The organism is Tistrella arctica (assembly GCF_039630945.1).
Taxonomy (GTDB): domain Bacteria; phylum Pseudomonadota; class Alphaproteobacteria; order Tistrellales; family Tistrellaceae; genus Tistrella; species Tistrella bauzanensis.
This window is the reverse complement of sequence record NZ_JBBKTV010000008.1, coordinates 1-115,343: the sequence shown is the minus strand read 5'-3', so window position 1 is coordinate 115,343 and position 115,343 is coordinate 1. Positions and strand designations below refer to the sequence as shown.

General features: G+C 66.0%; 101 protein-coding genes and 5 tRNA genes (1 of these 106 running past the window's edge). 72 read left to right on the top strand and 34 right to left on the bottom strand.

Features of this window, described 5'->3' with window-relative positions:
- Positions 1-861, bottom strand: partial view of a tRNA dihydrouridine(20/20a) synthase DusA gene (gene dusA / locus WG924_RS18870; RefSeq protein ID WP_345934648.1) — the 5' portion only. The gene continues 165 nt to the left of window position 1, outside the view; 861 of the gene's 1,026 nt are visible here — the first part of the coding sequence; its start codon is at positions 859-861; the stop codon falls past the left edge of the window.
- Between the two features lie 326 nt (positions 862-1,187).
- Here dusA and WG924_RS18865 point away from each other — a divergent pair, with 326 nt between their 5' ends.
- Positions 1,188-1,874: a helix-turn-helix domain-containing protein gene (locus tag WG924_RS18865; protein ID WP_345934647.1), complete on the top strand. Its 687-nt coding sequence runs from the start codon at positions 1,188-1,190 to the stop codon at positions 1,872-1,874.
- Between the two features lie 107 nt (positions 1,875-1,981).
- Here WG924_RS18865 and WG924_RS18860 read toward each other — a convergent pair whose 3' ends face one another.
- The 11 genes from WG924_RS18860 to WG924_RS18810 form a co-directional block, all read right to left on the bottom strand.
- On the bottom strand, positions 1,982-3,136 hold the full coding sequence (locus WG924_RS18860; RefSeq protein WP_345934646.1) for an ABC transporter permease: 1,155 nt from the start codon (positions 3,134-3,136) through the stop codon (positions 1,982-1,984).
- On the bottom strand, positions 3,133-4,131 hold the full coding sequence (locus WG924_RS18855) for an ABC transporter permease (RefSeq protein ID WP_345934645.1): 999 nt from the start codon (positions 4,129-4,131) through the stop codon (positions 3,133-3,135). The genes WG924_RS18860 and WG924_RS18855 overlap by 4 nt, the downstream gene beginning before the upstream one ends.
- A 155-nt stretch (positions 4,132-4,286) precedes the next feature.
- A complete protein-coding gene (locus WG924_RS18850) occupies positions 4,287-6,311 on the bottom strand; it encodes an ABC transporter substrate-binding protein (RefSeq protein WP_345934644.1) in 2,025 nt (674 codons plus the stop codon).
- On the bottom strand, positions 6,308-8,278 hold the full coding sequence (locus tag WG924_RS18845) for an ABC transporter ATP-binding protein (protein WP_372045141.1): 1,971 nt from the start codon (positions 8,276-8,278) through the stop codon (positions 6,308-6,310). The genes WG924_RS18850 and WG924_RS18845 overlap by 4 nt, the downstream gene beginning before the upstream one ends.
- 41 nt (positions 8,279-8,319) lie before the next feature.
- Positions 8,320-8,991, bottom strand: a complete 672-nt coding sequence (locus WG924_RS18840; protein ID WP_345934642.1) for a hypothetical protein — start codon at positions 8,989-8,991, stop codon at positions 8,320-8,322.
- A 128-nt stretch (positions 8,992-9,119) separates the two neighbouring features.
- On the bottom strand, positions 9,120-9,956 hold the full coding sequence (locus tag WG924_RS18835; RefSeq protein WP_345934641.1) for a polysaccharide deacetylase family protein: 837 nt from the start codon (positions 9,954-9,956) through the stop codon (positions 9,120-9,122).
- A complete protein-coding gene (locus tag WG924_RS18830) occupies positions 9,953-11,200 on the bottom strand; it encodes a glycosyltransferase family protein (RefSeq protein WP_345934640.1) in 1,248 nt (415 codons plus the stop codon). Before WG924_RS18830 ends, WG924_RS18835 begins: the two co-directional genes overlap by 4 nt.
- Positions 11,201-11,268: 68 nt before the next feature.
- On the bottom strand, positions 11,269-11,871 hold the full coding sequence (locus WG924_RS18825) for a histidine phosphatase family protein (RefSeq protein ID WP_345934639.1): 603 nt from the start codon (positions 11,869-11,871) through the stop codon (positions 11,269-11,271).
- Positions 11,868-13,058, bottom strand: coding sequence for a glycosyltransferase (locus WG924_RS18820; protein ID WP_345934638.1), 1,191 nt, complete (start codon positions 13,056-13,058; stop codon positions 11,868-11,870). The genes WG924_RS18825 and WG924_RS18820 overlap by 4 nt, the downstream gene beginning before the upstream one ends.
- Complete coding sequence (locus WG924_RS18815; RefSeq protein ID WP_345934637.1) at positions 13,058-14,383, bottom strand: glycosyltransferase family 4 protein; 1,326 nt, start codon at positions 14,381-14,383, stop codon at positions 13,058-13,060. The genes WG924_RS18820 and WG924_RS18815 overlap by 1 nt, the downstream gene beginning before the upstream one ends.
- Positions 14,370-15,662 (bottom strand): glycosyltransferase family protein, encoded by a 1,293-nt coding sequence (locus WG924_RS18810; protein WP_345934636.1) that lies wholly within the window; start codon positions 15,660-15,662, stop codon positions 14,370-14,372. Before WG924_RS18810 ends, WG924_RS18815 begins: the two co-directional genes overlap by 14 nt.
- A 259-nt stretch (positions 15,663-15,921) precedes the next feature.
- On the opposite strand from WG924_RS18810, the gene hmpA reads away from it, so the two are divergent.
- From hmpA to WG924_RS18765, 9 genes are all read left to right on the top strand, one after another.
- A complete protein-coding gene (gene hmpA, locus WG924_RS18805; RefSeq protein ID WP_345934635.1) occupies positions 15,922-17,121 on the top strand; it encodes an NO-inducible flavohemoprotein in 1,200 nt (399 codons plus the stop codon).
- Between the two features lie 67 nt (positions 17,122-17,188).
- A complete protein-coding gene (locus tag WG924_RS18800; RefSeq protein WP_345934633.1) occupies positions 17,189-18,193 on the top strand; it encodes an alpha/beta hydrolase in 1,005 nt (334 codons plus the stop codon).
- Positions 18,194-18,366: 173 nt separating this feature from the next.
- Positions 18,367-19,863, top strand: coding sequence for a sigma-54 interaction domain-containing protein (locus tag WG924_RS18795; protein WP_345934632.1), 1,497 nt, complete (start codon positions 18,367-18,369; stop codon positions 19,861-19,863).
- A 281-nt stretch (positions 19,864-20,144) separates the two neighbouring features.
- On the top strand, positions 20,145-21,302 hold the full coding sequence (locus tag WG924_RS18790) for a substrate-binding domain-containing protein (protein ID WP_345934876.1): 1,158 nt from the start codon (positions 20,145-20,147) through the stop codon (positions 21,300-21,302).
- Positions 21,303-21,455: 153 nt separating this feature from the next.
- On the top strand, positions 21,456-22,253 hold the full coding sequence (locus WG924_RS18785; RefSeq protein WP_345934630.1) for an ABC transporter ATP-binding protein: 798 nt from the start codon (positions 21,456-21,458) through the stop codon (positions 22,251-22,253).
- Between the two features lie 7 nt (positions 22,254-22,260).
- Positions 22,261-23,028, top strand: a complete 768-nt coding sequence (locus WG924_RS18780; RefSeq protein ID WP_345934629.1) for an ABC transporter ATP-binding protein — start codon at positions 22,261-22,263, stop codon at positions 23,026-23,028.
- A complete protein-coding gene (locus tag WG924_RS18775) occupies positions 23,025-24,032 on the top strand; it encodes a branched-chain amino acid ABC transporter permease (protein WP_345934628.1) in 1,008 nt (335 codons plus the stop codon). The genes WG924_RS18780 and WG924_RS18775 overlap by 4 nt, the downstream gene beginning before the upstream one ends.
- A gap of 16 nt (positions 24,033-24,048) precedes the next feature.
- A complete protein-coding gene (locus WG924_RS18770) occupies positions 24,049-25,104 on the top strand; it encodes a branched-chain amino acid ABC transporter permease (protein WP_345934627.1) in 1,056 nt (351 codons plus the stop codon).
- A gap of 3 nt (positions 25,105-25,107) precedes the next feature.
- On the top strand, positions 25,108-25,953 hold the full coding sequence (locus WG924_RS18765; RefSeq protein ID WP_345934626.1) for an alpha/beta fold hydrolase: 846 nt from the start codon (positions 25,108-25,110) through the stop codon (positions 25,951-25,953).
- Positions 25,954-26,231: 278 nt separating this feature from the next.
- Here the strand turns inward: WG924_RS18765 and WG924_RS18760 are convergent, their stop codons facing one another.
- Positions 26,232-28,076, bottom strand: coding sequence for a DEAD/DEAH box helicase (locus tag WG924_RS18760; protein ID WP_345934625.1), 1,845 nt, complete (start codon positions 28,074-28,076; stop codon positions 26,232-26,234).
- A 115-nt stretch (positions 28,077-28,191) separates the two neighbouring features.
- Here WG924_RS18760 and WG924_RS18755 point away from each other — a divergent pair, with 115 nt between their 5' ends.
- Positions 28,192-28,785, top strand: a complete 594-nt coding sequence (locus WG924_RS18755; protein WP_345934624.1) for an isochorismatase family protein — start codon at positions 28,192-28,194, stop codon at positions 28,783-28,785.
- 73 nt (positions 28,786-28,858) lie between these two features.
- The gene (locus tag WG924_RS18750) at positions 28,859-29,572 is read left to right on the top strand and encodes an alpha/beta fold hydrolase (protein ID WP_345934623.1); all 714 of its coding nucleotides are present in this window, start codon (positions 28,859-28,861) and stop codon (positions 29,570-29,572) included.
- 64 nt (positions 29,573-29,636) lie between these two features.
- Here WG924_RS18750 and WG924_RS18745 read toward each other — a convergent pair whose 3' ends face one another.
- The 6 genes from WG924_RS18745 to parE form a co-directional block, all read right to left on the bottom strand.
- A complete protein-coding gene (locus WG924_RS18745; protein WP_345934622.1) occupies positions 29,637-30,875 on the bottom strand; it encodes an alpha-D-ribose 1-methylphosphonate 5-triphosphate diphosphatase in 1,239 nt (412 codons plus the stop codon).
- A 124-nt stretch (positions 30,876-30,999) separates the two neighbouring features.
- Positions 31,000-32,361, bottom strand: coding sequence for a protoglobin domain-containing protein (locus WG924_RS18740; protein WP_345934621.1), 1,362 nt, complete (start codon positions 32,359-32,361; stop codon positions 31,000-31,002).
- Between the two features lie 424 nt (positions 32,362-32,785).
- Positions 32,786-33,439 carry a hypothetical protein gene (locus WG924_RS18735; protein WP_345934620.1) on the bottom strand — a complete coding sequence of 218 codons (654 nt, stop codon included), beginning with the start codon at positions 33,437-33,439 and terminating at the stop codon, positions 32,786-32,788.
- Positions 33,440-33,469: 30 nt separating this feature from the next.
- On the bottom strand, positions 33,470-34,093 hold the full coding sequence (locus WG924_RS18730) for a hypothetical protein (protein ID WP_345934619.1): 624 nt from the start codon (positions 34,091-34,093) through the stop codon (positions 33,470-33,472).
- Between the two features lie 65 nt (positions 34,094-34,158).
- Entirely contained in the window at positions 34,159-34,722 is a 564-nt protein-coding gene (locus WG924_RS18725; protein WP_345934618.1) for a hypothetical protein, read from the bottom strand.
- A 123-nt stretch (positions 34,723-34,845) separates the two neighbouring features.
- Entirely contained in the window at positions 34,846-36,825 is a 1,980-nt protein-coding gene (parE, locus tag WG924_RS18720; protein ID WP_345934617.1) for a DNA topoisomerase IV subunit B, read from the bottom strand.
- Positions 36,826-36,935: 110 nt separating this feature from the next.
- Here parE and WG924_RS18715 point away from each other — a divergent pair, with 110 nt between their 5' ends.
- Positions 36,936-37,376, top strand: a complete 441-nt coding sequence (locus tag WG924_RS18715) for an acyl-CoA thioesterase (RefSeq protein WP_372045109.1) — start codon at positions 36,936-36,938, stop codon at positions 37,374-37,376.
- Here WG924_RS18715 and WG924_RS18710 read toward each other — a convergent pair.
- Complete coding sequence (locus tag WG924_RS18710) at positions 37,324-38,286, bottom strand: LysR substrate-binding domain-containing protein (RefSeq protein WP_345934616.1); 963 nt, start codon at positions 38,284-38,286, stop codon at positions 37,324-37,326. The genes WG924_RS18715 and WG924_RS18710 overlap by 53 nt on opposite strands.
- A gap of 149 nt (positions 38,287-38,435) precedes the next feature.
- Between WG924_RS18710 and WG924_RS18705 the strand changes: the two genes are divergently transcribed.
- The gene (locus WG924_RS18705; protein WP_345934615.1) at positions 38,436-39,374 is read left to right on the top strand and encodes a DMT family transporter; all 939 of its coding nucleotides are present in this window, start codon (positions 38,436-38,438) and stop codon (positions 39,372-39,374) included.
- A 185-nt stretch (positions 39,375-39,559) separates the two neighbouring features.
- On the opposite strand, the gene glnA is transcribed toward WG924_RS18705, so the two are convergent.
- Together glnA and WG924_RS18695 are read right to left on the bottom strand one after the other, a co-directional pair.
- Complete coding sequence (gene glnA, locus WG924_RS18700) at positions 39,560-40,969, bottom strand: type I glutamate--ammonia ligase (RefSeq protein ID WP_188582517.1); 1,410 nt, start codon at positions 40,967-40,969, stop codon at positions 39,560-39,562.
- A gap of 239 nt (positions 40,970-41,208) precedes the next feature.
- Entirely contained in the window at positions 41,209-41,547 is a 339-nt protein-coding gene (locus tag WG924_RS18695; RefSeq protein WP_014745508.1) for a P-II family nitrogen regulator, read from the bottom strand.
- 432 nt (positions 41,548-41,979) lie between these two features.
- Between WG924_RS18695 and WG924_RS18690 the strand changes: the two genes are divergently transcribed.
- Both WG924_RS18690 and WG924_RS18685 read left to right on the top strand, forming a co-directional pair.
- Positions 41,980-43,185 carry an aminotransferase gene (locus tag WG924_RS18690; RefSeq protein ID WP_345934614.1) on the top strand — a complete coding sequence of 402 codons (1,206 nt, stop codon included), beginning with the start codon at positions 41,980-41,982 and terminating at the stop codon, positions 43,183-43,185.
- A 50-nt stretch (positions 43,186-43,235) separates the two neighbouring features.
- Positions 43,236-43,312, top strand: a tRNA-His gene (locus WG924_RS18685).
- A gap of 133 nt (positions 43,313-43,445) precedes the next feature.
- Here WG924_RS18685 and WG924_RS18680 read toward each other — a convergent pair.
- On the bottom strand, positions 43,446-44,099 hold the full coding sequence (locus WG924_RS18680; RefSeq protein WP_345934613.1) for an endonuclease/exonuclease/phosphatase family protein: 654 nt from the start codon (positions 44,097-44,099) through the stop codon (positions 43,446-43,448).
- 4 nt (positions 44,100-44,103) lie between these two features.
- On the bottom strand, positions 44,104-44,505 hold the full coding sequence (locus tag WG924_RS18675) for a hypothetical protein (RefSeq protein ID WP_345934612.1): 402 nt from the start codon (positions 44,503-44,505) through the stop codon (positions 44,104-44,106).
- Positions 44,506-44,706: 201 nt separating this feature from the next.
- Between WG924_RS18675 and WG924_RS18670 the strand changes: the two genes are divergently transcribed.
- From WG924_RS18670 to WG924_RS18505, 34 genes are all read left to right on the top strand, one after another.
- Positions 44,707-46,293: an NAD(P)H-hydrate dehydratase gene (locus WG924_RS18670; protein ID WP_345934611.1), complete on the top strand. Its 1,587-nt coding sequence runs from the start codon at positions 44,707-44,709 to the stop codon at positions 46,291-46,293.
- Between the two features lie 137 nt (positions 46,294-46,430).
- Entirely contained in the window at positions 46,431-48,095 is a 1,665-nt protein-coding gene (locus WG924_RS18665; RefSeq protein ID WP_345934610.1) for a malonyl-CoA decarboxylase domain-containing protein, read from the top strand.
- A gap of 57 nt (positions 48,096-48,152) precedes the next feature.
- Positions 48,153-48,237 (top strand) — tRNA-Leu (locus WG924_RS18660).
- Positions 48,238-48,434: 197 nt separating this feature from the next.
- Complete coding sequence (locus tag WG924_RS18655) at positions 48,435-48,605, top strand: hypothetical protein (protein ID WP_345934609.1); 171 nt, start codon at positions 48,435-48,437, stop codon at positions 48,603-48,605.
- Between the two features lie 99 nt (positions 48,606-48,704).
- Positions 48,705-49,175 carry a hypothetical protein gene (locus WG924_RS18650; protein WP_345934608.1) on the top strand — a complete coding sequence of 157 codons (471 nt, stop codon included), beginning with the start codon at positions 48,705-48,707 and terminating at the stop codon, positions 49,173-49,175.
- A 20-nt stretch (positions 49,176-49,195) separates the two neighbouring features.
- Positions 49,196-49,318, top strand: a complete 123-nt coding sequence (locus tag WG924_RS18645) for a hypothetical protein (protein ID WP_345934607.1) — start codon at positions 49,196-49,198, stop codon at positions 49,316-49,318.
- A gap of 366 nt (positions 49,319-49,684) precedes the next feature.
- Positions 49,685-51,277, top strand: a complete 1,593-nt coding sequence (locus WG924_RS18640; RefSeq protein ID WP_345934606.1) for a hypothetical protein — start codon at positions 49,685-49,687, stop codon at positions 51,275-51,277.
- A 269-nt stretch (positions 51,278-51,546) separates the two neighbouring features.
- On the top strand, positions 51,547-52,911 hold the full coding sequence (gene tig / locus WG924_RS18635) for a trigger factor (RefSeq protein WP_345934605.1): 1,365 nt from the start codon (positions 51,547-51,549) through the stop codon (positions 52,909-52,911).
- Positions 52,912-53,033: 122 nt separating this feature from the next.
- Entirely contained in the window at positions 53,034-53,666 is a 633-nt protein-coding gene (gene clpP, locus WG924_RS18630; protein ID WP_188574458.1) for an ATP-dependent Clp endopeptidase proteolytic subunit ClpP, read from the top strand.
- A 385-nt stretch (positions 53,667-54,051) separates the two neighbouring features.
- Entirely contained in the window at positions 54,052-55,320 is a 1,269-nt protein-coding gene (gene clpX, locus WG924_RS18625; protein ID WP_188574460.1) for an ATP-dependent Clp protease ATP-binding subunit ClpX, read from the top strand.
- Between the two features lie 219 nt (positions 55,321-55,539).
- Complete coding sequence (gene lon, locus WG924_RS18620; RefSeq protein WP_345934604.1) at positions 55,540-57,960, top strand: endopeptidase La; 2,421 nt, start codon at positions 55,540-55,542, stop codon at positions 57,958-57,960.
- A gap of 214 nt (positions 57,961-58,174) precedes the next feature.
- On the top strand, positions 58,175-58,450 hold the full coding sequence (locus WG924_RS18615; protein WP_188574464.1) for an HU family DNA-binding protein: 276 nt from the start codon (positions 58,175-58,177) through the stop codon (positions 58,448-58,450).
- A 407-nt stretch (positions 58,451-58,857) separates the two neighbouring features.
- Positions 58,858-58,934, top strand: a tRNA-Val gene (locus tag WG924_RS18610).
- 227 nt (positions 58,935-59,161) lie between these two features.
- Positions 59,162-60,715: a flavin-containing monooxygenase gene (locus WG924_RS18605; RefSeq protein ID WP_345934603.1), complete on the top strand. Its 1,554-nt coding sequence runs from the start codon at positions 59,162-59,164 to the stop codon at positions 60,713-60,715.
- Between the two features lie 101 nt (positions 60,716-60,816).
- Positions 60,817-60,893: transfer RNA gene (locus WG924_RS18600), tRNA-Asp, on the top strand.
- A 501-nt stretch (positions 60,894-61,394) separates the two neighbouring features.
- Entirely contained in the window at positions 61,395-61,760 is a 366-nt protein-coding gene (locus WG924_RS18595) for an NADH-quinone oxidoreductase subunit A (RefSeq protein WP_188574466.1), read from the top strand.
- A complete protein-coding gene (locus tag WG924_RS18590) occupies positions 61,751-62,359 on the top strand; it encodes a NuoB/complex I 20 kDa subunit family protein (protein ID WP_372045110.1) in 609 nt (202 codons plus the stop codon). The genes WG924_RS18595 and WG924_RS18590 overlap by 10 nt, the downstream gene beginning before the upstream one ends.
- Positions 62,360-62,455: 96 nt before the next feature.
- Positions 62,456-63,079, top strand: coding sequence for an NADH-quinone oxidoreductase subunit C (locus tag WG924_RS18585; RefSeq protein WP_188574468.1), 624 nt, complete (start codon positions 62,456-62,458; stop codon positions 63,077-63,079).
- The gene (locus WG924_RS18580; RefSeq protein ID WP_345934602.1) at positions 63,076-64,263 is read left to right on the top strand and encodes an NADH-quinone oxidoreductase subunit D; all 1,188 of its coding nucleotides are present in this window, start codon (positions 63,076-63,078) and stop codon (positions 64,261-64,263) included. The genes WG924_RS18585 and WG924_RS18580 overlap by 4 nt, the downstream gene beginning before the upstream one ends.
- Before the next feature lie 14 nt (positions 64,264-64,277).
- On the top strand, positions 64,278-64,910 hold the full coding sequence (gene nuoE, locus WG924_RS18575) for an NADH-quinone oxidoreductase subunit NuoE (RefSeq protein WP_345934601.1): 633 nt from the start codon (positions 64,278-64,280) through the stop codon (positions 64,908-64,910).
- Positions 64,900-66,180: an NADH-quinone oxidoreductase subunit NuoF gene (gene nuoF / locus WG924_RS18570; protein WP_345934600.1), complete on the top strand. Its 1,281-nt coding sequence runs from the start codon at positions 64,900-64,902 to the stop codon at positions 66,178-66,180. Before nuoE ends, nuoF begins: the two co-directional genes overlap by 11 nt.
- A gap of 11 nt (positions 66,181-66,191) precedes the next feature.
- A complete protein-coding gene (gene nuoG / locus WG924_RS18565) occupies positions 66,192-68,270 on the top strand; it encodes an NADH-quinone oxidoreductase subunit NuoG (protein ID WP_345934599.1) in 2,079 nt (692 codons plus the stop codon).
- Positions 68,263-69,279 (top strand): NADH-quinone oxidoreductase subunit NuoH, encoded by a 1,017-nt coding sequence (gene nuoH, locus WG924_RS18560; RefSeq protein WP_345934598.1) that lies wholly within the window; start codon positions 68,263-68,265, stop codon positions 69,277-69,279. Before nuoG ends, nuoH begins: the two co-directional genes overlap by 8 nt.
- Positions 69,280-69,460: 181 nt before the next feature.
- A complete protein-coding gene (nuoI, locus tag WG924_RS18555; RefSeq protein WP_188574481.1) occupies positions 69,461-69,949 on the top strand; it encodes an NADH-quinone oxidoreductase subunit NuoI in 489 nt (162 codons plus the stop codon).
- 110 nt (positions 69,950-70,059) lie between these two features.
- Positions 70,060-70,674 (top strand): NADH-quinone oxidoreductase subunit J, encoded by a 615-nt coding sequence (locus WG924_RS18550; protein ID WP_345934597.1) that lies wholly within the window; start codon positions 70,060-70,062, stop codon positions 70,672-70,674.
- Positions 70,674-70,982 carry an NADH-quinone oxidoreductase subunit NuoK gene (nuoK, locus tag WG924_RS18545; protein ID WP_188574485.1) on the top strand — a complete coding sequence of 103 codons (309 nt, stop codon included), beginning with the start codon at positions 70,674-70,676 and terminating at the stop codon, positions 70,980-70,982. The genes WG924_RS18550 and nuoK overlap by 1 nt, the downstream gene beginning before the upstream one ends.
- A 7-nt stretch (positions 70,983-70,989) precedes the next feature.
- Positions 70,990-72,921, top strand: a complete 1,932-nt coding sequence (gene nuoL, locus WG924_RS18540; protein ID WP_345934596.1) for an NADH-quinone oxidoreductase subunit L — start codon at positions 70,990-70,992, stop codon at positions 72,919-72,921.
- Positions 72,921-74,444, top strand: a complete 1,524-nt coding sequence (locus WG924_RS18535; RefSeq protein ID WP_345934595.1) for an NADH-quinone oxidoreductase subunit M — start codon at positions 72,921-72,923, stop codon at positions 74,442-74,444. The genes nuoL and WG924_RS18535 overlap by 1 nt, the downstream gene beginning before the upstream one ends.
- 26 nt (positions 74,445-74,470) lie before the next feature.
- The gene (gene nuoN / locus WG924_RS18530; RefSeq protein WP_345934594.1) at positions 74,471-75,919 is read left to right on the top strand and encodes an NADH-quinone oxidoreductase subunit NuoN; all 1,449 of its coding nucleotides are present in this window, start codon (positions 74,471-74,473) and stop codon (positions 75,917-75,919) included.
- Positions 75,916-76,728 (top strand): biotin--[acetyl-CoA-carboxylase] ligase, encoded by an 813-nt coding sequence (locus tag WG924_RS18525; protein WP_345934593.1) that lies wholly within the window; start codon positions 75,916-75,918, stop codon positions 76,726-76,728. The genes nuoN and WG924_RS18525 overlap by 4 nt, the downstream gene beginning before the upstream one ends.
- Positions 76,729-76,753: 25 nt before the next feature.
- Positions 76,754-77,533, top strand: coding sequence for a type III pantothenate kinase (locus WG924_RS18520; RefSeq protein ID WP_345934592.1), 780 nt, complete (start codon positions 76,754-76,756; stop codon positions 77,531-77,533).
- Positions 77,530-79,233: a ribonuclease J gene (locus tag WG924_RS18515; protein WP_345934591.1), complete on the top strand. Its 1,704-nt coding sequence runs from the start codon at positions 77,530-77,532 to the stop codon at positions 79,231-79,233. The genes WG924_RS18520 and WG924_RS18515 overlap by 4 nt, the downstream gene beginning before the upstream one ends.
- 137 nt (positions 79,234-79,370) lie before the next feature.
- Entirely contained in the window at positions 79,371-79,781 is a 411-nt protein-coding gene (gene mce, locus WG924_RS18510; protein WP_345934590.1) for a methylmalonyl-CoA epimerase, read from the top strand.
- 135 nt (positions 79,782-79,916) lie between these two features.
- Positions 79,917-80,156 (top strand): DUF1467 family protein, encoded by a 240-nt coding sequence (locus tag WG924_RS18505; RefSeq protein WP_345934589.1) that lies wholly within the window; start codon positions 79,917-79,919, stop codon positions 80,154-80,156.
- Here the strand turns inward: WG924_RS18505 and WG924_RS18500 are convergent, their stop codons facing one another.
- Positions 80,157-80,816, bottom strand: a complete 660-nt coding sequence (locus WG924_RS18500; protein ID WP_345934588.1) for a LysE family transporter — start codon at positions 80,814-80,816, stop codon at positions 80,157-80,159.
- 114 nt (positions 80,817-80,930) lie between these two features.
- The gene (locus tag WG924_RS18495; RefSeq protein ID WP_345934587.1) at positions 80,931-81,812 is read right to left on the bottom strand and encodes a LysR substrate-binding domain-containing protein; all 882 of its coding nucleotides are present in this window, start codon (positions 81,810-81,812) and stop codon (positions 80,931-80,933) included.
- A gap of 151 nt (positions 81,813-81,963) precedes the next feature.
- Here WG924_RS18495 and WG924_RS18490 point away from each other — a divergent pair, with 151 nt between their 5' ends.
- Positions 81,964-82,989 (top strand): zinc-dependent alcohol dehydrogenase family protein, encoded by a 1,026-nt coding sequence (locus WG924_RS18490; protein WP_345934586.1) that lies wholly within the window; start codon positions 81,964-81,966, stop codon positions 82,987-82,989.
- Positions 82,990-83,055: 66 nt separating this feature from the next.
- Positions 83,056-83,421 (top strand): cupin domain-containing protein, encoded by a 366-nt coding sequence (locus WG924_RS18485; RefSeq protein ID WP_345934585.1) that lies wholly within the window; start codon positions 83,056-83,058, stop codon positions 83,419-83,421.
- An 11-nt stretch (positions 83,422-83,432) separates the two neighbouring features.
- Here WG924_RS18485 and WG924_RS18480 read toward each other — a convergent pair whose 3' ends face one another.
- Positions 83,433-84,620 carry an MFS transporter gene (locus WG924_RS18480; protein WP_345934584.1) on the bottom strand — a complete coding sequence of 396 codons (1,188 nt, stop codon included), beginning with the start codon at positions 84,618-84,620 and terminating at the stop codon, positions 83,433-83,435.
- A 141-nt stretch (positions 84,621-84,761) separates the two neighbouring features.
- Between WG924_RS18480 and WG924_RS18475 the strand changes: the two genes are divergently transcribed.
- Together WG924_RS18475 and WG924_RS18470 are read left to right on the top strand one after the other, a co-directional pair.
- Positions 84,762-85,538, top strand: a complete 777-nt coding sequence (locus tag WG924_RS18475) for an AraC family transcriptional regulator (RefSeq protein WP_345934583.1) — start codon at positions 84,762-84,764, stop codon at positions 85,536-85,538.
- Positions 85,539-85,601: 63 nt separating this feature from the next.
- Entirely contained in the window at positions 85,602-85,787 is a 186-nt protein-coding gene (locus WG924_RS18470) for a hypothetical protein (RefSeq protein WP_345934582.1), read from the top strand.
- 303 nt (positions 85,788-86,090) lie between these two features.
- Here WG924_RS18470 and WG924_RS18465 read toward each other — a convergent pair whose 3' ends face one another.
- Entirely contained in the window at positions 86,091-87,383 is a 1,293-nt protein-coding gene (locus WG924_RS18465) for an NCS2 family permease (RefSeq protein ID WP_345934581.1), read from the bottom strand.
- A 40-nt stretch (positions 87,384-87,423) separates the two neighbouring features.
- Here WG924_RS18465 and WG924_RS18460 point away from each other — a divergent pair, with 40 nt between their 5' ends.
- Complete coding sequence (locus WG924_RS18460; RefSeq protein ID WP_345934580.1) at positions 87,424-88,047, top strand: hypothetical protein; 624 nt, start codon at positions 87,424-87,426, stop codon at positions 88,045-88,047.
- Positions 88,048-88,090: 43 nt separating this feature from the next.
- Here the strand turns inward: WG924_RS18460 and WG924_RS18455 are convergent, their stop codons facing one another.
- Positions 88,091-89,500 (bottom strand): protein-L-isoaspartate O-methyltransferase family protein, encoded by a 1,410-nt coding sequence (locus WG924_RS18455; protein WP_345934579.1) that lies wholly within the window; start codon positions 89,498-89,500, stop codon positions 88,091-88,093.
- Here WG924_RS18455 and WG924_RS18450 point away from each other — a divergent pair.
- The 5 genes from WG924_RS18450 (at position 89,499) to WG924_RS18430 (ending at position 94,231) form a co-directional block, all read left to right on the top strand.
- Positions 89,499-90,746 (top strand): lipoprotein-releasing ABC transporter permease subunit, encoded by a 1,248-nt coding sequence (locus WG924_RS18450; protein ID WP_345934578.1) that lies wholly within the window; start codon positions 89,499-89,501, stop codon positions 90,744-90,746. The two genes, WG924_RS18455 and WG924_RS18450, sit on opposite strands and share 2 nt — an antisense overlap.
- Positions 90,739-91,422, top strand: a complete 684-nt coding sequence (locus WG924_RS18445) for an ABC transporter ATP-binding protein (RefSeq protein ID WP_345934577.1) — start codon at positions 90,739-90,741, stop codon at positions 91,420-91,422. Before WG924_RS18450 ends, WG924_RS18445 begins: the two co-directional genes overlap by 8 nt.
- A 59-nt stretch (positions 91,423-91,481) precedes the next feature.
- Positions 91,482-92,108 (top strand): gamma carbonic anhydrase family protein, encoded by a 627-nt coding sequence (locus WG924_RS18440; protein WP_345934576.1) that lies wholly within the window; start codon positions 91,482-91,484, stop codon positions 92,106-92,108.
- A 119-nt stretch (positions 92,109-92,227) separates the two neighbouring features.
- Positions 92,228-93,271 (top strand): YeiH family protein, encoded by a 1,044-nt coding sequence (locus WG924_RS18435; RefSeq protein WP_345934575.1) that lies wholly within the window; start codon positions 92,228-92,230, stop codon positions 93,269-93,271.
- 57 nt (positions 93,272-93,328) lie between these two features.
- Complete coding sequence (locus WG924_RS18430) at positions 93,329-94,231, top strand: LysR family transcriptional regulator (RefSeq protein ID WP_345934574.1); 903 nt, start codon at positions 93,329-93,331, stop codon at positions 94,229-94,231.
- A 31-nt stretch (positions 94,232-94,262) separates the two neighbouring features.
- Here the strand turns inward: WG924_RS18430 and WG924_RS18425 are convergent, their stop codons facing one another.
- Positions 94,263-96,065 (bottom strand): PHA/PHB synthase family protein, encoded by a 1,803-nt coding sequence (locus WG924_RS18425; protein WP_345934573.1) that lies wholly within the window; start codon positions 96,063-96,065, stop codon positions 94,263-94,265.
- Positions 96,066-96,222: 157 nt separating this feature from the next.
- Between WG924_RS18425 and WG924_RS18420 the strand changes: the two genes are divergently transcribed.
- The 5 genes from WG924_RS18420 to recJ all read left to right on the top strand — a co-directional run bounded on the left by WG924_RS18420 (position 96,223) and on the right by recJ (position 102,637).
- Positions 96,223-96,795, top strand: a complete 573-nt coding sequence (locus tag WG924_RS18420; RefSeq protein ID WP_345934572.1) for a hypothetical protein — start codon at positions 96,223-96,225, stop codon at positions 96,793-96,795.
- A 195-nt stretch (positions 96,796-96,990) separates the two neighbouring features.
- Positions 96,991-98,241, top strand: a complete 1,251-nt coding sequence (locus WG924_RS18415; RefSeq protein WP_345934571.1) for an LL-diaminopimelate aminotransferase — start codon at positions 96,991-96,993, stop codon at positions 98,239-98,241.
- The gene (locus WG924_RS18410; RefSeq protein ID WP_345934570.1) at positions 98,238-99,572 is read left to right on the top strand and encodes a homoserine dehydrogenase; all 1,335 of its coding nucleotides are present in this window, start codon (positions 98,238-98,240) and stop codon (positions 99,570-99,572) included. The genes WG924_RS18415 and WG924_RS18410 overlap by 4 nt, the downstream gene beginning before the upstream one ends.
- A gap of 281 nt (positions 99,573-99,853) precedes the next feature.
- Positions 99,854-100,834, top strand: coding sequence for a class II fructose-bisphosphatase (gene glpX, locus WG924_RS18405; protein WP_345934569.1), 981 nt, complete (start codon positions 99,854-99,856; stop codon positions 100,832-100,834).
- Between the two features lie 18 nt (positions 100,835-100,852).
- Positions 100,853-102,637 (top strand): single-stranded-DNA-specific exonuclease RecJ, encoded by a 1,785-nt coding sequence (recJ, locus tag WG924_RS18400; protein ID WP_345934568.1) that lies wholly within the window; start codon positions 100,853-100,855, stop codon positions 102,635-102,637.
- A gap of 45 nt (positions 102,638-102,682) precedes the next feature.
- Here recJ and WG924_RS18395 read toward each other — a convergent pair whose 3' ends face one another.
- The 3 genes from WG924_RS18395 to WG924_RS18385 are packed head-to-tail and all read right to left on the bottom strand — an operon-like array spanning position 102,683 to position 105,398.
- Positions 102,683-103,483, bottom strand: coding sequence for an ABC transporter ATP-binding protein (locus WG924_RS18395; protein ID WP_345934567.1), 801 nt, complete (start codon positions 103,481-103,483; stop codon positions 102,683-102,685).
- Complete coding sequence (locus WG924_RS18390) at positions 103,477-104,496, bottom strand: FecCD family ABC transporter permease (RefSeq protein ID WP_345934566.1); 1,020 nt, start codon at positions 104,494-104,496, stop codon at positions 103,477-103,479. The genes WG924_RS18395 and WG924_RS18390 overlap by 7 nt, the downstream gene beginning before the upstream one ends.
- Positions 104,493-105,398: an ABC transporter substrate-binding protein gene (locus WG924_RS18385; RefSeq protein ID WP_345934564.1), complete on the bottom strand. Its 906-nt coding sequence runs from the start codon at positions 105,396-105,398 to the stop codon at positions 104,493-104,495. The genes WG924_RS18390 and WG924_RS18385 overlap by 4 nt, the downstream gene beginning before the upstream one ends.
- A 289-nt stretch (positions 105,399-105,687) precedes the next feature.
- Between WG924_RS18385 and WG924_RS18380 the strand changes: the two genes are divergently transcribed.
- Positions 105,688-105,762 (top strand) — tRNA-Glu (locus WG924_RS18380).
- A 127-nt stretch (positions 105,763-105,889) separates the two neighbouring features.
- Here the strand turns inward: WG924_RS18380 and WG924_RS18375 are convergent.
- Positions 105,890-107,797 carry a putative phage tail protein gene (locus tag WG924_RS18375; RefSeq protein ID WP_345934562.1) on the bottom strand — a complete coding sequence of 636 codons (1,908 nt, stop codon included), beginning with the start codon at positions 107,795-107,797 and terminating at the stop codon, positions 105,890-105,892.
- Between the two features lie 324 nt (positions 107,798-108,121).
- Here WG924_RS18375 and WG924_RS18370 point away from each other — a divergent pair, with 324 nt between their 5' ends.
- From WG924_RS18370 to WG924_RS18345, 6 genes are all read left to right on the top strand, one after another.
- Positions 108,122-108,850 (top strand): hypothetical protein, encoded by a 729-nt coding sequence (locus tag WG924_RS18370; protein ID WP_188574544.1) that lies wholly within the window; start codon positions 108,122-108,124, stop codon positions 108,848-108,850.
- A 301-nt stretch (positions 108,851-109,151) separates the two neighbouring features.
- Positions 109,152-109,721: a GNAT family N-acetyltransferase gene (locus tag WG924_RS18365; RefSeq protein ID WP_345934561.1), complete on the top strand. Its 570-nt coding sequence runs from the start codon at positions 109,152-109,154 to the stop codon at positions 109,719-109,721.
- Positions 109,714-109,935 (top strand): SlyX family protein, encoded by a 222-nt coding sequence (locus tag WG924_RS18360; RefSeq protein WP_345934560.1) that lies wholly within the window; start codon positions 109,714-109,716, stop codon positions 109,933-109,935. The genes WG924_RS18365 and WG924_RS18360 overlap by 8 nt, the downstream gene beginning before the upstream one ends.
- A gap of 402 nt (positions 109,936-110,337) precedes the next feature.
- The gene (locus tag WG924_RS18355; protein WP_345934559.1) at positions 110,338-112,269 is read left to right on the top strand and encodes a serine protein kinase; all 1,932 of its coding nucleotides are present in this window, start codon (positions 110,338-110,340) and stop codon (positions 112,267-112,269) included.
- Between the two features lie 150 nt (positions 112,270-112,419).
- A complete protein-coding gene (locus tag WG924_RS18350) occupies positions 112,420-113,712 on the top strand; it encodes a YeaH/YhbH family protein (RefSeq protein ID WP_345934558.1) in 1,293 nt (430 codons plus the stop codon).
- Positions 113,713-113,772: 60 nt separating this feature from the next.
- Positions 113,773-115,245 carry a SpoVR family protein gene (locus tag WG924_RS18345; RefSeq protein ID WP_345934557.1) on the top strand — a complete coding sequence of 491 codons (1,473 nt, stop codon included), beginning with the start codon at positions 113,773-113,775 and terminating at the stop codon, positions 115,243-115,245.
- The last annotated feature ends 98 nt before the right edge of the window (positions 115,246-115,343 follow it).

The window sequence follows — 115,343 nt, the reverse complement described above, 5'->3', positions numbered from 1 at the left end:
GGCCGTGCCACGGCTGACCTCGGCCTCGATATAGGGCAGCATGCGCCGGGCGATCTCGATCCGATCGGCAATGGGGGCCGTGGCATCGCCTTCGCCATAGATGCGGGCATCCACCTCGGCCAGGATATAGGGATCGTGATAGGCGGCGCGGCCCAGCATCACGCCGTCGAGGCCGGAAGCGATCTCGGCTTCAGCCTGATCCAGATCGACCAGCCCGCCATTCAGCAGAATCTCAAGATCAGGCCGGGCGCGTTTCAAAGCATGCACCAGGGGATAGTTCAGCGGCGGGATCTCGCGATTTTCCTTGGGGCTCAGACCCTTGAGCCATGCTTTTCGCGCGTGGACATAGAATGTGCCCGCACCGGCCGCGGCAACCGTCTCGACGAAGCGGAACAGGGTTTCCGCCTCGTCCTGATCATCGATCCCGATCCGGCATTTCACCGTCACCGGCACGTCGACCACCGCGGCCATTGCCGCCACACACTCAGCGACCAGGGCGGGTTCGGCCATCAGGCAGGCACCGAAGCGGCCCGACTGCACCCGATCGCTCGGGCAGCCGCAATTCAGGTTGATCTCGTCATATCCGGCATCGGCGGCGATCCGCGCCGCGATGGCGAGATCGCGCGGATCCGATCCGCCCAGTTGAACCGCAACCGGGTGCTCCGACGGATCATGGGCCAGATGACGCGCGGCATCGCCGAAGATCAGCGCGCCGGTGGTGATCATCTCGGTGAACAGCAGCGCCCGCCGGCTGATCTGCCGCAGAAAATAGCGATCATGCCGATCGGTCCAGTCCATCATCGGCGCAACGGAAAAGCGACGGTCGACGGCAGGGCGCGGCATTTCGGGACGGTCGGTCATCGATCCACAAGATCCAGAGAAAACAGGCCCATCCTCTACCATAGTCGGGGGGGCCGGATCATCGGCGAAGTTGTCATGCGACCCATGCACCCCGCATGATCTGTACGGCTCGCGCATACCCGGCACCATCAGCGTGACGAAACGTCACTCTATTCTGTTAACTGTTGCGTGCTACGATCGTCAGGCAAAAACAATGGCCGCGGGTCGCTTCGAACCTGACGGCAGATGCAACCCGAAGGTCCGTGTCCATGACAGATACATTGTCTGCCAAGATCGGGGGGCGCCCGGCTGGAAGCTGCGCCCGTGCTGAATGTGATGCCTGCGAGGTGCGATCGCTCACCTTCTGCGGCGATCTTGGTCATGACGCGATGTCGGCGGTTGCGGCCATCGTCTCCAAGGTTGATTTGCCCGCCCACGCCCTGCTGGCGGAAGAGGGTGAACGCTCTGCCTATGTCTATAATCTCACGGCGGGCAGTGCAAAATTGTACAAAAGCCTGCCTGACGGTCGTACGCAGGTTCTTGGATTTCTCTTACCGGGAGATTTCCTTGGTCTGGGTGATGACCGGCTGGGCGGGCTCGCCGCCGAAAGCCTGACCCGGGTCTCGGTGTGCCGGTTCCGCCGCCGCGACTTCGACGAGCTTCAGGACCGCAACCCGGTGCTCGGTCGTCGCCTTCTGAGCCTGGCACAGGACGAAATTGCCCGTTCCCGCGAACAGATGCTGCTGCTGGGCCGCAAGAGCGCGCGCGAGCGGCTGGCCTCGTTCCTGCTTGGTCTCTATGACCGTCTTGAGGCGCGGGGCGAAAAGACCGACCCGCTGCCGATCCCGATGACCCGCACCGATATCGGCGATTATCTGGGGCTGACGATCGAAACCGTCAGCCGGACACTGGCGGTGTTCAAGCGTGACGGGATCATCTCGCTGGATGGTGTGCATGCCGTGCGCCTGCTCGATCCTGAGCGGCTGCGGTTTCTGGCCACCGGTGACGAGGCCGATCGCGCCGCCGCCTGTTGATCTGCTGGGGCGACCCACGGGTCAATACGACACACAGAACCGCGCGGACCGGGGCAACATCCGGTTCGCGCGGTTCTTTTTTGTCGGGGGGCCTGTGCCAGGTCCGATCAGTTCTGATAGGGGTCGGCGGCGTCACGCAGGCCGTCGCCCAGAAAGTTGAAGGCCAGCACGGTCAGCACCACCGGTACCACCGGCAGCAGCAGCCACGGATACTGGGTGACGACGTTGATGTCCTGCGCGTCGTTCAGCAGCACGCCCCATGAAATCAGCGGCGCCCGCACGCCCAGACCCAGGAATGACAGTGCCGTCTCGCCCAGGATCATCGCCGGGATGGTCAGCGTCGCCGACACGATCAGGTGGCTCATGAAATTGGGCAGGAGATGGCGCAGGATCACCCGCTTGGGCCGGGCGCCCATCACCACCGCCGCGGTCGCATAATCTTCCTCGCGCAGCGCCAGCAGCTTCGATCGCACCGCCCGGGCAAGCCCGGTCCAGTCCAGCAGCCCCAGGATCACGGTGATGCCGATGAAGATCCATAACGGGTGCCAGGTGACCGGCATGGCCGCCGACAGGGCCATCCACAGCGGCAGTTCGGGAAAGGACCGGATCACCTCGATCAACCGCTGAATGGCGCTGTCGACCCAGCCGCCATAATAGCCCGACAGGCCGCCGAACAGAATGCCGAGCGAGAAGCTGATGGTGATGCCGATCAGGCCCACCGTCAGCGAGATCCGCGCGCCTTCGATCACCCGCGACAGCATGTCGCGGCCCAGCCGGTCGGTGCCGAGCAGGAACAGCGTGCCGCCCTTCGGCGGGCAGATCAGGCGGATGTCGAGCGGGATCAGCCCCCACAACCGGTAGGGCTCTCCCTGACACAGGAACCGGACCGGCAGCGGCCGCGCGCGGTCTTCGGAATAGGTGCGGGTCAGCGTGTCCATGTTCAGCGCATAGCGCGTGCCATAGATGAAGGGACCGACGAAGTCGCCGTCGTGGAACAGATGGATGCTCTGTGGCGGCGCGTGGATGTGGTTGGTGTGGCGGGTCGCCGGATCATAGGGGCTGAGCGGCTCGGCGAAGACCATCACCCCATAGATGGCGGCCAGGAACCACAGCGACACCATTGCCAGACGATGCCGGCGCAGGCGCCAGAACATCAGCCGCCATTGCGACGCCAGATAATAGCGTTCCTGCTTCGGTGTCAGAACCTCGTCATGGCGCGGGTCGAATGGCGCATCTGAGACATAGCGGTTGTCCCGGGTCATCGCGATCTCCCGCCATCGAGCCGGATGCGGGGGTCGAGCACCGCCAGCAGCAGGTCGGACACCAGCACGCCGATCACGGTCAGCAATGCCATGAACATCAGGAACGAACCGGCAAGATACATGTCCTGGGTCTGCAATGCCCTGAGCAGCATCGGCCCGGTGGTCGGCAGCGACAGCACCACCGAGACGATCGCGGCGCCGGACACCACCTGTGGCAGCACATTGCCCAGATCGGCAATGAACGGGTTCAGCGCCATGCGCAGCGGATACTTCACCAGCACCCGGGCCGGGTGCAGCCCCTTGGCCTTGGCGGTGGTGACATACTGCTTGCGCAGTTCATCCAGCAGATTGGCCCGCAACCGACGGATCATGCCGGCGGTGTTCGACGTGCCGATCACCACCACCGGCACCCACAGATGCTGCATCACCGAGACGAACTTGCCCCAGCTGAACGGCTGGTCGAGGTATTCCGGGTCCATCAGGCCGCCGATCGAGGTACCGAACCAGATGTTCGAGAAATACAGCAGCACCAGGGCGAGCAGGAAGTTCGGCGTCGCCAGCCCCAGAAAGCCGATGAAGGTCAGCCCGTGGTCGAGCGGGCTGTACTGGCGGATCGCCCCGTAAATGCCGATCGGGAAGGCCACGGCATACGAGAAGATGATGGTGGCGAAGGACACCAGCATGGTCAGCCACAGCCGGTCGCCCACCACTTCCGACACCGGCAGCTGATATTCGAACGAATAGCCGAGGTCGCCGACCAGCAGGCCGCCGGCCCAGCGCAGATACTGTTCATACAGCGGCTGGTCCAGGCCATATTCCGCCCGCAGGAATTCGATCTTCGCCTGGCTCGCCCCTTCGCCCTGGGCTGCCAGTTCGGCCAGTTGCGTGGTTAGATAGTCGCCGGGCGGCAGCTGAATGATGACGAAGACCAGAATGCTGATCATGATCAGCGTCGGTATCATCATCAGCAGCCGTCGCGCGATGTACACAAACATCGCGGGCCTTGCTCCCCTTGCCGGGGCCGGCGGGATCTCGCGTCCCGTAACCGGCCCGTTCCCTCGATCGATGCGCCGGCCGCGATTGCTGTGGCCGGCCCCCTGCCTGTCGATGTGGTTCTGTCGGTGTGGTCCGGTATCGTCCGTGCAGCCGGTCAGTTGTCGAGCCAGAACCGTTCCGGACGGTAGAGGCCGAAATGCGAGCCCGGATCCCAGTTGAACAGGCCACGCTCCGGCACGTTACGCAGCCGCGCATTCATCACCACCGGTTGCAGAACCCCGGCGACCAGCGAAATCGAGTAGACCTGATCGGCATTGATCGCCAGCATCTCGCGCCAGATCCGCGCGCGTGCCGCCGAAGACGATGCCACGGTCCAATCCTTGTACAATGACAGCAGCAGTTCCGCCGACGGTATGTCCGGCGCCTCGCCCGACTTGCCATTGGTTTCGTAATACTGCCCCCATTTCGGCCATTGCAGCGATTGCTGGCTGATCGGCGCCAGCTCCCACGGGTCGGTTTCCGCTGTGGCGAGCCCCGCCTCCAGGCCGAACCAGACGCTCATCAGGGTATCGCCCGCGAAGATCCGGTTGCGGAACAGATCGCGCTGCATCGGCCGGGCATAGATCTTGATGCCCAGCTCCAGCCACTGGTCGTGGACCAGTTCCAGAATGTCCATCTGTTCGGTGCTCTCACCCGCGGTTTCGACCACCATCTCAAGCGGCCGGCCATCGGGCATCAGCCGGATGCCGCGGTCATTGCGCCGGTCCAGGCCCATCTCGTCGAGCAGCTTGTTCGCCTGCGCGACGTCATGGGCGGCCCAGGCACGGCGATAGGCAGGGCGCGACAGCGGGCTTTCCTTCAGCACCGTATTGGCGCCACCAATGGTCAGGCCGTAATACAGCACCGCGTCGATTTCGTGGCGGTCGACCCCCAGCGACAGGGCGCGCCGGAAACGGGCGTCGCGGAACAGACTGCGCCAGCCGTCGTCCCTGGCATTCAGATTGGGATAGAGCGCCAGATGCGCGCCGCGGCCGGTGCGCCACAGACTGACTTTGTAATCCGACCGCGCCGCTCCGGCCTTCAGGAAGGTGTAGTCGGTGAAGTCGAGCCCGCGCGCCTGCAGCAGCGCATCGCCGGTGCCGGTCCGGGCCGAGATCAGCTTGCCGTCGACCACATCGATCGCCAGGTTGTCGAGATAGGGCAACTGGTGGCCATTGATGTCGATGCGATGAAAATAGGGGTTGCGTTCGGCGACGAAGCGGATCGACGGCGGCGCCGTCACCAGCCGCCAGGGCTGCAGGGTCGGATAGGCGGGGTTGCTGAAATCAGTCGCCGTATCCATGCGGTTGTGGAGTGCCGCCCAGCTCGACTGTTTGCGGTCGTTCACCATCCGCAGCAACGTTTCCGGATCGGCATAGCGTTCATGAAACTGGCGCAGGTAATGCGCCGGCCGGTACAGGGTCAGCGGCAACGGCCCGGCGATCGCCGGCAGCAGCCGGGGATTCGGTTTCGACCAGCTATAGCGGACCGTGGTGTCGTTGATGACGGTGAAGCGCGGCGGCTCGCCGTCGACCAGCAGCTCGCGCGGCGGCCCGGCGGGATAGAGCTTGGGGTTGTTGACGACGTCTTCCCAGAAATAGCGGAAGTCGTCGGCGGTGAACGGTTCGCCATCCGACCAGCGATGGCCGGGCCTGAGACGCATGGTGAAGATCCGGCCGTCCTGGATCTCCACCCGGTCCAGAATATCCGCCTCGAACGACAGATTCTGGGTATAGCGCACCAGCCGGGCATAGCCATAGACCAGCCCCATGCGCACATCCTTGGGCCTGCCGACCAGCATGGTCCAGGTGCCGCCCTGGCGGCCGGGCTGAAGATCGGGCCCGATGAAATCGTCGACCGCGGGCTTCGCCGGCAGCCGCTCGGCGATCGGCGGCAGGGTGCCGGCGGTGACGGACGCTTCCAGCACCGACGCTTCGACCAGATGGTCCGGCATGGGGGCGCTGGGCGAGACCAGGATCTCGATCTGCGATCCAAGACCGCTCTCGGCCGCGAAGCCGCCGATCGGCCGGGTATCGCCGCCATCCTGCGCCCGTGCAGCGCCGGTGCCTGCCAGCATCAGGGCGGCCAGGGCGGCGGCGGCCAGCGTTTTCTGCCACAGGCCATGCCACCGGCCGCTCATGCCGCCGCCCCCGCATCGGCCATATCCGCGCCGACCCGGACGAAATGGCCGGGCGCGATCTCGCTCATCCGCGAGGTGCCGCCCGGCAGCAGACGCCAGGGCTCCGGCCAGACCGCGGGGTCCGAGGCGCGGCCGTCCATCAGGGCGGCAAAATCGAGCCGCCGGTCGGGATCGGCTTCGGGCACGGCGGCGATCAGGGCGCGGGTATAGGGATGGGTCGGTGCCGAGAACAGCCGGTCGCGCGGCGCGCTTTCGACGATCCGGCCGGCGCACATCACCAGAATGCGGTCGCACATGTAATCGACCACCGCCAGATTGTGGGAGATGAACAGGTAACCCAGGCCCAGCACCGATTGCAGATCCTTCAGCAGGTTCAGCACCTGGGCCTGCACCGATACGTCCAGCGCCGAGACCGGTTCGTCCAGGATCAGCAGTTCGGGCCCCAGCGCCAGGGCGCGGGCGATACCGATGCGCTGACGCTGACCGCCCGAGAAGCTGTGCGGATAGCGCCTGAGATGGCGGATATCGAGACCCACCACCTTCATCAGCGCCTTCACCCGTTCGGCACGCTCCCTGGCCGTGCCGGCGCCGTGGATCTCCAGCGGTTCGGCGATGATGTCATAGACCGTCATCCGCGGATTCAGCGAATGGAACGGATCCTGAAACACATATTGCAGCCGTCGGCGGAACGGGATCCAGCCATGGTCAGATAAACCTGCCAGATCAGTGGCTTGTTCATCGTTGTCGCCACGGAACATGATCCGGCCTTCATCGGCGCGGATCGCGCCCAGCAGCATGCGTGAGGTGGTGGTCTTGCCGCAGCCGCTCTCGCCCACCAGGCCGACACTCTCGGCCCGGCCGACGGTGAACGAGACATCGTCGACCGCCAGCACGCCGGCGCCGCCGCCCCGGCTGAAGATGCCGGCGCCCCGGCTGACGAAACGCTTGGTCAGTCCTTCGACCGACAGCAGGGGCGTGCCGGCCGCCAGGGCGTCGCCCATGGTCGCCGAGGTCGCGGTCGATGCCGTTATGGCAGGGCCGTGCTTGCCCACCGCACTGACGGCGAGCTTGGGATCGAGCGCCACCGCGCGCAGCGGCACCAGCCGTTCATCCCGATCCATGCCGATCCGCGGCACGGCGCCCAACAGGGCTTTCAGATAGGCATGGCGGGGATCACGGATCAGGGTATCTGCCGGGCCCGCTTCCATCACCTTGCCGCGATACAACACCACCATGTCGTCGGCAAGGCTCGCCACCACGCCAAGGTCATGGGTGATCAACAGCACGCCCATGCCCATTTCGTCCTGAAGATCACGCAGCAGCTTCAGGATCTGGGCTTGCAGGGTGACGTCGAGAGCGGTGGTCGGCTCGTCGGCGATCAGCAGCGCCGGCTTTGCCGCCAGCGCCATGGCGATCACGCCGCGCTGGCGCAGGCCGCCGGACAATTCGAACGGATAGCGGTCGAGCGCCACCCGCGGATTGGGGAAGCCCACCCGGTGCAGCATGTCGGCCGCGACCTCGCGGGCATCGCTGCCGTCCAGTTGCAGATGCAGACGCACGGCCTCGGTGATCTGGTCGCCCAGCGTGTGCAGCGGCGACAAGGCGCTCATCGGCTCCTGAAAGATCATGCCGATCCGGCCGCCGCGAATCCGGCGCATGGCGCGGCTGTTGGCCGGCAGTTCAGCCAGATTTGTGGCCGTGTTGTCGAGCGGGTCGGTGAACACGGCACTGCCGCCATCGATACGGGCAAGCGACGGCAGCAGACCCATCACCGCCTGGGTCAGCACGCTTTTGCCTGAGCCGCTTTCCCCGACCAGTGCCGTGATCCGCCCGGGATTGATGGTGAACGACACGCCGTCGACGGCCGTGAGGGCCCCTTCCGGCAGCGCGAAGCGCACCACCAGATCACGCACGGCCAATAATGGCCGCGTGACGGCAGGCGTGCGGTTTCCGGTGAGCGGGTGCATCGCGGACCGGCCGGCCGGCCGCAGGACGTGCGGGGACTGGCTCATGACCCGCCCTCACCAGTGCAGGTCTGGGGCACGCGCAGGCCCAGCGCCGACAGATTGTGGCGGGTCACCCCGTCCAGCGTCAGGTGGCGAGCACCGGCGCCGGTCAGCGCCGTGGCGACCAGGTGGTTGAAATCACGAAGACTGTCTTCCACCGCCAGCACATGGCCAAGCTGGTCGGTCAGGATCAGGCGGAACCAGCCGCCGCCACGGCGCGGCGCGTAATGCAGCAGTTTCAGCCGGGCAAGCTGGTGGAGGGCGATCCGTCGCCGGCCGGTCAGGCTGTGCCGTTCGATGAAACCGTGAGGGCCGGGCACCGCGCGCCAGACCTCGGACAGCCGGATGGCGCGCTGGATGCCGAAGCCCGCGAACAGCGCCACCAGCAGCGACAGCACGCCGACCGCCACCATGCCCAGGCCCTGGACCACAAACACCGGCAGGGCGACGACGAGGCTGCCGAAGCCTGCGCGGAGCATATCGGCCAGAAGCGGCCCGCGATGGTGCCGCAATACCTGACCGGTCGCGGCTGGCAGACCGGTGGTCGCGGCCGGAACGGCCGCCGGGCGATCCTGTGTGAACATATCGGTCCTGTCGTGGCGCAGGGCCTCATCGCCGTTATGCCGGCGACCGGACATCAGGGCATCGGGGGCGGGTGTCATGCGGGCGGTCACGATCCTCGATCGTCCTGAGGCGCGGCCCCTCTGCCGCGCAAGCGATAGGATGCCCGTTCGTACCGGCGACTTGCAAGCCGTTACGCCAGCCGATGTGGCCGGCCGTCGACATATCGGCAGGGACGCGGTCACCGGGGCGCCGTTTCAATCGGCGGAAGACGGTTTGCCGATGGCGTGAACAGATGGGCCGGATCGTCCCACACCGCCGCCGGATGGCTGGCCAGCCGGGCCGAAAGCCGGTCCAGAAACGCGTCGAGCGCGGGGCTGTGCACAAGATGATGGGTCAGCAGGCCGGTCGGCTCATCCGGATCGGCAAGCCCCGCGCGCCGGGCCGCCAGATGGCGGGTGATCGCCGCCAGGGCGGCGTCCTCGCCCACGAAGCCGCCGCTGCCGCGCCAGTCGATCGGATCGACATGGGTGTTGACCTCCACGACATCTGGGGCCGGCATCGGGCGTTTGCGCGGCTTGAACCGGCTGAGGCCGTTGATGCCGATCTCGGGCAGGCGCTGGATCAACGGCACCGGCAGGCGGTTCCAGGGCGGTGTCAGCACGGCCAGGAAGCGGCTGGCGAACAACGTGGTCAGGCGGTCACGGCCCCGTGCCAGATCGGCCAGCATCTCGTCCAGTGGCCGCCCGCAGGCAAGCTCGGATTTCTTCTTGTCGGGCCGGGCGTGGTTCTGATGCGACCAGCCATGAAGCAGCACCCGCAATGCCGGGGGTTCCGTGTCGAGCCGCCGGGCCAGGGCCTCGGTCGCGGTGGCCGGGATCACCGCCAGCGCCAGCGGCAGCCGGTGATGCCGCGCCCGGTTCAGCAGCCGGTCGAGCGCCGGCCCGGGCGCCACGGCGTCGTCGTCGCGCCACCAGAACCGCGCCGGCCGGCCCGCCGCCCGCCAGGCATCCAACTCGCCATCCAGTGCCGCCCAACCGCCGGCTGCGGGGTTGTCCGTCGTGGTGGTATCGGTCACGGCGCCACGCGCATGGTCAGCATATCGGCCAGCAGATCGGCGCTGGCGGTGGCGCCATCCATGTCGATCGCCGGCCAGCGGCGGTCGCGCGGGGCGGCGGCCCGGGCGGCGGCATCGGCCAGCGCCGCAGCCGTCAGCCCCGCCTCGTCCACCACCTCGATCAGCCCCTGTTCGGCGACCAGCCCGGCGCGCAGCCCCTGTTCGGTTTCAAGCCCGCCGGCATAGGGCACCACCACCGCCGGCACCCGGTTTTCAACCACTTCCAGCAGCGTGTTATAGCCGGCCTGAGAGATCGACAGCGCCGCCCTGCCCAGCATCGCCACAAAGTCGGGCCGCGCCCGCTCGACTGTGAACCCGTGGATATCGGCGGCCTGTGCCGTGGCGCGCAGCTCGGTCAGGATCGCGTCATCCAGGTTCCAGCCGACCAGCAGCCGCCAATGCCGTGCCGACAGGTCGGGCCCGCTGCCGGCGCGGGCGGCGATGGCGGCCCGGAACAAGGCCTCGCTGACCGCGCCACCGCCGGCCGAGACCAGCACCTCGCCGGTGCCGTCGCGCGCATCGCGGCCCGGCGGCGGGGTGTGGTTGCGGTTCCGGTCAACCACATAGCCGGTGTAGCGCACCAGATCGGCCACCTCGGCCATCAGCGGAAAGGTCCGCTCGAACGGCACCAGGGCCGGGTCGCCATGCACCATGACCAGGTCGTAATAGCGCCGCGCACGGTCGAGCATCTCGTGCCGGCGCTCTTCCTTGGGCGGTTCCACCAGGATGTCGCGCACCGATGCCGCGATCAGCGCCGGCCGGGGCAGGGCCCGCGCCGCCTCGATCATCGGGACAATCTCGGACGCCAACTGCCTGCGGCCGAAGGGAAACAGCTCGGTGATCAGGATCGCCGGCTGCACGCGCCGAACGATCGCGATCAGCAGATCGCGGCGGCGCACGCGCCAGTCATCGTCGATCACCTGTCCGTCGGGACCGACCAGGACCTTGAAGAACTTGTCGACCGCGCGTGCCGGCGGTAACTGCACCAGATCGGCGGCGCCGGTGTCGAGCCCGCGCACCGGAAAGCCGCCGCTGACATAGGTGACGGCAAAGCCTTTGTCTTCGAGCGCGCGCGTCAGGGTCGCGGCCCGTTTCTGGTGGCCGATGCCGAGCAGATGCTGGACATAGAGCACGATCCGTGGCCGCAGAGACCGGCTGAGATCGGGCCGGGGCAGGGGTGCGGAACCGGTATCAGCTGTGGTCACGACGGCATCCTCGGTAACTGAAAGAATGGTGTGGCGCGGTGTGGCTGCGGCGCCCGTTGCCGCGCGGATCACGACAGCATCAGGTTCAGGTGGTGAACCGCCACCGCGCCATCGGGGGCCACTTTGAACAGATGGGCGGCGTTGCGGGCCAGACGGTGCGGCGGCTTGCCGATCATCGGCCAGCCGGTCGCCCGGGCCATCACCGCCCGGATCACGCCCTTGTGGCTGACCGCCGCGACATTGCGCCCGCGCGCGGCCATGGCGGCGAGCCAGGGCGCCACCCTCTGTTGAACCTCTCGCGGACTTTCACCCCCCGGCGGCCGGAAGTCCAGCCCCTGAGCCTCCAGCGCGGTCATCCGGTCGCCGAGCTGCAGCCGCAGATCGTCGAGCCTCCGCCCCTCCCACGCGCCCCATGACATCTCGATCAGCGCCGGCGCCGGCCGCGCGGCAGGGGCGCCCAGGCGGGCGGCGGTTTCGCGCGCCCGCAGCAGCGGCGAGGTGTACCAGTCATAGCCGGTGGCGATCGGTGCCGGTAGCTGCCAGCCGGTCACCTCGTCGCGTCCGGCATCGTTGAGCGGCTGGTCGCTCTGCCCCTGAAGCCGGCCCTGATCGTTCCAGTCGGTGCGGCCATGGCGGATCAGGGCCAGAATGATCGGCGGCGAGGTGCTCATGGCGTGTTCCCGAGCCGGTGGCGCGTCGCGCGCTGGCGATGATTGACGGTGGCCAGCCGCAGCGCTTCGTTCAGTGCCGCCGCGGCGGCGGTGATATCACGTCGTGCCGCCTGATCGGTGGCCGCGCGCGACATGGCCTCGCGGCCGTTCGGGTCGTCGAGCAGGGCGGCCACGGCGGCGGCCAGTGCCGGGGCGTCCTCGGGGGCTGCCAACCGGCCGGTGACCCCGTCGGTCACCAGATCGGGCACGCCGCCGCTTCGGCCCGCCACCACCGGCAGCCCGGCGGCCTGTGCCTCCAGCAACGCCATGCCATAGGCCTCGCGCACGGCGGGCCAGACCATGATATCGGCGGCCGCCAGCACATCTGCCAGAGCTGCGGGGTCCAGGGCACCCAGCAACCTGACCCGATGGTCGCCATCGGCGTCGAGTGCCGCAGAAACCGCCGCGCGGGCCGGGCCGTCGCCGGCCACCAGCAGGTGAAAACCCCGTCCGGCCAGTGCCGGATCGGCCAGCATGCGCCCGATCACCCGATAGCTGTCCAGCTTGTCACCGGTCCGCATCATGCCCACGGCCACCAGCCAGGGCAGGGTGATGTCGAGGCCCCACGCGGTGGCCAGATCGCGGCGGATGCCGCCCCGCCGTTGTGCCGCGGCGGCGAACCGGGCGCCATCGTCCAGAAACGGCATCAGCCCCTGGATATGACCGGCCGGCAGCAGCCGGCTCAGACAGACCGCGTCCAGGCGGGTCATCGGCATCACCAGATCGGCGGCGGCCAGAGCCGCGCGGGCCGCCTGAAATCCGATATCCCAGGCGCCGCCGGCGCGCTTGGGCGCATCCGAGGCTTCCACCACCAGATAGGGAATGTCGAGCGCCGCCGCCACCTGCGGCCCCAGATGATCGGGGGCCTTGTGATAGAGATGATAGGTGATCCAGGCATCGGGGCGGGTTGCGGCCGGACGCGCCGCCAGCCGTGCCGCCAGCCGCCGGGCCAGCCGGCGGCCGGCCGCCATGATCCGGGCCTGACGCTCAGGGTTGCCGCCGCCGTCGCGGCTGCTGAACCGGCAGACGAGGTCCGGCTGATGGCCGCCCGCCGCCAGGGCGGCGATGATCTGCCGGGCCATCCGCCGGTCGCCGCTGGGCACCGGGTGGTCGGGATGTTTCAGGGGGCAATAGACCGCGACCCGCATCAGCCGTGCCGTGCCTCGCGGCCATCTGCGACCGCCGCCGACAGCCGCGCGATCAGGGGGCCGACCGAGGCCTCCAGCGAGAAGGCGGCATCCAGCCGGGCACGGCCGGCAGCCCCCATCCTCTGCCGCAGCGCCGGTGCCGCGACCAGCGTGGCAATGGCATCGGCCAGCGCCCGCGGCTGATCGGGCGCGACCAGCAGCCCGGTTTCGCCGTCGCGAATAAATTCGGGGATCGCCGAGACCGTGGTGGCGACCACCGCCAGACGCTGCGATTGCGCCTCCATCAGCACATTCGGCAGGCCGTCGCGGTCGCCATCGCCGGCAATGCGGCTGGCCAGCACGAAGATGTCGGCCCGGCCATAGGCGGCCAGCACCTCGGCCTGTGCCATGGCGCCCTGCCAGCTGATCCGATCGGCAATGCCATCTGCGGTCGCCTGCGCCTGCAACCGGTCCTTCAGCGGGCCACCGCCGATATGGGTGAAGTGCCAGGCCATACCGTCCGGCAGCAGCGCCAGTGCCGCCAGCACCGTGTCCCAGCCCTTTTTCTCCACCAGCCGGCCGACACCCACCAGCCGCACCGGGCGGGCCGGATCGCTGCCATCGCGGTCATTGCCGGTATCGCGGCCATGACCCGTGGTGGATGCCGGATCTGCGGTCGGCAGGCCGGCCGGATCCGGAAACCGGCTGAGGTCCAGACCGTGATAGAGCAGGTCGACCCGGCCCGGCGGCGCAAGGGCTGCCAGATGATCGCGGTTCATGGCGGTGCAGGTGACGGCCCAGGCGCAATCGGCGAGCTTTTCGGCCTTTTCCCACTCGGGGCTGGTCCAGATATCCTTGGCATGCGCCGACACCGCCCAGGGCAGGCCGCGCATGATCGCCGCATATCGTGCCACCGATGCCGGGGTGTGCAGGAAATGCGCATAGATCATCGCCGTGTCGGGTTCCAGTTCCGCCGCCAGAACCGCGGCCTGACCGAAGCGGCGGATGCGGTTGCGGCTGCGATCGCGGGCAAGGTCGCGCAGCCAGACGGCACGGGCGCGGGCAAAGCCCGGCAGCCGTGCCGCCCGCCGCAGGGATTGCAGCACCCGCAGCGGCTCTTCATGCAGGTATTCGGGCAGATAGCGGACATCGGCGGTGATCTCGCGATGCACCGGATGCACCGCGCGATCGGTCGGCCGGCGCAGCGACACCAGCCGCAGGGCCAGGCCCGCGACCTCCAGCGCCCGGATCTCCTGGGCGATGAAGGTCTCGGACAGGCGCGGATAGCCTTTCAGCACCACGGCGATGGTGCCGGGGGGGGATGTGCCGGCGTCAGGGTGCGGCACGGCGCTTGATGTCCTGCGGCCCGGCCTCGTCGCCCCAGGCCTGGTCGGTTTCAGGGATGCGGCCGGTCGCCCCCGGCTCAACGCCGGCACGCCGGTCGCGCCGGTCAAGCTCGGCACCCACCAGCCGCGCAACCGCGTCGAGGCCGTCGAGCATGGAGGACGGCATGGCCGCCGATGGCGGTGCCTGTTCGGCCAGCGCCACCAGTGCGTCGGCCATGGCCGCGGCGGTGCGGCCGGGGCCGGGGTCGAGCAGCATGCGCACAAGGCCCAGCTTGTCCGCGCGGTCGGCGCGGATGAACTGTTCCAGCCTGGGTTCCGTGCGCGGCACGATGATCGCCCGCTTGTCCAGCGACAGGATCTCGCAGAACGTGTTGTAGCCGCCCATGGCCACCACGCCTTCGGCACCGGCCATCAGGGTTTCGATCCGGGCATCGAAGGTGATGGTGTCGACCCGGTCGAGCTTGTGGGCCCTTGCACCGAACCGTTCGCGGGCCTCGCGGCTCATGAACGGGCCCAGCACCAGCACGGCGCGATGGGGCAGCCGGTCGCCGTGCTGTTCATAGGCCTGTATCACCCAGTCGATCAGTTCCTCACCGTCGCCACCACCGCCGGTGGTGACGAGGATGTAGGGTTCACCCTCGACCAGTGTCTGGATACGCTCCGACACCGCGCCCTGCGGCGCCGCCCGGCGCAGATATCCGGTATAGGTCATCTTCGCGCGCACATCCGCCGGCAGATCGATGCCTTCCAGCGGATCGTGGATCTCCGGCAGCCCATAGACCCAGATATCGTCGTACAGGTCGCGTAACGCCGGCAACACCCGCTTGCGCTTCCATTCGGGCGCAAGCTGTGCCGGTTCATCCATCACATCGCGCAGGCCCAGCACCAGCCGGGTTCCGCGCCGCTTCAGCCGCTTGAGCGTGCGGGCAACCTCGCCCCGCAAGCCCAGTGGCTCCTTGTCCACGATGAAGACATCGGGTTCGAACACCTCGGCCGTGCGCTCGATGATCGCCCCCCTGAGTTTCAGGATGTGGTCGATGTCCATCTTGAGCTTCAGCGAGGTGTAGTCACCATTGCGCAGCTTGATCACCCCCGGCACCCGGACGAAGTCGGTGCGGGTGCGGAAGTCGAAGCTGCCGATGATCGGCGACCCCGAGAGGATCAGCACCGACATGTCGGGGAATGCCCCGACCAACCCGTGTGCGATCTCGCGGCATCTGCGCAGATGACCGAGCCCGAAGCTGTCGTGGCTGTAGATCAGCACACGCGAGCCATTCATGCCTCTCGGAACCTCCCGCTTGCGGCATAACGGCCGGACTATCGCACAGGCCGGGCGCGCTCGGAAAGTGGCGATGTCGCGGCGCGGAAACTCCGTCATCCGGGGCGGCGCCTGCGACATAATGTGCATTTCAAATACATATACGATGACGGGAATAAAATTCATCTGCTATATATCTATCGTGGTTCACGAGAGATGGCAGTCCGGGACGACCACAGGCCGCATCCGGGCAGGCCGCAGGAACGGAAATGGACGGGATATGCTGACGGAAACGACGATCACCCTGGTGAAAGCCACGGTACCTGTGCTGCGCGCCCATGGTGAAGCGATCACGAGCCGGTTCTATGAACGGCTTCTGACCCAGCCCGAGATCGCGGCGATGTTCGATCCAGCGCATCAGCGCGACGGATCGCAGCCCCGGGCGCTGGCGGCCGCGGTGCTGGCCTATGCCGAACACATCGACAACCTGTCGGCACTGGCGGGTGCGGTGGAACGCATCGCCCATAAGCATGTTGCGGTGCAGGTGCGCCCCGAACAATACGATGTCGTGGGCGCGGAACTGCTGGCCGCCATCTCGGACGTGCTGGGAGATGCGGCGACCCCGCCGATCCTGGCCGCCTGGGCCGAGGCCTATGGCGTGCTCGCCGGCGTGTTCATCGGGCGCGAAGCCGTGCTGGCCGATGAGGTTGCGGCGCGGCCTGGTGGGTGGCGCGGTTTCCGGCGGTTCATCGTTGATGCCGTCAATGACGAAAGTCGGGTGATCAAGAGCTTCCGGCTGACGCCTGAGGATGGCGGGCCGCTGCCGCCCTTCAGCCCCGGTCAGTATCTGACCCTGCGCCTGACCCGCGACGACGGCACCACCAGCCTGCTGCGTCATTACAGCCTGGCCGGCAAGCCCGATGCCCGGCACTGGCGGATCGCGGTCAAGCGCGAGCCTGAAGGTCGCGGCTCCGGCATGATGCACGACATGATCAAGCCCGGTGCGGTGATCGAGGTGGCACCGCCCGCGGGTGAATTCGTGCTGGATATCGACGGGTCACGCCCGATCCTGCTGCTTGGCGCCGGCGTGGGGCAGACCCCGCTGCTGGCGATGGTGGAGACGCTGGCCGAGATGCGGCCCGATCATCCGGTCGTCTGGGCGCATGCGGCGATCGATGGCCGGACCCATGCCTTCGGCCGTCATCTGCGCGATCTGGCCGCAGCGACCCCGGGCCTGTCGGTTCATGTCGCCTATGAGCGCCCGGATGCGGAAGACCGGCAGGGGCGGGATCATGACCGGATCGGTCGGATCGACGCCCAGGCGCTGCGCGATCTGCTGCCGGCTACGGATATCGACGTCTATATGTGCGGGCCGCGTGGCTTCCAGAAGGCGCAGGCCGCGCAGTTGATCGAGATCGGCGTGCCGCGCGACCGGATCCGATTCGAACTGTTCGGTGTGACCGACGAACAGATCCTCTGAAATGCGATTGCGTCGCAGTCAAAATTAAGGTCGGATGCCACCTCTGGAAAACGGACCGGAGGATGCGGTGACAACGCGGACCTTATCGCCCGGGCGATACCGGCGGCCACGTCATGCGGTCGCCATCGCCTGGGTGCTGGCGCTGGTGGCGGCGGTGACGATCGGCGCAGGCCTGGCGGCCGTCCAGGCGGCACATGCAGATGGCCTGCCGGGTGCCCGGCCCGCGGTCGTTCCGGACGACCGCGGGCCGGTGACTGTGCCGGGCAGCCACTGGTTCGACATCACGGCGCAGCGCAACGGGCTGGTCTATCGCATTCAGGTGGCGACACCTGATGGCATACCGCCCGAGGCCGGCTTCCCGGTTCTGTATCTGCTCGACGGCAACGCAATGTTCGGTCTGGCGGCGCAGACCGCGCGGCTGCTGGCTGCGCGTGAGGGCAGCCTCGCCGTTGTCGCCATCGGCTATCCCGGCGATGCCCCCTTCGACATGACCCGTCGCTATCTCGACCTGACATCGCCGGTGACGCCGGCGATGCTGGCCCTGATGGGGCCACGGGCACCGGTGGTGCCGACCGGCGGCCAGGATGCCTTCCTGGACGTGATCCTGAACGAGATCCGCCCGGCCATTGCCCGCCGTTTTCCGATCGATCCCGACCGCGCGACCCTGTTTGGTCATTCGCTGGGCGGGCGCTTCGTGCTGCATGCGGCGCTGACAAGGCCGCAGGCGTTCAAGGGCTATGTCGCCTCCAGCCCGTCGATCTGGTGGAATGACGGCGATGTGGCCGAGGATGCGGCGGCCTATGCCGCGCGCGATCGGCGCCCGCCGCTGAACCTGCTGCTGATGGTGGGCGGCGAGGAACAGGCAGTGTCGATCGGAGCGGAAAGCCCTGAGCGGGCGGCCTTCCGACGCATGGCGCGGATGCTGGACAATCTGACGGAGATGGCCGATCGCCTGCGCGCGCTGCAGGTGCCGGGTGCACGGATCGATCAGGTGGTGTTCGCCGGCGAGGGCCATATGACCACCGTGCCGGCGGCGATCAGCCGTGCCGTGGTCTTTGCATCCGAACCCTGATCCCGCCCGACCCGCCATCCGGCCCCGACCTGCGCCCGACCCGTCTTGCATCGGCATCGCCACCGTCCTAGGCTTGACGCCGCAGCCCCGTGCGAGAAGAGGTGCTTACCGGTGCCCCCCGCGGGGCCGGCCGTGACCTGCGGCCGACAGGGCAGAGGGAGACGCTGGAGAGCATGGAGCGGCTGGTCGACGGCGTGGCGGCGCGCAGGCGCCGGGCTGCGTCCGCGCGTGAGGCGGGCCTGCGGGACCGGATCGCGCGGGCGGCGGTGGAACTGTTCGATCAGCTGTATGAAGGCGCCGTCCTGATCGATTCCGGCGGGCAGGTTCTGTGGATGAACGACAAGTACCGCGCCATCCTGGGACTGAACGGCATGGACCCGGTCGAAGGCCGACCGGTGGAGGAGGTGATCCCCAACAGCCGGCTGCGCGAGGTGGTGGCCTGTGGCCGCGCCGATCTGATCGACATCTTCGAGGTCGAGGGCCGGCAGCTTGTGGTGAGCCGCATCCCGTTGAAGGACGAGGATGGCCGCGTCACCGGCGCCGTCGGCATGATCCTCTACGACCGGGTGCAGTCGCTGAAACCGCTGGTCGACAAGTTTCAAGGGTTGCAGCGCGACCTGGATGCCGCCCGCCGGCAACTGGCCGATGCGCGCCGGGCGAAATACGGCTTTTCCCAGTTCATCGGCAATTCCGAGGCGGTGCGCCTGCTGAAGCGTCAGGCGCGGCGGGCGGCTGAACGGGACATCACCGTACTGCTGCTGGGCGAGACCGGCACCGGCAAAGAGATGCTGGCCCATGCCCTGCACGCCGCCAGCGGCCGGCAATCGGGGCCGATGGTGCGGGTGAACACCGCGGCGATCCCTGAAAATCTGCTGGAAGCGGAACTGTTCGGCGTGGCCCCCGGCGCCTTCACCGGTGCCGGTGCCAAACCGCGTGACGGCAAGATTCGCCTGGCCCATCGCGGCACGCTGTTTCTGGATGAGATCGGCGACATGCCGGTCAGCCTGCAATCCAAGCTGCTGCGGGTGTTGCAGGAACGCGAGATCGAGCCTCTGGGGTCGAACCGGGTGATTCCGGTCGATGTGCGGGTGATCGCCGCCACCAGCCGCGATCTGGGCCGGATGGTCGAGGAAGGCCTGTTCCGGGCCGATCTGTATTACCGCCTGAATGTGCTGCCGCTGCGCCTGCCGCCGCTGAGGGAACGTCTGGATGACATCGAACCTCTGTGTGAGGCCCTGCTCGACCGGCTGGCCATCGATCAGGGCGGCCGGCCACGCACGCTGACCGACCATGCCCTGCTGCGGCTTCAGGCCCATGACTGGCCGGGCAATGTCCGCGAACTGGCCAATCTGCTGGAGCGTGCGGTTCTGCTGACCGATGATGCCGAGATCGATGCCGGCCATATCGACAGTCTGATGGCCACGCATATGCCCTCGGCGGCAGGTGTGGCACCGGTCACCATGACGGCATCGGTCGACCCTGGCGAGACGGTGGAGCCACTGCGCGAGGCCCTGGCCGCCGCCGAACGCGACGCCATCCGCCGGGCGCTTGCCGCGGCCGGCGGGGTCAAGACCCAGGCGGCGAAGCTGCTGGGTATTTCCCGCGCCCAGTTCTATGAAAAACTGGCGACACATGGCATCGAGACCGCGGCGGCCGCGCCGCGCCCCTGATCCCGTCACACCGTCCGGTTTACCGGACACGAAGCTGACTGTCCGGAAATCCTGACAGACAGACGTCCGGGTTGCCGGACAGGATGCGCTGCCGCAACTGATGGTGCAGCGCGGCAAGTTGTTGCTTTCCGTTGATGTCATGAAGATGGCACAGGCCTTGCTGATTATGTCTCAACGCGGTGCGCCGGACTGACCGGCGATCGCGATGGCACAAAGACCAGGGTAGGGAGGCACCACCCCCAATGTCGCTCAATTGGAAGCACCTCGCCGCGGCCGCGGTGATGGCGGCCATGGCCGGCACCGGACCGGCGCTCGCCGCAGATCCGATCAAGATCGCGCTGATCTCGGGCAAGACCGGGCCGCTCGAAGCCTATGCCAAACAGACCCATACCGGCCTGATGATGGGCCTGGAATATGCCACCAAGGGCACGATGGAGATCGATGGCCGCAAGATCGAGGTCATCGAGAAGGACACCCAGTTGAAGCCGGAAATCGCCCGCGCGGTGCTGGCCGAAGCCTATGGCGACGACGAGGTCGACCTCGCCATCGGCCCGACATCCTCGGGCGATGCGCTGGCCATGCTGCCGGTGGCGCAGGAATACGAGAAGATCCTGCTGGTGGAGCCGGCGGTTGCCGACTCGATCACCGGTGACAAGTGGAACCGCTATATCTTCCGCACCGGGCGCAATTCCTCGCAGGATGCGATTTCGAATGCGGTGGCGCTGGGCAAGCCCGGCGTGAAGATCGCCACGCTCGCGCAGGATTACGCCTTTGGCCGCGATGGCGTCGCCGCCTTCCGCGATGCCCTGGCCTCGACCGGTGCCGAGATCGCGCATGAGGAATATGTCCCCCGCGACACCACCGACTTCACCGCCCCCGCCCAGCGCATCTTCGATGCGATGGACAAGGTGGAGGGCGACAAGGTGCTGTTCGTGATCTGGGCCGGTGCCTCCACGCCCTTCGCCAAGCTGGCGGCGATGGAGCCCGAGCGTCGCGGCATCAAGATCGCCACCGGCGGCAACATCCTGCCGGCCATGGCCGCCTACAAGGCGCTGCCGGGCATGGAAGGCGCCACCTATTACTATTATGACATCCCCAAGAACCCGGTGAACGACTGGCTGGTGACCGAGCATCAGAAGCGCTTCAATTCGCCGCCGGACTTCTTCACCGCCGGTGGCATGAGCGCCGGTATCGCCGCGGTCGAGGCGATCCGCAAGGCCGGCTCCACCGATACCGAAGCCCTGATCACCGCCATGGAGGGCATGAGCTTCATGTCGCCGAAGGGCGAGATGCGGTTCCGCACGGAAGACCATCAGGCGCTGCAGGAAATGTATCACTTCCGCATCAAGGTCGACGAGAGCGTCGCCTGGGGCATTCCTGAACTGGTCCGCGTGATCGGCATCGACGACATGGACGTGCCGATCCGCAACCAGCGCTGAGCTGCGCGCGGGCCGTGCCGGACCGGCCGGCATACCTCCCCCGGGTGCCGGTCCCGGCCGGCGCGGCCCGCGTGCTGCCTTCTGCCTGCTATGGCTTCTTCCTTTCATGGCCTCCGCCCGACCGGCGGATGGCCAAGCGAAGACGGACCCCGGATGACCCTATCTTCCGCCGCGGAAGCCGCGGGCGCCGTTCCGGCGCTCGAAACCCGCGATCTGACCGTGCGCTTCGGCGGCCATGTCGCCGTCAATGGCGTCGGCTGCCGGTTCACACGCGGCACGCTGACCGCCATCGTCGGGCCGAACGGCGCTGGCAAGACCACCTATTTCAACCTGATATCAGGTCAGTTGCGGGCGACCGCCGGATCGGTTCTGCTCGACGGGCATGATCTGTCGTCACATGGCGCCGCCGGCCGCACCCGGCGCGGCATCGGCCGCGCCTTTCAGTTGACCAACCTGTTTCCGAACCTGACGGTGCGCGAGAACATCCGCCTGGCGGTCCAGGCGCGGCGGGGCCGGGGCTTCGACATCTTCTCGATGGCAGCCCATGGCCGACACCTGATCCAGCGCGCCGACGAGATCCTGGAACAGGTGCGGCTGGGCGTTCGCGCGGATGATGTCGTCGCCACCCTGCCGCATGGCGACCAGCGCAAGCTGGAGGTGGCGATCCTGATCGCGCTTGAACCCCGCATCTTCATGTTCGATGAACCCACCGCCGGCATGAGCGTCGACGAGGTGCCGGTGATCCTGGACCTGATCCACGGCATCAAATCCGATCCGGCGAACACGGTTCTGCTGGTCGAACACAAGATGGATGTCGTCCATTCGCTCGCCGATCGGATCATCGTGCTGCACAACGGCTATCTGGTCGCCGATGGCGACCCGAAAGAGGTCGTCGCCTCGCCGATCGTGCAGGAAGCCTATCTGGGAATGGGGGCCTCGACCCATGTCTGAGCGGCCGATGCCAGAACGGGCCGGGGTGGCCGGGGCCCGCGACGGCGCGCAGGCGGGGGCGCTGCTGACGCTTCAGGGCGTACACACCCATATCGCCCAGTATCATATCCTTCAGGGCGTCGACCTGGTGGTGCCGCGGGGCGGGCTCGCCATGCTGCTGGGCCGCAATGGTGCCGGTAAGACCACCACCCTGCGCACCATCATGGGGCTGTGGCATGCGTCCCAGGGCCGGATCACCTTTGATGGTCGCGACATCACCGCGGCCGAAACCCCTGATCTGGCCAAGGGCGGTATCGCCTATGTGCCGGAAGACATGGGGATCTTCTCAAGCCTGACCGTGCGCGAGAACATGCTGCTCGCCGCCCGCTCCGGCCCGATGGACGACAGGCGTCTGGCCTGGATCTTCGATCTGTTTCCGGCGCTGGAGAAGTTCTGGAACTGGCCTGCCGGCAATCTGTCGGGCGGCCAGAAGCAGATGCTGGCGATCGCGCGGGCGATCGTGGAGCCGCGCGCGCTGCTGATCGTCGACGAGCCGTCGAAGGGGCTGGCGCCGGCGATCATCGGCCATCTGATCGAGGCCTTCCGCGAGCTGAAGGCCACCGACACGACCATTCTGATGGTCGAACAGAATTTCAGCATGGCGACCGCCCTCGGCGACACCGTGGCGGTGATGGATGACGGCCGCGTCGTCCATGCGGGTTCGATGCATGAACTCGCCCATGACGGAGATCTTCAGCGCCGTCTGCTCGGCCTCAGCCTGGACAGTCACCAATGACCGCGCGCGCCCTCAAGACCGCCGGAATGGTGGAGCGGCATGCTCCGCTCGCCATGGCCGGCCTGATCCTGTTCCTGCCACTGATCCTGATCGACCCCGGCACCTGGCTGGTGCTGGCCATTGCCGGCCTTGCCATGGGCATGATGATCTTCCTGATGGCCTCGGGCCTGACGCTGGTCTTCGGCCTGATGGACGTGTTGAACTTCGCCCATGGCGCCTTCGTTGCCGTCGGCGCCTATCTGGCGACCGGGCTGCTCAGCCCCGGCGGGCCGTTCGCCGGCCTGATGGGGGTATCGCTTCTGGGCGATGTCGGCGCGATGCTGCTGGCGATCCTGGTCGCCTGTGCGGCTGCCGGCGTGCTGGGGCTGGTGTTCGAACGGGTCATCGTGCGCCGGGTCTATGGCGCGCATCTGCGCCAGATCCTGATCACCGTCGGCGGGCTGATCGTCGCCGAACAACTGATCACGGTGATCTGGGGTGCCGACCCGATCCCGCTGCCCAAGCCCGAAACCCTGCGTGGCTCGATATTCGTCGGCGATATCGCTGTCGAGCGTTATCGGCTGGTGGCCTGCGCACTGGGGTTGGTTGCCTATCTGGGCATGCATTTCGCCTTGAACCGCACCCGCATTGGCCTGCTGGTCCGCGCCGGCGTGGAAAACCGCGAGATGGTCGAGGCGCTGGGCTATCGCGTCCGCCGGCTGTTCGTCGGCGTGTTCGTGGCCGGTACCGCACTTGCCGCCGCCGGTGGCGTGATGTGGGCGCTCTATCAGGAAATCGTCACCGTCCATATCGGTGCCGATGTGATGATCCTGGTGTTCATCGTGGTGATCATCGGCGGCCTGGGCTCGGTGGGGGGCTGCTTTCTGGGCGCGCTGCTGGTGGGGCTGACCGCGAATTTCATGGGCTATCTGGCACCCACGCTGGCGCTTGGCTCGAACATCCTGCTGATGGTGGCGGTGCTGCTCTGGCGTCCCCGCGGGCTCTATCCCGCGACCAAGAATTAGGCCGGAGGCGGATCGGATGCTCAACTGGATCATTTCCGGCGACCGACCGCGCAGCCGCATTCTGGCGGCGGTGCTGATCGTCATCCTTCTGGGGCTGCTGCTGGCGCCCTTCGTCTTTCCGGGCACCCGCTCGCTGGCGGTCGCGGCGCGGATCTGCGTGCTGATCGTGCTGGTGGCCTCTTACGACATCCTGCTCGGCTATACCGGCATCGTGTCCTTCGCCCATACCATGTTCTTCGGCATCGGCGCCTATGGCGTCGCCATCGCCCTGAACGCGCTCGGCCCCAGTTGGGGCGCCGTTGGGCTGGGCACGGTTGCCGGTGTCGCGGTATCGATTGCCGCCGCCGCGGTCATCGGCCTGCTGTCGTTGAGGGTGCGGGCGATCTTCTTCAGCATGATCACGCTCGCGGTCGCCAGCTTCTTCCTGATCCTGGCCTCGCAACTGTCGTTCATCACCGGCGGCGAGGACGGCATGTCCTTCCGGGTGCCGCGCATGCTGACGCCTGCCTTCAAGCTGTTCGAGGACGAGATCTTCGGTCAGCGGATCAATGGCCGGCTGGTCGCCTATTACCTGGTGTTCATCTGCAGTCTGGTGCTGTTCCTGTTCATGCTGCGGGTGGTGAACTCGCCCTTCGGCCGGGTGCTGCAGGCCATCCGCGAGAATGATTTCCGCGCCGAGGCGCTGGGCAACCGGGTGGTGCTGTATCGCACGGCCGCGTCCTGTCTGGTGGCGGCGCTGGCGGCGCTGGCCGGGGTGTTGAACGCGCTCTGGCTGCGCTATACCGGGCCGGATGCCACGCTGTCCTTCGCCATCATGCTCGACATTCTGCTGATGGTGGTGATCGGTGGCATGGGCACGCTGTATGGTGCGGTCATCGGCGTCGTGATCCTCAGCCTGGCGCAGTTCTATCTGCAGGATCTGATGGGGGCCGCCTCGTCGGCGCTTGCCGGGATTCCGGTACTGCCGGAGTTGATCGCCGCCGACCGGTGGATGCTGTGGCTCGGCATCCTGTTCGTCCTGTCCGTCTATTTCTTTCCGACCGGCATTGTCGGCAAATTGAGGGAACGCTGAACCATGACCGCCATCCAGCCCGCATCGGAATACCTCACCGCCTGCGGCCACGAAATCCACTACATGCACTGGTCGCCGGACCGGTCGGACCCGATCGTCATGTGGCATGGTCTGGCCCGCACCGGCCGCGATTTCGACCCCTGCGCCCGCCGCTTCGCCGACCGGTTCCGGATCGTGGCACCCGACACCATCGGCCGCGGCCTGTCTGGCTGGTCGGCGGCACCGGAGGCCGAATACCGGCTGGAGCATTACGCCGATATCGCGGTCGAGATGCTCGATCGGCTGGGGATCGAGCGGATGCGCTGGGTGGGCACCTCGATGGGCGGCGCCATCGGGATGGTGCTGGCCGCCGGGCCGCTTAAGGGCCGGATCACCCATCTGGTGCTGAACGACATCGGCCCGGCGCTGGCGCCGGCGGCGATCAACCGGATCCGCTCCTATGTCACCCAGCCGCCGGTGTTTGACACGGTTCTGGAACTGGAGACCTATCTGCGCACCATCTATGCCCCCTATGGCGCCATCAGCGACGACCAGTGGCGGCAGATGGCCGAAACCTCGACGCGCCGGCGCGATGACGGCAAGGTGACCGTGCATTATGACCCTGCCGTGATGCGCGTTTTTGCAGAGACCACCGGTGATTTCGAGATGTGGGATGCCTGGGACGCCATTGAAGCCAAGACCCTGGTGCTTCGCGGCGAAACAAGTGACCTGCTGACCCAGGACACGGCGGAAGAGATGACGAGGCGCGGGCCGAAAGCATCCCTTGCAGTCATTCCCGGCTGCGGGCATGCTCCGGCCCTCAATGTTCCAGACCAGCTCGATCTGCTCGACCGGTTCCTCGCCAGTTGATCGCAGCACTTGATCCCGGGTGGGATGACCTGATTTGCCAGCTTCCCCCGATGGCCGCTTTTGCGAGTGGTCCCGGGGGCCTCGATCGGCGGGGCCGGGAGACAGCCCGCCGGTCGATACTGAACCGCCCCGGAGATGCTCTCCGGGGCGGTTTTTTCATAAATGGGCGCACGTATCCTGGCTCACCTGCCGGTCAGAACGACAAGCCCCCGGCATCGGAATGCCGGGGGCTTGTCGTTCTGTCCAGGCGCCGGACTGGTCTGTGCCGCCTGATGAGGTCAGGGGACGGTCCGGTCGGTCCGGGCGGATTTCAGCATGAAGGCCGGAATATCCTTGCCGAAGCCCAGCGGCGTATTGTCGTCGCGGGCGCTGCGCTCGCGCTCGGGACGCTCCCGTTCGGGCTGTTCCCGGTCATCACGGGCAGGCTTCTCGGCAGCACCATTGCGCGCGCTGGACGTGTCCGCAGGGGCAGGGGTAGTCCGGTTTCGGCGAGGCGGGCGGACAGGATGCGAGGGCCGTGCGGCTTCCGCGACGGGTTCCGCAACATCATCGGCAGCCGCCGGGGCCAAGTCCACAGCGGGCGCATCGTCCCCGGCCACAACCGTCGCTATGGATGTCTCCGCCACCTCGGTGGCGACCTCGGGCGCGCGGGCGCGACGGCGGCGTGGCGGGCGGGCGGGCTTTTCGGCTGCCACGAGGTCCGGTTCGGCAACCTGTGCAGGCATCGCCGGCATATCGGTGAGATCGGCAGCATTGGACCCGGCCGGGACAGCGTCGATCAGGCTGGTCGGGGCATCGGTCGCCGCCACCACAGCGGTCTCCTCGACCGCCGGTTCCCGGCGGCGGCGCTGACGGGTCCGTGCCGGACGAACCGGCGCGGTCGCACTTTCACCGGCGACGGGCGACGCCTCGGCCGGTGTGGCGGCGGTTTCAGCGTCGGTCTGATCGTCCGGCGCGAGGGCTGGGGCCGCCTGGGCACCGCCTGTCACCGCCAGAACACCCGACAGATCGGTCACCGTTTCGATCGCCTTGCCGCCCAGCAGGGCGACGACGCGGTCATACAGCTTCCGGTCTTCCGGGGTCACGAACATGATCGCGGTGCCTGTGCGGCCGGCGCGGCCCGTGCGGCCGATGCGGTGGATGTAGTCTTCCGCGGCCAGCGGCACGTCATAGTTGAAGACATGGCTGACATGCTCGATATCCAGGCCGCGACCGGCGACATCGGTCGCGATCAGGAACTTGATCTTGTTGTCACGGAAAGCCGCCAGCGTTTCGTTGCGCGCATCCTGGGTCATGTCGCCATGCAGGGCGCCGACATCGTGTCCGGCGCGCTTCAGGGATTCGTACAGGGTGGCGACAGTGCGCTTGCGGTTGCAGAAGATGATGCCGTTGCCGACCGGTTCCCGGACCATCAGGGTTTCCAACGGCCGGCGCTTGGCCCGCTCGTTCGCGACATGCACCACAAGCTGGCGCACGGTCGCGGCCGCGGTCGACTGCGGCGCCACCGACACTTCCTTGGGATTCATCAGGAACTTGCCGGCCAGACGGCGGATCTCGGGCGGCATGGTTGCCGAGAACAGCAGGGTCTGGCGGATCTGCGGCAGCAGGCTGGCGATGCGCTCAAGATCGGGGATGAAGCCCATGTCGAGCATCCGGTCGGCCTCGTCGACCACCAGAATGCGGACATCGGTCAGCAGCACGCGGCCCCGCTCGAAATGGTCCAGCAGGCGGCCGGGGGTCGCGATCAGCACGTCGACGCCCTTGTCGAGCGCCTTTTCCTGATCGTTGAACGACATGCCGCCGATCAGCAGCGCCATGGACAGCGGCGTGTGCTGACCATAGGTGTGGAAGCTTTCGGCGATCTGCTGGGCAAGCTCACGCGTCGGCGTCATGATCAGCGAGCGCGGCATGCGCGCACGCACCCGGCCTTGCGCCAGGATGTCGATCATGGGCAGGGTGAAGGATGCGGTCTTGCCGGTGCCGGTCTGTGCGCAGCCCAGCACGTCACGGCCCTGCAACACCCAGGGGATCGCCTTCTCCTGGATGGGGGTCGGCTGGGTATAGCCGGCGTCATTGACGGCCCGCAATACTTCGGCGCTCAGGCCCAGATCTTCGAATGTCATGCGAGACGGTACGCCCGATCTGCTTGTCGATGTTCACACGTGTGGGCCATATATAACCGCCATGGCGCCCAAGTCAATCACAGTCACCGGTCAGAATTTCCAAGGAGGCAAGCACTTGACCACCGTCAGTCCCCGCAGGCCATCCAGCCGCCCCCGCCCCGAAAGCCCGCTGATGTCCGCCACCGACAGCCTGCTGGTGGTGATCGACCTTCAGGCCCGGCTGATGCCGGCGATCAACGGCGGGCCCGAAGCGCTCGCCGCCGCCGGCCGGCTGATCGATGGCGCCCGTGCGCTGGGCGTGCCGGTGATTGCGACGGAACAGTATCCTCAAGGGCTTGGCGCCACCATCGATGTCATCGCCGGCCGTCTGCTGCCGGGCGAGACGCTGCCCAAGATCACCTTCTCGGCCTGGAATGAGACCGCGTTTCGCGACCGGGTGATCGCATCCGGTCGTCGCCGTCTGGTGGTCTGCGGCACGGAAGCTCATGTCTGCGTGTTGCAGACCGCGCTTGACGCCGCTCGCAGCGGCTTGCAGCTTGCGGTGGTGGCCGATGCCGTGGCCAGCCGCGCGCCGGCCAATCATGCGCTGGCACTCAGCCGGATGGCATCGCACGGCGTCGAGATCGTCTCGACCGAAATGGTGCTGTTCGAATGGCTGGAGCATGCGGGCGACGACCGCTTCAAAGCGGTGCTGCCGCTGATCCGCTGATCCACCGATCCACAGACGGGGCGGCCTCCGCCTCGTCGTCACTGCCAGTCCCGCCCGCGGAAAGATCGCTCCGATGTCTGATCGCCTGCCCCTGCTGCTGCTGCCCGGTCTGCTGTGCGACCATGATCTGTGGGCGTCGGTTCTGACCGGCCTGTCCGATCAGGCGCAGATGACCGTGGCCGATCTCACCCGCGATGACAGCGTGTCGGCGATGGCGGCACGGGTGCTGGACGAGGCGCCCGCCGGCCGCTTCGCCCTGGCCGGGCTGTCGATGGGCGGCTATGTGGCGCAGGAAATCATGCGCCAGGCGCCGGAGCGGGTGATCGGTCTGGCCTTGCTCGACACCTCGGCCCGCCCCGACAGCGACGACCAGAAGCTGCGCCGCCGTGCCCTGATCGATCTGGCCGGGCGTGGCCGGTTCAAGGGCGTCACCCCGAAACTGCTGCCGATGCTGATCCATGAACGCCGGCTGAGCGACGATGCCCTGACCGGCCGGATCATGGCCATGGCCGAGCGGGTGGGGCAGGCGGCCTTCGTCCGCCAGCAAGAAGCGATCATCGGGCGGGTCGACGGGCGGGGCGACCTGTCGCGCATTGCCTGCCCGACGCTGGTGGTCTGTGGGCGTGATGATGCCCTGACGCCGCTGCCGCTGGCCGAAGAGATGGCCGCCGCCATCCCTGGCGCGATGCTGCGGGTGGTCGAGGATTGCGGTCATCTGCCGCCGATGGAGAAGCCCGACGAAGCCGTGACGGGTCTGGCGGATTGGCTGGATCGCCTGACCTTCTGAGGGTCTGACCGCCCGGGCGGTGCCGGGATCACTGGCAGAGATGGGATCACTGGCAGAGTCGGGATCATTGGCAGAGCAGGGCGGCGCCAGTGGCATCGGCATGGACCACCCGGCCGGCGGCAATGGTGAGCGCCACGCGCGGGCAGGTCGGGTCGCGGTCGTCGATCATCGCGATATCGGCCCGCAGGCCATCGGCGATACGGCCGCGGTCGTCGAGCCCGGCCGCCTGTGCCGGGGCCTGCGACACCAGATGCCAGGCCTGGCCAAGCGTCAGCCGCTGCGATGCCGCCAGGACAAACGGACAGGCCAGCATGGCGGTGTGGCTGTAGTCGCTGGCGATCAGCGTCGCGGCGCCTTCTGCAATGGCGGTGCGTGCGTCGAGCCGCCCGGCATGGCTGGTGCCGCGCAGGATGTTGGGAGCACCGACCATCACCGCATCGCCGGCTGCCACCGCCGCGCGCGCCGTTGCAAGGTCGAGCGGAAACTCGGCGATCCGGGCACCCATGGCGCGGTTGGCGGATCGCATCGCCGGATCGACGTCGTCATGCGACAGCAGCGGCACGCCGGCCTGGCGGGCTGCGTCCGCGAGACCGCGTGCGCCGGCCCATTGGGCATCGCGGTCGGCTGCAAGCTGGTCGATGCGGGCGATCAATGCCGCTGTCGTCAGGCCCGAGCGTCCCGCCGCGACCGCGAGCTTTTCGGGGCGTGCGCGCATGGCGATGAAATCCGGCAGGTGGTCGTTCAGCGCCAGAAGGTCGATCCAGCCATCGGCGATCCAGCGGGCGATCCGGGGTACGGCTGCGGCATTGGCCACTTCATGGCGTAGGTGAATGCGGGTATCGACCATCAGCTCCGGCCGCAGGCGCCGGATGGCAGTGACCAGTGCCTCGGCGGCGTCCAGGCTGCGCAGGCCCGGTTCCCAGGAGGCGGTGATGCCATGGGCGGCAGTGGTGATGCCCAGCGCCGCCATCTGGCGGTCGGTATCGATCAGCCCCAGATCGGTCGGGAAGTGGACACCGGGGCGCGGCATCACCTGGCGCTCGAACGCGTCGCCATGAAGATCGACCATGCCCGGCGTGACCAGCAGATCCCCCACATCCAGCACACGGCCGGTCGCCGTGGCGGTCGCGTCGGCACCATCGGCCGTGGTGGAGGTGGCCGGCCTGCCCGCCGCCACCGTGATCTGCGTGCCGGTGATCACAACCCGTCCGGGACGTGGCTCGCGGCCGTCGATCAACAGCCGGCGGCCCCGGATCTCGATGCTACCCGGTGTCATGGCCTGGGCGGTGGTCGGCGTCGGCATATCCTGTCGTCCTTCATGCGGTCCACGACCCCGACGGGTCGATCTTCCACGACCCCGACGGGTCGATGCTGCCGCACAATAGGATGCCGCCCCTGCGGGCGGGTGTGAAACTCCTGTGAACGATCTACTGTTTCACACTGCCGATAAAACGATCCACTTCGCTGCGCAGATGCCGTGACTCGTGGTCCAGTGCCGATGCAGCTTCGACCACATGGCGAGCGGCGCTGCCGGTATCGCGCGCGGCGCTGCCGACGCCGGCGATGATGTCCGACACCTGGTGCGTGGCGCTGGCCGCATCGGCCGTGGCATGGGCGACCTCGCGGGTGGCCGCGGTCTGTTCCTCGGTTGAGGCGGCGATGGTGGTCGTGGTGCCATCCAGCGCCGCGATGGCGGCGGCCACTGCATCGGAGGTGCCGGCGACCCGGGTGATGGTGCTGCGGATCTGATCGATCTGCGCGCTGATCTCTTCGGTCGCCTTCTGGGTCTGACCTGCCAGGGTCTTGACCTCGTTGGCCACGACCGCGAAGCCGCGGCCGGCTTCCCCGGCGCGCGCCGCCTCGATGGTGGCGTTCAGTGCCAGAAGATTGGTCTGCTCGGCGACGGATCGGATCAGGGTCACGATCCGGCCGATGCTTTCCGCACCGCCGATCAACTCGCTCATGGCGACCCGGCCGGCATCGACATGGTCGACCGCATCTCGCGACAGCGTTTTCATCCGTTCCAGTTGGCGGGCGATTTCGCCGGCGGTCTGGCTCATCTCCTCGGTGGCGGCCGCAGCAGAGGCGACGGCCCGGCTGGCATCCGAGGCCGCCATATCGACGGTATCGGTACTGCTGCTGGTCTGGTCGGCATTGGTCGACATCCGGCCGGCAGTGTCGCGCATCGCCACCGCCGCGTCGCCGACACTGTCGACGATGGTGCCGACGTTGGATCGGAAAGTGTCCACCAGGCTGCGCAGAGCTTCGGCCTTCTCGGCCCGTCCACGTTCCAGATAAACCGTGATCGCCAGATCCATGTCGAGCAGCGCCGCTCGGATCAGCACGCTGCCATAGCGGGCAAGCCTGTCGTTGCGCCGGCCGAACAGCCCACGTTCCATGTCGTGGGTCAGCCGGTCCATCAGCCCCGACAGGATGTAGGCATAGCCGCCGATATACCAGCGCGGCTCCAGGCCCAGCCGGGCATGGGTTTCGCCGATCCGGCGCACGGAACTGACATAGATGTCATCGAAGCGGCCGTCGGCGATGACGAGCCAGTGCCTGTACTGGCCATCGCGGGCACGGTTCTGTCCGCTGTTGCCGTCGAACATCCGGCCCAGCTCCGGATAGCCGCGCAGATGCTCATAAAATGCCTGAAGCACCACTGGCAGATGCTTTTCCAGGAACGGCTTCAAGGTTCTGAGATCGGCCTTGGCCGTCTCGTCGAGACGCATGAATGCGAGCCGGTCCCAGGCTTCGGCGGTACCGGAAGATGAGGTTGCCATGGTCATGACCAGCCTTTTTATGGCGCGCATCACTAGACGCTAAAGTTCGTCGCCAATCTACTGTCACAATTCTTAGCAAAGGGTAAATGGCCCGGCGAAAATCGACAGAATCAGCCGTGGCGAACAAGGATCAGCGATCATCGAGTGGCGTTTAGGTATCTAATGTGACGAATGTCGGTTTCATTTGTACTACATTTCTCTATGAATTCGTGGCGTAAATATTAACAGATATGGCGGTGGAAAGACATGCGCCGTTCCCGATGTCATGTGATCCCTGGCGCGCAACCGGTGAATGTCGGGTGGGGCCATATGACGGCTACCATAATGGCCGGTCACGAGCACCTGCTGGACGCGCGCCGTCTGGCCAGGAGACGCGTCGCCATCGGCCGGTCCGACGGCCATGGACTCGGACAGGGCGCTGTCGGAACCGTTATCCGAGGCGCCCTGTCGGGATTGATGGCAGACGTGCATCGTTGCAGAACCCGATACACCCATTGTCGAGCATCGGGTTGCGCAACGGCGTCATGGCGTGAAACAGCGCCTGAAACAAGGGCGCGTAACCCGCGGCATTCGCGGTCTCCGGCACCATGGAGCCCTGGGTGACGCTGACCGCGCTGTCGCCATAGCAGATTGCGAGGCCGATCTGATGGGGTATGTCGGACGGCGCCGTGGCGGCGGCAGGCGGGGGGGCGCCGGTATCGGTCATGTGGATGGCGCGTGGCGTGCAGGCATCGGGGCGGTTGGTCACATTGCCGTCCGGCTGGACCACCAGATAATAACCGTCCGGCACCGTCCCCTCGGGCGGGGCGACGCGCGTAAAGCCTGCCGATTGCCGGGGATAGCCGCGTTCCAGGGCTTCCAGAACGACATCCTCGCCGGTCGAGGCCTCGATGCCGCCGAGCGGCCGGGCGATGACCACCGGCATTTTTGTATCGCGAAACGCTCGGTCTACTGCGCTGCGGTCGTAAAAGCTGCTGAAGAACGGGTTTTCGACGCGGCTGAAACCTTGGCCGGCACAGGCGGCCAGGACCGGCAGCACCAGTGCCGCCACGCTTGCGCACCGCCCTATCGATCGTGACGTCATGAAAATCTCTCCGTCTGGAGCGGCTCCCGATCAGGGGCCACCGTGTCTGGTGCCGGAGTCTCCCGGCTGACTGACCAGGATCACCGCCTGACCAAGGCCCTGATCCAGCGCCAGAGGGTTGCCCGCGGCCACGGTCGCGGCAGCCAGCGTCTCGCCGGTGCCGGTGCAGAACGCCAGTTGAAGGCGAACTGTTCCGCCGGTCGGCCTTGCGCTGTCCGTCGCCACGACCGGCTCTGGCCGTGGATCGGTTGCGATGCGCCGGTCGCAGGCAGCACTCCAGCGCGCCGTCGGCTGGTCGCTCAGCAGCACATAGGCGCCATCGGGCCGTGCCTGTTCCGGTGTCGGCGCCATTGCCCGGGGCAGTGGCCGTCCGATGGCGCGGCGGACGGCGTCGGCCAGTTTGTCGTCGGTCAGAGTGTGTCCGACGGCGGCGATTGGTCCGGTCTCGACAACAATCGGCGGCCCGCCGGCCAGAAAAACCGTGACATCCTGCTGCATCGCCCAGCCCGCGCGGCGTGCGCTTTCAATGCGGTTGGCACTGCCGGTGCAGGCACTGAGCGTCAGAGCGGCCGCCGTGATGCCCGCCACCAGGATTGCACGGCGGGGATGACCCGGATGGCGGCCGGCGTCGGGGCGGAAGGTCGTCTCTGTCATGATCGTCACCTCGGCCGTGGATGATCGGCAAACCGTAGGCCCGGTCTCGGGGGCGCCGCCGCAGTTCAGGTTCCGCGCCGTCGCTCATTCTCGCGCGGGTTGCGCATCAGCACCAGACACTGCGCCGTCAGATCCTCCAGCGGAGAGACGACATGCAGGTCGATGGGCGCTGTTGCCGTGGCAGTGGCCGCCATGTTGCGGCCATTGCAGATGCTGATCCGCCAACGCACAACGGTGGCGCCATCATCGGGTGCCGATGCCGGCATCATGTCCGCCGGCTCCACGGCATCGGCCACGCAGACATCGGCGGTGTTGGCGAGCGGCGGATCGAAGCGCACCAGAATATGGGGCGCGGTTCCCTGATTGGCCAGAACGACCACGCTGCCGGCAGGGCGGTTCAGCGCGCGACTGACCCCGTTGACCACGGCGGCTTCGGTTGCAAGCGTGTTGAAGCCGGGCAGCGTGCCACGCACCACCACCTGAAGCGGGGTATGCGCCAGCATCATGCGCATGTCGGTATCGCTGACCCAGCCGGCATGGGACACGCTTTCGACGACGATCACCTCGTCACGACATGCCGATACCGATATCAGAAGGGCGGCGGCAAGGCATGCCCTATATCCGGCCATCTTGCGCCCCACTGGCCTGCCAGTGAAACACAGGATGCCGGGCATGATACGCATGATGTACACTCATTGATGACGAGCGGAGACCGCTTCCATATTCTACCGTCGAGGATCGGCCTTTCCGGATCAGACGTCGAGGGCTTCCGTCACGAAGCGGGCATTTTCCTGAATGAACTGAAACCGCTTCTCGGGCCGTTTACCCATCAGTGTTTCCACCCGTTCGGCCACCAGCAGGCGACTGCCGGGCTCCACCGCCACCCGCAGCAAGGTGCGGGTTTCAGGCGCCATGGTGGTTTCCTTCAACTGCCGTGCCGGCATCTCGCCCAGGCCCTTGAAGCGGCTGATCTCGGTCTTGCCGCCCTTGAACCGGGTGTCGAGCAGGTGCTTGAGGTCGGCATCGTCGCGGGCATAGGCGGTATCGCCCCCCTTGGCGACCCGGTACAGCGGCGGCACCGCCAGATACAGATGGCCATTGTCGATCAGCGACGGCATCTGGCGATAGAAGAAGGTCATCAGCAGCGACGCGATGTGGGCACCGTCGACATCGGCATCGGTCATGATGATGATGCGTTCATAGCGCAGATCCGCAACCTTGAACTCGCGGCCGGTGCCGCAGCCCAGCGCCAGGATGATGTCGTTGATTTCCTGGTTGGCCTTCATCTTGTCGATCGAGGCGCTGGCGACGTTCAGGATCTTGCCGCGCAGGGCCAGCACCGCCTGGGTGTCGCGCCGGCGGGCCTGTTTCGCCGATCCGCCGGCCGAGTCACCCTCGACCAGGAACAATTCGGTGCCGTCGGCCTCGTCGCGGGTGCAGTCGGCAAGCTTGCCGGGCAGACGCAGCCGGCGGGTCGCCGTCTTGCGGCCGACCTGCTTCTCTTCCTTGCGGCGCAACCGTTCCTCGGCCCGGTCCAGCACAAAGGCCAGAAGGTCGTTGGCGGCGGCAGGATTGGCCGTCAGCCAGTGTTCGAACCGGTCGCGGATCGCGTTCTCCACCAGCCGCGTGGCCGGGGCCGAGCTCAGACGGTCCTTGGTCTGACCCTGGAACTGCGGATCGGGGATGAAGATCGACAGCAACACCACGGCGCCACCCAGGATGTCGTCGGCGGTGATCTGCTGGGCCCGCTTGGCGGCACGCGCCTGCTTCTGGGACATTTCGGCAAAGGCGCGCAGGGCCTTGGTCAGCGCCGCGCGCAGGCCCTGTTCATGGGTGCCGCCAAGCGGGGTCGGCACCGTATTGCAATACCACGAGGTGTAGCCGGCGCCTTCCAGCGGCCAGGTGATCGCCCAGTCGATCTTCGACTGGCCCTCGCTTTCCACCAGACCGGTGAAGGCCTCGGGGGTCACGGTCGGCCCGTCGACCAGGGTGGCCAGGAAATCGGCCAGGCCGCCGGGGAAGTGAAGGGTCTCTTCGGCCGGAACCTCGCCGTCGGCGGCAATCAGCGCCGGGTCGCAGGCCCAGCGGATCTCGACCCCGCGATGCAGATAGGCTTTCGACCGCACCAGCCGATAGAGCGTTACCGGCTTGAAGCGCAGATCGGCGAAGATTTCGTGATCGGGGTGGAACCACACCGTGGTGCCGCGGCGGTTGGGGGCCGCCCCCTTCAGGGCCAGCGGCGCCAGCGGCCGGCCACGGGAATATTCCTGCGACCACAATTTGCGATCGCGCGCGACCTCGATCACCATCTTGTCCGACAGGGCGTTCACCACCGAGATGCCGACGCCATGCAGGCCGCCCGATGTCGCATAGACCTTGCCGTTGAATTTGCCGCCGGCGTGCAGGGTGGTCAGCACCACTTCCAGGGCTGACTTGTCCTTGTATTTCGGATGCGGATCCACCGGGATGCCGCGACCGTTGTCGCGGACCATCAGGGTGTTATCTGCCTGTAGGGACACCTCGATGCGGGTCGCGTGGCCTGCCACCGCCTCGTCCATCGAATTGTCGAGAATTTCGGCGGCCAGATGGTGCAGTGCACGATCATCAGTGCCGCCAATATACATGCCCGGCCGCCGGCGAACCGGTTCGAGGCCTTCAAGCACCTCGATATCGGCCGCCGAGTACCCTGTGCTGCCGGTTCCGGCCGCGTCGCTGTCGAAGAGATCTGACATGGCGCGGATTATAGGAATCGCGCCGATCACCGGCAAGGGCTACAGTCGATGTCACGTCGTGCTTCGCGATGTTGTGGTGCGAAAACCCGAGTCTGAGGAGGCTATGCCACATGAACCCGCCTGAACAGACGGGCCGCGCCACCGACGACGCGGAAGCCGGCACCTCCATGCGCCCCACCGGAGAGCCGGAACTGCGGACTGTCGCCATGCCGGCCGACGCCAATCCGTCGGGCGACATCTTCGGCGGCTGGGTGATGGCGCAGATGGACATCGCCGGAGGCATCGCCGCCAGTCAGCGCGCCCGCGGCCGGGTGGTGACGGCTGCCGTGGATGCCATGAGCTTCCGCAAGCCGGTGCGGGTAGGCGATGTGGTCAGCATCTATTGTTCCGCCGCCGGCCATGGCCGCAGTTCGATGCGCTTCCACGTCGCCACCTGGGTGCAGCGCCGGCGGACCACGCTGGCCGACGTGCACGAGGAACTGGTGACCGAGGCGGTGTTCACCTTCGTGGCGGTGGATGGCGAGGGTCGTCCGCGTCCGCTGCCCGATTGAGCAGCCCCGAAACCCGCGCCAGATCCTGATCGCGCCGCTGTTCCAGCACCGCCTGAAAGGCCGCCACCAGCGGCGGGGCGGTTTCGGCGGGCCTGCGCAGCAGCGTGGTCACGAAGGGCAGGGCGGGCGCGAATTGTCTCAACACCAGCCCGTCTGTCAGAAAATCCAGCGCAGTCAGCGGGTTGACCACACCGATGCCGATTCCTTGCGCCACCATGGCGCAGAGCGCTGAACTGGTCGGCGTCTCCACCAGCCCGTGGGGCACGACATCATGCGCGGTCAGCAGCCGGTCCAGGCGCTGACGGTACGGGTCGACCGCGGCCAGCATCACCAGGCGATACCGGCTCAGATCCTGTGGTGAGACGCTCGCCTGCGCCGCCAGGGGATGGCCGGCCGGCATCACCGCCACCTCATTGCAGGCGGTGAAGGCCTGTGTCTCCAGGCTCGACACGTCCAGCTCATAGGCGGCGATCCCGATATCGACCGCGCGATTGCGGGTCGCCTTGATCACATCCGACGACAGCAGCGGCGTGACGGTCAGGCTGATGCCGGGATGGCGACCAAGCAGATCGGCGATGGCGCGGGCCATGAAGCCCTGGGCAAAGGCTGGCAGGCACCCGATGCGCAGATGTCCGGTGCGGCGCCTGCGCAGATTTTCAGCCACCTGTGCGATGCGGTCCAGGCCGGCATAGCTGTCGCGCACCGTCTCGATCAGGTCGCGGGCCTCGGCCGTCGGCTCCAGCCGTCCACGCACCCGGGCGAACAGGGTCAGGCCGGTGGCATCCTCAAGCTGCCGCAGCGATCGCGTCACCGCCGGCTGCGAGGTGTTCAGCACACTGGCCGCCGCCGTCACCGTGCCGACGGTCATCACCGCCATGAAGGCGTCGAGCTGGCGCATGGCGATCTTCATCACGCGCCCCTCCCATATCACAAACGCATAGCCGGCCATCATTTCGGCATTGGACCGATATAGCATGCAGCATGGATGATTCCGACGGCAAGTCCTGAATGGTGCGGGGATGGCAGGTGCCATGCCTTCGGAACAGCGAGCGACACATCATGACGACCGAGACTGAAACCACGCCGGATGGCGGGCGGCCTGTGCCGCCGCTGGTGATGCCGGTTGCCGACGATACCCGCGGTATCGGCTGGGCGGTTCTGGCGGTGGTGCTGTTTGCGATGATCTTCATGTCGGGCAAACTGGCCGGCGGGCTGGTGCCCGCGCTTCAGATCATGTGGCTGCGCTATCTGGGCGGGTTGATCACGGTGATCATCACCATCAGCCTCGGCCGCCGCTGGCGCATGATGGGCACGCGACAGCCGGCCCTGCATGCCCTGCGTGCCGGGTGCGGCGGGCTGGGCGGGATGGCGGCCATCCATGGGGCAACGGCGATGCCGGTTGCCAATGCCGCCGCGATCGGCCTGCTGGAAGGGCTGTTCACGGTGTGCCTGGGCGTGGTGCTGCTGCGCGAGCGGATGCCCCCCGCGCGCTGGGCCGGTGGCGCATTCTGTCTTGCCGGCGCCCTCGTCGTGGTGTTCGGCGGTGGCGATGGTGTGCGGTTCACGCCAGCGATGTGGGCGCCCGCCCTGATCGCATTGGCAGGCGCGCTGCTGATCGCCATCGAAAGCATCATGATCAAGACGCTGGCACGGTCGGAAACCCGGCTGGTGGTGCTGTTCTATGTCAACCTGTTCGGCGCCATGCTGCTGGGCGGGCCGGCGCTGCTGGTCTGGGCACCGTTGCCGCCGCTCTGGCTGCTGGGCTTTCTGGCATTGGGGCCGGTGGCGATCATCGGTCAGACCTGCAACATTCAGGCCTACCGGCTGGCGGATGCCGCCACTCTGGGCCCGGTGCGCTACACCTGGATCGTCTTCAGTGCGCTGATCGGCTGGATGTTGTTCGCGGAGCAGCCGGGCCCGGCGACCCTTGCCGGCGGTGCGCTGATCCTGGCGGGCGGGATCTGGCTGGCCCGCAGTGGTCGCAGGCAGCGCCCCTGAAGAACACGTCCCGGCACGAGATATGTCCGGGCACAAAGCACGTCCGGAAACGCCGAGGCCGCCGTCTCGTTCCGAAGAACGAAGACGACGGCCCCGTCGGTCGACCGTCACCAGCAGATCACATCGCGAAGGCCCCCGCTCCTCGCTCTGCAACCCTTACGCCGGCGCGATCAAACACTCAGAGATCACACGCTGTAGTAGTTCTTGAACTCCACAGGATGCGGCGTGTGCTCCCAGTCATAGACCTCTTCCATCTTCAGCTCGATATAGGAATCGATCTGCTCGTCGGTGAACACGTCGCCCTTCTTCAGGAACTCACGGTCAGCGTCGAGAGCTGCCAGCGCTTCGCGCAGCGAGCCGCAGACGGTCGGAACGTCCTTCAGTTCCTCGGGCGGCAGGTCATAGAGATTCTTGTCCATCGCCTCGCCGGGATGGATCTTGTTCTCGATGCCGTCGAGGCCGGCCATCAGCATGGCCGAGAAGGACAGATAGGGGTTGGCGGTCGGATCCGGGAAGCGAACCTCGATGCGCTTGCCCTTGGGGCTCGCGACATAGGGGATGCGGATCGAGGCCGAGCGGTTGCGCGCCGAATAGGCAAGCAGCACGGGGGCCTCGAAACCCGGGATCAGGCGCTTGTAGCTGTTGGTCGACGGGTTGGTGAAGGCATTCAGCGCCTTCGCATGCTTGATGATGCCGCCGATGTAATAGAGGCACATTTCCGACAGGTCGGCATAGCCCGACCCGGCGAAGAGGGGCTTGCCATCCCGCCAGATCGACTGGTGGGTGTGCATGCCCGAGCCGTTGTCGCCCGAGACCGGCTTCGGCATGAAGGTGACGGTCTTGCCGAAGGCATGGGCGACGTTGTGGACCACATACTTGTACTTCTGCACGCCATCGGCTGTGGCCGTCAGGGTGCCGAAGCCGGTGCCCAGCTCGTGCTGCGCCGGGGCGACCTCATGATGGTGCAGGACCGGGGTCATGCCCACGGCCTTAAGCTGCTCCAGCATCTCGCCACGGATATCGGCCGCGCTGTCCACCGGCGGCACCGGGAAATAGCCGCCCTTGACCTTCGGACGATGGCCGGTGTTGCCCTCGTCATAGCTGCGGCCGCTGTTCGAGGGCAGCTCCAGCTCGTCGACCTCGTAAGAGGCGCCGAACATGCCGACCTTGAAGCGGACGTCGTCGAACAGGAAGAACTCCAGTTCGGGACCGAAATAGGCGGTGTCGCCCACGCCCGTATACTTCAGATAGGCTTCGGCACGCAGCGCGGTCGAGCGCGGATCGCGATCATAGCCCTGGCCGGTCGACGGCTCCAGCACGTCGCAGGTCACGACCAGGGTCGGCTGTGCTGCGAAGGGATCGATGAACACGGTCGAGCAGTCGGGCATCAGGATCATGTCCGACTCGTTGATCGCCTTCCAGCCCGAGATCGACGAACCGTCGAACATCACGCCATCGGCGAAGGTGCCCTCGTCCACCGCCTCGGCATAGTAGGTGGTGTGCTGCCACTTACCGCGCGGGTCGGTGAAACGGAAATCGACAAACTTGATTTCGTTTTCTTTGATCTGTTCAAGGACAGTCTTCGCGTCCGACATTTTCTATCCTGCCTGTTGCATGGCTTGGCTGGACTGCGGTGGTCCCGGGCACTCTCTGAAACGAGATGGCACGAGGACACACCAACCGTTCGGCCCGCCGTCAGGCGTCTGCGGGGGCAGGCCGAGAACTCAAGCATAGGGCACCGTTTGTATGCGGTGCAGGTAAATCTTCATCCGCGATGGTGACGGCGGAAGCTGGCCCGGCCATCAGGTGACGCGGGGGGCGGGTGACGCGGGGGTCAGAGCGCGTCGTTGCCGCGCTCACCCGTGCGGATGCGGATCGCATCCTCGACCGGGGTGACAAAGATCTTGCCGTCGCCGATCCGGCCGGTATGGGCCGCCTGCTGGATGGCCTCGATCGCCCGCTCGACCTGCGCATCGCCGACCACGATCTCGATCTTCACCTTCGGGAGAAAATCGACGACGTATTCGGCACCACGGTACAGCTCGGTGTGACCCTTCTGGCGCCCGAAGCCCTTGGCCTCGGTCACGGTCATGCCCTGAAGGCCGATCTCGTGCAGCGCCTCCTTCACCTCGTCGAGCTTGAACGGCTTGATGATGGCTTCGATTTTCTTCATCTCGGCGGCTACTCTCGTCAGTCGCGCGCATGGGCCGGAACAACCGGGCCGGCCGTGGTCATGATCGCGTCGTCATGAACCGGGCGTCAAGGTCCGGGGCGGGGGTGTCGGTTGCGCGCGGTCGCGCCGTGCCGTCACCGGCAGGTGGCGCGCACCACCCACACCGGCAATCGTTTGCACGGAGCGTGCCAGTTTGTCCAAGTCTCTGGTACATCATGGACAATGCCGCAAATGCTCCAAATGCGGGCCGAGACTAGCAGGATTGGTGGCTAAAAGACAGGCACAGGCTGCCTAAATCACAGGCAGGGGTGCCAGCATCTGTGCAGCGCCCTTGTCGCCCCCGGTGGCTTCTGCGATCCTGCGGCTTCAGGCTTTCGTCAATCCAACCGGCGATTGAAATATATCGGGTTCGGGCTTCAGCAGGAAAACACCGTGCAGTTCGCCAATCAGATCCTCTCAGGCTATGGCACAACCATCTTCACCGTGATGAGCGCGCTGGCGCAGGAACACGGCGCCGTCAATCTGGGGCAGGGCTTCCCCGATTGGGAGGGGCCGGAAGAGGTCCGCCGCATCGCGGCCGAGGGATTGATGAACGGCTATAACCAATACCCGCCGATGGCCGGCATCCCGGAGCTGCGCCGTGCGGTGGCGGCCCATGACCGCCGCTTCTATGGCATGGATGTCGATCCGATGCGCGAGGTGATCATCACCTCCGGGGCCACCGAGGCGCTGGCCGCCTCTCTGCTGGGCCTGCTCAATCCCGGCGACGAGGTGGTGCTGATCGAGCCGCTTTATGACAGCTATCTGCCGATCGTTCAGCTGGCCGGGGCCGTGCCGCGGCTGGTGCGGGTGGAGCCGCCGCTATGGGATCTGCCGCGCGCGGCGCTGGCGGCGGCATTCGGCCCCAAGACCCGCATGCTGGTGATGAATTCGCCGATGAACCCGACCGGCAAGGTGTTCAGCGATGACGATCTGGCCTTCATCGCCGATCTTGTGAAGGCGCATGACGCGATCGCGGTCTGCGACGAGGTGCATGAGCATCTGGTGTTCGACGGCCGCCGGCACACGCCGCTGATGACCCTGCCGGGCATGCGGGAGCGCACGGTCCGCATCGGGTCGGCCGGCAAGACCTTCTCGCTGACCGGCTGGAAGGTCGGCTATCTGGTGGCGGATGCGCCGATCGCGGCGGCGCTCGGCCGGGCACACCAGTTTCTCACCTTCACCACGCCGCCGAACCTGCAGCAGGCGGTGGCGCACGGGCTGTCGATGGATCGCAGCTATTTCGACGATCTGGCCGCCGGCCTGGCCGCCAAGCGCGATCTTCTGTCCGATGGCCTGCGCCGGGTGGGCTTCGATGTGCTGAAGGCGGACGGCACCTATTTCATCGGCGCCGACATCCGGCCGCTGGTCGGCGAGATGGACGATGCCGAGTTCAGCCGCCGACTGACGATCGAGGCTGGTGTCACCTGCCTGCCGTTCAGTGCCTTCTATCAGGCGGGCGATATCCGCAACTTCGTCCGCTTCTGCTTCTGCAAGCGGGAAAGCGTGCTGGAAGAGGCCGTTGGCCGCCTGGAGCGGTTCTTTGCCGCCGGTGGCTTCACCTGTGCCGATGCGCAAACTGCCGCTGTCGGCGCATAAAGCCCTTGACCGGCAGGGCCGCGGCATATTAGAGAAGCGGCACTTCGGTGGCGGGTGTAGCTCAGTTGGTTAGAGCGCCAGATTGTGGCTCTGGAGGCCGTGGGTTCAATTCCCATCACTCGCCCCATTCCCCCTCATGGGTCACCATGATGCGGGCGGACTGAACCGGAGACGGTATGATGCAGACGGCGCGGCCCTGCCAGGGTTCGCGCCGTTTGTCGTTCGAAACTGAGGATTGGCGGGCATGGACGGCTGCGCGGTCAGGCGCCGGCGTTCAGCCGGATCAGCAGGGCGTCGTGATCCGACAGGCCCTGATGCGGCAGGTGATCGACCGCGACGCCACTGCAATCGTCTCGCAGCAGCACCCGGTCCAGCCTCAGCCGCACCGGCCCAAGCCGGAAACTGCCGGTGGCCGGCGTGACATCGCGATAGCCCGGCAGCCGCAGCCGCCCCACCAGATTGCAATCGCCGGCGATCAGCATCGGATGATGACCGGCGACGATGGCCAGTTGCCGGCGCTGAGCGCCCCGGGGGTGAGAGAGCTGCACACCGGCCGCCACCGGCCCGCCGGGCCATAGCCGGAATACCTGTGCCACCCGTGGCCAGGGCCAGCCGCCCAGCGCCAGGCGCTGAACGGGGCCGGCATCACCATCACCATCACCATCCTGGCGCGTGCCGGGCTGGCGGCGCCACAGCAGATGGCCTTCCCAGCCGTCATGCCGCGGGAAGGCCGGCGTGAACGCGGCAATGCCGCCCAGATGGTCGACAAGGGCGTCCTTGTGCCATGCGCAGGCCTCTTGTGCGATCAGCAGGTCGGCCCCCTGGGTGGCGACCACATCCGCGACCGCCGCCAACCGCCGCTGATCCGGGCGCTTCAGGTTCCACACCAGAATGCGCAGGGCCGGGCTCCGCATGGCGTTATTTCACCGGCGATCCCGTGCGATCGGCCAGGACCACGAAGCCGCGCGCCAGATCGGCAAGGGCATGTTCCGAACGCTCGCGGTGTTCCGCCACATCGGCTTCCAGCCGGGCCACGCGGTCTTCGAGCGCCGCGACGCGGCCATCATCGATGGTGGCCGCGTCGTCGGGCACCGAAAGCGCCAGGCGCGAGGCCGGGCGGGGCATCGGCATGTCGCCGGCCGAGACCATCTCATCGCCGGTCATCTCGGCCGTATGGACCGCCTGGGCCTCGGCATAGGTGCGGATCGCATCCGCGACCCAGCTACCCAACGTCAACCCGCTGGCCTGGGCCGCTCGTTTGGCGATCTCGCGGGTGTCGCGGTCGACACCCTTCACGCTCCAGGGCGGTATGGTCGCCATCGTTCCGTGGCCTCCGCGGGTTGGGATATGTGTTCAACGACTTTATGTGGCGGGCACAATTCTTGTCAAAGCCGGCCGGCATGAGGAAGATGCGACAGCGGCCCACCGGCGACGATTGTTGCAGGTATGTCCGTCTCAAGCAGCCGATCGACCCGCTTCATCCGCAAGGCCCGCTTCATCCGCAAGGAAGGCACCTGACCGATGTCATATGAACTGCTCACCTGCGACGAGATGGGCCGCGCCGACCGGGCCGCCATCGCGGGCGGCATCGCGGGGTCTGCGTTGATGGAGGCGGCGGGGCAGGCCGTGGCCCGCGAAGTCGTCGCTGCCTTCGGTCCGCAACCCAGGCGCGTGGTGGTGCTGGCGGGCCCCGGCAACAATGGCGGTGACGGCTGGGTCGCGGCACGCGTTCTGGCCGAGGCCGGGTGGCCGGTCGATATCCTGTCGCTGGTGGCCGTCGCCCGGCTGGCCGGCGATGCCCGATTGGCGGCTGACCGCTGGACGGGCAGGGTGCTGCCGCTTTCGCAGGCAGAAGACCGGCTGAAGCCGACCGATAGTGATGCCGCGGCACCGGTGGTGATCGATGCGCTGTTCGGCGCCGGACTGGCGCGGCCGGTGGATGGCGAGGCGGCGCGGCTGCTGTCTTTGGTGCAGGTGCTGGATCTGCCCGTGGTGGCCGTCGATGTCCCCAGCGGCGTCTCCGGCGATGACGGACAGGTGCGCGGCATGGCGGTGAGGGCGGCGCTGACCGTGTCGTTCTTTCGGGCGAAGCCTGGCCACTGGCTGCTGCCCGGGCGCGATCTGCGCGGCCGGCTGGTGATTGCCGATATCGGTATCCCGCCGGCGGTTCTGCGACCGATCGGGCCACGAATCGCGATCAATCGCCCGCCGCTCTGGCAGGCCGCGCTGACGGCGCCGGCGGCCGGCGACCATAAATATCGCCGCGGCCATCTGGTGGTGGCCGGAGGACCACCCGAAACCGCCGGTGCCGCCCGGCTTGCGGCGCATGCCGGTCTCAGGGCCGGGGCAGGGCTGGTGACGGTTGCCTGCCTGTCGGATGCGATGTCGATTTTTGCCGGCACCGACCCGGCGGTGATGACGCGGGTGGTGCCGACGCCCGAGGCGTTCGAGCGGATGCTGCAGACCCGGCGGGTCGCGGCCGCCGTGCTGGGGCCCGGGCAGGGTGTGGACGCGCTGACCCGCGACTGGGTGCGCCGGGCCATCGCATGCCTTCCGGCGCTGGTTCTGGATGCCGATGCCCTGACCGCGTTCGAAGACAGCGCCGCCGACCTGTTCAGCCAGATCCGTGCGGCCACCGCTCGCGGAGCGCGTATCGTGATCACCCCCCATGACGGCGAATTCGGCCGGCTGTTCCCCGATCTAGCGGCGGATGGCGGCACCCGGATCGAGCGGGTGCGCGCCGCGGCGGATCGTTGCGGCGCTGTCGTGGTACTGAAGGGCGCCGACACGGTGATTGCCGGCCCCGATGACGCTGGTGCGCCGGCTCACGGGCGTCTGGCGATCAACGGCAATGCGCCGGCGCGGCTCGCGACCGCGGGGGCGGGCGATGTGCTGGCCGGCATCGCCGGCGGCCTTCTGGCCCAGGGCATGGCCGCGTTCGAGGCGGCGGCCGCGGCCGTCTGGCTGCATGGCGCCGCCGCCCGTCTGCTGCCGCGCGGGATGATCGCTGAAGACATCGCCGGCATGCTGCCGCGGGTTCTGCAGGCGGTGGCGCCGTCGGATGATGATGGTCTGGACGCGCTGGGCTTCGGGCTTGACGGCGATTGATCCGCGGCGGATCGCCGGGCGTCATGCACGCTTCACACATCGGCGCGCTGTCAAGACTTGAACGCCCGGGTCCGCATCCCTGATCATGGAGAGGTGCCCGTCCGATGGGGCGGGTGCGCCAACAGTGGAGAGCCTCCGTGACCGAGACCGCAGCACCCTCCGCCGCATCCAGCCGGTCCACCAATGTCCGCGCCGCCACCGGCGTTCAGGCCCCGGCACTGCAGACGGCCGATACCAGTGGCGCCGCGCCGGTGCCGCCTGGGGAGACGATCAGGCAGATGACCGTCGCCGTGCCGGTGACGGTGCGCCCGCCGGCGCTTCCCGGGCAGGTTGTCGAGGGCGATGGCGTGCCGGAGGAGGGCTCGGACGGCGCCGGCTTCTTCGATCGGACCCTCGACCGCCTGAATCGGTTGTGGCGCGACGTGTCGCAGCAGGCGCGCGCGCGGATCGGGGCGCCGATCCGTCCGGCGCTGCCGGCCGAGGATCTGGACCGCATCCGCGGCCTGATCCGCCAGTCGCTGGACGCGGCGGGCGGCGAGGTCTCCGCGCGGGCGCGGACGGCGGAACTGGGGCAGGTCTATCTTGGCCTCAATCAGACCGGACGCGCTAATTTTCTCACCGTTCTGGCGCGCGAATTCGATGTGCCGCGCGAAGCCCTGGATACGGCCATGGCAACGGTGCGGGATGCGGCCGATGCGTCGGCGCGGGTGGAGGCGCTGGAACGGCTGCGCGAGACGCTGGTCAGTCCCCGGGCAAGATTGCTTCGCCAGTTCAGCAGCTTGCCACAGGGTGTCAAGTTCCTGGTCGACCTGCGGGCCGACCTTCTGCCGCTGACCCGTGGTGCACCTGCGCTGCGGGGGATGGAGCATGAGCTGCGCGAGGTACTGTCGGGCATGTTCGACATCGGCCTTCTGGACCTGACCCGCATCACCTGGGACGCGCCGGCGGCGCTGCTCGAAAAGCTGATCGAGTATGAGGCGGTGCACGAGATCCGCTCGTGGTCGGATCTGCGCAACCGGCTGGAAAGCGATCGCCGCTGCTATGCCTTCTTCCATCCGAAGATGCCGCGCGAACCGCTGATCTTCGTAGAAGTGGCGCTGGTCAAAGGCTTGGCCGACAACGTTCACACGCTTTTGGATGAAGCGGCCCCCACGGGCGACCCGGCCAGCGCCGACACCGCGATCTTCTATTCGATCTCCAACGCACAGAAGGGGCTTGCCGGCTTCAGCTTCGGCAATTTCCTGATCAAGCGGGTGGTCGAGGATCTGTCCCATGATCTGCCCGGGCTGAAGACCTTCGCCACCTTGTCGCCGATCCCCGGCTTCCGCACCTGGCTGGACGAGCGGCTGGCCGCGGGCGATGCCGGCCTGTTGAGCGATACCGAACGGGGCCGGCTGCGCACGGCGCTGTCCAGGCTGACGGTTGGTGCCGAGGGCAAGGCCCTGCCGGCTGCGGAGGGGACCGATCCGCTGGCCCGGGCGCTGGCATGCGACTGGCCCTCCGAGCCGGCGCTTGCAGACGCCCTGAAGCTGCCGCTGACCCGGCTGGCCGCGCGCTATATCACGCAGGAGAAAGCCCGCAACCGCGCCCGCGACGGTGTCGCGCATTTCCATCTGTCGAATGGCGCCCGGGTGGAGCGGATCAACTGGCGCGCCGATATGAGCGACAAGGGCCTGCGCCAGTCGGCCGGCATGATGGTCAACTATCTCTACAAGCAGGGCGAGATCGAGGACAATCACGAGGCCTATACCGGCGCCCGCGACGTCCGGGCCGGATCGGCTGTGCGCGGCCTGCTGCGCTGATCGCTCACGGGCCACTGGCAGCCGGCTGGCCGGTCGTGCTATATGCTCGGCCGGTTCGCGGACGTGGCGGAACTGGCAGACGCGCGAGATTTAGGTTCTCGTATCGACAGGTGTGTGGGTTCGAGTCCCACCGTCCGCACCAATTAGATCAATACAGTGCGTGTCGCTCGAAAGTGGAACGGGGCGATGCGGCAGAATATTGCGGGAAGGCGGCTTGGCATGTTGCAATAAGTTGCAGCATGCGCACAATTGAGTTGTGTAGAGCTGGAAGGGCATTGTCGCGGGAGATCAATGCATGCGCGAACGTGCTGAGATCGATCATGGCCGATGGAGGAACCCATGCCCAGCTCTTCGAACGATGTCACCTATCTTGCGCCTTATACCGGCTCTGTGAGCCGTATCCTGACCGGCAAACTCGCCGACGTCGTCAGCCCGGAAGATTTTGGTGCGGCTACCGACGATGCCCTCGCGGTGGAGGCGGCGCTTGCCAGCGGTCGCAATGTGCGCTGATCAACACCATGCCGGATCATCGGGCGCGGTCTCAACGTTCAGGGTTGCAGCCCCGCGTTCTTCACGCATGCCATCGACATGGGGTGGCCGGCAGAGGGCGTGTTCGTTCCAGGTAGCAACAGCGACCAGACCCTGCGCTCCGGCATCCGGGCCTACATCATCCGCGACAACCGGTTTCACGGCGGCCGTGGTGGGTACCTGGTGCGGAACATTCATGCCGACGCCCAGTACATGCATGGCCTGCTGTTCATCGGCAACTGTGTCGATACCAACTACCGGATGTTTCAGGGCGGGACCAACGAGACGGTGTTCTCTGGCAACACCATCATTCATTCATTTGCCCTGAATCCGGTCTTCGACATCAGTGGTGGTGACAATATCCGCATTGCCGGAAACATGATCTATGGCAATCACGTCAAGCGGGTGAAGCAGGATCTGCTGACGGTGGATGGTCTCTGCTGGAACATCGCGTTCCGCACCAACCTGCTGAAGGATCTCTGTCTCGACAAAGGGCATCCCGAGGTGATCCCTCGTCATGTGGTGCAGGTCGCATCTCCGTCTCCGGCCTGACCGTTGTCGACCACGTCGAGATGGCGCTCGATCCTCCGATGATCGGATTGGCGCCGATGGCGACGATTTCGGGGCTGGTGGTGCGCGACAACCAACTGCCGCCATTCATGACTGTGCATGACCTGCTGATGGCTGCCGGCTAGAGTGACTTTCGTGTCATCTGATTCACGAAAACCACTCTAAGCTATTCGTTTATCGAGCATCTTCACCCGACCAGGTGGTTCCACCTGGTCGGGATCTGTTCTTGAACTGCGACCGGCCGGGTGCCAAACGGCTTTGACCGTCATCATGCCGGCCGGCGCCCGCGCCAATGTCTTGACCGGCCTGTCGTCATTCGCCGTGACAGCAGGCTGATCTATTCTGGTGTATATCAACCTCAGATTTTTAAATAATATCGAATATACGATGAAATATGATGCATCATCTTCTGTATTTTTTTAAATTAAAATAATCAGTAATGTGAATATGTTGAGTGATTGTGCTCGATAGTGTAAACGGGAACAATGAATATGTCGATCGAACCTTACTATGAAGCTCCGTTTGACAATGCCGTGGCGAGGAGTGTTTCGGACAAGCTCGCCGACTTCGTTACGCCGAATGATTTCGGTGCCATTGGTGACAACACGACGGATGACACGGTGGCCCTGCAGCGGGCGCTCGACAGCGGTCGACACGTCATGATCGTGGGGCGCCATGTGATCAGCGCCCCGCTTCAGGTCACCACCTCGGGGCAGCGGATCTTCGGCGCGACCGGGGCGGGCTACATGGCCTATGCATCGATCCGCTTTCCCACATCCGACGATACCCAGGCCGTGTTTCATGTCCGTTCGTCGGGTGTCGTCTTCGACGGGCTCGTGATTCGGGGCAACCCGGGCAACACGGCTGGCTGGAGCCAGGATCTGGAAGTCACGGGCTCGATGATCATCTCCGCCAATCAGGATCCGGCATACAGCAGTACCGGGCAGAACAATGGCGACGTGGATCTGACCATCACCAACTGCTCCCTCGGCAACGCCAAGACGCTCGTCAAGGTCACCGGTCGCGGTGTCCGGATCAGCGATTGCAATCTCGTTCTTGCCGTCCATGTGCTTGAAATCGACTGGCCGACGGATTTCACGGTGGGCACTGCCTATGACTCGGCATTGAAGTCGGGCATGCGTTCCTATGTTTTGCGTGACAACCGCATTCATGGATGTTCAGGCGGTTATGTCGTGCGAAATATTGGGCTCCAGAAGGAAAACCTTCAGGGCCTGATGGTGATCGGCAATTTCATCGACACGAATATCCGCATGTTCAGGGGCGTGGCCAATGATTCGCTGTTCTCGGACAACGTCATGATCCACGTCAAGGCTGCGGGTACTGTCTTCTCGGTCGAGGGCGGCGACTCGATCCAGATCGCGAGCAACACCATCTATGGCATGGACGACAATGGCCTGAACCCGGCGGAAAAAGAAACGCACCGGGAAATCGTTTCCGGCATTTCTCTGTCGAATGCCACGAACGTCTCGATCACAGGCAATCAGTTCAAGCGCGTTCTGCGCGACGTGCTGGTCGTGGCGACGGGGGTGCGCAACGTCAGCTTTTGCAGGAACGTGATGACGAATATCGGCATCGACAACGGCGACGCGACCGTCTCGCCATTCGTGTCGCGTTTCGGCGTCAGGATCGTCGGCAGTCTGGATGGTCTCATCGCCGAGGGCAATATCGTCGACACACCCGTGCGCAGCATCGCCAATCCGCCCTTCGTGGGCGTGGTCTCTGGCGGGAGCCTGTCCAACTGGATCATCCAGAACAATATCCTGCCGACGCAGATGGCGGCGCATGACTTGTCGACAAGCATGCGAGCGGATGTGGTCGACACAAGTCGTGCAGTGACGGCTTATGACGGCGATGGCGTCACCTCGCAGAGCATCACCCTCCGCTTCGCGCCGGTCGCCGTTCTGGTGACGATCGCGACGGGTACCAATCGGGGGCGGACGATGGCTGTTTCGGCAATGAGCGGGGCCGGTGCGGATCTCGTGGAAATCTCTGGTCGCACGGTTATTGTGAAGGGCGACTGGAACGTCTCCGGCACCACCTACACCTTGATCGCGTTGACCTGATCCTCACGGCGGGCCGGGCATATGCGGGCGGCGACGGGCTTTCGGGCCTGCCGCCGCCCATTCTTGCCGCGTATAGGGCTTGCGAAGCGGGGCGTTTTCGTGCCACATGCTTGCCGCCCGTGTCGTGGAGCCTGACCGCCTGCGAACACGCCTCTTCGCGCACCCGGCGCCTGCCTGCCGCGGCCCGTCAACGGCCGCCGGCAACGGAATCCCGTCCCCCGCGACGGGCAGGCGCTGCCGCAGTCAACCGACCCTGTGAGACCGTTTTGATGCAGATCACCGAGACCAACGCCGAAGGGCTCAAGCGCGAATACAAGGTCGTCGTGCCGGCCACGTCGATCAACGAGAAGATCGACAGCCGCATCGCCTCGATCAGCGCCACCATCAAGATGCCTGGCTTCCGTCCCGGCAAGATCCCGGCGAAGGTGGTCAAGCAGCGCTACGGCGCCTCGGTGATGGGCGAGGTTCTTGAGGAGTCGGTCAACGAGACCTCGCGTGAGGTTCTGGCGAAGAACGACCTGCGCCCGGCGACGCAGCCCAAGATCGAGATCACGGCCTTCGACGAGGGCCAGGATCTGGAATACACCATGGTCGTCGAGATCATGCCCGATTTCGAGCTGGGCGATTTCTCCGACGTCGAACTGGTCCGCGAGGCCGCTGAGGTCGACGACAAGGAAGTCGACGCGGCGCTGGAGCGTATCGCCTCGGCCAATCAGGAATTCGAGGCGGTCGAGGATCGCGCCGCCGAGAGCGGCGACCAGGTGGTCATCGACTTCAAGGGCTTCGTCGACGGCGAGGCCTTCCAGGGCGGCGAGGCCGAGGGCTATGCGCTCGTGCTGGGCTCCAACACCTTCATTCCCGGCTTTGAAGACCAGCTCGTCGGCGCCAAGCCCGGCGAGGAGCGCAAGGTCGAGGTGAACTTCCCCGCCGATTACGGTGCGGAGCAGCTGGCCGGCAAGGCCGCGACCTTCGAGACCACCATCAAGGAGGTCAAGGCGCCGAAGACCGCGGGCATCGACGACGCCCTGGCCGAGAAGCTGGGCCTCGACAATCTGGAGGCGCTGAAGGCGGCGATCCGCGACGATTTCCGCAACCGCTATGAGGGCATCAGCCGTCAGAAGCTGAAGCGCGGCCTGCTCGACAGCCTGGCCGGCCGCTATGCGTTCGACGTGCCGGCGGGCATGCTGGAGGCCGAATTCGAGGGCATCTGGAAGCAGCTCTCCGAAGAGATGGAGCGCACCGGTCAGACCTTCGAGAGCATGGAGAAGACCGAGGACGAGGTCCGCGAGGAATATCGCGCGATCGCCCTGCGTCGGGTTCGTCTGGGTCTGGTCCTTGCAGAAGTGGGTCGGGTGAACGATGTTCAGGTGGCGGACGAAGAGGTCAACCGCGCGCTGATCGAGCAGGCGCGCCGCTTCCCCGGTCAGGAAGCGCGGGTGATCGAGTATTATCAGCAGAATCCGGATGCGCTGCGCGCACTCCGGGCGCCGATTTTCGAGGACAAGGTCGTCGATCATATCCTGGCCCTTGCCAAGGTCGAGGAGAAGATCGTCAGCGCCGAGGATCTGATGAAGGATCCCGACGACGAGGACGAGGCCGAGGCCACGGCGGACGACGCCAAGACCGAGGCCTGATCCGCTGCCCTGTCGGCGATATCGTCTGCGACCGCTTCCGGCTTCGGGAGCGGTCGTAAACGTCTCGGCGGCCGGGGTTTTGTGACGACCGGATGATGTCAGTTGAGGGGAGCGGAAAGCGCATGAGCGATATGCTCGATACCTATATGAACACGCTGGTGCCGATGGTGGTCGAGCAGACCAACCGGGGCGAGCGTGCCTATGACATCTATTCGCGCCTGCTCAAGGAGCGGATCATCTTCCTGACAGGCCCGGTCGAGGACGGCGTGGCTAGTCTGGTGACGGCGCAGTTGCTGTTCCTCGAAAGCGAGAACCCGAAGAAGGATATTTCCTTCTACATCAATTCGCCGGGCGGCGTGGTGACCTCGGGGCTGGCGATCTATGACACGATGCAGTACATCCGCTGCGACGTGCAGACCCTGTGCATCGGTCAGGCCGCCTCGATGGGCTCGCTGCTGCTGGCGGGCGGTGCCGCCGGCAAGCGTTTTGCCCTGCCCAATGCCCGGATCATGATCCATCAGCCCTCGGGCGGGTTTCGCGGCCAGGCCAGCGACATCGAGATCCATGCCCGCGAGATCCTGAAGCTGCGGGCACGGCTGAACGAAATCTACATGCACCACACCGGTCGGCCGCTGGAAGAGCTGGAGCGTGGCATGGAGCGCGACAACTTCATGTCGCCCGAGGAAGCCAAGGCCTTCGGCCTGATCGACACGGTCGTCGCCCAGCGGCCGAAGCTTGAAGAGGCCGGTTCCTGAGCCTGATGGCCCGACAGGCCGTCGATGGCGCCATCGGGATGCCGAAGCCTCGGGCAAGGCTGCGGTGGCGACGTTGACCGGACACGGCGAACCCGCCATCGCGTACACGCGGTGGCGGGTTCGTCATGTCCGGGTTTGGGGGATGATCCGCACACTGGTGCTTTTTCCCCCTTTGGCAAGCGCGAATGGCGCATTACATTTCCTCTGACCGCGGAGTCGCAAACCGAACTCCGCGTCCCGGTGCGGGCCCCCGAACCGGCAGATGGTGGGGGCCGTCCCCCCGATCCGGCACACCGCCGGCCGACCTGCCGCTTTTTAGGGTTTGTGCCCGGGTGCGACCGGCGGCTAACATGGACGCCGGGCAGAGCCAACGAGTGGAGACACGATGACCAAGTCCAGCGGCGGCGACGGCAAGAACACGCTTTACTGCTCGTTCTGCGGCAAAAGCCAGCACGAGGTGCGGAAGCTGATCGCCGGGCCTACGGTGTTCATCTGCGACGAGTGCGTAGAGCTCTGCATGGACATCATCCGCGAGGAGAGCAAGACCTCGCTGGTGAAGACGCGTGATCGCGGACCGACGCCGAAGGATATCTTCAACGTTCTGGACGATTATGTGATCGGCCAGGATCAGGCGAAGCGCATTCTCTCGGTGGCGGTATACAATCACTACAAGCGTCTGAGTCAGGGCGGCAAGGGCGCCGAAGTCGAGCTTGCGAAATCCAATATCCTGCTGATCGGGCCGACCGGTTGCGGCAAGACGTTGCTGGCCCAGACCCTGGCCCGCATCCTCGACGTGCCGTTCACCATGTCGGACGCCACGACCCTCACCGAGGCGGGGTATGTCGGCGAGGATGTGGAGAACATCATCCTGAAGCTGCTTCAGGCAGCGGATTACAATGTCGAGCGGGCACAGCGCGGCATCGTCTATATCGACGAGGTCGACAAGATCAGCCGCAAATCCGACAACCCGTCGATCACGCGCGACGTGTCGGGCGAGGGCGTGCAGCAGGCATTGCTCAAGATCATGGAAGGCACGGTTGCCTCCGTGCCGCCGCAGGGTGGCCGCAAGCACCCTCAGCAGGAATTCCTGCAGGTCGACACCACCAACATCCTGTTCATTGTCGGCGGTGCCTTCGTCGGCCTTGACCGGATCATCAATGATCGCGGTCGCAAGACCTCGATCGGCTTCGGCGCCGATGTCGAACCGGTCGAAAGCCGTCGCTCCGGTGACGTGCTGCGTCAGGTGGAGCCCGAGGATCTGCTGAAATTCGGTCTGATCCCCGAATTCGTCGGCCGGTTGCCGGTGATCGCCACCTTGCACGATCTCGACCGTGAGGCCTTGGTGCAGATCCTGACCAAGCCGAAGAACGCGCTGGTGAAGCAGTATCAGCGGCTGTTCGAGCTTGAGAACGTGCACCTGACCTTCTCGGAGGATGCGCTGGGGTCGATTGCCGAGCGCGCCATCGACCGCAAGACCGGTGCGCGCGGCCTGCGCGCCATTATGGAAGAGATCCTGCTCGACACCATGTTCGACCTGCCTGACATGGATGGGGTCGAAGAAATCGTGGTGAATCGCGAGGTCGTTGAAGGACGGGCCAAGCCGCTCCATATCTATGCGGACCGGCGGGGCGATGTCGGCGGCTCCGCTTCCTGATCCCCGTTCAACTTCCGGCCGCGGCACGGTCTTGAGCGTGCCAGCCGTTGATGTTACGGCCGTTGCCGGCCCATAAGGGCGGCAGCGGCCGGCATCCGGCCAGCATGTGTGCGCGGCTCATCCCGGGTTCGGGCCGATGTGGCGTGAAAGCGGCATGTCGGCCTTCCGAGGCCGCGTGCCCGACGCCGTGCCGAATCCGATAAAAATGCGAGACTGGCCATGACCGAAAACCATACCACACACACCTATCCGGTCCTGCCGCTGCGCGACATCGTTGTCTTCCCGCACATGATCGTGCCGCTGTTCGTCGGCCGTGAGAAGTCGGTGCGCGCCCTCGAAGAGGTGATGCGCAGCGACAAGCAGATCCTGCTGCTGGCGCAGAAGGATGCCGCACAGGAAGATCCCGGCGCGGATGACATCTTCATGGTCGGCACGATCGGCACCGTGCTGCAGCTGCTGAAGCTGCCCGACGGCACCGTGAAGGTGCTGATCGAGGGCGCCAGCCGGGCGCGTGTCGAGACACTGATCTCGGATGGTGATTTCTTCCAGGCCGAGGCCACCGCGATCGCCGAGGGCGAGGATGCCGGCCGCGAGGTCGAGGCGCTGTCGCGCTCGGTCGTGGCCGAGTTCGAACAGTATGTGAAACTGAACAAGAAGATCCCGCCGGAGGTGCTGGTCACCCTCAATCAGATCGAGGAGCCGGCGAAGCTTGCCGACACCATCGCCTCGCATCTGTCGCTGAAGGTGGCCGAGAAGCAGGAACTGCTTGAGACGCCGACCGTTGTCGAGCGGCTGGAGCGGATCTATGCCCATATCGAGGGCGAGATCGAGGTTCTTCAGGTGGAAAAGCGCATCCGCTCGCGCGTCAAGCGCCAGATGGAGAAGACCCAGCGCGAGTACTATCTGAACGAGCAGCTGAAGGCGATCCAGAAGGAACTGGGCGAGGGCGAGGACGGCCGCGACGAGAGCGCCGAGATCGAGGAGCGGATCCGCAAGGCCCGCATGCCCAAGGAAGCCCACGACAAGGCCATGACCGAGCTCAAGAAGCTCAAGACCATGAGCCCGATGTCGGCCGAGGCGACCGTGGTCCGGAATTATCTCGACTGGCTGACGGGGCTGCCCTGGAAAACCCGTTCCAAGGTCAAGAAGGATCTGAAATGGGCCGAGGAGGTTCTGAACGAGGACCATTATGGCCTTGAGAAGGTGAAGGAGCGGATCGTCGAGCATCTGGCCGTTCAGATGCGCGTCGCCAAGCTCAAGGGCCCGATCCTGTGCTTCGTCGGCCCTCCGGGCGTCGGCAAGACCTCGCTTGGCAAGTCGATCGCCAGGGCCACGGGGCGTGAATTCGTTCGCGTCAGCCTCGGCGGCGTGCGTGACGAGGCCGAGATCCGCGGTCATCGCCGCACCTATATCGGCTCGCTGCCCGGCAAGGTGATCCAGTCGATGAAGAAGGCGGGCAAGACCAACCCGCTGTTCATGCTCGACGAGATCGACAAGCTCGGCGCGGACTTCCGCGGCGACCCGTCTTCGGCCCTGCTTGAGGTTCTGGACCCTGAGCAGAACGGCACCTTCGCCGATCATTATCTTGAGGTGGACTACGATCTGTCGGATGTGATGTTCATCTGCACGGCCAACAGCCTGCGCATGCCGCAGCCGCTTCTGGACCGGATGGAGATCATTCGCATCTCGGGTTATACCGAGGACGAGAAGGTCGAGATCTGCAAGCGGCATCTGACCGCAAAGCAGGTCAAGGCGCAGGGCCTGAAGAAGGGCGAATTCTCGATCACCGACGGCGCGATCCGCGACCTGATCCGCTATTACACCCGCGAGGCGGGCGTCCGCAGCCTTGAGCGCGAGATTGCGAGCCTGGCCCGCAAGGCGGTCAAGGAACTGGTGATGGGTCAGTCGACCTCGGTGGCGATCACCTCCGACAACCTCGACAAATATGCCGGTGTGCGTCGGTTCAAGTTCGGCGAAGCCGAGCTGGAGGACATGATCGGTGCCGTCACCGGTCTTGCCTGGACTGAGGTCGGCGGCGATCTGCTGACCATCGAGGCGGTGACCATGCCCGGCAAGGGCAAGGTGACCATCACCGGCAAGCTGGGCGAAGTGATGCAGGAGAGCATTCAGGCCGCCCGGTCCTATGTCCGCTCGCGGGCTGTGGAGTACGGAATCAGGCCGACGGTGTTCGAGCAGGCCGACATCCATATCCATGTGCCGGAAGGTGCCACCCCCAAGGACGGGCCGTCTGCCGGCATCGCCATGGTGACATCGATCGTGTCGGTGCTGACCGGCATCTCGGTCAACCGCAGCGTCGCCATGACCGGTGAGGTCACGCTGCGCGGCCGTGTCCTGCCAATCGGCGGGCTGAAGGAAAAGCTGCTGGCGGCGTTGCATGGCGGCATCAAGACCGTGCTGATACCGCGTGACAATGAAAAGGATCTGGCGGACATCCCCGATAACGTGAAGAAGGGGCTGACCATCATTCCGGTGGCGCATGTCGATGAAGTGCTCGCGCATGCGCTTTTGAAGCCGTTGGTTCCGATCGAATGGCCTGAGCGCGCGGAAGGGAAAGCTGCCGAGCCCGCGCGCGAGGAAACCGTGGACCAGTCTGAAGCGCCCGGACCGCGTGCCCATTGATCGGGCATCTGGCATTCCTTGAGACCGAAGGTTGACCAAATCCGGTAGCCCTCGCGCCAAATCCGGCGCGAGGGCTGTTTTTTGGCGGATTTGTGCGGTTTCCAGCCGGGACGCCGATTGACGCGCTTCTGCCGGGGGATTTACACTCGCCCCTGGTCGACGTATCACCGACGCGTGAGTGCGAACCGCCACTCCAAGAAGGGGAGCCTGAAAAGTGAACAAAAACGATCTCGTTGCGCGCGTGGCCGACAGCACGGGGCTGTCAAAGACCGACGCGGCCCGGGCCGTCGACGGCGTGTTCGATGCCATCACCGCGGCGCTTGCCGCTGATGATGAGGTCCGGCTGGTCGGCTTCGGCACGTTCAACGTCGCGACCCGTGCTGCCAGCGAGGGCCGCAATCCCCGCACCGGCGAGGCAATCACCATCCCCGCCTCGAAGCAGCCCAAGTTCCGGGCTGGCAAGGGTCTGAAAGACGCCGTTAACGACTGACCCGGACAGGGTCTGCCGAACCGTGTCACGATGTGTGGAGATGGCGTGACGCTGGCCTTGTCACCAGGGGCCCGCAAGCCGGTCTGCCACCAAGAAGAACAGACACCCCCGAGAGGCCGCTCAGGTCCAGGGGCAAGAAAGCTGGCACCTCACCGAATTTCATGCCGCGCCGGCCGCGACAGACGCGTCGCCGGTGATCACGTCAGGCGATGGACGGCCGGATCGGGCTGTCCACGTATCCGACTGATTGTGGCGACACCGCCGCAGGCTCATGGCCCGGCCGCCTGTGCAGGATGCACGGGCGGCCGTTGTCGTGGTAGGGATGCATCGGCTCAGTTTATGCCGTGCCCGTGTTCAGCGGCCCGGTACTGGCCGGATGCCGTGGAGCCAGCCGGCGCCGCCATGGCGGGCGATTAGCTCAGTTGGTCAGAGCGTCTCGCTTACACCGAGAAGGTCGGGGGTTCGAGCCCCTCATCGCCCACCACCACCTGCCGCCACGATCTCGTGCCGCCGTCATCTTCTGGCATCGCCATTTCATAGGATGGCGATTGCTACTGAAGACATTTCGCTCTACGAGTAAAAATTCAACTAACGCGTTTAATATTCTGTCGGTAATCGCTATAACTGATGAAGGCGAGCGCAGTTGAAGCCGGCGGCATGCCAGGATCGCCGGGGCACCTCGCCATCTGGGAAGGCGAGGAGGAAAGATCCATGGCTGCAATGTCTTCTGGTCCGGAGGGTGACGCCACCCGGGTCAAGGTCGCCATCATCGGGGCCGGCTTCGGTGGCCTGTGCATGGCGATCCAGCTCGACCGGGCCGGGATCGGTCCTGTGGTGATCATCGAGAAGCATGCCCAACTGGGCGGCACCTGGCGTGACAACACCTATCCTGGCGCCGGGTGCGACGTTCCATCGCATCTCTACTCGTTCTCGTTCGCTCCCAACCCGGACTGGTCGCGGACCTATGCCCGGCAGTCGGAAATCCTCGCCTATATGGAGGCGGTGGCCGATCGCTTCGACATCCGGCGCCTGATCCGCTTCAACACCGAGGTGGCGGAGGCGCGATTTGATGACGATCGCGGCCTGTGGCTGATCGATGTCGTCGGCGGTGGCCGCATTGACGCCGAGGTGGTGATTTCCGCCACCGGGCAACTCGATCATCCGGCGGTTCCTGATCTGCCGGGGCAGGAGAGCTTCGCCGGCCCCCGGTTCCATTCGGCCCGCTGGCCCGACGGGCTCGACCTTGCCGGCAAACGGATCGGCGTGATCGGCAATGGGTCGAGTGCGGTGCAGTTCGTGCCCGAGATCGCGGCCGATGCGGCGCGTCTGGTGCTGTTTCAGCGGACGCCTGCCTGGGTGTCGCCCAAACCCGATCGCGCCTATACCGACGCCGAAATCGCCCGCTTCCGCCGCAGCCCGACGGCGATGAAGCTGCACCGGGCAAAGATATTTCTGGGGCTTGAAAAGAACTTTCTGGTCTTCGGCCGTGCGCGCTTCGCTCGCGAGCAGTTCCAGAAGCAGGCACTGGCCATCATGCGACGCCATATCGCCGATCCTGAACTGCGTCGCCGGCTGACCCCCGACTATCCGGCCGGCTGCAAGCGTATCGTGCTGTCGAATGACTGGTATCCGACACTGGCGCGGCCGAATGTCGAGGTGGTGACGCGGCGGGTCGCTGCCTTGCGTCCAGGCGGTGTCGAAACCGTCGACGGCGCGCGTCACGACCTGGATGTGCTGATCTATGCCACCGGCTTCAGAGCCACGGAGTTCCTGCAGCCGATGAAGATCACCGGGCGCGGCGGGCTCGATCTCAATGACGCCTGGTCAGAGGGCGCCGAGGCACATCGCGGCGTCGCTGTCTCGGGCTTTCCAAACTTCTTCATGCTGTTCGGCCCCAACACCAGCCTCGGCCACAATTCGATCATCTTCATGCACGAGGTTCAGGCGACCTATATCACACGGTGCCTGAAGCGGCTGTTCCAGGGGCGGCGCGGCCAGGTCATGGAGGTCAAGGCCCAGGCCATGGCGGCCTATAATCGAGGACTCAGAGCAGCACTCGACCGCACCGTCTGGGCTGGCAGCTGCAACAGCTGGTACAAGACCGCCGATGGTCGGGTGACCGCGCAATGGTCCAGCTTTGCCAGTCGCTACTGGTGGGCGATGCGCAGCGCCTCGCTCGACGAGTATGCCTTCACCACCTGCGACGCCCCGGTCAGGGCACTGTCCCAGAGCCAGGCGCTGACAACCCCCGCCGGGGCGTCATGACACGCCGGACCGGCGGCCGGCGGCGGCATCGCACACCCGGCGCCTGCGGAAAGACGTTGACAGAGGTGCCGCCGCTCGGCTAAACACCGCGCATCGCCGAAGGGGGTGTAGCTCAGTTGGTTAGAGCGCCGGCCTGTCACGCCGGAGGCCGCGGGTTCAAGTCCCGTCACTCCCGCCAGCGATGCCCGGATCAGGCCTGTGTCATGGTCCGGGTCCTGGACGAAACCCGCGTGCTCACGCATGCAAGACCGTCTTCTGGACGGCGAGGGGCATAAACGCCCTTCACCGCCGCATCAAGACCAGCGTGCAATTGCGCGCAGTCCGTGGGCCCGCCCGATCATCGTCGGTGCGGGCCTGTTTGTTTTCAGCCCGAGCCCTGGGTCTCCGGTCGTTGTGACATCTGGCGGTGATACTCTTGCCGCAACGCAAAGCTGGGACATATTCGTGGCTGAAAATGGGGATTTTGTTGGCGAGCACGTTCGCCTATAGTGAGGCCGCCGCACGGGGTGACCTGTGGCGGACCATCCGGCTTGGCCCTGTGGCACCGCGGTCTTCGCGTCTGCACAACGGGACGCCACCCGGACGGCCCCGCCCGGTTGTCCCGCAGCATCGCTGGCGAGGGTCCGATCCGATCGGGCCTTCACCGGCCGGCATCCGCCTCAGGAGGGAAGCCAAGCCCATGCAGACCATGCTGGCCGAGTACCTGCCGATTCTGATTTTCCTCGGCATCGCGACCGCTCTGGCCGCGGTTATCGTGATCGCTTCCTATTTTATCGCGCCTCAGCGTCCGGAAGCCGAGAAGCTCTCGGCTTATGAATGCGGTTTCGATGCATTCGATGACAGCCGCGGTCAGTTCGACGTGCGGTTCTATCTGGTCGCGATCCTGTTCATCATCTTCGACCTTGAAGTCGCCTTCCTGTTCCCGTGGGCCGTGTCGCTGGGCGACCTCGGCATGTTCGGGTTCTGGTCGATGGTCGTCTTCCTGGGCGTGCTGACGGTGGGCTTCATCTACGAGTGGAAGAAGGGGGCGCTGGAATGGGAGTGATCGACACCCGGACCGATATCGTCCAGACCGGCGGCGTCCACAGCGGCGGCGTTCACACCGGATCGGGCGCCCGCGCCGTGCCGGGGCCGCTGATCGGTGCCGATGCCGAGCGTGTGGTTGCCGCCGCGACCGACGAGCTGAAGGAAAACGGTTTCATCACCGCGCGCCTGAACGAACTGGTCACCTGGGCGCGCACCGGCTCGCTCTGGCCGATGACCTTCGGTCTGGCCTGCTGCGCCGTCGAGATGATGCATGCCGCGGCCGCCCGCTATGATCTGGACCGGTTCGGCTTCCTGTTCCGGCCCAGCCCGCGTCAGTCCGACGTGATGATCGTGGCCGGCACGCTGACCAACAAGATGGCGCCGGCGCTGCGCAAGGTCTATGACCAGATGCCCGAGCCGAAATATGTCATCTCGATGGGCAGCTGCGCCAATGGCGGCGGCTATTATCATTACTCCTATGCGGTGGTGCGCGGCTGCGACCGGATCGTTCCGGTCGATATCTATGTGCCGGGCTGCCCGCCGACGGCTGAGGCGCTGGTCTATGGCGTGCTCCAGCTTCAGAAGAAGATTCGCCGCACCGGTACGCTTGAGCGCTGATCGGCGTTCGCATCGGGAAAAGCGGCGGCGCAGCGGACCGGCAGAACGTCGGGCGGTGCAGCAAGGTTTGTGTTGAGGCACGAGAAGGCGGATGCCGTGAGTTACGTCAACGAAGACGCACTCCGGGAGCTGGGCGGCTATGTCGCGTCAGCCCTCGGCGACGGAGTGGACGGCTGGAAGGTCGCATTGGGTGAGCTGACGCTCCGTGTGTCGCGGACGTCCCTGACCCGCACGCTGACCTTTCTGCGCGATGACAGCAACTGCCTGTTCAAGCAGTTGATCGACGTCTGCGGTGTCGACTGGCCCGAGCGCGAAGAGCGTTTCGACGTCGTCTATCATCTGCTCAGCCTCAAGCACAATCAGCGCATCCGCGTGACCGTCTCGGCGTCCGAAGACACGCCGGTGCCATCGGCGGTGCCGGTGTTCAACTCGGCGCTGTGGTTCGAGCGCGAGACCTGGGATCTGTATGGCGTGTTCTTCGCCGACCATCCGGATCTGCGGCGGCTGCTGACCGATTATGGCTTCGAGGGGCATCCGCTGCGCAAGGATTTCCCGCTCACCGGCTATGTCGAGGTCCGCTACGACCAGACCGAGAAGCGGGTGATTTATGAGCCGGTACAGCTGACCCAGGAATTCCGCCGATTCGACTTCCTGAGCCCGTGGGATGGTGCGAAATACATCCTGCCGGGTGACGAGAAGGCGCAGCAGGGGGCGAAATGATGTCTGATACCGAGACCGCGATCAAGCCGATGATGCTGAATTTCGGTCCCCAGCATCCCGCGGCACATGGCGTGCTGCGCCTGGTGTTGGAGATGGATGGTGAGGTCGTCACCCGCGCCGATCCGCATGTCGGCCTGCTGCATCGTGGCACCGAGAAGCTGATCGAGTACAAGACCTATCTTCAGGCGCTGCCGTATTTCGACCGGCTGGACTATGTCTCGATCATGAATCAGGAGCACGCCTATGTGCTCGCGGTCGAGAAGCTTCTGAAGCTGGACGTGCCGCTGCGCGGCCAGTACATCCGCGTGATGTTCGCCGAACTGACCCGCATCGCCAATCACCTGCTGAACATGACGACCTTCGCCATGGACCTTGGCGCCACCACACCGCTGCTGTGGGGCTTCGAGGACCGCGAGATCATCATGGGCTTCTATGACAAGGTCTGCGGCGCTCGCCTGCACGCGAATTATTTCCGGCCGGGCGGCGTGTCGATGGACCTGCCGGCCGGGCTGCTGGACGAGATCTGGACCTTCACCGAAGAGTTCCCGAAGCGCTTCGACGACCTCGAAAACCTGATGAGCCACAGCCGCATCTGGAAGCAGCGCACCGTGGATGTCGGCGTGCTGTCGGCGGATGACGCGCTGGACTGGGGCATGACCGGTCCGATGCTGCGCGGTTCGGGAGTGGCCTGGGATCTGCGCAAGGCGCAGCCCTATGACGTCTATGACCGGATGGATTTCGACATCCCGGTCGGCCGCAACGGCGACGTCTACGACCGCTACAACGTCCGCATGAAGGAAGTGCGCGAGTCGCTCAAGATCGTCCGCCAATGCGTCAAGGAGATGCCGGACGGACCGGTCAAGACCGATGATCGCAAGATCGCGCCGCCCAGCCGCGGCGAAATGAAGCGGTCGATGGAAGCGCTGATCCATCACTTCAAGCTCTATACTGAAGGCTTCAAGGTGCCGGCCGGCGAGGTTTATGTCGGGACCGAGGCGCCCAAGGGCGAATTCGGCGTCTATCTGGTGTCCGACGGCACCAACAAGCCCTATCGCTGCAAGATCCGGGCGCCGGGCTTTGCCCATATCGCGGCCATGGATTTCATGTCGAAGGGCCATCTGCTGGCCGATGCCGTCGCCATTCTGGCGAATATGGACATCGTGTTCGGCGAGATCGATCGTTGAGGGGACCGGGACCAGTGAGCGACACCAACGTCGAGCCTGCGAGCTTCGCCTTCACCGAAGAGAATCTCGCCGCGGCGGCAAAGATCATCGCGAAATACCCCGACAGCCGCCAGCAGAGCGCCGTGATGCCCCTGCTGGATCTGGCCCAGCGTCAGAATGATGGCTGGCTGCCGCGGGTGGCGATGGATTACGTGGCCGATATGCTGGGCATGCCGCCGATCCGGGTGTACGAGGTCGCGACCTTCTACACCATGTACAATCTGAAGCCGATCGGCCGCCATCACGTCCAGGTCTGCACCACCACCCCGTGCTGGCTGCGCGGGTCCGACGCGGTGATGGCCGCCTGCCAGAAGCATCTGGGCATCGATGTCGGCGAGACCACCGCCGACGGCCTGTTCACGCTGGCCGAGGTGGAATGCCTTGGTGCCTGCGCGAATGCGCCGATGATGCAGATCGGTGACGACTATTACGAGGATCTGGACGCGGAGCTCACCATCCGGGTGCTCGACGCCCTGAAGCGTGGCGAGACGCCGAAGCCAGGGCCGCAGACCGGCCGGCGCCGGGCATCCGAGCCCGAGGGCTGGCAGCCGGCGGCCGGGACCGTGCAGACCGCATCCGGCACCGCAGGAGGCAATGATGCTGCGTGATCAGGACCGCATCTTCACCAATCTTCATGGCTATGACGATTTTCGTCTGGCCGGTGCCCGGCGGCGCGGCGATTGGGACGGCACCCGGGACATCATCGCCAAGGGCCCCGACTGGATCGTCCAGGAGATGAAGGCGAGCGGCCTGCGCGGCCGTGGCGGCGCGGGCTTCCCGACCGGTGTCAAATGGTCGTTCATGCCCAAGAACGATCCGCGCCCGTCCTATCTGGTGGTGAACGCCGACGAAGGCGAGCCCGGCACCTGCAAGGACCGCGAAATCATGCGCCACGACCCGCACAAGCTGGTCGAAGGCTGCCTGATCGCCGGTTTCGCGATGAAGGCGGTTGCCGCCTATATCTATATCCGCGGCGAGTTTCTCCGCGAGGCCCAGGCGCTGCAGACCGCGATCGACGAGGCCTATGAGGCCGGTCTGATCGGCCGCAATGCCTGCGGCAGCGGCTATGACTTCGACGTCTACATCCATCTCGGTGCCGGCGCCTATATCTGCGGCGAAGAGACGGCGCTGATCGAGAGCCTGGAAGGCAAGAAGGGTCAGCCGCGGCTGAAGCCGCCGTTTCCGGCGATGGCCGGCCTGTATGGCTGCCCGACCACCGTGAACAATGTGGAAAGCATCGCGGTCGCGCCGACCATCCTGCGCCGCAGCGGTGCCTGGTTTGCGGGGCTGGGGCGCGAGAACAACACCGGCACCAAGATCTTCTCGATTTCCGGCCATGTGAACAAGCCGTGCAATATCGAGGAAGAGATGGGCATTCCGCTGCGTGAGCTGATCGAGCGTCATGCCGGCGGCGTGCGTGGTGGCTGGGACAATCTGCTGGCGATCATTCCCGGCGGATCGTCGGTGCCCTTGCTGCCCAAGTCGACCTGCGACGACATCCTGATGGATTTCGACAGCCTGCGGGCGGTGAAGTCCGGCCTTGGCACTGCTGCGGTCATCGTGATGGACAAGTCGACTGACGTGGTGCGTGCCATCGCGCGGTTGTCGAAATTCTATATGCATGAAAGCTGCGGTCAGTGCACACCGTGCCGCGAAGGCACCGGCTGGCTGTGGCGGACCATGGACCGCATGGTCAAGGGCCATGCGACCCTGCCCGAAATCGACCGGCTGGAGCAGGTGACCTATCAGATCGAGGGTCATACCATCTGCGCGCTGGGCGATGCCGCGGCGTGGCCGGTGCAAGGCCTGATCCGTCACTTCCGTCCGGAACTTGAGCGGCGCATCGGCGCCGCCCGGGATGCGGCCCGCGCGGCCTGAGGAGGAACCCGATGCCGAAACTGACCATCGACGGCCTGGAAGTCGAGGTGCCCGCGGGGGCGACCGTGCTTCAGGCCTGCGAAGCGGCTGGCGCGGAGATTCCCCGCTTCTGCTATCACGAACGCCTGTCGATCGCCGGCAATTGCCGGATGTGTCTGGTCGAGCAGGAGCGGGCGCCCAAGCCGATCGCATCCTGCGCGATGCCGGCCGCCGACGGCATGGTCATCCACACCAATACCGAGCGGGTGAAGAAGGCTCGCGAAGGGGTGATGGAATTCCTGCTGATCAACCATCCGCTGGATTGTCCGATCTGCGATCAGGGCGGCGAATGCGATCTGCAGGATCAGGCCATGGCCTATGGCCGTGGCATGAGCCGCTATGACGAGGAAAAGCGGGCGGTCAAGGACAAGGACATGGGTCCGCTGATCCAGACCTGGATGACGCGCTGCATCCATTGCACCCGCTGCGTGCGCTTCGCCACAGAGATCGCGGGCGTGCCCGAGATGGGCGCCACCGGCCGCGGCGAGCACATGGAGATCGGCACCTATGTCGAGCATGCGCTGACCTCGGAACTGTCGGGCAACATGATCGACCTGTGCCCGGTGGGCGCGCTGACCTCGAAGCCCTATGCCTTCAACGCCCGCCCGTGGGAGCTGAAGAAGACCGAGTCCATCGACGTGCTCGACGCCGTTGGCGCGAACATCCGGATCGACGTTCGCGGCCGCGAGGTGCTGCGCGTGCTGCCCCGGCTGCATGAGGACGTGAACGAGGAGTGGCTGGGCGACAAGAGCCGCTTCGCCTATGACGGGCTGAAGCGCCAGCGTCTCGACCGTCCCTATATCCGCGAGAACGGTCGTCTGCGGCCTGCTACCTGGGACGAGGCCTTCGGTGCCATCCGTGGCCGGCTGGAAGGCCGTGCGCCTGAAACCGTGGCCGGTCTGGTCGGCGATCTGGTCGATTGCGAGGCGATGACGGCGTTTCGCGACCTGATGCGCGAGGTGATCGGCACGCCGCATGTCGATTGCCGTCAGGATGGCGCAGCGCTCGACCCGACCCAGCGGGCATCCTGGCTGTTCAACAGCACCATCGCCGGTATCGAGATGGCCGATGCGGTGCTGCTGGTCGGCACCGACCCGCGTCGAGAGGCGCCGCTGGTCAATGCCCGGTTCCGCAAGCGCTGGCGCAAGGGTGGTTTCCGTGGCTGGTCGATCGGGCCGGCGCTGGACCTGACCTGGCCGGTCGAAAATCTTGGGACCGATGCCAGCCGGCTTGAGGCGATCGCGAACGGTACCGATCCGATCGTCGAGGCGCTGAAGGCGGCCGAACGGCCGATGATCGTGGTCGGCATGGGCGCGCTGACCCGGGCCGACGGCGCGAAGATCCTGGGCGTTGCCCGCAAGATCGCCGAGCGCTGCGGCATGGTCCGCGACGGCTGGAACGGCTTCAATGTGCTGCACACCGCCGCGGCGCGTGTCGGCGGCATGGAACTGGGGCTGGTGCCGGGGGAGGGCGGCCTTGCGACACGCGAGATCGTGGCGGGTTGCGCCAGCGGCCGGATCGAGACCCTGTTCCTGCTGGGTGCCGATGAAATCGACACCGATGCGCTGGGCGAGGCCTTCGTGATCTATCAGGGCCATCACGGCGACGCCGGTGCGCATCGCGCCGATGTGGTGCTGCCGGGTGCGGCCTATACCGAAAAGAACGGCACCTACGTCAATATGGAAGGCCGGCCGCAGCGGTCGCATCTGGCGGTGTTCCCGGTGGGGGATGCGCGCGAGGACTGGAAGATCCTGCGGGCGTTGTCGGGCATGCTCGGCAAGCCGTTGCCCTATGACGATCTGTCGGGCGTGCGGGCGCGGATGGCGGCGATCAGCCCGCGTCTGGCCCGCATCGACCAGATCGAGCCGGCCGGGCTGGGCGGCGCGTTCGGCCAGACCGGTACGCCGGATACCGCCCCGCTGACCGCGGCGATCACCAACTACTACATGACCGATCCGATTTCCCGCGCCTCGCGGACCATGGCGACCTGCACCGCGATCTATGCGGGCGACGCGCTCCAGCAGGACAAGGCGACCGGCACCAATGGCTGACTTCTTTTTCGGATATGTCTGGCCCGGGGTGATCATCGTCGCCCAGATCCTGGCCATCGTGATGCCGCTGCTGATCGCGGTCGCCTATCTGACGCTGATGGAACGCAAGGTCATCGGCTTCATCCAGATGCGGCGCGGCCCCAATGTCGTTGGCCCCTTCGGTCTGCTTCAGCCTTTCGCCGACGCATTGAAGCTGCTGACCAAGGAAACCATCATCCCGTCGCGGTCGAACCGGTTCCTGTTCCTGCTGGCGCCGATGCTGACCCTGATCCTCAGCCTGGTTGCCTGGGCGGTGATCCCGTTCGACGATGGCTGGGTGCTGGCCGATATCAATGTCGGCATCCTGTATCTGTTTGCCATCTCGTCGCTGGGCGTCTATGGCATCATCATGGCCGGCTGGGCCTCGAACTCCCGCTATGCCTTTCTGGGGGCGATGCGCTCGGCGGCGCAGATGGTGTCGTATGAAGTCTCGATCGGCCTGGTGATCATCACCGTGCTGCTCTGCGTGGGGTCGCTGAACCTGTCGGATGTTGTGCGGGCGCAGGAAACGGTGTGGTTCGCCATTCCGCTGTTTCCGATGTTCGTGGTCTTCTTCATCTCGGCGCTGGCCGAGACCAACCGGCTGCCCTTCGACCTTCCGGAAGCGGAAGCAGAGCTGGTGTCGGGCTATAACGTCGAATATTCGTCGATGCCCTTCGCGCTCTTCTTCCTCGGCGAATACGCCAACATGATCCTGATGAGCGGGATGACCACCATCCTGTTTCTGGGGGGCTGGCTGCCGCCGTTCGACATCGCGCCGCTGAACTGGATCCCGGGCGTGGTGTGGTTCCTGATCAAGATCTTCGTGCTGCTGTTCGTGTTCATCTGGGTGCGCGGTACCTTCCCGCGGTATCGCTATGACCAGTTGATGCGTCTGGGCTGGAAGGTGTTCCTGCCGTTCTCGCTGCTGTGGGTGGTTCTCACCGCTGGCGTGCTCGTGGGCTTCGGCTGGCTTCCGGGGCAGCAATAGGCGGTCCTGGTGCTTGCGGCCGGATTGTTCCAATTCGGCCACAGCACGGCGAAGCCCCGGACATGCGGGGTCCGTGAATGCGGGGACACGTGCTTGCCAAGTGCGCGTCCCGGAGTAAGGTAAGCCCGGATCGTCCGGCCGGCCCCGTCGGGCTGGCCTGGAGGCCGGAGGAGAGGTTGAGATGGCATCGATCGGCCAGACCGCACGCGCATTCCTGCTCACCGAGATCGTGAAGGGTATGGCGCTGACGTTGCGCTACTTCTTCAAGCCGAAGGTGACGCTGAACTACCCCTATGAGAAGGGGCCGATCAGCCCGCGGTTTCGTGGGGAGCATGCGCTGCGCCGGTATCCCAATGGTGAAGAGCGCTGCATCGCCTGCAAGCTGTGCGAGGCGATCTGCCCGGCCCTTGCGATCACGATCGAGGCGGAGCCGCGTGCCGATGGCAGCCGGCGTACCACCCGCTACGACATCGACATGACCAAATGCATCTATTGCGGCTTCTGCCAGGAGGCGTGCCCGGTGGATGCGATCGTCGAGGGGCCGAACTTCGAGTTCGCGACCGAGACGCGCGAAGAGCTGTTCTACGACAAGACAAAGCTGCTTCAGAACGGCGACCGGTGGGAACGGGAGATCGCGGCGAACCTCGCCGACGTCGCGCCCTACCGTTGATGGTGTGAGAGCGCCGGCCCCGATCAGGGGCCGGCGATGGTTTGAAGGCACCGCGCCACCCGGCGCTGGTGCCATGCGACACAAGAAACGAGATCGGACGAGGGCGGAGAATGGTTCTTCAGGCGCTGGCCTTCTACCTCTTCGCCGCGGTGACTGTGGCATCGGGCGTGATGGTTATTTCCGCCCGCAACCCGGTTCACTCGGTGTTGTTCCTCATTCTGGCCTTCTTCAACTCGGCCGGCCTGTTCGTGCTGCTGGGTGCGGAATTCCTGGCGATGATCCTGGTGGTCGTCTATGTCGGTGCCGTGGCCGTGCTGTTCCTGTTCGTGGTCATGATGCTGGACATCAACTTCGTGCAGCTGCGCGAGGGCTTTCAGCGCTATCTGCCGGTCGGCGCGCTGATCGGCCTGGTACTGCTGGCCGAACTGGTGCTCATCGGTGGCAGCTACAGCCTGGCCGCATCCGATCAGCCGCTGTTCGCGGCTCCGATCGGCGTGCCCGAGGGTGTCTCGAACATCCATGCGCTCGGCCAGCTCGTCTACACGAAGTATGTCTATCTGTTCCAGGCTGCGGGGCTGGTGCTGCTGGTCGCGATGATCGGCGCCATCGTGCTGACCCTGCGCAGCCGCCCCGGCGTCGTTCGCCAGGATCCGGGCAAGCAGAATGCCCGGACCATCGAACAGTCGGTGGAAATCAAGAAGGTTCCGACGGGTAAGGGCATTTGATGATCATCGGCATCGAGCATTATCTGGTCCTGGCCGCGATCCTGTTTACGCTTGGGATCTTCGGGATCTTCCTGAACCGCAAGAATGTCATCACGATCCTGATGTCGATCGAATTGATGCTGCTCGCGGTCAATATCAACTTCGTCGCATTCTCGACCCAGCTCCAGGATCTGGTGGGGCAGGTCTTCGCGATGTTCGTCCTCACCGTCGCCGCTGCCGAAGCAGCGATCGGCCTTGCCGTGCTCGTGGTCTATTTCCGGAACCGCGGCTCGATCGAGGTCGAAGACATCAACATGATGAAGGGCTGAGGCCGCGATGTACGTCGCACTGATCCTGCTTCCGCTCGCGGCGGCGATCGTCGCCGGCTTCCTTGGCCGTGTCCTCGGCGATCGGGGGTCGCAGTTCGTGACCACCGGCGCCGTGGGGCTCGCGGCCCTGTTGTCGGTCGTCGCCTTCTTCGACGTCGCGGTCTATGGCAACGCAACCACGATCGAGCTGTTCACCTGGATCCGCTCGGGCGGGCTCGATTTCGCCTGGGCGCTGCGCATCGATGCGCTGACCGCGGTCATGCTGATCGTGGTGAACGGCGTGTCGTTCATGGTCCACCTCTACTCGATCGGCTATATGAGCCACGATCCGCATAAGCCGCGGTTCATGGCTTATCTGTCGCTGTTCACCTTCGCGATGCTGACGCTGGTGACCGCCGACAATCTGGTCCAGATGTTCTTCGGCTGGGAAGGCGTCGGTCTCGCCTCTTATCTGCTGATCGGCTTCTGGTACAAGAAGCCGTCGGCGAACAAGGCGGCCATGAAGGCCTTCGTGGTCAACCGCGTGGGTGACTTCGGCTTCTCGCTGGGCATTTTCGGCGTGTTCCTGGTCACCGGCTCGGTCACCTTCGACGCGGTCTTCGGCGAGCTTGGCAACGTCGCCGGGACCACCATCGATTTCCTCGGCATGTCGTTGCCGACGATCGAGGTGCTGGGCGTGCTGCTGTTCATCGGTGCGATGGGCAAGTCGGCCCAGCTTGGCCTGCACACCTGGCTGCCGGATGCGATGGAAGGCCCGACCCCGGTGTCGGCGCTGATCCATGCGGCGACCATGGTCACCGCCGGCGTGTTCATGGTGGCGCGGCTGTCGCCGCTGTTCGAGCTGACGGTGTTCACCAGCGACATGATCACGGTGATCGGCGCCTCGACCGCGTTCTTCGCCGCGACCATCGGCCTCACCCAGACCGATATCAAGCGGGTCATCGCCTATTCGACCTGCTCGCAGCTCGGCTACATGTTCTTCGCGGCGGGCGTCGGCGCCTATCCGGCGGCGATCTTCCACCTGATGACCCATGCCTTCTTCAAGGCGCTGCTGTTCCTGGGCGCCGGCTCGGTCATCCATGCGATGTCCGACGAGCAGGACATGCGCCGCATGGGCGGCATCTGGAAGCTCATCCCCGTCACCTACATGATGATGTGGATCGGATCGCTGGCGCTGGCCGGCATCCCGCCCTTCGCCGGCTTCTTCTCGAAGGACATGATCCTTGAGACGGCCTATGCCGCGCATTCCACAGTCGGCGCCTATGCCTTCTGGATGGGCATCGCCGCAGCGTTCATGACCGCCTTCTATAGCTGGCGCCTTCTGTTCATGACCTTCCATGGCAAGCCCCGTGCCGACAAGCACACCATGGAGCATGTCCATGAAAGCCCGCTGATCATGACCGTGCCGCTGTTCCTGCTGGCGGTGGGTGCGATCACGGCCGGCTATATCGGCCAGCCGATGGTCGATGCCGGGCTGGCGTTCTGGAATGGCTCGATTGCGATGCTGGGCGAGCACAACATCCTGGAAGAGGCGCATCACGTGCCCGGCTGGGTGAAGCTGCTGCCGCTGGTCATGAGTGCCGCCGGTATCGGGCTCGCCTGGCTGTTCTATATCCGCCGGCCGGATCTGCCGGGCAAGGTGGCGTCGGACTTCTCGGGCCTCTACAAGTTCCTGCTCAACAAGTGGTATTTCGACGAGCTGTATGACGCCATCTTCGTGCGTCCCGCGCTCTGGATCGGCCGGGTGTTGTGGCAGGGCGGTGACCGCCGGATCATCGACGGTTTCGGGCCCGATGGTATCGCCGCGGTCTCGCTGGGCCTGGCCCGGCGGGCGGGCCGGATGCAGTCGGGTTACGTCTACCACTATGCGTTTGCCATGCTCATCGGTCTGGCGCTGATCGTGTCCTACTTCTTCTTCGGTCTGGAGGCCGGCTGGTGATGACGGATTGGCCGCTTCTCTCGACGGTCGTCTTCCTGCCGCTGATCGGTGCGGGGTTCATCCTGCTGATCCGCGGTGACGAGGCGACGGTGGCCCGCAACGCCCGCAGCGTCGCGCTGTGGACCAGCGTCATCACCTTCCTGATCTCCCTGCTGCTGTGGTCGGGCTTCGACAGCTCGACCGCCGACTTCCAGTTCGTCGAGCGGGTCGAGTGGTTCCCCGGCTATGGGATCGACTACCATCTCGGCATCGACGGCATCTCGCTGTGGTTCGTTCTGCTCACCACCCTGCTGATTCCGATCTGTGTGCTGGCGAGCTGGGATGCGATCACGGTCAGGGTGAAGGAATACATGATCGCGTTCCTGGCTATGGAAACGCTGGTCATCGGCTCCTTCGTGTCGCTCGACTTCGTGCTGTTCTATGTCTTCTTCGAAGGCATGCTGATCCCGCTGTTCCTGATCATCGGCATCTGGGGTGGCAAGCGACGCATCTATGCGGCGTTCAAGTTCTTCCTCTACACCATGTTCGGCTCGGTGCTGATGCTGGTGGCGCTGCTCGCGATGTATTTCGAGGCCGGCACCACCGACATCCCGACCCTGATGAGCACGAATTTCAGCCACAACATGCAGTTGTTCCTGTGGCTGGCGATGTTCGCGTCCTTCGCGGTCAAGATGCCGATGTGGCCGGTGCACACCTGGCTGCCCGATGCCCATGTCGAGGCGCCGACCGCCGGTTCCGTGCTGCTGGCGGGTATCCTGCTGAAGGTGGGTGGCTATGGCTTCCTGCGCTTCAGCCTGCCGATGCTGCCGGATGCCAGCCACTATTTCGCGCCGTTGATCTTCGGCCTGTCGGTGGTGGCGGTGATCTACACCTCGCTGGTCGCCCTGGTGCAGGGCGACATGAAGAAGCTGATCGCCTATAGCTCGGTCGCCCATATGGGCTTCGTGACCATCGGCATCTACACCTTCAACACCCAGGGCCTCGAAGGCTCGATCATCCAGATGCTCAGCCACGGCCTGGTGTCGGGCGCGCTGTTCCTGTGTGTCGGCGTGGTCTATGACCGCATGCACACCCGCGACATCGACCGCTATGGCGGCCTGGTGCATCGGATGCCCGGCTATGCGCTGGTGTTCCTGTTCTTCACCATGGCCTCGATCGGTCTGCCCGGCACGTCGGGCTTCGTGGGGGAATTCCTGGTGCTGGTCGGCGCCTTCCAGGCCAATACCTGGGTGGCTTTCCTGGCCGCGACCGGCGTGATCCTCGGTGCGTGCTATATGCTGTGGCTGTATCGGCGGGTCGTGTTCGGCGAACTTGTGCGCGAGGATCTGAAAGGCATCCTCGACATGAACCGCCGGGAGGTTCTGGCCTTTGCGCCGCTGGTCGTGCTGACCCTCTGGATGGGCATCTATCCCGAGACCTTCCTTGAGCCGATCCGTGCATCGGTCGCCCATCTCCTGGAACAGGTCCAGGTCGAGAAGGCGGCAATGGCGGTTGACGCCGTGAACCAGCTCGCGCAGCGCTGACGAGACGAGAGGCATCGAGGTTTACGATGACGTCCTATCCTCTTCCCGATCTGGCCCCGGCATTCCCCGAGCTCTGGCTCGCGGTGCTCGGCATGGCTCTGATCCTCGTCGGCGTGTTCGCGGGCAAGGACAAGGCATCCGGGCTGCTGTCCTGGCTGGCCGGCATCGGCTTCGCGATCGCGGCCGTGCTGGTCATGATGGGGCCCGAAGGCCGCGTCGTGACCTTCCACGGCCTGTTCGTGACCGATGCCTTCGGCGCCTTCATGAAGGTGCTGGTGCTGCTGGCGTCGATCTTCGCCCTGATCATGTCGCGCGACTATCTTGAGCGCGAGGGTGTGGTCCGGTTCGAATATCCGCTGCTGATGGTGTTCGCCACCATCGGCATGCTGATGATGATCTCGGCCAACGACCTGATGTCGCTCTATATGGGTCTTGAGCTGCAGAGCCTGTCGCTCTACGTGCTGGCGGCCTTCAAGCGCGACAGTGTCAAGTCGACCGAAGCGGGCCTGAAATACTTCCTGCTCGGCGCGCTGTCGTCGGGCATGCTGCTCTATGGCTGCAGCATGGTCTATGGCTTCGCCGGGTCCACCAGCTTCGATGCGCTGGCGGTTTCGCTGGCGGCGCCGGCACCCTCGCTGGGTGTGATCGTCGGTCTGGTCTTCATCATGGTGGGTCTGGCCTTCAAGATTTCGGCGGTGCCGTTCCATATGTGGACGCCCGACGTGTATGAGGGCGCCCCCACCAGTGTTGCCGCCTTCTTTGCCATGGCGCCGAAGATCGCCGCGATGGCGCTGCTGGTCCGGGTGCTGGCCGAGCCCTTCGGCGGCATGGTCGGCGAATGGCAGCAGGTGACCTGGTTCATCGCGGTTGCCTCGATGGTGCTGGCGGCCTTCGCGGCCATCGGCCAGACCAACATCAAGCGGCTGCTGGCCTATAGCTCGATCGGCCATGTCGGTTATGCCCTGGTGGGCTTGACGGCCGGCACGGTCGAGGGCTATCGCGGCGTCGCCGCCTATATGGCGATCTATCTGTTCATGACCGTCGGCACCTTCTCGGTCGTGCTGCTGATGCGCCGGCAGGGCCGGATGGTCGAACAGATCGCCGATCTGGCCGGGCTGTCGCGCAGCCGCCCGGTCATCGCCTTCATCCTGGCGGCGATGATGTTCTCTCTGGCCGGGATTCCGCCGCTGGCGGGCTTCTTCGGCAAGCTGTTCGTCTTCCAGGCGGCGGTGAAGGCCGGCTTGTTCTGGCTGGCGGTGATCGGCGTCGTCTCCAGCGTGGTCAGCGCCTATTACTATCTCCGCATCGTCAAGATCATGTATTTCGACGAGCCGGCGGAAGCCTTCGATCGGGGTATCGGCACGGGCCTGACCGTGACGCTCGCGATCAGCTTCGCCTTCACCATGCTGTTCTTCATCGTACCCGGCGTGCTTCTGGACCGGGCCGGGCAGGCAGCCCTGGCGCTGATGCCGTGACCGACGGCCAGGGGCGCGTCCCCGATCTGCCGCCGGCGTTCAATCTGGTGCTGCGCGACGAGGTCGACAGCACCAACATCCTCGCGCGGCAACTGATCGCCGAGGGCGCGCCGGATGGCACATTGGTGGTGGCGGCGCGCCAGACCACCGGGCGCGGCCGCCAGGGCCGCGTCTGGCAGTCGCCGGCGGGCAATCTGTATATGAGCCTGGTGCTGCGTCCGCAGAGTCCGCCTGGACATGCGGCGCAGCTTTCGCTCGTGGTGGGCCTGGCGATGGCCGATGCCATCGCCGCCTTGCTGCCGCAGGGATCGGGCGCCGTGCCTGCGGTGAAGTGGCCCAACGATGTTCTGCTGGTCAGGGACGGTGTCGCGGGCAAGCTTGCCGGTATCCTGCTGGAAAGCGCCGAGGACCAGTCCGGAACCCATGTCATCGCCGGCATCGGTGCCAATGTCCGGGTGCATCCGGGGCCGACCGATGGTGTGTTTCCGCCGGCGGTGCTGGCGGAATGCCCCGGGGCACACCATCTTTACCCTCTGGACGTCGTTGAGGCTTTCGCGCCGGCCTTTGCGGCCCGCCGTGCGGTCTGGGCGCGCAAAGGCCTGGGTGGATTGAAGGCGGACTGGCTGGCCAGAGCCTATGGTCTGGGGCAGATGGCGACGGTCCGCTATGGCGCCACGCCGGTCACCGGCCGCCTCGATGGTATCGATGATGACGGCACGCTGCTGCTGGCTCAGGAGGATGGAACGATCCGACGGCTCGCCGCCGGCGAGGTCGTGTTTGCGAAGCCGCCGGTAACGGGCGGCGCCTGAAGAAGATGCGGGAAGGAAACCCTCGATGCTGCTCACCATCGATGTCGGCAATACCAATACGGTGTTTGCGGTCCACGATGGCACAGACTGGCGCGGGCAGTGGCGGGCCAGCACCGACGGCCGGCGAACCGCCGATGAATACGCGGTCTGGCTGCTACAACTATTCGCCCTGAAGGAGCTGACGGTTCCCGATATCGATGCGGTGATCATCTCGTCGGTGGTGCCGCAGACCAAGTTTTCGCTCCGGCAGCTCTGTCGAGACTATTTCGGATCGGAGCCGATGATGATCGGTGATCCGGACGTCCGGCTGGGCCTGCGGATCGACATGGACCGCCCGCGCGAGGTTGGCGCGGACCGCCTGGTGAACGCCATCGCCGCCCATAAGATCTATGGCGGCGACCTGATCGTGATCGACTTCGGCACCGCAACCACCTTCGACGTGGTCGGTGCCGACGGCTCCTATCAGGGTGGCGTGATCGCACCGGGCATCAACCTGTCTTTGGAGGCGCTGCACCGCGCCGCCGCGAAATTGCCGAGGATCGCCGTCGAACGGACGCAGACGGTCATCGGCAAAGATACCGTGCCAGCGATGCAGGCTGGCGTCTTCTGGGGCTATGTCGGCCTGATCGAAGGTCTGGTTCGCCGGATCGTCGATGAATACGGCAAGCCGATGACCGTCATTGCAACCGGCGGTCTGGCCCCGATCTTCTTCAACGCGACCGACGCTATCCAGCACGCCGACCCCGACATCACGCTTGTCGGGCTGCTGGAAATTCATCGGCTCAACATCCAAGAGAAGGCATGACCCGACAAAAGGACGATGCACTGCCGCCGACCGCCAAGGTCGAGCCGGGTGAGGAATTGCTGTTTCTGCCGCTGGGCGGCGCCAACGAGATCGGGATGAATCTCAATCTCTATGGCTGCCGCGGACAGTGGGTGGTGATCGATTTCGGGCTGGGATTTGCCGATGACCGGCTGCCGGGCGTCGATATCATCCTGCCCGATATCGCATTTCTGGAAGCCCGCCGCGACAAGATCGCCGGCATCGTGCTGACCCACGCCCACGAAGATCATCTGGGCGCGGTGCCATATCTGTGGCGGCGGCTGCGACTGCCGATCTATGCGACCCCCTTTGCCGCCGCCGTGGTGCGCGCGAAGCTGAGGGAGTCCGGGGTGGGCGACCGCGAGGCCGACATCACCATCATTCCGCTGGGTGGCCGGCTGAAGCTTGGGCCGTTCGACATGGAATTCGTGTCGCTGACCCATTCGATCCCCGAGCCCAACGCCATCGCGATCCGCACGCCATTCGGCACGGTGATGCATACCGGCGACTGGAAGATCGACCCCGAGCCGCTGGTTGGCGAGACCACCGACATCGATCGCCTGACGGCGATCGGCGAGGAAGGTGTCCTCGCCATGGTCTGCGACTCGACCAACGTGTTCCGCGAAACCGACGCCGGATCGGAAGCGGATGTCCGCGCCAATCTGGGCGGGCTGGTCGCCGGCCGTAAGGGCCGGGTGTTCGTGGCCACCTTCGCCTCGAACATCGCGCGGGTGGAAACCATCGTCAAGGCGGCGGCCGATGCCAACCGCAAGGTGGTGGTGCTGGGCCGTGGCCTTGACCGGATGATCAAGGCCGCCACCGAGACCGGCTATCTGGACATCGCCGGCATGCTGGCGACCGATCGTGAGGCCGACCGGCTGCCGGCCGAGCGGCTGCTGTATCTGGTGACCGGCTGCCAGGGCGAGCCCAATGCGGCGCTGGCCCGCATCGCCCGGGGCGAGCACCCGGCGGCGGAACTGCGCCGGGGCGACACCGTTATGCTGTCCTCGCGCCAGATCCCGGGCAATGAACGCAAGATCGGCCGGTTGCTGAACCTGCTCGCCCGCGAGGGCGCCGAGGTCATCACTGAACGTGACGCCGATATTCATGTCTCGGGGCATGGCGGCCGCAACGAGCTGGCCCAGATGTATCGCTGGGTGAAGCCGCGCATCGCCGTGCCGGTCCATGGCGAGCCTCGCCATCTGATCGAGCATGTGGCCCTGGCGAAGAGCCTTCAGGTGCCCGAGGCGGTGACGGTCGAGAACGGCGCCGTGGTGCGGCTGGCGCCGGGCACGCCGGGGCGGATCGCGCGGATCGCCTCGGGTTATCTGGTCGCCGACGGCAATAACGACGTGCTGCCGGTGGATGGCGAGGTCATGCGCGCGCGCAAGCGCATGCTCTATGAAGGCGCTGCCTTCGCGACCGTCGTCGTCGACAAATATGGCGAGCTGAAAGCCGATCCGATGGTGGCGCTGCCCGGTCTGGTCGATCCGGATTCCGAGATCGACACTCTGGCGGCCGACATTGCCGAGGATCTGGCCGAGGCGATCGACGGACTGGATGATGACGATGTGTTGAGCGATGTGCGCATCCACGACGTGACGCGGCTGGCATTGCGCCGTCGGCTGCGCACACGGCGTGGCAAGAAGCCCTTGATCGACGTGCATGTCGTGCGAATCTGATTGTATGCCACAAGACGTCGCGGCACGGGAACGGGGAGCCCGGACCGCGGCGGCCATGCTGCCCGCATGGTGGAACCAGCGATATAAACCGCAGAAAACCGGGTCGCGTACCCCTAGACTGAGGAGAGCCTCTGCCGATGATCGGACGCCTCAACCATGTCGCCATCGTCGTCCCCGATCTCGATGCGGCAGCCAGCCTGTATCGCAACACCTTCGGCGCCACCGTTTCGGCCGCGAAGGACCAGCCCGCCCATGGCGTGACCACGGTGTTCGTGCGCCTGGACAACACCGCCATCGAGCTTCTGCACCCGCTGGGCGCCGACAGCCCGGTCGCGAAGTTCCTTGAGCGCAACCCGTCGGGCGGCGTGCACCATGTGTGCTATGAGGTCGATGACATCTATGCCGCGCGCGACAAGCTGAAGGCCGACGGCATGCGGGTGCTGGGCGATGGCGAGCCGAAGATCGGCGCCCATGACAAGCCGATCCTGTTCCTGCACCCCAAGGACACCAATGGCACGCTGGTGGAGCTGGAGCAGGTCGGCGCCTGATCGGGGCCGAGCCACTGCAATGCGGCACCTGACGTCGCCTTCAATCCGCGCCCGCCCGGCCTGACCGCCGGGCGGGCGTTATATCTGGTCCGGCCGCCCTGGTCTCGGGCTCATCACCCTGAAGGACATCCTGGCATGGAGAATTGGTTCACCGTGGCGTTGGTCTTCGTGATCGTCTGGTGGCCGCTGTTCTTCATGACGCTGCCGGTGGGCGTGCGCCATGACCACAAGGACGAGCACGCCGAGGCATCGGGGGCGCCCCGCAATCCGCGGCTGTGGGTGAAGGCGGCGGCGACCAGCGTGATCGCGGCGGCGCTGACCTATGGCGTCGATGTCCTGATCCGGTCGGATCTTCTGAATGGTCTGGTGCGCTGATCAGACACCGCGTATGAAAGCCAGCCGCAGGCCCAACGCCAGCAGCGCGCCGCCGGTGACCCGATCGATCCACGGGCCCGCGCGCAGCAGCCGGCGGCGCACCGCCGGGGTGCCGATCACGCAGGCGACGGTGCCGAACCACAGCAGTTCCACGCCAACCATGGTGGCGCCATAGAGCAGCTTCGCCGGTTCAGGCGTGGCCGGATCGATGATCTGGGTGAACAGGGCCAGGAAAAAGATCGCGACCTTCGGGTTCAGAAGATTGGTCGCGAGTCCGGCCGAGGCCGAGGCATGGTAGCGGCGCGGTCCGGTGGCCGCGGTGTCTACGGCCAGGGCGGCGCCGGCGATCGCCGATTGCCGCGACAGCAGCGCCTTCAAGCCGATGAACACCAGAAACCCAGCGCCGGCCCAGCGCAGGATGTCGTAGAGCAGCGGCGTCTGGGCGATCAGCACCGTGACCCCGATCAGGCCCAGCGTGGCGTGCACCGCGTTGCCGGTGGCAAGCCCGGCCGCAACCGCCAGCCCGTGGCGCGGCCCCAGGCTCAGCGCCGTGCGCATGGTGATCAGCAGGTTGGGTCCGGGTGACATCGCGCCCAGCATGCCGATGCCGAAGATGGCGAGCCAGCTGAGGAACAGTCCGTCGGGCAGCGTTTCGGTCATGGGGTTCTGGTCTCGGGCAGCGGTGGAGCATCAATTCAAGCATCGCCCGGTGGCTCCTGGCAGACAAGCCTCGCCAACGGTTCTGGTCGGCATGAATGCCGGCTGATCGCGCGGTCAGGCGGCACAATGGCTGGGCACCAGCGCGCGCAGCCGATCGGAGACGAAACCGGTGAATGACTGGGCCAGGGCTGCGGGGGCACGGGCCTCGCCGAACACCGCCAGTTCCACCTCGCCCAGGGCCGGGAAACCTTCGGCCTCCGACAGCACGCGCACCCCCGGCGGCACCGTGCAGTCGCCCAGCACCGCGATCCCCAACCCGGCGGTTACCGCCGCCGCCACGCCCGATACGCTTTCCGAGGTATAGACCACCCGCCAGCGCCGATCGCGGCCGGCCAGGGCCTCGATCGCGCGGGCGCGGAAGATGCAGGGGCTGGGCAGGGTGCACAGCGGCAGCGGCGTGGCCGTATCGAGCCGCAGATCGGTCGCGGTCACCCAGCGCAGCGCCTCGGTCATCAGAACCCGTCCCCGATCGACGCCTTCGTCGCGATTGGCGATGACCAGATCGAGTGCGCCGCGATCCAGGCCTTCCATCAGGCTGGCGCCCAGCCCGACCCGGATTTCGACATGGACGCGGGGATGGGCACGGGCGAAGGCCGAGAGCACCGCCGGGAGATGCCGGGGCACGAAATATTCAGCGACACCGACCCGTAACTCGCCTTCGGCCTCGGGCTCGGCGAACCGCTTCAGGGTCTCGTCGTTCAGCGCCACCAGCCGGCGGGCATAGCCCAGCAGCAGCTCGCCATCGGTGGTCAGTGCCAGTGACCGGCTGGTGCGGGCGAAAACCCTGCGCCCCAGCACCTCTTCCAACCGGCGGATCTTCAGGCTGATGGCCGACTGGGTGCGGCCCAGCCGTTCGCCGGCCGAGGTGAAGCCCCCGGTTTCCGCCACGGCCAGAAAACAGCGGACGAGATCGATGTCCAGATCGGGCAGGGTCATCGGCAGGCTCCATGATCGCGACGATCCATGTTGAATTCTTGTTGCTGGAATTGGAACTATTCATTTCCGTCATCAATGGATCGGCGGTTCAATGATCCCAGCCCCGGTGCGCTCCCGCACCTTCCGTACGATCATTCATGAGGCAAGCACCATGACCGAGATCCCCGCCACCATGACCGCCGCGGTGCTCAGCGCCTTTGGCGGGCCTGAGAACCTGACCGCCCAGACACGGCCGGTGCCGTCACCGCGCCGGGGCGAGGTGCTGGTGCAGGTTCATGCCGCCAGCGTCAATCCGATCGATTACAAACTACGTCGCAATGGCCCCGCCATGGCCCCGGCCCTGCCGGGTGTGCTGGGTTGTGACATGGCGGGCGTGGTGGTGGCGCTGGGCGACGGCGTTACCGGATTTGCGGTCGGCGACCGGGTGTTCGGCTCGCCGGGGGGCGTGAAAACCGTCGACGGCACCAATGCCGAATATATCCGGGCGGATGCGCGGGTGTTGGCGCGTATGCCGAGCGGCCTCGGCTTCCGCGAGGCGGCGGCCCTGCCGCTGGTCTCGATCACGGCCTGGGAGGGGCTGATCGATAGGGCGCGGGTGGAGCCGGGCGAGCGGGTGCTGATCCATGGTGGCGCCGGCGGGGTCGGCCATGTCGCGATCCAGATCGCCAAAGCGGCCGGTGCCCATGTTACCGCCACGATCTCGTCGCCCGAAAAGGCGCGGATCGCCCGCGAGCTCGGCGCCGACGAGACGGTGAATTACCGCGACGAGACCGCCGAGGCCTATGTGGCGCGGCTCACCGCCGGGCGCGGCTTCGATGTGGTGATGGACGCGACCGGCGGCAGCGACCTCGCGACATCCTTTGCCGCTGCGCGGCTGAACGGCCGGGTGGTCACCATCGTGTCGCAATATCCGGCGGAGCTGACGCCCATGCATGGCAAAGGGTTGTCGCTGCATGTGGTGTTCATGATCATTCCGATCCTGCACGATATCGGACGCGAGCATCACGGCCAGATCATGAACCGGGTGGCGGCGCTGGTCGAGGCCGGCCGTCTGCGGCCGCTGCTCGATCCCGCCCGCTTCAGTCTGGCCCAGGCCGGCGCCGCCCAGGCGCATCTGGAAGAGGGCCGGGCGACCGGCAAGGTCGTGATCGATGTCAGGGCCGACGCGGCGACCTGAGCGTCCACGGTATCCGAGCGTCCACGGTATCGTTCACCGCTATCGCGTCACCGGGAGCATCCGACCATGCAGAAGATCAACCTCGCGGCCGCCTTCCAGACCATCGACACGCCCTGGAGCCCGCGGATCGCTGGCGCGGTGAACGGCTCGCATATCAAGCTGGTGCGGCTTGACGGCGAATTCATCTGGCATGCGCATGAGCATGAAGACGAGATGTTCCTGGTGGTGCGCGGCCGCATGCAGATGCGGTTCCGCGATCATGATGTCTGGCTGGAGCCGGGCGAGTTCATCATCGTGCCGCGCGGCATCGAGCATATGCCGGTGGCGCCCGAGCCATGCGAGGTGATGCTGATCGAGCCCGCCACCACCCTGAACACCGGCAATGTGGTCAATGAGCGGACGGTGGCGGCGCCGGCCGCTCTGGATGGCTGAACGGCTGGCCGTTATTCCGCCGCGACGGCGACCGTCTGCCCCCGTGGACGCCCGGGGAAGATGGTGGCGCCCACGAACACGATGCCGCCGAAGGCCGCCAGCACCGGAAACAGGCCGGCGAAGCCCGCGCCGCCGTCATGGGTCCAGGCGATCAGCGGCACCGCGCAGGCGCTGGCCGCGAACGAGACCAGATAGCGCACGGCATAGGCGCGGGCGCGCCAGCGGTCGGCGGTGTAATGGGCGACCATGCCGTCATTGATCGTCACCTGGCCGAAGATCGCGAACATCATCACCACCGCCAGCGGGATCAGCGTCCAGCCGCCGGTGGTGGCCGCCAGCAGCAGGCAGGGCGCCTGAAGCGCCGCCAGCGGCAGAAACACCTGGCGCAGCGTATAGCGGTCGATCAGCCGGCCGACGATCAGCTGAGAGGTGGCGCCGGCCACGAAAACCAGGGCGGTGAGGGCGCCGATGCCCATCGGCGTGCTGACCAGATCGGCCAGCCGTTCGGTGAACAATTGCGGCATGGCGATGGTCGTGGCGTTGAACACCAGCCCGCCCGCGATGGTGACCATGGCCAGCACGGCGAAGGCGCGCACCATCACCCCGCGCGGGATCGGCCCCGTGGCGCCCCGCGACCGGATCGCCGGTGCCGGCCGGTCGGGCACCAGCATCAGGAACAGCAGACCGGTCACCACCGCCACCGCGCCGGGGAGGATGAACGCCCAGCGCCAGCCCAGATACTGGGTGATGGCACCGGTGATCAGTGCCGCGAAGGCGACGCCCAGATTGCCGAACACGCCATTGATGCCGATCTCGCGGCCCAGCCGCTCGGCATGGGCGGTCAGCATGGCTGTGCCGACCGGGTGATAGATCGAGGCGAACAGCCCGATCCCGGTCAGGCAGACCGCGATCATCGTCGTGCCCTGGGCAAAGCCGGTGGCGATGGCGGCGGCACCGATGCCGATGAAGAACACCGCCATCATATTGCGCCGGCTCCACAGATCGCCCAGCCAGCCGGCCGGGATCGATCCGGCGCCGAAGGCGATGAACCCGCCCAGCGACAGGGTCAGCAGCGCGCCATAGGACATGTCGAAGGCCGAGGTCATGCCGATCACCGCGGTCGGGAAGATCAGCATGAACATATGATCGGCCACATGGGCCAGATTGATGAAGGTGATGACGCGGCGGTTATGGGTCATGGACCGGACCTGAGGCAGGGAAGGGATCCGCTTTTCCGAGCGGTTGGATGGAGTGTAGGATCGACCGATCAGCGATGTCCGGTCGATTGGTGTCGCCAATCGGACAATGTGTCCCCGGACCCTCGAAACGTGAGCGGCAGCATGCGCAGCACCGACCCCGCCGACTATCAGCATGTGTCACGACCGGTGGCCGCCATGGCCAAGGATTTCAAGCCGGGCAGTGTCGTGGCGCCACATCTGCATCCACGCGGTCAGCTTCTGCACGCGGCGGCCGGCGTGATGGAGGTTACCGCCGCGACCGGATTGTGGCTGGTGCCACCGATGCGGGCGCTGTGGGTGCCGCCTGCGGTGGAACATGGTTTGCGGACGATCGGCGCGGTTGCCATGCGCACGGTCTATATAACCCCTGAGGCCGCGCGCCGCCTGCCGCGGTCCTGCACCGTCATCGAGGTGTCGCCGCTGCTGCGCGAACTGATCGAGGCCGCGACCGTCGAGCCGGTCGACTATGCCGAAGACAGCCGGGGCGAGGCGGTCGCCCGGCTGATTCTGCATGAACTGGCCAGCCCGCGAACCATTCCGCTGCATCTGCCCTGGCCGCGCGATCCAAGGCTGGTGCGATTGTGCCGGCGGGTGCTGGACGATCTGGCCGATGAGGCGGGCTTCGAGGTGTTGGCCGAGGCTGCCGGCGCCAGCACCCGAACCCTGGCCCGCGCCTTTCAGCGCGAGACCGGCATGGGTTTCCTGCGCTGGCGCCAGCAGGCCCGGCTGGTCGAGGCGCTGTCGCAGTTGTCGCAAGGCCTGAGTGTTTCAGTGGTTGCCGCACGCCTTGGCTATCGCAGTCCGTCGGCCTTTACCGCGATGTTCCGCCGGGCGCTGGGCACCACCCCCGGCCATTACATGGCCGGGTCCGACACCTGAATCGCGGCGCGGCGGGCAAAAAAAAAGACCGTGAAAACACGGCCTTTTTCAGAAGAGTTCCGCTTGGCGCTGAACATCATATCCGGTTCGACGGCAACCGACCGGCACGATGTGTTTATTGTTATAGACCCTTCGGGTGCCGTCCGTTTTACCGGCGACACCATCAATTCTTGTTCGATCGAACGGTGGCTCCTCGCGTTCCGGCCGTGGGCCGAACGTGGTGGCATCGTGGCCACCGGATGCTCTTGAACCGCTCAATCCTGTCACCAGCCGTTAGGCCGGGTCACCCTCCCTAGACGTTGGGCCGGTTCTTCTGCCGGTGCCCTGTCCGTCGGCAAAACGGAGATTACGCAGGAATGTGACATCCGTCACGATATTTTTTGCATAGGTGCGCCGCACAAACGAAATATTCTGACAAGAGGTCCGGCAAAGCGCAGCAAACCGCGAGATTGAACGGGGTCGCTGCTTTGTCCGTTGTGCAGTGCACCGTGAACGGGAAACCGGGGGCGTTCCCCATAGCCGTCCCCCGGTTTCTCGTACTATATCAACGTATCAGCCGATAAAGGCGAACTTAAGAATGAACAGGATGGCCAGAATCCAGACTGCGACCGAAACATCACCGATCCTGCCCGCCAGCAGCTTCACGGCTGCATACGCAACGAAGCCGATGGCGATGCCGTTGGCGATGGAATAGGTCAGCGGCATGGTGATGGCGGCCAGCACGCCGGGCGCCACTTCCGTCATGTCGTCCCAGTCCAGTTCCGACAGACCGCGCATCATCAGCAGGGCCACGAACAGCAGGGCCGGTGCTGTCGCATAAGCCGGCACCGAGCCTGCGAGCGGGGCGAAGAACAGCGCCACCAGGAACAGGATCGCCACCACCACGGCGGTCAGGCCGCTGCGGCCGCCGGCATTGATGCCAGACGCGCTTTCGATATAGCTGGTGACGGTGGAGGTGCCGAAGATGGCGCCGACCATGGTGGCGCCGCTGTCCGCCAGCAGGGCCTTGCCGATGCGCGGCAGCCTGCCGTCCTTGTCGAGCAGCCCGCCCCGATGGGCCACACCGACCAGCGTGCCGGCGGTATCGAACAGGTCGACGAACAGGAACGCGAAGATCACGCCGAACATGCCGGCTTCCAGCGCGCCCATGATGTCGAGCTGGAAGAAGGTGGGTGCCACCGATGGCGGCATGCTGACGATGCCCTGGGCCTGGTTCAGCCCGGTCAGGATCGACAGGATCGTCACCAGCAGGATACCGATGATGATGCTGCCGGTGATGTTGCGATAGTGCAGCGCGCAGATGACGAAGAAGCCCAGCGCCGCCAGCAGCACGGTGGGCTGGGTCACGTCGCCGAGTGTCAGGAGGGTGGCCGGATGGTCGACGACGACCTTGGCGTTTTCAAGCGCGATGATCGCGAGGAACAGCCCGATGCCCGCCGAGATCGACAGCTTCAGCGTCATCGGAATGGCGTTGATGATATATTCCCGGACCTTGACCAGTGCCAGAATGAAGAACACCAGCCCTGAGATGAACACCGCCCCCAGAGCCTGATTCCAGGTGTAGCCCATCTCAAGCACGACGGTGAAGGTGAAGAAGGCGTTCAGGCCCATGCCCGGCGCCAGCGCCACGGGATAGTTGGCGAGCAGCCCCATGATCAGGCAGCCGATGGCCGCGGCGACGCAGGTGGCGACGAATACCGCCCCCTGGTCCATGCCGGCATTGGCGAGGATCACCGGATTGACGAAGATGATGTAAGCCATGGTCAGGAAGGTCGTCACGCCCGCGACGACCTCCCGACGGACCGTGGTTCCAAGCTGATCGAGCTGGAAATAGGTTTTGAGCATTCCCGCAAGCTCCTGGACGGGCACAGCGATGCCGATGAGGATGACCGATCTGATGAACCGGTTTCTGCTCCGGAGACGACACCGCATCGGGCGCCGCAGCCGGGCCGACCGGTTGCGTCTGTTTCTGGTTGGATCGAGGGCACCGCAGCCGGATGAATGGCACGGGGCCGGGGCCGTGCGGCCCGGCCGTCCGGCGGGGGGCGGCGCATTGCTGGTTCTCTTCGGCTTATACACCGGCGCGGCGCTGGCTGGCGAGCGTGCTACGGCACCGATCCGCATCGATGGCGATGGGCGTGGCGTTACCGTCACGGTTGACCGGGCCTTCTGCGAACGCATCACCGCCCATCGCCCGGCGCCAGATGTGGCCTGGCAGCCGGGTGTCGATGTCCATGGCCGCGCGGTCGCGCCGGCCGATCTGGATGGCGGCTATGGCGCGGATGCGGCGCGCCGGGCCCTCGGCGACCGGATCACCCTCGATCTGGGATTGCCGCTGGAACGTTTCGGCTATGCCACGGGCACGCCGCTCGGTGCGGCCGAGGTCGATCTGGGGCAGATCAGCATCGGTGCCGATGGCATGGTGGCCTGGAATGGCGAGCGGCTGGACGATCCGGCACAGAACGCCGTCGCCGCAGCCTGCGCCCGCCTGGAGCGGGAGGGGCGCTGATTCCGGACGGACGATTATTGGCTCTCTGCGTGCGCGCCCGCCGTCAGAGGCGCAGATCCGGCGGCCGGATATGCCACCAGAACGTGAGATCGCCCCGGTCCTCGCGATGGAGTTGCGTCGAAGCATCCGTGGGCGGCGCGGCGCCGGCCGCTGTGACGGTCAGACCGAAGGCGAAGCCGGACGGGCGCCCGGCGGCCACCCATTCTGTCAGTCGCAAGGTCAGGGCGTTGGCGGCATCGGGCGTGCCGAAGGCCGTCACCTCGCCCTTGTGCCATATGGCCGCCGATCCACGGGTTTCGTCGACGAGGCCGAAGCCATAATTGTCTGGATCGCCGAACACGGCGACATCGAGCTGCCCCCGGCCGGATTGCCCCATCGACCAGGCCCGGAAATCCGGCGCCACTTTCGACAAGAACGCCGTGAAGGGCAGGGCGTGGCGCAGCATGTCGCCCGGCGCCTCCTGCCCGAATGCCATCGCCGACCGGGACAAGGCTGCGGTCCTCAGCCGGTTGATGGCTGTGTCGTCTGCCAGGGGGATGACCGGGGTTCCGGTGGCTGACGGGCCGGCCACGGGGACGAATTTGCACAGCCGTGTGATGCACGACACCAGCCGGTCGCCCCTGCGTTCCAGCAGATGGGCTTCTTCGGCAAGGCCCCGATTGCGGATCGGGATGATGGCCTTGCCGCCCTCGGTCAGGATCGTCAGCAGCCGGTGCGGCAACTGATAGGCGGACGCGGTCATGATCAGGCGATCGAAGGTGCCGGGTCCGCAGGCCGTGAAACCGTCACCCGCGATCACCGTGATATTGGCAAGCCCCTGCGCCCGCAGGTTCCCGACTGCCTCTGCATGAAGGCGGGGATTGATCTCGACGCCCGTCACATGCCCCTCGGGGCCCACGAGATGGGAGAGCAGGGCCATGAGCCAGCCGGTCCCGCAGCCGATTTCCAGCACGCGCTGGCCGGGCTGTACGTCGAGCAGTGCTGCCAGATGCAGGATGAAGGCGGGTTCCGAACTGGAGGCCGGCAGCATCCGGCCCGCCTCGTCGACATACATCAAGGGGCTGTTTTCGTAGGCGCCGGCCAGGAAACCGGGATCCGCGGGCGTCACCGGCGCGCCTGCCTGCGCCCCCGGCCTGCGAAAGCCGGAGACGAAGGCATGTCGGGGAAAGCGGAAAAAGGCGTCCGCGAGCGCTGGTGAAATCTGTATCCGCTGCCCGCGGATCGGCAGATATGACTTGATCTGGCGGAACAGGGCATCCTGATGCGCCCTCACGGTCTTTTCCTCGAACATCGGCACGTTAAGCCTCCTTTGGCTGCGGCTTATCGGGTGGTCGGTCATGACCTGTCGCTGCGGGCCTGGGGCTGCCGGTTGCGCTGGACGCCGCCGACCCCTAAAGTCTGGCCACGCGGCGGCTGCCGCACGTCTCCCCTCCCTGGTCAACGGAACCTGCATGTTCTCGACAGTCGAGCGTCTCATCGCCTTCCGCTATCTCAGGGCCCGGCGGAAGGAAGGGTTCATCTCGGTCATCGCCGGTTTTTCGCTGCTCGGCATCGCCCTCGGCGTCGGCACGCTGATCGTGGTGCTGGCGGTGATGAAGGGCTTCCGCGACCAGTTGGTCGACCGGATCCTGGGCCTGAACGGCCATATGACCGTGTTCAGCGCCTCGGGGCGCGGTATCGTCGATTACGCCGGCATCGCCGCCGATCTCCAGACCGCCCGTGTGGTCATTACCGCGCTGCCGATGGTCGAGGGCCAGGTTCTGGCCAGCGGGCCGGCCGATTCGCGTGGCGCGCTGGTGCGCGGCTTCACCCATGACGATCTGGCGCGCAAGGCCCTGATCGCCGACAATATCCGGGTCGGCAGCCTGGACGATTTCCAGGGCAAGGGGGTCGCCATCGGGCTCAGAATGGCCCAGCGCCTTGGCTTGCAGGTGGGGGACGACCTCAACCTGATCTCGCCGCGCGCGGTGGCGACACCGTTCGGCGGCATGCCGCGGCAGGTGTCGTTCCCGGTGGTGGCGCTGTTCGAAGTGGGGATGTTCGAATTCGACAGTTCCCTGGTCTTCATGCCCTTCGACACCGCGCAGACCTTCTTCCAGACCGGCGACGCCGCCACCGCCATCGAGGTGGATGTCCGCAATCCACAGGATGTGCGGGCTGTGCGGGCTGAACTGGCCGGTCTTCTGCGTGATCGCGGCGTGGTACTGACCGATTGGCAGCAGACCAATTCCACCCTGGTCGGCGCGCTGGACGTTGAACGCAACGTGATGTTCCTGATCCTGACGCTGATCATCCTGATCGCGGCCTTCAACATCATCTCGGGCATGGTGATGCTGGTGAAGGACAAATCGCGCGACATCGCCATCCTGCGCACCATGGGGGCGACCCGCGGCATGGTGCTGCGGATCTTCGTGATGACGGGGGCGGCGATCGGTGTGGTCGGCACGCTGATCGGCTTCGGCCTGGGCCTCGCCTTCGCCACCAATATCGAGAGCATCCGCCAGGGCATCCAGATGCTGACCGGCACCGAGTTGTTCTCGGCCGAGATCTATTTCCTGTCGAAGCTGCCGGCCGATGTGGTGTGGTCGGATGTGGTGAGCGTGGTCGGGCTGTCGCTGGTGCTGTCGTTCCTGGCGACGCTTTACCCGGCGTGGCGTGCCGCCCGTCTCGACCCTGTGGAGGCCCTGCGCTATGAGTGATCCGGTGCTGATGCTGGAGGGCCTGGTCCGTCGGTTCGAACAGGCGGGCGAGGTGCTGGAGGTTCTGCGCGGCATCGACTTCACCCTCAATCCGGGTGAGTTGGTGGCGCTTGTCGGCCCGTCGGGCGCCGGCAAGTCGACCCTGCTGCATGCGGCCGGGTTGCTTGAACGTCCCGATGGCGGGCGGGTGATCATCGACGGCACCGATGCCAGCCGGGCAGATGATGGCGTGCGCACCCGACTGCGGCGGGCGACCATCGGCTTCGTCTATCAGTTCCATCACCTGCTGCCGGAATTCTCGGCGGTGGAGAATGTGATGATGCCGCAATTGCTGGCCGGCGTGTCGAAGGCGAAGGCGCGCGCGCGGGCGAACGACTTGCTCGATCTGATGGGGCTGGCGCCGCGCGCCGATCATCGTCCGGCGCGGCTGTCGGGCGGCGAGCAGCAGCGGGTGGCGATCGCCCGTGCCCTTGCCAACCGGCCGCGGCTGATCCTGGCCGATGAACCGACCGGCAATCTGGACCCTGAGACGGCCGAGCGGGTGTTCCAGACCCTGGTCAGCGCCGCGCGCGATCAGGGGGTGGCGGCGCTGATCGCCACCCACAACCCCGAGCTCGCCGCCCGCATGGACCGCCGCATGCGGCTTGAGCATGGGCGGCTGGACCGCGCCGCCTGACCGCTCGACATACGGCCGTTCGAGACAGGACTTTCCATGATTTTCAGGACGATGATGCCATGACTTCACCCGACATCCAGCTTGAGGCGCCGACCGATATCGTCCCGGCCGATGCGGTGGCGCGGCATTTCCCCGGCGCGATCATTCTGCCCTTCGCCGACCGGTTTCCGCGGATCGACGCCTCGTGCTTCATCGCGCCTGGCGCCGTGGTGATCGGGGATGTCGAGATCGCTGCGAAGAGCAGTGTCTGGTATGGCTGCGTGCTGCGCGGCGATGTCAACAGCATCCGGGTCGGCCGGGGCGTCAACCTTCAGGACGGCACGATCGTGCATGTCAACCGGGCGAGCTTCGCCACCTTCATCGGCGATGACGTCACCGTCGGCCACCGCGCGGTCATCCATGCCTGCACGCTTCAGGCCGGTGCCTTTGTCGGCATGAGCGCCACCGTGCTCGACGGCGCGGTGGTCGATGGCGGCGCGATCGTCGGTGCCGGCGCGCTGGTCGGGCAGGAGAAGCATGTTGCGGCCGGAGAATTGTGGGGTGGCGTGCCGGCCCGCAAGCTGCGCGATATCGGCACCGACGGCATGCCGATGCTGACAGCGACCGCCCGGCATTATGCCGATCTGGCCGCTGTGCATCAGGGCATCGTCCGTCAGGAGATGGGCCCCCGGACCTCCGGCGGTTGAGCGCGACGCCAATCAATCGTTTTTTCCGAACGAAACGAGCTGTATAATTCGTTGGAGCGAATGGTCGTGGCGGGCGATGCTGCGTGTGTCACACCGATGCACGAAGGACCACCCCGCCCATGACCACCGTTCCTTCCACACAGGTCCGCAGCCGCGCCGGCCGCCTGCTTGGCAAGCTGCCAGGGCTGGCGCTGGCCGGGGCGATCGGTGCCGCGGCCATTCTGCTGGCGCGGATGGCGGGTGCCGGGCTGGTCAGCCCGGTGCTGGTGGCGATCGGCCTGGGGCTGGTGCTGCGGGCGATGATCGGCCGGGCGCCGGCCATGGCCGTGCCGGGGCTGGCGGTCGCGTCCAAGCCCCTGATGCGGCTGGGGGTGGCCCTGCTTGGCCTGCAGGTGACGGCGGGCGACATTCTGGGCCTGGGGCTGGACGGCATCGCGGCGGCGCTGGCGGCATTGGCGGCAACCCTGGCCCTGGCCCAGCCGCTGGGCCGGCTGCTGGGCGTGGAGCCGCGGCTGGCGACGGTGATTGGCGGCGGCACCGCGATCTGCGGCGCCTCGGCGGCGGCGGCCGTGGGCTCGGCGGTTCGCGCCCATGACGACGAGATTGCCTATGCCGTGGGTGTGGTGACCCTGTTCGGCACCGCGGCCATGGCCCTGTGGCCGCTGCTGGGCACGGCGCTGGGCCTGGACCCGCGCGCCTATGGCCTGTGGATCGGCGCATCGGTGCACGAGGTGGCGCAGGTGGTTGCCGCCGGCTTCCAGCATGGCACGCTGGCGGGCGAAACGGCGGTGATCGCCAAACTGGCCCGTGTCGCCATGCTGGCGCCGGTGGTCGGGCTGCTGGTCTGGATTGCCGCGCGCGCGGCACGACGCACCACGCTTGCCGATGCCGAACATGCGGCGGCCTCGGTGCCGGTGCCGTGGTTCGCGGTGGGCTTCGTGGCGCTGGCCGGGCTCAACAGCCTGGGCGTGGTGCCGGATGCGGTGCGCGCGGCCGGTGCGGTCGCGACGCCGATCATGCTGACGGTCGCCCTGGCGGCAATCGGCTTCGGCACCGATCTGGGGCGGGTGCGGGCGCGCGGCATGCGGCCGGTGCTGCTGGGTCTGTGCCTGACGATCACGGTGGCGGCGGTGCCGCTGGCCGTTGTGACCCTGCTGGCCTGACGGGTGAGATGGATCTCCCCGATCGGCGCTTGATGCCGAAGGGGAGGATCAGCCTCGATGACATTGGAACAACTCAGGATTTTTGTCGCGGTGGCGGAACACAGCCACGTGACCCGTGCGGCCCGGTCGCTCAACCTGACCCAGTCGACCGTGAGTGCTGCTGTGGCGGCGATCGAGGCGCGCCACGGCGTGGCCCTGTTTCACCGGGTCGGTCGCGGCATTGAACTGGCCGAGGCCGGGCGGGTGTTTCTGGACGAGGCCCGCGCGGTGCTGGCCAGGGCATCGGCAGCCGAGCAGGCCCTGGCCGATCTGGCGGGCGATCCGCGCGGTCGTCTGCGTATCCATGCCAGCCAGACCGTGGCCAATTACTGGCTGCCGGCGCGGCTGATCGATTTCCTGACCGCCTATCCGGCCGTGCGTGCCGAACTTGCCATTGGCAACACCGCCGAGGTCGCGGCCGCGGTACGGGCCGGCAGCGCCGATCTGGGCTTCGTGGAAGGCCCGGTCGACGATCCGGCGCTGGCCGAACGGCTGCTGCCGGGCGACCGGCTGATGCTGGTGGTGGGGGCGGCGCATCCCTGGGCGGCATTGCCGCGGGTGGCGCCGGCCGATCTGGCGGGCTCGCCCTGGGTGTTGCGCGAACGCGGATCGGGGACCCGCGCCGAATTCGAAGCGGCGCTTCAGGGGCTGGGTGTCGATCCGGCCAGCCTGCCGGTGGTGCTGGATCTGCCGTCGAACGAGGCGGTCCGCGCGGCTGTCGAGGCTGGCGCCGGTGCCACGGCGCTTTCGGCACTGGTGGTGGCGAGCGGGCTGGCGCTGGGCAGCCTGCGCAGCCCCGTGCTCGACCTGCCGCACCGCGCCTTCCATCTGCTGATCCACAAGGAACGCTATCTCGGCCGGGCGGCGCGCGCCTTTGTCGACCGGGTCGCCGGCGGCGGAGCCGCCGGCGACCTCGGTTGACAACGTGGCCTGCTGACAACGTGGCCTGCGGTCAGTCGCGCATCTTCACGTAAGATCCGGGCGCATCCTCGATCACGCCCAGCACCGTGCCCGGTTCACGGGCCGGCACCTGGGCACCGCCCAGCCGCTTGATCCATTTCGCCCAGTCGACCCACCACGAGCCCGGATGCTTTTCGGCGCCGGCCAGCCAGGCTTCGGGATCTTCCGGCAGATCCTTATTGGTCCAGTAGTTGTATTTGCCGGCCTCGGGCGGGTTGATGACGCCGGCGATATGGCCGGATGCCCCCAGCACGAAGCGGGTGTTGCCACGATAGAGCTGGGTTGCCCGATAGGTGGATTTCCACGGCGCGATGTGGTCCTGCTGCGCCGACAGGATATAGACCGGCTGATCGATCTGGCGCAGGTCGATCGGCACGCCGCCCATGGTGATGCCGCCCGGTTCCACCAGCTTGTTCTCGCGGTACATATGGCGCAGATAGAAACTGTGCATGGCGGCGGGGAGTCGGGTGGCGTCGCTGTTCCAGTACAGAAGATCGAAAGGGAAGGGATCCTTGCCTAGAAGGTAGTTGTTGACCACAAAGCTCCATATCAAATCGTTGGACCGGAGCATGTTGAACGCGGTCGCCATCTTCCGGCCTTCCAGGTATCCCTTCTTCGACATCATCTTCTCGATATTGCCGATCTGGGCATCATCGACGAAGACCTTGATGTCGCCGGCGTCGCGGAAGTCGGTGAGGGTGGTGAAGAAGGTGGCGCTCTTGACCCGCTTGTCGCCCTGGGCCTTCAGATAGGACAGGGTGGTGGCAAGCAGCGTGCCGCCGATGCAATAGCCGATGACGTTGACCTCGTCGACGCCGGCTTCCTCGGTGACTTTGTCGAGCGCGGTGATCAGACCTTCGGTCATGTAGTCTTCGAAGGTCTTCTTCGCCATCTCCTCGTCCGGATTGGTCCATGACACCACGAACACCGTGTGGCCCTGGGCGACCGCGAAGCGGATGAACGAGTTCTTCGGCTGCAGATCCAGAATGTAGAACTTGTTGATCCACGGCGGCACGATCAGCAGCGGCCGCTTGTGGACGGTCTCGGTGGTGGGCGTGTATTGCAGGATCTGCATCAGCCCGTTCTGGAACACCACCTTGCCGGGGGTGGTGGCAACGTTGCGGCCAAGCTCGAAGGCCGTCTCGTCGGTCATGGAGATGCGCAGCTCGCCGCCGCCCTTCTCCATGTCGCGGATCATGTTGTTCAGGCCGCGAACCAGGTTCTCGCCCTTGCTCTCGATGGTCGCGCGCAGGACTTCCGGGTTGGTGGTGACGAAATTCGACGGTGACATCGCGTCGACATATTGCTTGGTATAGAAATCGATCTTGCGGGCTTCATCGGGATCGAGGCCGTCGACCTTGTGAATGATGCTCATCATCCAGCGCGCGGTCAGCAGATAGGACTGCTTGATGAAGTCGAAAAGCTGGTTCTCGCTCCAATCCTTGTCCTTGAACCGCTTGTCGCCGACGTCGGGCGTGGCGACAGGCTTGGCATCGCCGCCGGCCATGCGGGTGGCGGTGGACTGCCACAGGGTCAGATAGTCCTGCCACAGCGCCGCCTGGGCCTCGACCAGCTTGGCCGGATTCTCCATCATGCGCTCGGTCAGGTGGGTGAAGGCGGTGGTGAGGTTGAGAGGGTCTGTCGGTCCGGCGGTGTCGAGCCCTTCATGACGCGAGAGAAATTCGCGCATGATCTGCTGGCTGCGCTCGGCAACCTCGCGCATATTGCGTGCGAAGGCGTCGGCGTCATCGCGCGTGCCGGCGTGTCCTCCCCGGTCGGCTCCTTGCTCGGCCATCCTTGCGTCCCTTATAGTTGCGCCGCCATAGTCGGCGATCGGTTGGTTCTGCGAGGTCGAGGTGAACTCTATGATACGGGTGCAGGCGACGCGGCTCAACGCTGCCTCGCCAGGGTTGCGACGGAATCACGCGGGCCGCGCGCATGTGCGGGCCGGAATGACCGCTGCCGTCCTGATGCTGGGCCTTGGTGCCTGTGCCGAAGACCCGGGACCGGGTACCGACCCGTCGGTGCGCGCGGCCCGGGCCGAATTTGCCGACAAACCGTTTCCGACGCTGAACTCGGTGCCCGAACAGGCGCCGCCGGTGACGCCGCTCGAAGAACGCACGCGCTTGCGCGCGGCGTTGAGCGCCGATCAGGCCGCCGCCCGGTCGGCCATGGCGCAGGCGGGCGAGACGGCCGCGGCAACCGCAGCCCGCCCCGTGGCGCCGCAACCGGGTCTCGCTGTCGGCCGGATCGATTTCGCGCCCGGCACCAGCACGATCGGGGACGCCGGCACGGCCGAATTGCGGGCCGCCTGGCGGATCGCCGCCGCTCGCGATCAGACGCTGGTGATGGTTGCCGGCGCCGATGAGGGCCAGGGGCTGGCCACCGCGCGGCTGGCGGCCGCGACCCGTGCCCTGTCCGGGATCGGTGCCGATACGGCGCGGGTCCGGGGCGTGCCGGCACCGGCTGGCTCGATGGCCCCGGCTTTTGAGATTTTCATCGCACCGGCCCGGACCATCCGCTAAAAATCCTCGCCGTCCCCTGGGCGACGACGGGAATTCCCCTGAAGCGGATAACCGGCGCCGGCATCGCCTATGGCGACCGGGCAACATCCCCTTAATGCCATTCGGCGCGGACGTTCTTCGTCGACGGCGGGTTCGGCCGCGTCCGCATATCTTAACTGGCCTCCTCAAGCGAGCCGATCGACGGGAAGTGATCCCATGGCAGATGAATTCGCGCGGATCCGGCGGTTGCCACCCTATGTCTTCGCCGAAGTCAACCAGATGAAGGCCAAGCTGCGGGCAGCCGGCCGCGACATCATCGACCTCGGCATGGGCAACCCCGACACCGCCACCCCCGCCCATATCGTCGAAAAGCTGGTCGAGGCGGTGCGTGACCCCAAGACCCACCGCTATTCGCAGTCGCGCGGCATTCCGGGGCTGCGGCGCGCGGCATCGGCCTATTACAAGCGGCGCTTCGCGGTCGATATCGACCCTGAGACCGAGGTGGTGGTCACGATCGGCTCGAAGGAGGGCCTCGCCAATCTGGCCTCGGCGATCACCACGCCGGGCGATGTGATCCTGGTGCCCAATCCCAGCTATCCGATCCACCCTTACGGTTTCGTGATCGCGGGCGCCAATATCCGCCACGTGCCCCATGGGCCGGGCTATAACTTCCTCGACGAGCTTGAATATGCGGTGCGCCACACCTCACCCAAGCCGGTCGCGATGGTGCTGAACTATCCGGGCAACCCGACGGCCGAGGTGGTCGACCTCGCCCAGTATGAAAAGCTGGTGGCCTTCGCGCGGCGCCACGAGATGTACATCCTGTCGGATCTTGCCTATTCCGAGGTCTATTTCGACGGGGTGCCGCCACCGTCGATTCTGGCGGTGCCGGGGGCGCGCGATCTGGCGGTGGAATTCACCAGCCTCAGCAAGACCTATAACATGGCCGGCTGGCGGGTCGGCTTCGCCGCCGGCAACCGGCGGCTGATCCAGGCATTGGCCAAGATCAAGTCCTATCTGGATTACGGCCAGTTCACGCCGGTTCAGGTGGCGGGGGCGGCGGCGCTGAACGGGCCGCAGGATTGTGTCGAACAGATGCGCACGCTGTATCGCGAGCGTCGCGACGTTCTGGTCGAAGGCCTGCACGGCATCGGCTGGCCGGTGCCGTCGCCATCGGCCTCGATGTTCTGCTGGGCACCGATTCCCGATGCGTTCAAGCATCTGGGGTCGCTGGAATTCTCGAAGCTGCTGCTGGCGCGCGCCGATGTCGCGGTGTCGCCGGGCATCGGTTTCGGTGAATATGGCGACGGCTATGTCCGTATCGCCCTGGTCGAGAACAAGCACCGCATCCGTCAGGCGGTGCGCAACATCAAGCGGTTCTTCAAGGAGTACCGCGACGAGACCCAGGCCGGCGCGGCCCAGGCCTCGTCAACCCAGGCCCAGTCAGTTGAGGATGCCATCCGATGAACAGCAGCCACAAACCCGCCGCCGATCGCCGCGTCTCGACCACGCCGTTGCGTGTTGGTGTGGCCGGCCTCGGAACTGTCGGCGTGGGGGTGGTCGAAATCCTGCGCGATCACGCGGCGATGATCGCGGCCAGGGCCGGGCGGCCGGTGGTGGTGACGGCTGTCTCGGCGCGCGATCAGGGCCGCGATCGTGGCATCAGTCTGGTCGGATTCGGCTGGGAAGACGATGCCGCGGCGCTGGCGGCGCGCGATGACGTCGACGTGGTTGTGGAATTGATCGGTGGGTCCGAGGGGCCGGCGCTTCATCTGGCGCGCGCCACGCTCGGGCGCGGAAAGGCCTTCGTCACCGCCAACAAGGCGATGATCGCCGCCCACGGCCCCGAACTGGCCGCGGCGGCCGAGGACGCCGGTGCGGCGCTGGCCTTCGAGGCGGCGGTGGCCGGCGGCATCCCCATTCTGAAGACCCTGCGCGAGGGCCTGGCCGCGAATGCGATCACCCGCGTCTATGGCATCCTGAACGGCACCTGCAATTATATCCTGACCGAGATGCGGACCACGGGCCGCGACTTCGCCGATGTTCTGGCCCAGGCCCAGGCGCTGGGCTATGCCGAAGCCGACCCCACCTTCGACGTCGACGGGATCGACACGGCCCATAAGCTGTCGATCCTGGCGGCGCTGGCCTTCGGCGGCCGCCCCGATATCGGCGCGATCCATGTCGAGGGCATCCGCCACGTCACCATCGACGACATCCGCTTTGCCGAGGAACTGGGCTTCCGCATCAAGCTGCTGGGCGTGGCGCGGATGACCGATCATGGCCTGGAACAGCGGGTGCATCCCAGCATGGTGCCGCTGTCGGCGCCGGTCGCCCATGTCGAAGACGTGTTCAACGCCGTGGTGGCCGAAGGCGATGCCGTGGGCACCACCATGTCGCAGGGGCGTGGCGCCGGGCGCGGGCCCACGGCCTCGGCGGTGGTGGCCGATCTGGTCGACATCGCCCGCGGCTGTGTCGCCCCCGGCTTCTCGGTGCCGGCCGCGGCCCTTGGCCAGCACCCCTCGGCACCGATCGAGGCGCATCAGGGGGCGTTCTACATCCGGCTGATGGTGCTGGATCAGCCCGGTGTTCTGGCCGATGTCGCCCGTGCCTTCGCGGTCGAGCATGTGTCGCTGGAAAGCCTGATCCAGCGTGGCCGCAGCGCGGTCGAGGCGGTGCCCGTGGTGCTGACCACGCATGCCACCTCGGAAGCGGCGCTCCGGCGCGCGCTCGACGTGATCGCGGCACTGCCGGCGGTGATCGAACCGCCGCGGATGATCCGGATCGAACGCAGCCTCTGACAGCGCCCATGACGCGGGGCGGGTGCGGCCATATGCCGTCGCACCCGCCAGACGACGGGACATCGTCCCACACCTGATACAGGGCTCTGGCGCCGGGCGCATATCGGGCTTAGGGTATCGCCAGAGTGGGATGAACATCCGTCGTCGGACGCACCCCGGCCGTGGCGTCGCTGCCCGACCCTTTTGGCGGCCTGACCCTGATTTTGCGGTCGGGCCTCCTGACGGGTCGGCGGCGGCGTATCGGCATTCATCCGACGCTGACCGGCAACAAGACGAGAGCGATGATCGACTACACCCTGATGGATCGCAATCTGGCCCTCGAGGCCGTGCGCGTCACTGAATTCGCAGCCCTGGCCTGCTCACGCATGATCGGCAAGGGCGACGAGAAGGCCGCAGATCAGGCCGCCGTCGACGCGATGCGCCGGGCGCTGAACGGTCTCGACATCGATGGCACGGTGGTCATCGGCGAGGGCGAGCGCGACGAGGCGCCGATGCTGTATATCGGCGAAAAGGTCGGCTCCGGCCGCGGCCCGAAGGTCGATATCGCACTCGACCCGCTGGAAGGCACCACCATCTGCGCCACCGGCGGCCCCAATGCGCTGGCCGTGCTGGCGATGGCCGAAGAGGGCAGGTTCCTCAACGCGCCTGACGTCTATATGGACAAGATCGCGGTCGGCGGCGGACTTCCGGACGGCGTGGTGCTGCTGGAAAACTCGGTCCAGGCCAACCTGGCCAGTCTGGCCAAGGCGAAGGATGTCGAGATTTCCGATCTCACCGTCTGCATCCTCAACCGCCCCCGTCATGCCGAGCTGATCGCCAAGACCCGCGAGGCCGGCGCGCGTATCCAGTTGATCGGCGATGGCGACGTCGCCGGGGTGATCGCGACCGCGCGCCCCGATACCGGCATCGACCTGTATATCGGCTCGGGCGGCGCGCCGGAAGGCGTGCTGGCGGCGGCGGCGTTGCGTGCCATCGGCGGCCAGATGCAGGGCCGGCTGCTGTTCCGCAACGAAGATGAGCGCGGCCGCGCCCATCGGCTGGGCATTACCGATTTCGGCCGGATCTACAACCTGATGGATCTGGCCTCGGGCAATGTCATCTTCTCGGCGACCGGTGTCACCGATGGCTCGATGCTGCGCGGCGTGCATCGCATCAGCCATACCCACTGGTCGACCCAGAGCCTGATCATGCGGTCGAAGACCGGCACCGTCCGGGTGATTACGGCCGAGCATAATTTCGGTCGCAAATCGGCCTTCGATTGATCGGAGGGCCAAGATCTCATGTCCCGTGACGCCGCGGTTCTGGGCGTCGAGCGGTCGATGGGCGGGCGGCGCTGGGAAGCGCGGCTCGCCGATCAGCGTCTGGGACTGGCGCTTGCCCAACGTCTGGACCTGCCCGAAATCGTCGGGCGGGTTCTGGCGGGGCGTGGCGTCGGGCTGGACACGGCCGACGATTTCCTGACCCCAAGCCTGCGTACCGCCTTGCCCGACCCGTCGCATCTGCGCGACATGGACCGGGCTGTCGATCGTCTGGCCGCCGCGATCGCGGCGCGCGAGCCGATTGCCGTGTTCGGCGATTACGACGTCGATGGTGCCACCTCGACCGCGCTGGTCAGCCGCTTTCTGCGCGCGCTGGGTGTGCCGGTGGTGGTTTACGTTCCAGACCGGATGACCGAGGGCTATGGCCCGAACGAAGCCGCCATGGCGACGCTGGCCGGGCGCGGCATCCGGGTGGTGATCACGGTCGATTGCGGCACCACCGCCTTTGCGGCGCTCGACGCCGCCCGGCGGCTCAATCTGGATGTGGTGGTGATCGACCATCATATCGGCGAGCCGGAACTGCCGGCGGCCCATGCCGTGGTCAACCCCAACCGCTTCGACGAGACCAGCACCCATGGCCAGATGGCGGCGGTGGGGGTGGCGTTCCTGTTGCTGGTGGGGTTGAATCGCGCGCTGCGTGATGGTGGCGTCTATGACCGGCTGGGCGTGGCCCCGCCCGATCTGATGGGCCTGCTTGATCTGGTCGCCCTGGGCACGGTGTGCGATGTGGTGCCGCTGACGGGGGTGAACCGCGCCTTCGTCTCGCAAGGCATCAAGGTTCTGGGCCGGCGCCGCAATGTCGGGCTTGCCCGTCTGGCCGACGTGGCCAAACTTGACGAGACACCGGAAGCCTATCATCTGGGCTATGTGCTGGGGCCACGGATCAATGCCGGTGGCCGGGTCGGGCGCGCCGATCTTGGCGCGCGGCTTCTGGGCAGTGATGATGCCGACGAGTCGACCGGCATCGCCATGGAACTCGACCGTCTGAACACCGAACGCCGCGAGATCGAGGCGGCGGTGGAGGCCGAGGCACTGGAACTGGCGGAACGTCAGGCCGATGCTCCCTTCATCCTGGTCGCGCATCAGGGCTGGCATCCCGGTGTGATCGGCATCGTGGCCGGCCGGCTGAAGGAACGCTTTCACCGGCCGGTCTTCGTGGTCGCGGCCGATAGCGCCGTAGGCAAGGGATCGGGGCGGTCGGTGCCGGGGGTCGATCTGGGCTCGGCGGTCACCGCCGCGCGTCAGGCCGGCCTGCTGGTCAATGGTGGTGGCCACGCCATGGCGGCGGGCCTGACCGTGCCGCTCGACCGGCTGGTGGAGCTGCATGGCTTTCTGGCCGAACGGATCGTGGCGCAGACGGGTGGCGAGCCGCCGGCGCCGCGGCTGGGGCTCGATGGCGTGCTGGCGGTGGGGGGTGCCACATCGGCGCTGGTCGACGTGCTGGAACGCATCGGACCCTTCGGCACCGGCAATGCCCAGCCGCGTTTCGCGCTGTCGGCGGTGCGGATCCTGAAGGCCGACGTTGTCGGCCAGGGCCATATCCGGGTGATCATGGGTGCCGATGACGGATCGCGGCTGAAGGGCATCGCCTTCCGCGCCGCCGACGGGCCGGTGGGGGCGACGCTGCTTCAGGCACGGGGTCTGCCGCTGCATGTGGCGGGCGGCCTGCGTCGCGACCGGTGGCAGGGGCGCGATGACGTCCAGATGTTCATCGACGACGTGGCCTCGGCTGCGGCCGGTCACTGATTCGCGGCCGGGCACTGATCCGCGGCCGGGCACTGATCCGCCGCCTCAGCCGGGGCGCCGCATCCAGGGCAGCGGCACGTCGCGGCCGTCGATATTGACACGGCGGACGTCGACGCCATAGGCGCGGCCGATCGCTGCATCGTCCAGCGCCCGCGCCGGCGGGCCGTCGGTCAGAATCCGGCCCTCGGCCAGCAGCACCACCCGGTCGGCGAACCGTGCCGCCAGCGCCAGATCATGCATCACCACCACCACGATCCGGCCGGCGGCCGCCAGATCCCGCAGCAGGCCCAGCACGTCGAGCTGATGGGCCGGGTCGAGGCCGGCCAGGGGTTCGTCGGCCAGCACCACCTGGGGCGCGCCGGCCAGCACGCGGGCCAGATGTGCCCGCATCCGCTCGCCGCCCGACAGATGATCGACCCGGCGGTCGCGGAAGCCGGTCAAGGCGGTGCTGGCCAGCGCCGCCGTCACCGCCGCCTCGTCCGCCGCCGGGTCGGTGCTGCCGAACCGGCCGCGATGGGGCAGGCGGCCCAGCCGTGCCAGCGCCGCAACGCTCAACGGCCAGTGGCAGGCCGGCTGCTGTTCCAGATAGCCGATCCGCCGTGCCCGCGCCCGGTCGCCCAGGGACTGGAAGCTCTGACCATCGATCAGGACCCGGCCGGCCGTGGGCGCCAGAAGCCCGGCCAGAATGGCGAGCAGGGTTGATTTGCCGGCCCCGTTCGGTCCGACCAGCGCGGTCAGTCCGCCGGCATCCAGGGCGAGGTCGATGCCGTCGAGCACCCGCCGTCCCCCCAGATCGGCGGCGATGCCGCTGGCCAGCATCTTTGGCGCCGGGCCGGGGCTCACCATGTGCCACGCTCCGCCCGTGCCCGGGTCAGCAGGATGTGCAGGAACACCGGCGCGCCGATCAGCGCGGTGGCGACCCCCACCCGGATCTCGGTGCCGTCGCCGATCAGCCGCCCGGCCAGATCGGCCAGCGGCAGCAATGTGGCGCCGCCAAGCATGCTGGCCGGCACCAGGCGGCCGGGGCGATGGCCCACGAAGGGCCTGAGCGCATGGGGCACGATCAAACCCACGAAGCCGATGCCGCCGGCAATCGCCGTGGCGGCACCGACGCCGATGGCGGTTGCCGCCACCACCTGCAGCCGCAGCCGGCCCAGCTTCACACCCATCGACCGGGCGGTGCGTTCACCCAGGCCCAGGGCGTCGAGCCCGGTGCCGCAGCCGATCAGCAGCACCAGCGACAGCGCCGCGAAGGGGCCGAGCAGGCCGGCATCGGCAAGGGTGCGATCGGCGACCGACCCGATCAGCCAGTCGATCATCTCCAGCGTCGCATAGGGGCTGGGTGCGAAGGTCAGGGCCAGCGAGATGAAGGCGGTGGCAAGGGCGCCCACCCCGACACCGGCCAGAATCAGCGACAGCCCGCCGCCCCGGCCCAGCGCCAGCACCAGGCCGAGGCCGATGCCGGCGCCCAGCAGGCCGGCGGCAGCCGGGGCAGGGCCGGCCGCGGCACTGCCGGCATGACCGAAATAGATCGCGGCCACAGCCCCCAGGGCGGCGGTCGACGAGGCACCAAGCGTGCCGGGTTCCGCCAGCGGGTTGCGGGTCAGGCCTTGCAGGGCGGCACCGCAGGCCCCCAGCACCGCGCCGATCATCATCGCGATCAGGGTGCGTGGCAGGCGCAGTTCCAGCATCACGATGCCCGATGCGGTATCGGGCGCCCGCAAGCCCAGCAGCACGCCGGCATCGGGCATGATCCAGCCGCTTGGGCCATAGCCCAGCGACAGCCAGCCGACCGCCAGCGGCAGCAGGATCAGCAGGGCCCAGCTTGCGCGCGCATCCCAACGCGTCCGGCCGCTCACGATCCTGCCTCCTCACGCGTCGTGGCGGCCTGTGGCGGTGCGGCCAGCCGTGTGGCCACCCGCAGCAGGCGTTCGGCGATGTCCAGCGCGTCGGGCAGGCCGCAGACCAGCAGATTGCCCGGCACCTCGATGATGTCGGGCGCCGTGCCGCCCAGGGCCGTCAGCCGGGCCAGAGCCGGATGGCGGGGCAGGCGATGGACCAGGGCGGGGGCTGCGCCGGGCATGGTTTCGACCAGAATCACATCAGGGGCGGCACGGATCGCCGCTTCCAGCTCCACCCGCCAGTCGCCGCCCCGGCGTGCGCGCCCGTCGGGATTGAAGCGCTCGGCCATGATGTTGCTGAAGCCGCCCAGGGTGAGCATGGCATGGGCAAGGCCGCCGGGGCCGACCATGCTGCCATCGGCGCGCAGCATCAAGGCCCGCGGCCGGTGGGGCAGGGCGGTGGCCAGGGCTTCCAGGCGTGCGGCATGGGCATCGAGCCGGGCGATCTCGTCGGCGGCGCGCCGTTCGGCCTGTGGCCCCAGCAACTGCCCGGCGCGGATCAGGCCGGCGCGGATGGTGGTGACGCTGTCGGCCGGGCGGAAGCGTTCGACCCGCACCCCCAGCCGTTCCAGCGCCGCCGCTGCGGCCGTGGCGCCGAACCGGCCGGCCAGCACCAGATCGGGCTTGAGTGCCTGGACGGTTTCGGCGCTGGCGCTGACCTGCGGCACAAGGGCGGCGTTCGCGGCTTCCACCGACAGCTTCGGATCACGCGCCAGGGGGCCGATGCCGGCCACCTGATCGGGATCGGCCAGCCGCAACAACAACTGGTCGGTGCACAGATTGATCGAGACGACACGCCCGGGCCGGATGGGCGCCGGCGCGGCCGGGTCTGCGCGCGCGGCCATGACCGGGGTGGCCATGAACAGCCCCGCCATTATCACGACGGCGCGGCTGAAAGGCGATGGGCTGGGCCGGAACACGGGGTCTCTGGCATCCTTCGGGCACGAGTCATCCATGCCGCGCCCGAAACTGCGCCGGGGCGGAAGGCGCCGATGGTGACGCAAGCCCCCGATCAGCGCAAGCGTGCGGACAGATGCGTAATCTGCTTGACGTGCGGCCTGCCCGCGAATATGAGTACGCCCCGTGGACGGCAGCAACGCCAGACGGCGCCACGCTACCGGCCACGAGGCCATACGGTTTTCCGGCTATGCCCCTATCGTCTAGAGGTTAGGACACCGCTCTTTCAAGGCGGAGACACGGGTTCAATTCCCGTTGGGGGTACCACTTCCAGGCGCCGACACACAGGCGCTTCCGCAGGCCGGTCCGGGTTCGGGCCGGCTTTTTTCATGCCTGGAAGCTTTCCTGTCTGGAAATTTTCGTACCTGGACTTGGCCGGCATGACAGCGGGCGATCAGGCGCCGTCGGCGAGGGGATAGACCTCGTTCGGCCCGCGACCCTTGGTCCGCAGGGTTTCCAGAGACGCAGACACCAGCATGTCATCGCGCCCCCAGACCACGCGGTCGCCGGTAATCGAGGCGTTGACCATGGCGCCGGTGCGCACCGTCACGGTTGTGGCCGCAGGGAATTCGGCGGTCACGTCATAGGGCAGCCGGAAAGTCGAGATGTCGGTGGCGGTGGTGTCCGCCGGCTCCAGGATCTTGTGCCAGCGCCCGGCGGCGGTATAGAGCCACCGGCCCTGATACTCCGTCTTGGGGAAGGTCGCCGCCACCGTCACCGTGGTGTAGCCGGTGGTGGCGTCATAGCTTGCCGACGAGACGGTGGTGGTGAGCAGCGTGGCGAAGATCGGCAGACGGAATTCGAACTGCCTGGGATCGAGCTTCACATCCAGCCCGTGATGGGGCGCATGTTCGACGAAGACATCATTGCCCACACCCATGCCCAGAGCCGAGGCGGTGACGCCTGGAAGCGCGTACCAGTGCTCGGTCGTGGTGGTGTAGTCGGTCCAGATGAGGGCGCGGCCTGTGTGACCGCTGGTCGCCGACGCGACCGTGCAGCGATTGTCATAGCCGGCACCGGCAGTGATGTCGCTGAGGGCGCCGACATGGATGTTCCCGGCCGAGGCCACCGTGACGGTGCCCTTGCGCTTGAGCGGGTTGGGCATCCGGGCGTCGATGAAGCAGGTTGCGAACTGGTCGGTGTTGCCGCCCAGATAGCCGATGCTGCCCATCCAGGCGATCTTCGGCCAGGTGGGCCGCAGCGAGGCATAGGTGGCGCCGGTGGTGCTGTAACTGCCTTCCAGCACGATCTGCGGGGCATTGCCGGCACCGCCCATACTGCATGTGCTATCACCGGTCAGTGATGCCGTGCCCTTCATCACGATGCGCGGGCCGACCACACCCGCGAACAGGAAGTTCGACAGCCTGACCGAGCCACCATCGATATGGAAGCCACCTTCCGTGGGAGAGAGTGACGCATCGCCGTAGCAGTCGATCTTGCCCTCCTGCACGGAGATTTCGGCGCCGCTCGCCACATAGACGCCGCAATAGCGTGGCTGTTCCAGATGCAGGCCGTCGATATTGAGATTGTTTGTGCCCGTCAGGAAAACGACGGCGGCATCGGTCTGTGGGGTCGGCGTGACGCCGGGCCGTGCCTCCGGCCAATAGATGTCGATATCGGCCCAGTTCATGTCGTAGACACCATCGACCACGATGGCCGGTCCCTTCTGCGACCAGAAGCGAAGCTTGCGCAGCATCCAGAGGTGCGCGCCGTTCTGAATTTCGCCGGCCGGATAGGTCAGGCAGATCGCGCCCCTGGTGACGCAGTTCTTGAAACCGACATTCTCGATCAGTCCAGAATGTCCGCTTTCCGCATAGAGAATGTAATCTTCAGGGATATTGGCCTGAAGCGCGCAGCCAGGGCCGGTGCCGATCAGATTGGTTCGGCCGTACATGGTGATGCGCCGGGTAAGCTTATAGGTGCCGTCGCTGACATGGACCGGACCATAGAAGCAGGCGGCCTCGAAAGCGTCGCTGTCATCGGTGGTGCTGTCGCCCCTGGCGCCGAAACAGCGCACGTTCAGCCGTTCCTTCGCCGCCGCGACCCGGCGCCAGAGACCGGGGCCGCTGGTCTGGCCGGTGGGCACGATGCGGGTGCCGCCATCGTCCGGCGTGGTGCGGCCGGCGATGATCTCCGCGGTCTTCCAGGCGGACGCGTCCCACTGGAACAGACCGCCGGCGCCGTCGCCGGCCGTGTGATAGCCAAGCACCCGGGCCATGGTCCAGGGGCCGGTGGTGGAAAGGCTGCGCAGGTCGGCGATGGTGTCGACGATCGCCAGTTCATCGATGTCGTGGATTGCCATGGATCTGATTCCCCTTGTGTCGGAGCGCCGGCGGGTGGTGCCGGACAGCTCTGACTGGTTTGCAGGACCAGGGTAGGCAGACATCCAAGTTCTGTATTCAATGGCGGTGCTGCCGCATTGCGGCCACATCGCATGCCTTGACCCGACCTCGCCACTTGACCTGTCGCCTGCGAAGCGGTTTGAGTAGGGCCGAGCGCGGGAGTGCGGCCGAAAGACGCCGTGCCCGGCGTCGCGGTCGGTACAGATCGGCGGCAGTTCGTGGCTCCGCCACAGGCGCTGCCCGCTGGACACCCATAGCGGACGCTGACGAGGAACGAACACGGCATGTCTCTGGGCCTGAATGCCGGGCGCCGTCGCGAGAAGCGGCGGCGGCGGCTGATGATGCTGAAATGGCTGGCGGCGCTGGCGATCATTGCCGGCGCCGGCGCCTATGCCTATCGCACCGGCGCGATGCTGGCGGAAGGTGAGGTCCGGCGGCTGGAACAGTCGCTGGCCGATCTGAATGGCAGGCTGTCGACACTGGGCGCCGAAAACGCCCGGCTGCGCGAGGCGCGGGAAAGCGCGCTGATCGAGGTTGAACAGTGGCGCCAGCGCTATGAAAAGGACGTCCCCACAGGCCAGCTTGCCGAGATCTTCGGTCGTGTGCAGAGCCGTATGGCCGATGGCGTGAAGCCCGAGCGGCTGAATTTCGTGATCGGCGCGGTCAGCAATGAGCGCGACTGCGAGGGCAGCCCGGTGTCGAAGCGCTTCATCCTGCCGACATCGCTGTCGACCGGCAGCAATGATGCGGTGACCTTTGCCGACGGGCTGATCACCGTCACCGGCCGGGGCGAAACCTCGGTCAACGACAAGGGCGATCGCGAGGCCTGGTTCGACCCTGCAAAGCCGGTGACGATGCGGTTCATCGAGATCGGCGGCCGGGCCACAGAAGCTGTCGGCACGTTGCCGCTTCAGCACACCATGGTCATCGGCGACCGCGAATACCGCTTCGCCGTCAGGGCCAGCAATCGCAGCTTCGTGGAAGTGTCGTCCGACGTCTGCGCCTATCCATAACGACACCGGGCCGCGAGGACCCGTGCGGGTCTGTGATCCCGCGTCATGGAACCATCATGACAGGGTCATGCGTCTGACATCGGGCCGCGGCATGGTGATGCCGGCTTCCACGAGCGGCCTCGTCGCCTTGACGGGGGCGGGGCCATCGCGGAAGCGGCGATTGCATTCACGGAAAGGCCGACCTTTGCCCCGGGCTCGCCCCCGGGGCATTTTTTTTGCCCGCTGGACGTGATCCATCCGCCCGTGCTACCCGCAAGAGGGCTGCCACCCGCAGAGGGCCGGATGGCAGGCGGTGTTCATAATGGACAGTGTTCACAAGGGGCAGGCTGAGGCGATGATGCGGACAGGCTGGCGGACATTGACCCTGAATGATCTGCCGCAGGTGGGCGCCCTTGCCGATGCGGTGCATCAGGCCTATCCCGAACGGCCGGAGGTGGCGGTCGAGCGTCTGCGCCTGTTCCCGGCCGGCTGTTTTGTGGCTGAGGTCGATGGCGCCTTCTGTGGCTATGGCCTGACCCATCCCTGGATCGACGGCGCGCCGCCGGCGCTCGACAGCCTGCTCGGAGGCTTGCCGGCAGCACCCGATTGTCTGTATGTCCACGACGTGGCGCTTAATGTCGCTGCGCGTGGCCGGGGGCTCGGCCGTGCCCTCGTCGGCCGGCTGACCGATCTGGCGGCGGCACACGGCCTGCCGCGGCTCAGCCTGATCGCGGTCGGCGGATCGGCGCCCGGATGGCGCGCGATGGGATTTCACGAGGTGCCGGTCGACCCGGCCTCGGCACTGGCGGCCAAGCTCGCAAGTTATGATGCCGATGCGGTGTACATGACTTGCCCCGTGATGCTGCCGGCTGGAAGGGATGCTCATGCGTGACGATGCCGCCGCCGAACGGTTGATGGCTCTTGAGGAACGCCTTGCTCATCTGGAGCGGGCGCTGGACGATGCCTCGGCCGAAATCATCCGGCAGGACCGGCTGGTGGGCGCGCTCAGCCTGCGGCTGCGGCGGCTTGAACGGCGCATGGCCGATGGCGGCGGCGGCCATGATGACGGCGGCGATGACAATGGCGCGTCACCCTTCCAGCCTTGAGACACCGAGGCGTATGCAGGGCGGCGGCGGCACGAAGAATTGCGGCGGTTTGCGGCAGATCCGCGGCCGGCTGCGGTTCTTCAGCCGCATCATCTGTTTCATGACAGCGCACCGAACGAGTTTTTCCTTGAAGCGAGGATGTCGGGGCAACAAGTGATTTATATCGGAGCCGGGCGTGATGCGCCGTCGCTTCGGCCGGGGGCGTTCGGCAAGTCTCCGGGTGCACGAGATCGCGGGGCGCAACCGCGACGATCGCCATCGACCTCTGCGTCAGCCGGCGTTCGACCGAGCCGTGCCCGTGATGAGAGCGATTGCTCGGTCCCGCGCATGACGAACGCGACCCGGCGGCAGGGATCTGGCTGACCCCCGCGACAATCGCTTCAACGGACGGGAAGGGCGATCATGGAGCAGCCCAAAACCTCTTTCGCCAGTCTGATCGAAAAGGATCGTGAGGAACGGACCTCTCACGACTGGTCCGGCACATTCCTCGATTATCTGGAAAAAGTGCGGGACACGCCTGAGATCACGACACTGTCGCATGCCCGTATCTACGACATGATCATGAAAAAAGGTGTGGATCTGATCGGTGGTGCCGATGATCCGCGCCTGCAGCGTCTGTTCGGCGATGAGCCGGTCAAGACCTACCGGTTTTTCTCGGACGAGTTCTTTGGCATGGAACGCACGATTCAGCAATTCGTGCGCTATTTTCATTCCGCGGCCCTTCAGGGTGAGGAAAGCCGTCAGGTGCTGTACCTGATGGGACCGGTAGGATCGGGCAAGAGTTCGCTGGTCGAGCGGCTGGAGCGCGGGCTTGAGGAAGCGCCGCCGATTTTCGCCATCGATGGCTGCCCGATCCGCGAGGAACCCCTGCATCTGATCCCGCGCCATCTGCGCCGGGAATTCGAAAAGATGCTGAACGTGCGCATCGACGGCGATCTGTGCCCGGTGTGCCGCTGGCGGTTGAAGGAGGAATTCGGCGGCCGCTACGAGGAAATGCCGGTGCACACCGTTTCAATCTCGAAACGGGCCCGGCGCGGTATTGCTGTCGTGCCGCCGGTCGATCCCAACAACCAGGACACCTCGGTGCTGATCGGATCCGAGGATATCTCCAAGCTCGACCGCTTCTCGGAAGGCGATCCGCGGGTTCTGGACCTGAATGGCGCCTTCAATGCCGGCAATCGCGGCATCGTCGAGTTCATCGAGGTCTTCAAGAACGAGACTGAATACCTGCACGCCATCCTGACCGCGACCCAGGAAAAGTTCGTGCCGGCCCCCGGCCGTCACGGCACGGTCTATGTCGATGAATGCATCGTCGCCCATTCGAACGAGGCCGAATGGCAGAAGTTCAAATCCGATCACACCAATGAGGCAATTCTCGACCGCATCGTGATGATCCGGGTGCCGTATAATCTGCGCTTGTCGGAAGAAGTGAAGATCTACTCGAAGATCCTCGGCAAGTCGGGATATCGTCATCACATCGCGCCGCACACGCTTGATGTGGCAGCCATGTTCGCCATTCTGTCGCGTCTGGCGCCGACGCCCAAATGCGACCTGATGACCAAGCTTCGGCTCTATAATGGCGAGGAGGTGGTCGAGAAGGGACGCGCCAAGAAGATGGATGTCGACGAGTTGCGCGACGAGTCGATGTCGGAAGGCATGAGCGGGATCTCGACCCGGTTCATCGTCAAGGCGCTGGACAACGCGCTGGCCGACAGCCCCGAAGGCATCACGCCGATCCATATCCGCGAGGCGCTGATCGCCATGGTCAAGGGCAGCGAGATGCCCGACGACCGTCGCAAGCACTATATGGAACTGCTGCAGGACACGATCCACAAGGCCTATCTCGACATTCTGGAAAAGGAGATCACCCGCGCCTTTGTCTATGCATATGAAGAGCAGGCCGAAACCTTGTTCCAGAACTATCTGGATCATGCCGAGGCCTATATCAACCGCACTAAGGTCAAGGATCGGAACACCCGCGAGGAGTTGCAGCCCGACGAAGCCTTCCTGAAATCGATCGAAGAGCAGATCGCGATCATCGGCACCGCCGCCGAAGGTTTCCGTCAGGAGGTGATTGCCTATCTGTGGGCGGCGACCCGGCGCGGCGAGAAGGTGCACTACTCGTCCTATGAGCCGCTGAAGGAGGCCATCGAGCGCAAGCTGACCAGTTCGGTGCGTGATATCAGCCGGATCATCACCAAGGCCCGGACACGCGACGAAGATCAGCGCGAGAAATACGACCAGTTGGTCAAGAACCTGCTCGGCAATGGCTACAACACCTATTCCGCCGATGTCGTACTGAAATATGCCGCCAACAATCTGTGGAAGGACTGAGGTTCGCCAGTCTTATCAGACAGCTCATCAAGGACCAGTCTCATCCAGGATCGCGCGGATCAGGCCGGCCGGCCGGACGCCGCCAGATTGGCGGAGCCCGGCCGGTGACCGGTCATCGGGCGCGCGGCAGCACGAGGACGGTACAGCTGAATGGCGACGATTTTCCGGGACTATGCTCAGAGTGAAGGACTGCGCAGTGACCGCAGCGCCGGTGATCGCCAGCGTCACCGCGAAAAGGTACGCCGGGCGATCCGCGATAATGTCGCCGATCTGGTTGCCGAAGAGGCGATCATCGGCCAGTCGCGCGACAAGACCATCAAGGTGCCGATCCGTGGCATCAAGGAATACCGCTTCATCTTCGGCGAGAATTCGGGCGGCGTCGGGCAGGGCGACGGCGACACCGCCGAAGGCCAGGTCGTCGGCAAGACTGGCGAGGGGCAACCCAAGCCTGGAACCGGCCCGGCCGGCGATCAGGCCGGCCGCGATGTCTATGAAACCGAGATCACCCTCGACGAGTTGATCCAGATCATGTTCGAGGATCTGGAACTGCCCGACATGGAGCGGCGCAAGCTGCGCGAGGTGATCTCGGAACGGACCCACCGCCGGAAGGGCTATCGCAAGAGCGGTATCCGGGTCCATATGTCGAAACGCCGGACGGCGATTGCGCGGGTGCGCCGCAAGATGGCGACCGGTGTGCCGTCGGGCGATGGTGACGAGGCTGATGCGGCCTTCGACGATATCGATGATGATGAGGATATGCTCGCGGTCGATGTCGAGGACGATACGGGCGCCGTTGCCGCCGCCCCGCGCTTCCGGTTCCGCAAGGACGACCTGCGCTATCATCGGATCAGGCCGCAGGTTGAGCCTGAGAGCAACGCGGTCGTGCTGTGCATCATGGACACCTCCGGGTCTATGGACACGATGAAGAAGTATCTGGCCCGCAGCTTCTTCTTCATGCTCTATCAGTTTGTCCGTACCCGTTATGACAAGGTGGAGCTGGTCTTCGTGGCGCATGATGCCGTGGCGCGCGAGGTGACCGAGCATGATTTCTTTCACAGAGGCGAGAGTGGTGGCACGCTGATTTCCAGTGGTTATGAAAAGGCCCTGGAAATCATCCGCGAACGCTATCATCCGACATTGTGGAACATTTATGCCTTCCATTGTTCGGATGGCGATAACTTCCCCTCCGACAATGACCGTACCGTGGCTGCCGCCACCGAGCTGTGCGAGGTTTCCAATCTGTTCGGCTATGGCGAGATCAAGCCGAACGCCTGGCGGTTTCGCGATGCGACCATGCTCGACGTGTTCCGGCGGGTGAAGGCGGCGAACTTCCACATGCTCAGCATCGAGCGCAAGGAAGACGTCTGGCCGGCTTTCCGCGCGCTGCTCAACAAGGAGAAGCAGCCTGAACGCGAGGCCGAGGCGGCGCCCGCGCCGGCCTGACGGCGTCGAGCCCCGCGCCCGCCACCGATGGTTTGATGGAAGGGTTTTTGGCCAATGGGCATGAGCTGGACCATGCGCGACCTGGAATACTGGGATGCGCGCATCCGCGACAAGGTCGCGGCGTTCGACCTCGATACCTATGATCAGGAATTCGATATCTGCGATCGTGACCAGATGATCGGGTTCATGGCCTATCACGGCATGCCGGCGCATTATCCGCACTGGTCGTTCGGGAAATCCTATGAACGCCAGCGCACGCTCAATGACCTGGGTGTGGCCGGTCTGCCTTATGAAATGGTGATCAACAGCAGCCCCAGCATCGCCTATCTGATGCGGGACAATTCGCTGTGTCTCCAGGTTCTGACCATGGCTCATGTCTATGGCCATAACGACTTCTTCAAGAACAATTTCTATTTCGCCAGAGGGACCCGGGCGGAGCTGATCCTGGGGCAGGTGAAGATGCACGCCGACCGGGTGCGCGGCTATGCCGAAGACCCCTCGATCGGGCTGGAGGCGGTGGAGCGGGTGCTGGATGCCGCTCACGCCCTGTCGTTCAATATCGGCCGCAACCCGGCGGTGCCGCGGCTGACGCCCGATCAACAGCGCGCGCGGGCGCTGGATCGGGCACAGGGGGCACATGATCCGTATGCCGCCATCCATGCGCGCAAACCGTCTGTGCCGGCGGCCGCGGCGGCCGTCGAGCTGGAGCGGATACCGGCAGATCCCGATCCCGATCTGCTGTTGTTCATCCGCGATCATGGCGGTTATCTGGCCGACTGGCAGCGCGATCTGATCGGTATCGTCGACGAGGAGGCGCGGTATTTCCTGCCTCAGATGGAAACCAAGATCATGAACGAGGGCTGGGCCAGCTTCTGGCACCGCGCGATCATGAACAGCCTGGATCTGCCCGCCGACATCCACATGGAGTTCCTGGTGCGCCACAATCAGGTCGTCCGCCGCATTCCCGGTGACGTGAATCCATACTGTCTGGGTCTTGCGATATGGGACAAGCTGGTCGCCGAGGAGGAAGGCGTGTGGGAGCCGGGACGCGGCCTGCCGGGCGCTCCGTCGCCGGCCACGCGTCAGAAGCTGTTCCAGATTCGCGAAAGCGAGCGCGACAGCAGCTTTCTCAGACGCTTTCTGGACGAGTCGATGATGCGGGATCAGGATCTGTTCGCCTATGAGCCGCGCGGTAATGATCTGGTGGTGTCGAAAGTGTCGAACGAGACCGGCTGGCGCGAGGTCCGCGACCGGTTGATCCGGCAGACCGGCACCAATGCCATGCCGATGATCCGGGTCGTCGACGGGGATTATGGCCGCAGCCGCGGATTGCTGCTGGACCATGTCCATGATGGCCGCGACCTTCAACTGGGCTATGCGGAAAAGACTCTGGATCACGTCTACACACTTTGGTGTCGGGACGTGCATCTAAAGACTGTGGTGAATCGTGAGACGGTCATCTTAAGTCGTGGTGCTGACGGGTTTCGGACACGGGTACTCCGCGACGAGTGCAGGGCTCCGAATCCAGGTTAACGGAGAGGTAACCCGAGGATGGAAGCGAGGTATTTGACATCCCAGCCTGCGAGCTTGCGCCTGAGTTTCAGGCTCTTTTTGTCTGCGACCGCGCGGAC

Coding starts and splice junctions, on each gene's coding strand:
- nuoI (WP_188574481.1), top strand. CDS start 69,461: ATGGCATCGATCGGCCAGACCGCACGCGCATTCCTGCTCACCGAGATC.
- recJ (WP_345934568.1), top strand. CDS start 100,853: ATGTCCCGTGACGCCGCGGTTCTGGGCGTCGAGCGGTCGATGGGCGGG.
- WG924_RS18695 (WP_014745508.1), bottom strand. CDS start 41,547: ATGAAGAAAATCGAAGCCATCATCAAGCCGTTCAAGCTCGACGAGGTG.
- WG924_RS18475 (WP_345934583.1), top strand. CDS start 84,762: ATGCGCAGCACCGACCCCGCCGACTATCAGCATGTGTCACGACCGGTG.
- WG924_RS18550 (WP_345934597.1), top strand. CDS start 70,060: ATGGTTCTTCAGGCGCTGGCCTTCTACCTCTTCGCCGCGGTGACTGTG.
- WG924_RS18515 (WP_345934591.1), top strand. CDS start 77,530: ATGACCCGACAAAAGGACGATGCACTGCCGCCGACCGCCAAGGTCGAG.
- WG924_RS18580 (WP_345934602.1), top strand. CDS start 63,076: ATGATGTCTGATACCGAGACCGCGATCAAGCCGATGATGCTGAATTTC.
- WG924_RS18450 (WP_345934578.1), top strand. CDS start 89,499: ATGTTCTCGACAGTCGAGCGTCTCATCGCCTTCCGCTATCTCAGGGCC.
- WG924_RS18855 (WP_345934645.1), bottom strand. CDS start 4,131: ATGTTTGTGTACATCGCGCGACGGCTGCTGATGATGATACCGACGCTG.
- WG924_RS18355 (WP_345934559.1), top strand. CDS start 110,338: ATGGAGCAGCCCAAAACCTCTTTCGCCAGTCTGATCGAAAAGGATCGT.
- glnA (WP_188582517.1), bottom strand. CDS start 40,969: ATGTCGGACGCGAAGACTGTCCTTGAACAGATCAAAGAAAACGAAATC.
- WG924_RS18640 (WP_345934606.1), top strand. CDS start 49,685: ATGTCGATCGAACCTTACTATGAAGCTCCGTTTGACAATGCCGTGGCG.
- WG924_RS18445 (WP_345934577.1), top strand. CDS start 90,739: ATGAGTGATCCGGTGCTGATGCTGGAGGGCCTGGTCCGTCGGTTCGAA.
- WG924_RS18425 (WP_345934573.1), bottom strand. CDS start 96,065: ATGGCCGAGCAAGGAGCCGACCGGGGAGGACACGCCGGCACGCGCGAT.
- WG924_RS18825 (WP_345934639.1), bottom strand. CDS start 11,871: ATGAGCACCTCGCCGCCGATCATTCTGGCCCTGATCCGCCATGGCCGC.
- WG924_RS18740 (WP_345934621.1), bottom strand. CDS start 32,361: ATGACCATGGCAACCTCATCTTCCGGTACCGCCGAAGCCTGGGACCGG.
- WG924_RS18750 (WP_345934623.1), top strand. CDS start 28,859: ATGTCTGATCGCCTGCCCCTGCTGCTGCTGCCCGGTCTGCTGTGCGAC.
- WG924_RS18595 (WP_188574466.1), top strand. CDS start 61,395: ATGCAGACCATGCTGGCCGAGTACCTGCCGATTCTGATTTTCCTCGGC.
- nuoN (WP_345934594.1), top strand. CDS start 74,471: ATGACGTCCTATCCTCTTCCCGATCTGGCCCCGGCATTCCCCGAGCTC.
- WG924_RS18500 (WP_345934588.1), bottom strand. CDS start 80,816: ATGACCGAAACGCTGCCCGACGGACTGTTCCTCAGCTGGCTCGCCATC.
- WG924_RS18420 (WP_345934572.1), top strand. CDS start 96,223: ATGACCGCTGCCGTCCTGATGCTGGGCCTTGGTGCCTGTGCCGAAGAC.
- WG924_RS18705 (WP_345934615.1), top strand. CDS start 38,436: ATGACGACCGAGACTGAAACCACGCCGGATGGCGGGCGGCCTGTGCCG.
- WG924_RS18455 (WP_345934579.1), bottom strand. CDS start 89,500: ATGCAGGTTCCGTTGACCAGGGAGGGGAGACGTGCGGCAGCCGCCGCG.
- nuoL (WP_345934596.1), top strand. CDS start 70,990: ATGTACGTCGCACTGATCCTGCTTCCGCTCGCGGCGGCGATCGTCGCC.
- WG924_RS18645 (WP_345934607.1), top strand. CDS start 49,196: ATGGCGCTCGATCCTCCGATGATCGGATTGGCGCCGATGGCGACGATT.
- WG924_RS18790 (WP_345934876.1), top strand. CDS start 20,145: ATGGCGGCCATGGCCGGCACCGGACCGGCGCTCGCCGCAGATCCGATC.
- WG924_RS18430 (WP_345934574.1), top strand. CDS start 93,329: ATGACATTGGAACAACTCAGGATTTTTGTCGCGGTGGCGGAACACAGC.
- WG924_RS18680 (WP_345934613.1), bottom strand. CDS start 44,099: ATGCGGAGCCCGGCCCTGCGCATTCTGGTGTGGAACCTGAAGCGCCCG.
- WG924_RS18370 (WP_188574544.1), top strand. CDS start 108,122: ATGTCTCTGGGCCTGAATGCCGGGCGCCGTCGCGAGAAGCGGCGGCGG.
- WG924_RS18715 (WP_372045109.1), top strand. CDS start 36,936: ATGAACCCGCCTGAACAGACGGGCCGCGCCACCGACGACGCGGAAGCC.
- clpX (WP_188574460.1), top strand. CDS start 54,052: ATGACCAAGTCCAGCGGCGGCGACGGCAAGAACACGCTTTACTGCTCG.
- WG924_RS18360 (WP_345934560.1), top strand. CDS start 109,714: ATGCGTGACGATGCCGCCGCCGAACGGTTGATGGCTCTTGAGGAACGC.
- hmpA (WP_345934635.1), top strand. CDS start 15,922: ATGCTGACGGAAACGACGATCACCCTGGTGAAAGCCACGGTACCTGTG.
- WG924_RS18845 (WP_372045141.1), bottom strand. CDS start 8,278: ATGCACCCGCTCACCGGAAACCGCACGCCTGCCGTCACGCGGCCATTA.
- WG924_RS18735 (WP_345934620.1), bottom strand. CDS start 33,439: ATGACGTCACGATCGATAGGGCGGTGCGCAAGCGTGGCGGCACTGGTG.
- WG924_RS18490 (WP_345934586.1), top strand. CDS start 81,964: ATGACCGAGATCCCCGCCACCATGACCGCCGCGGTGCTCAGCGCCTTT.
- WG924_RS18590 (WP_372045110.1), top strand. CDS start 61,751: ATGGGAGTGATCGACACCCGGACCGATATCGTCCAGACCGGCGGCGTC.
- WG924_RS18760 (WP_345934625.1), bottom strand. CDS start 28,076: ATGACATTCGAAGATCTGGGCCTGAGCGCCGAAGTATTGCGGGCCGTC.
- WG924_RS18730 (WP_345934619.1), bottom strand. CDS start 34,093: ATGACAGAGACGACCTTCCGCCCCGACGCCGGCCGCCATCCGGGTCAT.
- WG924_RS18655 (WP_345934609.1), top strand. CDS start 48,435: ATGCCCAGCTCTTCGAACGATGTCACCTATCTTGCGCCTTATACCGGC.
- WG924_RS18770 (WP_345934627.1), top strand. CDS start 24,049: ATGCTCAACTGGATCATTTCCGGCGACCGACCGCGCAGCCGCATTCTG.
- nuoK (WP_188574485.1), top strand. CDS start 70,674: ATGATCATCGGCATCGAGCATTATCTGGTCCTGGCCGCGATCCTGTTT.
- WG924_RS18810 (WP_345934636.1), bottom strand. CDS start 15,662: ATGAATGGCTCGCGTGTGCTGATCTACAGCCACGACAGCTTCGGGCTC.
- WG924_RS18605 (WP_345934603.1), top strand. CDS start 59,162: ATGGCTGCAATGTCTTCTGGTCCGGAGGGTGACGCCACCCGGGTCAAG.
- WG924_RS18345 (WP_345934557.1), top strand. CDS start 113,773: ATGAGCTGGACCATGCGCGACCTGGAATACTGGGATGCGCGCATCCGC.
- WG924_RS18520 (WP_345934592.1), top strand. CDS start 76,754: ATGCTGCTCACCATCGATGTCGGCAATACCAATACGGTGTTTGCGGTC.
- WG924_RS18765 (WP_345934626.1), top strand. CDS start 25,108: ATGACCGCCATCCAGCCCGCATCGGAATACCTCACCGCCTGCGGCCAC.
- WG924_RS18375 (WP_345934562.1), bottom strand. CDS start 107,797: ATGGCAATCCACGACATCGATGAACTGGCGATCGTCGACACCATCGCC.
- WG924_RS18775 (WP_345934628.1), top strand. CDS start 23,025: ATGACCGCGCGCGCCCTCAAGACCGCCGGAATGGTGGAGCGGCATGCT.
- WG924_RS18725 (WP_345934618.1), bottom strand. CDS start 34,722: ATGGCCGGATATAGGGCATGCCTTGCCGCCGCCCTTCTGATATCGGTA.
- WG924_RS18495 (WP_345934587.1), bottom strand. CDS start 81,812: ATGACCCTGCCCGATCTGGACATCGATCTCGTCCGCTGTTTTCTGGCC.
- WG924_RS18365 (WP_345934561.1), top strand. CDS start 109,152: ATGGACAGTGTTCACAAGGGGCAGGCTGAGGCGATGATGCGGACAGGC.
- nuoH (WP_345934598.1), top strand. CDS start 68,263: ATGGCTGACTTCTTTTTCGGATATGTCTGGCCCGGGGTGATCATCGTC.
- WG924_RS18485 (WP_345934585.1), top strand. CDS start 83,056: ATGCAGAAGATCAACCTCGCGGCCGCCTTCCAGACCATCGACACGCCC.
- mce (WP_345934590.1), top strand. CDS start 79,371: ATGATCGGACGCCTCAACCATGTCGCCATCGTCGTCCCCGATCTCGAT.
- WG924_RS18780 (WP_345934629.1), top strand. CDS start 22,261: ATGCCAGAACGGGCCGGGGTGGCCGGGGCCCGCGACGGCGCGCAGGCG.
- WG924_RS18785 (WP_345934630.1), top strand. CDS start 21,456: ATGACCCTATCTTCCGCCGCGGAAGCCGCGGGCGCCGTTCCGGCGCTC.
- tig (WP_345934605.1), top strand. CDS start 51,547: ATGCAGATCACCGAGACCAACGCCGAAGGGCTCAAGCGCGAATACAAG.
- nuoF (WP_345934600.1), top strand. CDS start 64,900: ATGCTGCGTGATCAGGACCGCATCTTCACCAATCTTCATGGCTATGAC.
- WG924_RS18410 (WP_345934570.1), top strand. CDS start 98,238: ATGAACAGCAGCCACAAACCCGCCGCCGATCGCCGCGTCTCGACCACG.
- WG924_RS18675 (WP_345934612.1), bottom strand. CDS start 44,505: ATGGCGACCATACCGCCCTGGAGCGTGAAGGGTGTCGACCGCGACACC.
- lon (WP_345934604.1), top strand. CDS start 55,540: ATGACCGAAAACCATACCACACACACCTATCCGGTCCTGCCGCTGCGC.
- WG924_RS18670 (WP_345934611.1), top strand. CDS start 44,707: ATGTCATATGAACTGCTCACCTGCGACGAGATGGGCCGCGCCGACCGG.
- WG924_RS18395 (WP_345934567.1), bottom strand. CDS start 103,483: ATGGTGAGCCCCGGCCCGGCGCCAAAGATGCTGGCCAGCGGCATCGCC.
- glpX (WP_345934569.1), top strand. CDS start 99,854: ATGATCGACTACACCCTGATGGATCGCAATCTGGCCCTCGAGGCCGTG.
- clpP (WP_188574458.1), top strand. CDS start 53,034: ATGAGCGATATGCTCGATACCTATATGAACACGCTGGTGCCGATGGTG.
- WG924_RS18795 (WP_345934632.1), top strand. CDS start 18,367: ATGGAGCGGCTGGTCGACGGCGTGGCGGCGCGCAGGCGCCGGGCTGCG.
- WG924_RS18820 (WP_345934638.1), bottom strand. CDS start 13,058: ATGCGGGTCGCGGTCTATTGCCCCCTGAAACATCCCGACCACCCGGTG.
- WG924_RS18460 (WP_345934580.1), top strand. CDS start 87,424: ATGACCGATCTGATGAACCGGTTTCTGCTCCGGAGACGACACCGCATC.
- nuoG (WP_345934599.1), top strand. CDS start 66,192: ATGCCGAAACTGACCATCGACGGCCTGGAAGTCGAGGTGCCCGCGGGG.
- WG924_RS18385 (WP_345934564.1), bottom strand. CDS start 105,398: ATGGCCACCCCGGTCATGGCCGCGCGCGCAGACCCGGCCGCGCCGGCG.
- WG924_RS18710 (WP_345934616.1), bottom strand. CDS start 38,286: ATGAAGATCGCCATGCGCCAGCTCGACGCCTTCATGGCGGTGATGACC.
- WG924_RS18415 (WP_345934571.1), top strand. CDS start 96,991: ATGGCAGATGAATTCGCGCGGATCCGGCGGTTGCCACCCTATGTCTTC.
- WG924_RS18850 (WP_345934644.1), bottom strand. CDS start 6,311: ATGAGCGGCCGGTGGCATGGCCTGTGGCAGAAAACGCTGGCCGCCGCC.
- WG924_RS18435 (WP_345934575.1), top strand. CDS start 92,228: ATGACCACCGTTCCTTCCACACAGGTCCGCAGCCGCGCCGGCCGCCTG.
- WG924_RS18465 (WP_345934581.1), bottom strand. CDS start 87,383: ATGCTCAAAACCTATTTCCAGCTCGATCAGCTTGGAACCACGGTCCGT.
- WG924_RS18440 (WP_345934576.1), top strand. CDS start 91,482: ATGACTTCACCCGACATCCAGCTTGAGGCGCCGACCGATATCGTCCCG.
- WG924_RS18535 (WP_345934595.1), top strand. CDS start 72,921: ATGACGGATTGGCCGCTTCTCTCGACGGTCGTCTTCCTGCCGCTGATC.
- parE (WP_345934617.1), bottom strand. CDS start 36,825: ATGTCAGATCTCTTCGACAGCGACGCGGCCGGAACCGGCAGCACAGGG.
- WG924_RS18505 (WP_345934589.1), top strand. CDS start 79,917: ATGGAGAATTGGTTCACCGTGGCGTTGGTCTTCGTGATCGTCTGGTGG.
- WG924_RS18350 (WP_345934558.1), top strand. CDS start 112,420: ATGGCGACGATTTTCCGGGACTATGCTCAGAGTGAAGGACTGCGCAGT.
- WG924_RS18860 (WP_345934646.1), bottom strand. CDS start 3,136: ATGACCCGGGACAACCGCTATGTCTCAGATGCGCCATTCGACCCGCGC.
- WG924_RS18480 (WP_345934584.1), bottom strand. CDS start 84,620: ATGACCCATAACCGCCGCGTCATCACCTTCATCAATCTGGCCCATGTG.
- WG924_RS18745 (WP_345934622.1), bottom strand. CDS start 30,875: ATGCCGACGCCGACCACCGCCCAGGCCATGACACCGGGTAGCATCGAG.